The organism is Paraburkholderia sp. FT54 (genome assembly GCF_031585635.1).
Classification (GTDB): domain Bacteria; phylum Pseudomonadota; class Gammaproteobacteria; order Burkholderiales; family Burkholderiaceae; genus Paraburkholderia.
The window spans coordinates 1,025,474-1,137,890 of record NZ_CP134196.1; the positions used below are offsets into that span (position 1 = coordinate 1,025,474).

The following is a 112,417-nucleotide window of genomic DNA, read 5'->3' on the forward strand; positions in this document are numbered from 1 at the left end:
TCGTTTATCCCGTGTTCGGGTTCCTTGGCGTGTTCGCCATGACCACGACGGTGCTGCTCATCGGGGCCTGCGTGGTTTTCTTCCTGGGTATCGAGACTCGCAACCGCTCGCTCGAAGACATCGAGGCCGAGGAGCTCGGCCGCGTGCAGGATGTTCGAGGCCCGCTCAATTCCACTGAAATACACGGCTGAATGCCGTGATTTGCTAACTCTTTGATATAGACCATGCAAGGCAACCGGATCGAAACTGCGTCGCCAGCCCGCCACGCGCTGGATATTTCGAATCTTGAGCATCTCGCGAAGGCCATGCGGCTCAAAGGTCAGCCGATGGCGATTTTCCGCGCCGTTCACGAGGTGGCGGCTAGCGCAATCGGCTTCAGCCTGTTCACGATCATGTCCTACGATGCGCAAAACCAGGAGGTGGAGCGCGTCTACACCAACATGCCCGACGTCTACCCGGTTGGTGGGCGCAAGAAGAAACACGGCACCCCGTGGGCCAGACAAATACTGCAGGATCTCAAGCCGTTTCGCGCAGAGACGCCACAAGGCATTCGCGAAGCGTTCGACGATCACACCGTGATGATCGGCATGGGTCTCGGATCGATACTGAACATCCCGATCGCCTACGACGGCGTGTGCATCGGCACGATGAACCTGACGCATCAGGAGAGGTGGTACACGACAGGACATGAAGAGTTGGGATTGCTGATCGGTTCCTTCCTGGCTCCCGCTCTCATTTCGCGCAATACGATATCCGCCAGCAGCTTGACTGCTCTCTGACATGACCACCACCCAACGTGTTGCAACAACGTCACCGGCGAGCCAAACCGCCGGATCGCAAGGCCGCTGGCTGCTGGTTTTCGTTCTCGGCTATCTCGCACTAATGGCCGATGGCGCCGACGTCATGATGTACGGCCTCACGCTAACGCGCATCAAGGACGACTTCGGGCTGAGCAATGTCCAGGCCGGCGCATTGGGCAGCCTGACGTTGTTAGGCATGGCTGTCGGCGGGATTCTCGGCGGCTGGGCGAGCGACCGCATAGGGCGGGTGAGGGTGGTGGTCTGGGCGCTGGCGCTCTTTTCGCTCGGCGCGGGGCTGCTCGGGCTCACGCATAGTTTTCTGGAATTCGCGATTGTCCGTTTCATCAGCTCGTTGGGCATCGGCTGTATGGTGCTGGTCACAACGCTCGTTGCCGAATATGTGCCCACGGAACGGCGCTCCCTGATTCTCGGTGCATTGCAAACCGGTATTTCGGCCGGCTACATCGCCGTCATTGCATTGAGCAGCTGGATTTTGCCGCACTACGGTTGGCGCACGCTGTACTACGTGTCGGCGCTGCCTGTCGTGTTTGCTTTGGCGATCAAGTTCGCGGTCCCCGAGCCGGCCAGCTGGCGGGCAAGTCATGCCGTCGAGCGCACGAGCCCGCGTCGATGGCGCGACAGCCGCTACCACGTGATTTTCAGCAATCGACAGACACGAACCTTGTTCATTCTGTGGACCCTGGCCTCGATTTTCATTCTTTCCGGTTTCTATGGCTTGAACAACTGGTTACCGACTTACCTCGAAAAAGAACTGCATATCAAGTTCAGCGCGCTGACTGGATACATGATCGGCACCTACGTCGTCGCCTTCATCGGCAAGATCTTTGCTGGTTGGCTGGGTGACCGCTGGAGCCGGCGTGGCGTTTATGTCTTCGGCTGCGTGGGCGCCGCGCTTTTTCTGCCGGTGATCATCTTCTGGCATACGCGAGAGAACATTGCTGTCCTCATGCTTTTCTTCGGGTTTCTGTACGGCGTACCGCTGGGCACGATCGGCACTTTCATGTCCGAGAGTTTCGCCACTTCTATTCGCGGCACTGCCGTGGGCGGCTCCTACAACCTGGGCCGCTTCTGCTCGGGCGCGGCGCCTATCGTCATCGGCTTCCTGGCCACGCAGTTCTCCATCGGACTGGGTTTCCTCGTGGTCGGCGCGGTGTTCTTCCTGAGCGGCGTGACCGCGCTGTTCATCCCGGATCGGTTGTACGACACGGAGCGCCCGTCCACGCCGTGAGTCGAAGCAGGCGCGCAACGCGCTTTTTATTTACGCGCGATGCCAGCACCGCCTCAGAACAACTGCTTCTGGCCTGACATCAAGGTTGTGAAATCATCGCGCAACAGCGGCAGGATAGCGTCGGCGACGGGCTGCAATTGCCGCGTCAGATAGTGTTCGTAATCGATTGCGGAGCGTAGCGTTTCCAGCGGCTCGGGTCCGGCAACCGTCATCACATAGCTGATCCAGCCGCCGTTCTGGTATTGCAGCGGGCGCCCTTGCCGCCGATTGAACTCGTCCGCCACACGTGCCGCGCGCACGTGCGGCGGCACGTTGCGCTCGTACTCGCCGAGCGGCCGGCGCAGGCGCTTGCGGTACACGAGCTGATCGTCGAGCTTGCCTGCGAGCGTGTCGCGCACATAGTCGCGCACGTAATCCTGATACGGTTGCTGCGTGAAGATGCGCCGATACAGTTCCTGCTGGAACTGCTGAGCGAGCGGCGTCCAGTCCGTGCGTACCGTTTCGAGTCCCTTGTAGACGATGTCTTCGCTGCCGTCCTGCAAAACGGTGAGGCCGGCATAGCGCTTCTTGCTGCCTTCCTCGGCGCCGCGAATCGTCGGCATGAAGAAGCGCCGATAGTGCCGTTCGAATTGCAATTCGAGCGCGCTGTCGAGCCCGAATCGCGCCTGCAGATTCTGCCGCCACCACGCGTTGATATGCTCGACCAGCGCGCGGCCGATGCGGCTCGCGTCTTCCTCGCTGTGCGCGTGTTTGAGCCACACGAAGGTCGAATCCGTGTCGCCGTAAATGACTTCGTAGCCTTCGCCCTGAATCAGTTCGCGCGTGGCATGCATGATTTCGTGGCCGCGCATGGTGATCGACGACGCGAGACGTGGATCGAAGAAGCGGCAACCGGTCGATCCGAGTACGCCGTAAAAGGCGTTCATGATGATCTTCAAGGCCTGCGAAAGCGGCTTGTTGTTCTCGCGTTTGGCCGTTTCACGGCCTTGCCAGACTTGCCCGACGATTGACGGCAGACAATGCCGCGTGCGCGAGAAGCGCGCGCCGAGAAAGCCCGGCACTGATTGATCGTCGGCGGGATTCAGCATGCCTTCGACGAGGCCGACCGGGTCAATCAGAAAGGTTCGGATGATGGACGGATACAGGCTCTTGTAGTCCAACACGAGCACGGAATCGTAGAGGCCGGGGCGCGAATCCATCACGAAACCGCCGGGGCTCGCGGCGCCGGCCACGTCGCCGAGATTGGGCGCGACGTAGCCGTGCCGATGCATGCGCGGCATGTACAGATGCGTGAACGCCGCCACCGATCCGCCGCTGCGATCCGCCGGCAAACCGGTCACGCTCGCGCGCTCCAACAGGAACGGCAGCAACTCCGTTCTGGCGAAGATGCGCGTGACCAGCTCGCAGTCTTTGAGGTTGTACCGCGCGAGCGCGGGCTTGTCTTCATCGAAGCGGCGTTGGATTTCATCCATGCGCTGATACGGATTGTCGATCGCCTTGCCCTCGCCCAGCACCGTGCGCGAGACATGTTCGAGACTGAACGAAGGAAAACTCCACGTCGCGGAACGCAGCGCCTCGATGCCGTCGATGATCAACCGTCCCGCGGCGCCGGCAAAGAAATGGTTCTGTTTGAGTCCATGCTCGCGCCATTCCATTACCGCGCCGCCACGGCCGAGCCGCAACGGTATGCGATATTGTTCGGCATGCTGCTGCAGCACGCGCAGATCGAACTGCACCAGATTCCAGCCGATGATCGCATCGGGATCGTGCCGCTCCAGCCACACGTTCAGTTTTTCCAGCAACTGCGCGCGGGTTTCACAGTATTCGAGGTCGAAGTCGAGCATGCTCGCGTCGCCGTTGGGCGGCCCCAGCATATATACCTGGCGCTGTCCGCAACCTTCCAGCGCGATGGAATACAACTCGGCGTGAGCGCTGGTTTCGATATCGAGCGAAACCAGCTTCAAGGGCGGGCGATAGCTGGTGGCCGGTTTGAGTTCGCTGTTCAGGAGCGGGCCGCTGTTGCCGTTACTCTGCGTATCGCCGCTGAACCACACCGGTGCTGTGATGAAGCGCTCCATCATGTAGCGCTCGGGCGGAAAGATATCGGCTTCGTACACGTCGACGCCGCCTTGCTTCAGGCGTTTCTCGAAACCCGTCAATTGCCGGTACTGCGGGCAGTAAAGTCCCATGACCGGCCGATGCCGAAAGTCGCACAGATCGAGTGGACGCAGATCGAGCGGCGCCTCGCGGCGCAGGATCGTTTCGGCTCGCTCGCGATGTTCGGCGGGAACGAACGCCACCGATGGCTGAGGGCGCAGGCGGACGTGACGAGGCCCGCCGTCCGTTGCCAGCCAGAAATCGACTTCCGTGCCGGCCGGCGTGTCGCGCCAATGTCGGGTCAAAATGAAACCCTGTTCAAGCTCGGTCAAACTTCCACCTCTAAAACGGGCGTGATCGCCTTGCGGGATTTTACCGCCATGCGCTTCGCGTCGCGACGCGATCCCCGAGTACATCGCTCGGACTCGCTGCGGCAGCCGCATGCGCACAGCCTTCCGGCACGCTGGATGCATCAGCGTCGCGCAGTCTGTATGATCGTGGGGCAGCGATTCCTTTCGGCGCCGGCCATGCACCGGTCAAGTCTACTAAAAGCGGAGTGAACGATATGAGATTGGGCAAACTCGTTGTTGTCGTCGCAGTAGCTGCAACCAGCCTCGGTGCGCAGGCGCAAGTCGCCGGCACGCAACCGCTGAGCGTCACGGTCGAGCAGTCGAATGCGCTGCTGAGCGGCTGGAGTGTGAAGAAGAGCATTCTCGGCAAGTCGGTGTACAACGACCAGAACGAGAAAATCGGCACGGTCCGCGATCTGGTCATCGCGACGGACGGCTCGCTGTCCGCGGCAATCGTCTCCGCGGGCGGTTTTCTGGGCGTGGCGTCGCACGACGTGGCGGTGCCCATCGCAGCGCTGGACATCCGCCAGGGGAATTTCTATCTTGCCGGCGCCACCAAGGCCGCGCTGAAGGCGACGCCCGAGTTCCAGTACAACAAGGTTCAAACGCCGCCGAAGCCTAAAAAGCTGACGGGGCAATAAATGCGGCAAGCCGGCACGGTCGCTGGCTGAGTCGCGGGAAGCGGCTCTGGATTGAAGGCGGTTATAGACAAGCGGCGCTCGCGGCGCGAATCGGTGGGTGGGAGAAACCGTTTCGCGCGTGCGGCGCCGCTTTTGTATTTTCAGCGGATCATGCTGCTGAGTCGAATTCGAATCGAAGCCTTGAATCAGGCCTTTTATTAGGCTTCCAATGCGAGCGCGGCGAATGTACCCAGCCAGTGCTCGCCCATATAGTCGCCAGCCACGTGTGGCAGCGCGCTTTGCAGATGCCGCTCGGCTGCATCGAACAATATCGCCCGGCGAATATCGCCTGCCGGCAGTGCGCGCGCCAGCGAACGTTGGCACCATGCGCGGCTGAGATTCAGGCCGTCGAGATGAGCGATCTTGCCGTCGCTGCGATCCGTCACGGTGACGGGCTCGAACAGCGTAGCGGGCTTTTTCGTGCCGAGGTCCGGCAGAAAGCGGCCGAACCAGTCGACGAATTGCGCGGGCGGCAACACGCGGCGCATGAGTTCCGCCTCCATGAGCGAAGGCGAGAGGAATTCGTCGCCGGCAGGCTCCCATGCCTGACACGCTACGTCGTTCACAAACCAGCGTTCCGCGGTGTTCACGACCAGTGCTTCCAGCGATTCACGCGATGTTTGCCGCGCGAAATCCAGCGTCAGCGCCAACGCGAAGGCCATGTTGAAGTGCGTGCCCACGCGCAGCGGGTAGGTCGCTTTCGGCAGAAATTCCTCGAAGCATTCGACGAACACCTTGGTGAGCGGCGCGAAGGTTTTCGACCAGCGCGCGGCGTCGGAGAGCTTCAACGAATTGAGTTGCGCGCTGAGCGCGAGCAGCCAGGCCCAACCATACGGGCGCTCGAAACCACGGTTGTGCGGCAGTTCGAGATAGGCAATTTCGCCGGCCACATTCGCCGCGGTGAAATGCTCGTCGACCACCGCGACGATGCGCGCCGCTTCAGGTAGATCGGGAAAGCGCTCGAGCAGATGCAGGATCAACCAGTAGCCGTGCACGCATGAATGCCAGTCGTAGCTGCCGTAAAAAATCGGGTGCAGCGCGCGCGGGCCCTGCACGTCTTGCGGGCCCGCGAGCGAATGCGTCAGCTTGTTCGGGTATTCGCGCGTGAGATGGGCGAGCGCGAGATTGGCGAATTTCGATGCGAATTCGCGGGTGAGTTGAATAGTCATCGGCGGTTCCTCAAAGCGGCATACGAATAAGTATGACAGTATGCTGGTGAGGATCAACAATAGTAAAGCGGTGGCGTTGCGACCTGATTGCGCCACCTCTGCCCCGACGACACCTAAAACAACTCCAGGATCCGGTGATACATCATCCCGAGTTCGAGCGCCGGCCCGCGTAATGCCGGCCCACCTGGAAAGCGCGCATGCCGCAATTGCGCGAACAGATCGAAGGCCGCCGTCTCACCCGCCATTGCTTTGGCAACCACGCGCCCGGCAATACCGGTCAACGCCACGCCATGCCCCGAAAACCCCTGCACATAAAAGTAATTCGGATCGATCGAGCCGAAATCAGGCGCGCGATTACGCGTCACGTCGACAAAACCGCCCCACGCATAGTCGATTCTCACATCGCCGAGTTGCGGGAACACGCCGATCATGCGCTGGCGAATCTCTTCGCCGAGTTGCACCGGTGAAGCGCCGGTCGAACTCGCCCGCCCGCCGAACAGCACGCGATGGTCTGCGGACAAACGGAAGTAGTCGAGGAAGAAGTTGTTGTCGCAAATCGCCTCGCGCCCCTTGATCAGCGCATCCGCGCGTTCCTTGCCGAGCGGTTCCGTGGCGACGATATACGACGCGATCGGCGCGATACGCGCGGCCACCGGCGCGGGCAGCACGTCGCCGAGCGTGGCGTTGCCGCATGCCGCGACGAAACGGCAACGCACTTCGCCGCGAGCGGTTCGCACGACAGGGCGCGCCCCCCGCACGACCTCGATCACCGGTGAATGCGCGAACAGTTGCGCGCCTTCGCGGCGAGCGGCGTCAGCGAGACCGAGACAGTACTTGAGCGGATGCAGATGCCCGGAAAACGGATCATAAACTCCGGCCAGATAGCGTTTCGAAGCGATCCGTGAACGGACCTCGTCGGTATCGAGCCACGAGAGTTTCGTGTAACCCCAGCGTTGCGAAGCCGATTCCATCCACGAACGCAAATCGGGCACGCGTTTGGGTTTGGTCGCGACCGTCAGATAGCCGGACGTGAAATCGCAGTCGATGCCATAGCGTTCGATCCGCTCGCGCACCAGCGCCACGCCTTCCACCGACATCGCCCACGCGGCGCGCGCGCCGTCGAGACCGAGCTGGCGCTCCATGATCTCGTCTTTCGCGAAACCCACGAGTGTCTGGCCGCCATTGCGGCCCGACGCGCCCCAGCCCGTGCGATGCGCGTCGAGCACGACCACCGACAAGCCGCGCGCCCGGCACTCCAGCGCCACCGACAAGCCAGAGAAGCCCGCGCCGATCACGCACACGTCGGCTTGCACCGAGCCGTCGAGCGCGGGGTCGTCAGCGAGCGGACAGGCGGCGCTCGCTTCATAGTAGGAGTTGGCGATCAGCGCATCGGCACGCCGGTCGAGTAGGTTGAAGCCGGGAGTCGGAGCATTCATCAAAGCAGGTCCTTCATTCGATACCAGGCCATTGCGAGTACGAGGGCAGGGGTGCGCAGTGTAGCGCCGCCCGGAAAATCGCGGTGACGAATCTTGCCGAACAGATCGAAGCGCGACGCCTGGCCGTCGATCGCCTCGGCGATCAGTTTACCCGCGAGACCGGTGGTATTCACGCCGTGGCCCGAGAAGCCTTGCGCGAAATACACGGTCGGCGAGAGCCGGCCGAAATGCGGCGCGCGGTTCATGGTGATATCGACGAAACCGCCCCACGCATAGTCGATTTTGACGTCGTCGAGTTGCGGGAAAGTTTTCAGCATATCGCGGCGCATCGCTTCGCCGAGATTGCGTGGCGCGAACGTCGAATAACTCACCTTGCCGCCCCACAGCAGGCGGTTATCGGGCGCGGGCCGGAAGTAGTCGAGCACGAAGCGGCTGTCGCACACGGCGGCCCTGGCGGGCATCAGTGCTTCAGCGCGATCGGGGTCGAGCGGTTCGGTGGCGATCACATAGGTGCCGACCGGCATGATCTTGTTCGCGACATCCGGCGCGAGCTGGCCGAGATAGGTGTTGCAGGCGAGCGCGACGAATCGCGCCTGCACCTGGCCGCGCGCGGTTTCGGCGACATGTCGGCCGTTTTCCTCACGCAAGGTCGTGACGCAACTGTCTTCGAAAATCCGCACGCCGCCCTCGCGTGCCGCGCGCGCCAACCCCAGCGTGTAATTCAACGGATGCAGGTGGCCGCTGTCGGCGTCGAACAGGCCGCCAAGGTAGCGCTGCGATTGAACATAGTTGCAGATGCCGTCGGCGTCGACGTAGCTGAAGCGGTCGTAGCCGAAGCGCCGTTGCGCTTCGTCACGCCATTTTTGCAACGCGTCGGTATCGCGCGGTTTATTCGCCGCGGTCAGATAGCCGATGGTCAGATCGCAATCGATCTGATGCTTCGCGACGCGTTCCTTGACGATGTCGAGGGTTTCGATCCCCATGTTCCAAACACGCTTTACGTCGTCCGCGGGCATGTGCTTCGCGAACGTATCGATATCGCACGCAAAGCCGCCGATCAACTGGCCGCCGTTGCGTCCGCTCGCCGCCCAGCCGACTTTCGATGCTTCGAGCACCGCGACCGAATAGCCGCGTTCCGCAAGATTGAGCGCAGTGGAAATGCCGGTCAGTCCGGCGCCGATCACGCAAACATCCACGCTGATGGTTTCGTCGAGCGGGGGATGGCGAGTGGTGTCGTTGGCGGTGGCGGCATAGTACGAGGCGACGTGAGGCTGGTTCGAGAATCGGAGCATAGGCAGAGCATGCGGAATGAGCCTGCGCGCGTGGCCTTTTTCGACAGCAAGGCCACGCGCGGGCAGGTCGGATTAGAACGAGTAGATGAACTGTGTCGCGATCAGGTCGTTGGACTTGCCATACGAGCCGTCGTTCTTCAGGAACACCTGCTTGTTGGCCCAGTCGTGGCGGTATTCCACCTTGACCGTGATCTGCTGGGTCGGATAGAACAGCAGGTCGAGCGAAACGTCCTGGCGGGTTGCGCCCTTGCATTCGAAACCGAGGCCACCGTTCGCCTGCGAATTGGCGAGACAGTCCGCGCCAATACCGAAGCCGTTGGCCGTGTCCATGCCGTTGCCGTTCAACGCGATGCCACCACCGCCGCCGCCGTTCTTGCTGTCGACCAGCAAGTCATAACGGACGGTCGCGCCCATGCGGCCCACCACCGGCAGATTGAACTTGCGGTGCGCGAGCAGCGACAGGCCGTACCATTGTGCCTGGCCGCCATTGAACGCGGCATTCTGCTGCTGACCGTAGTCGAGTTCTGCGTTGTACTGCACGTCGGCGAGCGTGTAGGTCAGGTCGGCTTCGGTGAAGAAGAAGGTGCCGCCCGAGCTCGGCGCCTGGCCGCCTACGCCGTAGCTGACCATGCCGTTCGCGTCGATCGAGCTAGGCAAGGTTTGACGGCCGATATTGAACGAGCCGCCGATATCCAGGGCGCTCGACCACGTGTAGTCGGTACGTGCGGTGAAGGTCGGAATCTTGTTGCTGGTCGTGATCGGATCGCCGAGGGCGTTGGTGCCGATCTGTGTCGTCGCGCCATACGTGCGGTACTGCTCGTTGCCGAGGAAGAACTTCCACGCCCAGCTGCCGGCCGTGTAGTTCGCGCCGATCCCGACATAGCTGCCCGGATCGGAGAAGTCGTACAGCAGGTTGTGCGTAAGCGTGAGCATCTGATTCGACTGCTGCACTTCGTAGCCACCGAAGCTCGGAATCAAACCGGCCACGAGTGTCGTGGTCGCCGTCAACGGCACATTGACCACCGCCGTGTTCAGGATGTTGTTGCCGATATCGCCGTGCGAGTTCTGCAGCAGCGTAATGCCGTTGCCGCGGTTCGGCATCAAGGTGATTTCGGCCGACGGCGCCATCGGGCCGACACCAAAGGTCTTCTTGATGTCGAGATACAGATCGCCGAACGTGCTGTTGAAGTAGGTGTAACTGCTTTCGTGGTTCGCGAACAGGAACGACGAGCTGCTCTGCGCACGGTTATAAATATAGGTCGGGTCGATATAACCTGTCACCGACAAACCGGCGATCGGCCCCGTCTGCGCCGCGTCTTCCAGCGAATCGACCTTCAACTGCTGATTGGCGATCTGTTGCTTCATCGCCGTCACGTCGTCGTTGGTCAGCGTCGCCTGAGCCTTGCCGTATTCAGGCGACGAGATATCCACCGGCGCGGCCACCACCACCGGGGCAGGGGCCGCAGTCGCCGCATTCGCTGTGGCCGCCGCCTTCGGCTTGGTGGCGACTTCTGCCCGCAACTGCTTGACCTCCTTTTGCAGCGCATTGAGTTGGGCCTGAAGCGCCTTGATCTGGTCGCTGGTGGTGTCCGCCATGGCTATGCCAGGCAAACTCCCCGCCACCAACAGACAGATAAGCTTCTTTCTCATTCAAATTCTCCTTATGGTCGTTTTGCAAAAAGGACTTCTTATGCGCGTGCCGTATCGAGCGACTTTCGTACGACGGCTTGTTGTGGTGCGGCGGGCAAGGGGTCAGTGGCTTCGGCGAGCGCGAAAGCCATTTGCATGTCGCGGTTGCGCTTGCGTTCGCGCAACTGCATCCAGCGGTTCACGGCGATCACGCCGATCGTCACCGTGGTGATGAAGATCGTGGCGAGCGCATTCATTTCCGGATTCAGGCCGAGGCGTACACGCGAGAACACAACGAGCGGCAGCGTGGTCGAGCCGGGGCCGGACAGGAACGCGGAGAGCACGAGGTCATCGAAGGACAGCGTGAACGACAGCAGCCAGCCCGACATCAACGCCTGTGAGATCAGCGGCAGCGTGATCAGGAAGAACACCTTGAACGGCGTGGCGCCGAGATCGAGCGCGGCTTCTTCGAGTGACTTGTTGAGCTCCTTCACGCGCGATTGCACGATGATCGCGACATACGACACGCACAGCATCACGTGACCGATCCAGATCGTGAAGAGGCCGCGGCCCTTCGGCCAGCCGAGCATCTGTTCGAGCGCGACGAACAACAGCAGCAGCGAGATGCCCTGAATCACCTCAGGAATCACGAGCGGCGCATTGATCATGCCGGCGAAGAGCGTGAAGCCGCGAAAGCGTCCGAAGCGCGCGAGCACGAAACCGGCCCACGTACCGATCACAACCGAGGCGCACGCGGTCAGCAGACCGATCTTCAACGAAAGCCATGCCGCGTTCAGCAACTCGCCGTCTTGCAACAGCGCGCCATACCATTTGAGCGAAAAGCCGGACCACACCGTGACGAGCTTCGACTCGTTGAACGAGTACACCACCAGGCTGATGATCGGAATGTAGAGAAACAGAAATCCAAATGTCAGCACGCTATTGGAAAGCGTCTTATTAGGCTTGATCATTTCGCGCCCTCCAGTTCCTTGACCTGGTAGTACTGGAACACGGCCATCGGCACGAGCAGCAGTAGCACCATTGCGACGGTGACGGCGGATGCCATCGGCCAGTCCATATCGTTGAAGAACTCATCCCACATCACGCGGCCGATCATCAGCGTGTCGGCGCCGCCAAGCAGTTCGGGAATCACGTACTCGCCCACCGCCGGAATGAACACCAGCAGACTGCCGGCGATGATGCCGTTCTTCGACAGCGGCAACGTGATGCGTGAGAATGCGGTCCACGGTTTGCAGCCGAGGTCGTAGGCCGCTTCGAGCAGCGTCAGATCCATCTTCACGAGGTGCGCGTACAGCGGCATCACCATGAAGGGCAGGTACGAATAGACCATGCCGATATAGACGCCAATATCCGTGTGGTAGAGGCGCAACGGCGAATGGATCATGCCGATTGCCATCAGCGTGTGATTGAGCAGTCCGTCGTCTTTCAGAATGCCGATCCATGCGTAGACGCGAATCAGGAACGACGTCCAGAACGGCAGCATCACGCCCATCATCAGCAGGTTGCGTTTCGTCGGCTCCGAACGCGCGATGTAGTACGCAATCGGGTAGCCGATCAGCAAGCAGAAGAAGGTCGAGACCGCGGCCATCTTCAGCGAACTGATATAGGTAGCGACGTACAGATCGTCTTGCAGCAGGAACGCGTAGTGACTGAGATGCATGGCGAAATGCACCATGCCGTCCTTGATCGTCACGAGATCCGTGTACGGCGGAATGCCGAGACGCAGATCGGCGAAACTGATCTTCAGCACCAGCACGAACGGCAACGCGAAGAACACTGTGAGCCAAAGGAACGGCACGCCGATCACAGTGGTGCGGCCTGACGGCACGAAGATCGCCAGGCGTTTTTTCAGCGAGCCGAGCAGGTGGCTGCCAGACGGCGCGCCGAGCGCCGCGGGAGAGGTAGTAGTGGGATTTCTCATTGCGTCAGCACCACGCCGCTAGCCGGCGACCAGTAGACGAACACGTCGTCGTTGTAGGAGGGCGCACCTTCGGCCATCAGATGCGAGCTGGAAAGATTCGACACGACGGTCTTGCCGCTCGGCAGACGCACGTGATAGAGCGAATAGCTGCCCATGTACGCGACATCCGAAACAACGCCGCGCGCCCAGTTGTGCGGCGTCGACGGTTTGTCGAGTGACACCTTGATGCGTTCCGGACGCACCGAGATGCCCACCGGCATGCCGAGCGGCCCGGTAATGCCGTGGCTCACGTAGATATGCGATTCGAGGTCTTCGCTTTCGACAAAGATGTGGTCCGGTTCATCCGCGACCACCGTGCCTTCGAACAGATTGGTCGAGCCGATGAATTCGGCGGAGAAGCGGCTATTCGGAAACTCATAGACCTGGCTAGGCGAGCCGATCTGCACGATGCGGCCTTCGCTCATCACCGCGAGGCGCCCGGCCATCGTCATCGCCTCTTCCTGGTCGTGCGTCACCATCACGCAGGTCACGTCCACCTTCTCGATGATGTTCACGAGTTCGAGCTGGGTCTTCTGGCGGATCTTTTTATCGAGCGCCGACATCGGCTCGTCGAGCAGCAGCAGCTTGGGGCGCTTCACGAGCGAACGGGCGAGCGCCACACGCTGCTGCTGGCCGCCTGACAGTTGATGCGGTTTGCGCTGCGCGTATTTGCTCATCTGCACGAGATTGAGCGCATCGGCCACGCGTTCCTTGATTTCGTTCTTCGGCGTGCCCTCCTGCTTCAGGCCGAAGGCGATATTCGCCTCCACGCTCATGTGCGGGAAGAGGGCGTACGACTGGAACATCATGTTGACCGGCCGCTTGTACGGCGGCATCGCGGCGAGATCTTCGCCGTCGACGAAGATACGCCCGGACGTCACCGTCTCGAGCCCCGCGAGCATGCGCAAAAGTGTGGACTTGCCGCAGCCCGAACTGCCGAGTAGCGCGAACAATTCGTTCTTGGCGATGCTCAGGTTGACGTTGTCGACAGCAGTGCTGTCGCCGAATTTCTTCACGACATTTTCAATGCGAACGAATTCGTCCGATTTCGATTTTGTCGTCACTGCGGGGCGGGCCATCTGCGTGGCGCCGGCTGCGCTTTTTGAGGTCGTCGAGTTCATGATGTAACCGTTCCTTGCGGATCGCGGGCGCAAGTGTCTCCATACGAGGCGCGGGAAGCGTCTCGCAACGTGCGCTGCGATCGGAAAACATGGGACTGCGCGCGGGTGGGACGCTATAAGCGCGCAGGCTGACTACCGTTACTGCGATTCATGCGCTCAGGGGCCGAGCGATCCCTGAGCGCGGGATCGATTTATCAACGTGGCGTGATTAATGGCCGGTTTTAAGCTGCGCCCAGAGACGGTTTTCAAGGCGCAGAATGTCGGTCGGCATCGGCTTCATGAGCGTCATCTTGCTCAACACTTCATCGCCCGGATAAACGGTCTTGTCCTGTGCGACAGCCGGCGTCACGAACTGGCGCGCGGCCTTGTTCGCGGTCGGGTAGAACACTTCGTTGGTGATCGCGGCGTTGACCTTCGGGTCCGAAATGTAATTGATCCACTTCAACGCGGCTTCAGGATGCGGCGCGTCTTTCGGGATCACCATCACGTCGAACCACAGCAGGCCACCTTCCTTCACGTTCGAGAACTTGATCTGATACGAGCGCTTGGCTTCTTCGGTACGGCGGCTCGCAATGCCGACGTCGCCCGACCAGCCCAGCGCGACGCACACGTCGTTATTGGCGAGGTCGTTGATGTAGCCGGACGAATTAAATTGGGTGATATACGGGCGGATTTTCTTCAGCACGTCGAACGCGGCCTGATAGTCGGCGGGGTTCGTGCTGTTCGGATCCTTGTGCATGTATTGCAGCGTGGCGGCGAACACATCGACGGCCTGGTCGAGAATCGAGACGCCGCAGCCTTTCAGCTTGGAGAGATTAGCCGGATCGAAGACAAGTGCCCAGCTATCCACCGGTGCATTGGCGCCGAGCGCTTTTTGCACGGCCTGCACGTTGTAACCGATGCCGTCCGTACCGTATGCCCAGGGCACACCGTACTGGTTACCCGGGTCCGCGTCGGCAATCATTTTCATCAATACGGGGTCGAGATTCGCAAGGTTCGGCAGCTTCGATTTATCGAGCTTCTGATACACGCCGGCCTGAATCTGCTTGGCCATGTAATTCGAGGTCGGCACCACGATGTCGTAGCCCGAACTGCCGGCGAGCAGTTTGGCTTGCAAGGTGTCGTCGCTGTCGTAGTTGTCGTATTTGACCTTGATGCCGTCCTGCTTCTCGAAGTTCGGAATCGTGTCCTTCGCGATGTAGTCCGACCAGTTGTACACATTCAGTTCCGTGTCGGCCGCAAGGGCCGGCGTAACCGACAGCGCCGCAAAACCGGTGAAGGCGAGAAGCGCGGCCCCCGCGACCGCATGACGAAGATGACTAACGCTCATGGTTTTTTCCCTTGATGTGAAGAACCGGCATGAGCGTGTTTTGTGGGTGTGCTCATGCCGGAACGGACTGCCGTTACGAAATACCGAGTTGTTGTGCTGTCGCGTCGATGGCTTTCTTGGCCTTCGAAACGATTTCGTCGATTTCCAGCTTATTGATCACGAGCGGCGGCGACAGCAGCATGCGGTCGCCGGTAGCGCGCATGATGAGGTTGCCGTTGAAGCAGAAGTCGCGGCAGATCGTTCCGACGTCGCCGCCATTGGCGAAACGCTTGCGCGCCTTCGGGTCTTGCGCGAGTTGTAAGCCGGCCACCAGCCCCGCACCGGAGATTTCGCCGATGATCGGGTGATTGGCGAAGGTCTCGCGCAACTGCTTCTGGAAGTACGGACCGGTGTCGTTCTTCACGCGCTCGACGATCTTCTCGTCGCGCAGCAGCTTCAGGTTGGCGACTGCAACGGCGGCGGCGACCGGGTGACCCGAATAAGTGAGACCGTGATTGAAGTCGCCGTTTTCGATGATCGCTTTCGCCACGCGGTCGTGCAGGCCGACCGCGCCCATTGGCACGTAGCCGCTCGTCAGGCCCTTGGCCAGCGTGATCAGATCCGGCTCGAAACCGAAGTGCTGATGCGCGAACCATTCGCCAGTGCGGGCGAAACCGCCGATCACTTCATCGGCGACGAGCAGAATGTCGTACTTGCGGCAAATGCGCTGAATTTCCGGCCAATATGTCGAAGCTGGGAAGATTACGCCGCCCGCTCCCTGGAAAGGCTCACCGATGAATGCGGCAACGTTGTCCGCGCCGATTTCGAGAATCTTCGCTTCCAGTTGCTGCGCGCGGGCCAGCGCGAATTCTTCCGGCGTCAGATTGCCTTCTGCTTCACCGAAGAAATACGGCTGGTCAATATGCACGATGTTCTCGACCTTCGAGGGCATCTGTTCGTGCATGTAGCCCATGCCGCCGAGCGTGCCTCCCGCGATCGTGGAACCGTGATAGCCGTTCTTGCGCGAGATGACGAACTTCTTTGAATGCTTGCCTTGCGTCGCCCAATATTGATGGACGATGCGCAGCACCGTGTCGTTGCCTTCCGAACCGCTGTTGCAGTAGAAGAAGTGATTGAACGGTTGCGGCGCCAGCTCCGCGAGCAGGGCCGACAGTTCGATCACCGGCGGGTGCGTCGTCTTGAAGAAGGTGTTGTAGTAGGGCAGTTCCTGCATCTGTTTATACGCGGCGTCGGCCAGTTCCTTGCGGCCATAACCGACGTTCACGCACCACAGGCCGGCCATGCCGTCGATTACCTTGTTGCCTTCCGAGTCCCACAGATACACGCCTTGCGCCTTGACGATCACACGGCTGCCGCTGCGGTTGAGCGAGCCCATATCCGAAAACGGATGGATGTGATGCGCGGCGTCCAGTGCGCGATATTCGGCGGTGGTGCGTTGCTGCGTAGCTTGTGCTGCCTGTGCGCTCGCGGCCGGTTGGGCCGGTTGCACGTAAGCGACTTCTTCTGTTCTGTAGCTCATTACTGCCTCCAATTTTTTCGCGTTTGCCTTACACGTGCAGCAGCAAATGCCGGCGTTCCCACGAACTGATCACGCGGAAGAACGCTTCGTATTCGGTTTCCTTCAGAGCGAGGTAGGCTTTGACGAATTTTTCGCCGAGTACTTCGGCGATCGGCTCGCACGCGCCCATCAACGTCAGGCCCTCTTCGAGATTGCGCGGCAACTGGTAGGGCAATTCGTAACCATCGCTGAGCAGCGGCTCGGTGGCTTCGAGTTTCTGCGTCATGCCGAGATAGCCCGCGGCGAGCGTCGCGGCGATCGCCAGATACGGATTGCAGTCCACGCCCGGAATACGGTTCTCGATGCGACGCGCAGCCGGCCCCGAATGGGGAATCCGGAAACCCACCGTGCGGTTGTCGTAACCCCATGCCACGTTGATCGGTGCGGCCATGAAGCGCGACAGACGGCGATACGAGTTGATATAGGGCGCGAAAATCGGCATGAGCGCGGGCGTGTACTTTTGCAAACCGGCGATATAGCCCGTGAACAGCGAGGTCGGTTTGCCGTCCGCGCCCGTAAAGAGGTTGTGCCCGGTTTCTTCGTCGACGAGACTTTGATGCATATGCATCGCCGAGCCTGGTTCGCCTTCCATCGGCTTGGCCATGAAAGTCGCGTACATCTTGTGACGCAGCGCGGCTTCCCGCACCGTGCGTTTGAAGAGGAACACGCTGTCGGCGAGCTTGAGCGGATCGCCGTGCATGAAGTTGATTTCCATTTGCGCCGCGCCGACTTCGTGAATCAGCGTGTCGACTTCGAGTTCCTGGACCTCGCAGTATTCGTAGATGTCTTCGAAAAGCGGATCGAATTCGTTGACCGCTTCGATCGAGTAAGCCTGGCGGCCGGTTTCCGGTCGACCTGTACGACCGATAGGCGGTTGCAGCGGCAGGTCCGGATCCTTGTTCATGTCGACCAGATAGAACTCCAGCTCGGGCGCGATAACCGGCTTCCAGCCTTTGGCCTTGTAGAGTTCGAGCACGCGGCGCAGTACTCGGCGCGGCGAGATCGCGACGGGCGTGCCGTCGAAATGAACGCAATCGTGGATCACCTGGGCGGTAGGATCGACGGCCCACGGAATCATGCGGATGGTGCTGGCGTCGGGCACGCACACCATGTCCGGATCGGTCACGCCGGTGAGCGTGCCGTCTTCCGGATAGTCTCCTGTGACGGTCTGGATCATCACCGCCTGCGGCAAGCGCATGGACTCGCCGGACTCGAACTTGCTGCGCGGAATGATCTTGCCGCGCGCGATCCCGGCCATATCCGGAATGATCGCTTCGATTTCGGTGACACGGTTCTTCTTCAGAAAATCGTCGATGTCATGCATGTTTATTCTCTCAGTTTGTGCGCGACCGGCTCAGGCATGCGTGGCAGCGGCGGATGCCGCGCCATAGCCGGCCTTGGTGCGCATTCGATCGCGGCAGGCGTCGCCGAACGCCCGAAAGATCGCGGTAGATAGTGCGTCGTTGGCATGCTTCCACTCCGGGTGCCACTGCACACCCAGCGCGAAGGCGCGCGCATCGTTGACGCTCACCGCTTCAATCAGTCCGTCCGGCGCGGTGGCTTCGGCCGTGAGGCCCACGCCCAGCCGCTCGACGCCCTGACCGTGCAAGGAATTCACACGCGCTTCATTCGTGCCGCCCGCGAGGCGTTGCAACAAGCCGCCCTGCGTCAGCGTGATCGAATGCGACGGTGCGTATTGCACGTCGAGGTCGTCTTCCTTGTTCTCGCGATGATCGTTCAGACCGTCCACCGCGTGAACGCTTTGATGCAACGTCCCACCGAAAACCACGTTCATTTCCTGAAAGCCCCGGCAGACGGCCAGCACGGGCACGCCGGCGGCGATCGCCGCGCGCATCAGCGGCAGCGTCGTCGCATCGCGTGCGGCGTCGTGCAGCGTGCCTGGTGTACTGGGATGGCCGCCGTAGCGGTGCGGCTCGACGTTCGAATAGCTGCCCGTAAACAACAGGCCGTCGACAGTCGCCAGCACGTCTTCGGCGGACTGACGTTCGCCGAGCGCCGGCAGCAACATGGCGAGCGCCTGTGAACCGTCCACGATCGCGGCGATGTATTTCTCGCCGACCACGTGCGACGCGTGGACTCCCATCATCGTTCTATCAGCGCTGATGCCGACCAGAGGTTTGTTTCGCATGACGAATAGACGTGTGTGTTCCCCGCGGGACGCGGCATGAACAACGTTAAACACTGCGCGGCACGATTCCGTAGCCGTGCGCCGTGCGCGAGGCCACCGGGGTGGTGCGGGCGGTCGTGGTTGAACTGAAACGCGCCGCGCGTGATAGTCGGATGGGCTGTTCGATTCGATCCGCTGCGGAGCGCAACTTTTCCGATGGGCATGAAACGCGCAGGCGGCAGACAGCACCGCACAGGCAGGAAGGCACGGCTCGAAAGAGCGCGCTCACGCAAACGGATGAATCGAACGGCGAAAAGGAGGGAGGCGCTACGGCAGCAGCGAGGCGACTTCGTCCGTGCGCACTGCAATGAAGGCGCGCGCGGAGATGGAGTTGTGACGTCGAACTGAACGGCGGGACAGGATCGTGAAGACGGACAGAAAGCGGCGGAACGCAAGGCTGCCGCTGCTGCCGTCGGCGATGGCGCCGTCAGCGCGAGGACAACTCGCCTGACTACGATTCCATCTCACCAAAGGGCCTCGGACTCTCACGATTACACTCGACTGGCGACGTTGAAAGTATTGAACGGCCTGCTCGAAATCCGCACGAGGCGTTTAAAGAAACAGGACGCGGGGATGATCGTCTTGAACCCGTGCGAACTGAATTCGCTGCGCCGTGAAACACACTTGAGTGCCTCATGACATCGGCATGACGATCGCCTGGGAACCAGCATATACGAGCCAATAATGCCGTCAAACCATTTTTGATAAAACATTTATCAGGGCTTTCCCGAAGGTCCGGCTAGAATCCGGCCCGGTGGGAACGTTCATTGCGCGATTCATATTTCGGAAACCTTTCAGGGTTTTCCCCAGCGGCGCAATAATCAAAGTGATTAGAATATTCAACACTCGCAGGCGCTGTGTTGCCCGAGTCATGTGTTCCATTCATCTGGTCACTTAGCGTCCCGATTGTCTTCAATGTCAGAGAACCTAGCGATGTCCATAGAAGTAGCGACCCGTCTGCAATACATCCGCAAGAAGAATGGCTTGTCACAGCGCGAACTGGCGAAACGGGCGGGAGTGACGAACGGCACGATCTCGCTGATCGAACAGAATCGCGTGAGCCCTTCGGTCGGTTCGCTGAAGAAACTGCTCGAATGCATACCCATGAGTCTCGCCGAATTCTTCACGTTCGAAGTGGAAGTGGAGCGTTCGGTGGTGTCGCGCCGCGCCGACATGCCGAACCTCGGCAATGAGTCGATCGAGTTCTATCTGGCGGGTTCGAGTGTGAAGGACCGCAACATGGGCATCTTGCGCGAGGTCTATCAGCCGTTGTCGGACACGGGGCCGGAAATGCTGGAGCACGAAGGGCACGAGGGCGGGGTGGTGGTCAGCGGTCAGATCGAACTGACGGTGGACGGCACCACGTGGCTGCTCGACCCCGGTGACAGCTACTACTTCGAAAGCCGTCTTCCGCATCGTTTTCGCAATCCCAGCGCGGAGCATCTTTGCGAGATCGTGTCGGCCAATTCGCCGCCCACCTTCTGAAGACTTCGCGCCAACGCGCCTCGACTGAACTCAGTGCCGCAGTTCAGTACCGCATGAAGTCGATGCAGGTTCGCGTCGAGCGCATAACAATGAGGTATCCTGATGGACAAGAAATCTCTTTCTTTCTGGCAAGACAAGGCCGCTACGCTTTCGATCGAAGGCCGGGCGTTTATCGGCGGCGAATACCGCGATGCTGAAGGCGGCCGCACGTTCGACTGCCTGAGCCCGATCGACGGCAAGCTGCTCGCGAAGGTGGCCGACAGCGGCGCGGTCGACGTCGATGCTGCCGTTGCCGCCGCGCGCCGCGCGTTTGACTCCGGCGTGTGGTCGGGCCTCAATCCGCGTCAGCGTAAAGCCGTTCTGCTGCGCTGGGCCGCGTCGATTCGCGAGCACATGGACGAGCTCGCGCTGCTCGAAACGCTCGACGCGGGCAAGCCGATCGCCGACACCACCAGCGTGGACGTGCCGGGCGCGGCGTACTGCGTTGAGTGGTTCGCTGAAGCGATCGACAAGATCGGCGGCGAAGTCGCGCCGGCCGATCATCATCTGGTCGGACTCGTCACGCGCGAGCCGATCGGCGTGGTGGCTGCGGTGGTGCCGTGGAATTTCCCGATCCTGATGGCGTCGTGGAAATTCGGCCCGGCGTTGGCCGCTGGCAATAGCGTGGTGCTCAAGCCGTCGGAGAAGTCGCCGCTCACCGCGATCCGCCTCGCGCAGCTTGCACTCGACGCAGGCATTCCCCCCGGCGTGTTCAACGTCGTGCCGGGCGCGGGCGAGCCGGGCAAGCTACTGGCTCTGCATCAGGACGTGGACTGTCTCGCCTTCACTGGTTCGACCAACGTCGGCAAACTGATCATGCAGTACGCGGGGCAATCCAACCTGAAGCGCGTTTGGCTCGAACTCGGCGGCAAATCGCCCAACATCGTGATGCCGGATTGCCCCGATATGGATCGCGCGGCGAATGCGGCGGCCGGTGCGATCTTCTACAACATGGGCGAAATGTGCACGGCGGGTTCGCGCCTGCTCGTGCACCGCGACATTAAGGACGCGTTCCTCGACAAACTGATCGCCGCGGCGCGCAGTTACACGCCCGGCAATCCGCTCGACCCGAAGACGTCGATGGGCGCGATCGTCGACAAGGTTCAGCTCGAACGCGTGCTCGGCTATATCGAGGCAGGCCGCGCCGAAGCGAAACTGCTGCTCGGCGGCGCGCGCGTGAAAGAGGAAACGGGCGGCTTCTATATCGAGCCGACCATCTTCGACATTCCGGCCTCCGGCGCGAAGGTCGCGCGTGAGGAAATCTTCGGGCCGGTGTTGTCGGTGATCACGTTCGACACGGTGGAAGAGGCGATCAGGATCGCTAACGACAGCGAGTATGGTCTCGCCGCCGCGGTCTGGACTTCGAACCTGACCACCGCGCACGAGGTGTCCCGCCAACTTCGCGCCGGCACGGTGTGGGTCAATTGCTACGACGAAGGCGGCGACATGAATTTCCCGTTCGGCGGCTACAAGCAATCGGGCAACGGCCGCGACAAGTCGCTGCATGCTCTGGAAAAATACACCGAGCTGAAGTCCACGCTGGTGCGGCTGCGCTAAAGGATTCGCGCGGCCAGCGCGGCGGCGCGTGTGGTGCGCGCCGTCGCGTTCCCAATGAATCCGAAACCGGCGTTGCGCGTACCCTTTGAAACTTCGCGTGCTGCGCCGGACTGTCTATAGGTATCAGGTCATCCATGACTGAACTCGTCTACGGCGACGGCGCGATCCGACGCGCGTCGCTCTACGGCTCATCGATCGAAAACACCTATGCGGGCGTACTGTCGTTCATGCGCCGCAAGTACACGCGAGAACTCGAGGGCGTCGACGTGGCGGTCTCCGGCGTGCCGCTCGATCTGGCCACCACGTTCCGCGCGGGCGCGCGTCTCGGGCCCGCTGCGGTGCGCGCGGCCAGCGTGCAGTTGTCGGAGTTGCATCCGTATCCGTGGGGTTTCAATCCGTTCGACGAGCTCGCCGTGACCGACTATGGCGATTGCTGGTTCGACGCGCACAATCCGCTCACGATCAAGGAATCCATCGTCGAGCATGCGCGCACGATTCTGCGCTCGGATGCGAAGATGCTGACGCTCGGCGGCGATCACTACATCACCTATCCGCTGTTGATCGCGCACGCGGAGAAGTACGGCAAACCGCTCTCGCTGATTCATTTCGACGCCCATTGCGATACCTGGGCCGACGACAGTCCTGACAGCCTGAACCACGGATCGATGTTCTACAAGGCCGTGAAGGACGGCTTGATCGATCCGAAGACCTCGGTGCAGATCGGCATTCGCACATGGAACGACGATTGTCTGGGCATCAATATTCTCGATGCCGCCTGGGTTCACGAGCATGGCACGCGAGCGGCGGTGGAGCGGATCGTGTCGATTGTGGGGACACGTCCCGCATATTTGACGTTCGATATCGACTGTCTCGATCCGGCGTTCGCGCCCGGTACGGGGACGCCGGTGGCGGGCGGTTTGTCGTCGGCGCAGGGGCTGGCGATCGTGCGCGCGCTCGGCGCGTTGAATCTGGTGGGCGCGGACGTGGTGGAAGTGGCGCCGGCTTACGACCAGAGTGAGATCACGGCGATTGCCGCCGCGCATATCGCGTGCGATCTGCTGTGTCTGTGGCGGCAGCGCAAGGTTGCCGAACGCGAGGCCTAGGCAAGTACAACGTTCCTGTCAATCGGTGCAAAAAAACCGGCTCAGCCCATCGACGACGAGTGTTCGGGCTGACGCCGGCCTTCGCGCAAGCCGAGCGTGTAGACCACCAGCGCGCCGCTCATCAGCGCCAGTTGCCACATCAGCATGTCGCTGCCGCGCGCTTTCATCGCGAAGCCCGCGGCGAGCGGCCCCACGATCGAGCTCGCGGTGAACGTGAGCGACACCAGCCGCATGTTGCGCGTGAGTGCGGCCTTGTCGCTGCAAGCCGCCGCGTACATGCCGAGTGTGATGAACGAACTGTTCATGCCGCCGAGCAACAGCGCGCTCGCGGCGGCGAGCCAGGATGCGGGCGTGGCCAGCGCGAAGCCGCAGATGGCCAGCGTGCTGAGCGCGGCGCACATGATCACTGTCGCCGCGAGCCCCGCGCGGTCGGCCAGCCAGCCGACCGGAAATTGCAGCGCCATGCCGCCGACACCAAACAGCGTCAGCAGGGTAGCGGTTTGCGTGGCGCTCAGGCCGTGTGCGTCGGCGAATAGCGGAAACAGGCCGTAAAGCGCGCCGTCGCCGATACCGCCTGCTGCGATGACTACCATGCCGAGGCTCACCAGCGGACCGATCGGCAGGTGTCGTTGATCGCGTTTTCTTCTCGCAGGCTGTGCTTCTTGCAAGGCAGGCCGTTTCTCGCCCGATGCGGTCAGCCACAGCGGCAGCGCCGCGGCGAACGTGAAGGCCGCACCGGCCGCGAACGTGATGCGTCCATCGACATCGCACCATACGGCGAGCGCCGGTCCGATGACGCCTGCCGTGGCGATCAGCGCTTCGTGCACGCCTACTACACGTCCGCTCGATTCAGCGGGGACCAGACTGTAGAGCCAGGTTTCGTTGGCGATCCAGCGCAAGCCGATGCCGAGCCCCGTCAGCAGACCGGGCAAGAGCCACAGCGGCCACGACAACGCATTCATGGCGGCGAACGCCGCGAGCGTGGCCAGCAGACCCAGCGACACCGTACGTTTCGCGCCGATCCGCGCCATCAGCCACGGTGCGATCAGCAAGCCGGCCAGCATGCCGGTCCACTGCGCAGCGGAGAAGAGCCCGGCGCGTGGCGCGTCCAGACCGCGATGAGCGAGCCACACGGGCAGCACCATGAAGCCGATACCGAACTGGCCGACCTGCGAGAGCGCCGACACCGCGGTCAATGCCGCGATTGCCGGCCAGCGCACCGGCGCGGCGGATTTCATGGGCTGCTCCGCGCCGGCATGGGCAGCCCCTGTTCGCGGCATTCCACCGGACAGCCGGCTTTCAGGCACGGTCCGTCATCGCACAGGCGGCATAGTTGCATGGCGTGCGCGGGGTCGCGGGTCTCGTTCCACAAGATCTTGATCAGCAGGCTTTCCAGCACCTCGCGCTCGCTGTCGTCGAGCCGTCCGACAATGCGTTGCAGCATCCTGTCGCGCGCCGTTTGCAGACGTTTGGCCTCACGCTTGCCGGCCGCGGTCAACGCAAGGGCGACAGCGCGTTTGTCGGCGCCCGATTTTTTCTCGACGAGACCCGCCTCGACCAGTCCCGCCACGGCGCGCACGGCAGCCGGATGCGAGAGATCGACCGCCTCGCGCAGCACTTCAATCGATGAATCGGGATATTGGCCGACCGCGTTGAGCATGGCGCGCGCGGTGGGACCGGCGAGCGCGTCCACCGTGGCTTGGGCGTTCAGCTCGTCCGTGACCAGGAGGGCGAGCACGCCGAGCAGATTTTCTGTGCGCTGCGTCATGGGGATGCCTCAATATGTGCAATGTGCATATATGCATGGTGCACACATTGGGCGTGAAGCGCAAGCGGTTTTTAATGAGCGTCGCGGGGCCTTCAACGCGCGGGATCGTTACTTCGCCAGCCGCGTTCGCACCCTGTACTTGCCTTCTTCGCCCTCGTCCTCAATCAGGTGGGCCTTCTAGCGTCGGCGGCGAGGCCCGTGCAGCCACGACCTTTCAGCCCGCGCGAGCCTCGCCGTGCTTCACGGATCGAATCACGCGTCCGAGGCCGGATCGTACGGCACGACGCGTTCGTGCTCGTCCGCATGGTTGCGCGCCACGATCGCGCGTGCCGCGGTGGTCGTATTCAGATTGAACGGCTGATGCGGCACGCCGGGCGGAATGAACAGAAAGTCGCCTGGTTCGGTGATGACGGACTCGCGCAGGCCGGGCCCATAGCGCGTTTCGATCTTGCCCTCGAGCATGTAGATCGCGGTTTCGTAGTCGGCGTGGAAGTGTGGCTCGGCATGACCGCCGGGCGGCACCACGACCATATACATCGACAAACCCTTAGCGCCCGCGGTGCTTGCGGAAATGCCGACAAAGTAAGGCAGCCGCTGGGTCGTCGCCATTTCCCTGTCGGGTCGAACCTTGACGACGGGTGCCCGCGCGTCGTGCAAAACGTCTGACATGGTCAGCTCCTGCTGAAATCCGGCCGGCGCCGGTCGTCGCGGCGTGGCTCATGCTCCCTTGAGTGGCAAGTCTAGACGATATGGGCGTCGTTATCGGAACTTATCGAGCGCGGTCGGGTTGCGGCTGTGCGGCTTGCTAGAATCGTCGTCATACCCATACAGATACGACGGAGACATCACATGGCAAACGCTCAGCCGATCAGCCGCTACCCCGTGCCGGAACCCGATCAATGGCCGGACGACATTCGCGCGCGCATTCTCGAAGTGCAGGAGAAAGCGGGTTTCGTGCCGAATGTATTTCTGACACTGGCGCACCGCCCGGACGAGTTCCGCGCGTTCTTCGCCTATCACGACGCGCTGATGCTGAAAGAGGGCGGCCTCAGCAAAGGCGAGCGCGAGATGATCGTGGTCGCCACCAGCGCGATCAACCAGTGTTTGTATTGCGTGGTCGCGCACGGCGCGATTCTGCGCATCTACGAAAAGGCGCCGTTGGTCGCCGATCAGATCGCCGTCAATCATCGCAAGGCGGATATCACGCCGCGTCAGAAGACGATGCTCGATTTCGCCGTCAAAGTTTGCAGCGAGTCCGGCACGGTCGGCGACGTCGATTTTCAAACGCTGCGCGAGCACGGTTTTTCCGACGAAGACGTCTGGGATATCGCGGCAATCACGGCGTTTTTCGGGTTGTCGAATCGCATGGCCAACGTGATTTCCATGCGTCCGAACGACGAGTTTTATCTGATGGGGCGCGTGCCGAAAGCCGCAGCGGACACGCCGAAAAAATAGCCGCGCGGGCTGCTTTTCAATACGTTTCCCGCTGCTTTTCAGGTTCGTGCCGGTGGCTGCGTCCGCGGCCGCCGTCGGCACGCATGCTCACGCAACAGCCGGCTCGGCCCGATGCGCGGACGTGCTCACGGTGGTGTCGTCGATCGGAAAGTGCAGCAGCGCGGCGACGAGGCCGGCGACCACCGTCGCTTCCCACAGCAGCGAATACGAGCCGGTCAGATCGAACACCAGACCGCCTAGCCAGGCACCGAGAAACGAACCGATCTGATGGCTCAGAAAGCAGACCCCGAACAGGCTGCCAAGGTGGCGTGTGCCGAACACTTTCGCGACGAGTCCGCTCGTGAGCGGCACGGTGCCGAGCCAGGTCAGACCCATCACGGCCGCGAAGATCACCACCGACGCCGGGCTTTTCGGCAAGAGAAAGAACGCGCCGATCGTCACGCTGCGAATCAGGTAAAGCCAGCCGAGCACATGATGCTGCCGGAAGCGGCCGCCCAGCCAGCCGCACGCCCAACTGCCCGCCATGTTGAACAGGCCGATCAGCGCGAGCGCGGTGGCGCCGAGCCCGACCGGCATATGGCAAAGCGACAGATATTCGGGCAGATGCGTGGCGATGAAGGCAAGCTGGAAACCGCAGGTGAAGAAACCGAGCGTCAGCAGCCGGTAGCCGCGATGCCCGGCCGCTTGACCCAGCACCTTGCGAAGCGGCGCTACATGCTCTTCCTGAACGGGCGTGCCGACCCGCGCGCGCCGGTCGAGCACCATGCCGAGCGGCGCGATGAGCAGCATCAGGAAAGCCAGCACGAAGAGCGACGTGGCGATGCCCGAACCGAGCCGGATGCCTTGCACGAGCGGAACCATCAGCACCTGGCCCGCCGAGCCGCCGGCGCTGACCAGGCCCATCGCCATACTGCGTTTTTCCGGCGAGGCGATGCGGCCGACCGCCGGCAGCACCACGCCGAACGTCGTGCAACTCACGCCGATGCCCACCAGCAGTCCCATGCCGACGATCAGCATGGCGCCGCCCGGCGCCACTGCCGCGAGGCCGAGACCTGCCGCGAACGTCGTCGCGCCGAACGCGACCACCGGCGCCGAGCCATAACGATCCGCGGCGGCGCCCGCAAATGGTTGGGCGAAACCCCACACGAGATTGTGCAGCGCGATCGCGAACGCAATCAGCGTGACCGGCAAACCGCGGTCGAATGAGAACGGTCCGATGAACAGGCCAAAGGTCTGCCGGATGCCCATCGCGGCGCTCAGAATGAGCGCGCCGGCGAGGATCACGAGCGTCGTCTGGTTGAACGCGGGGGCGAAGCGTTTGCTGTTGGCGCTCGACATGGTTCTGATCTCCTTCGACACATGGTCGCAGCGAGCGTCGGAAGCGGCAAAAGAAAAGATTTCGATGACAGGTGAGCGTGGCTCACCTATGCGAAGAGGACGTGCGCCTCAGTTGGCGGCGCTGCGCAGTGCCGGGTCGGCGGCGTCGGTGTGCGCGCCGAAGTGCTCGGCCTCGCTGACCAGCCAGCGTTTGAAGTCGAAGAGTTCCGGCCGGCGGTCCGCGTTTTCCGCGCTGACCAGCCAGTAGGCCGTGGTGGAGGCGATGGTGGTCGGACAGGCCTCCACAAGCGCGCCGCTCTCGATATCGCGATTCACCAGCGGCCGCCTGCCGAGCGCAACGCCGAGGCCCATCGCGGCAGCTTCGAAGGCGAGCTGGATCGTGTCGACGCGCAGGCCGTCGTGTGTATCCATGCCTTCGGTGCCGGTCGCATCCAGCCACGCCTGCCAGTCTTCGCTGGCGGCATTGACATGAATGAGCGTCGCCCGACGCAGGTCTAGATTGCCTTGCCCGTCGCGCAGATTCGCCAGATACGCGGGGCTGCATACGGGCACGAAGCGCTCGCCGAACAGACGCGTCCAGGCGGTGCCGGCAACCGGCGCACGGCTCATGCGAATCGCGAAGTCGAAACCGTCGACGGGAAAACCGACCTGACGGTGCGAGGTGTCGACGCTCACGTTCACATCCGGCCAACGCGCGCGAAAGCCGGCGAGGCGCGGCAGCAGCCAGCGCGACGCGAAGGTCGGCGCGCAACTCAGCGCGATCGGACGATCCGCACGGTGATTCGGCAAGCGCTGTGTGCCGATGGCGATCAGCGAGAACGCTTCGGAGACGTAGGACAAATAGTCCGCGCCGCTCGTCGTGAGCGAAATGCCGCGCGGCTCGCGCACGAACAGTTCGACGCCGAGCGCCTGTTCCAGTCCGACAATACCGTGGCTGATCGCGCTCGGCGTGACATTCAGTTCCGCGGCGGCGAGTTTGAAACTCTGATGCCTGCCAGCCGCTTCGAAAAAACGAAGCGCCGGCAGCGGTGGTAGACGAAGCGGCATATTGCATCCCCATGGACGGCGCGCCTCGCGCGCGCGCTGTTGCGCTTAAGGATACCTTGCTGGGCGCTTCAGGTCGCCGTTGCGGCGGGCGCGAGTGTCGCAGCAAAAAAATTTTCCCGCTGCTGTCGATTTGCCACCGCGCGGGTCGTCGTGGCTATATAGGGGACGAGAACGCGCCTGCGGTCGCGGCGCGCTATATCCCTTTACGTAAAAGGAGATGGCTGATGACTGACGTACACGCATCCGCACAGACGCTGAAGCCGGCCCGGCAACTGGCCGACGCACCGAGCCGCTTTCCCGGCGAAAACGCCGAATATCGCCGGGCGCGCAATGAACTACTCGCCGAGGAAATCGAATTGCGCCGGCATATCGAACGGGTCGCCGCTCAGCGCCGCGCGTTGCCGCCTGGCGGTGTCGTGCCTGAGGACTACCTGTTCATTGGCGAAGCAGGGCCGGTGAAGCTCTCGGAAATGTTCGGCGCCCATGACACGCTCGTTACGTACAACTGGATGTTCGGCCCGCAGCGCGCCCGGCCGTGTCCCATGTGTACGTCGCTTCTGAGCGCGTACGACGGCGAAATGCCCGACATCCTGCAGCGCGTGGCGTTTGCGGTGATCGCCCGCTCGCCGATCGAGAAGCTGGTTGCGTTCAGGAAGGAGCGTGGCTGGCGGCATCTGCGGCTGTATTCATCGGGCGGCAATACCTTCAATCGCGACTACGCAGCGGAAGACCCAGCCGGCGACGACAATCCCGCGTTCAATGTGTTCACGCGCTCAGGCGGTACGGTGCGGCACTTCTGGGCGGAGGAGATGGGGCCGTCGACAGCGGACCCCGGCCAGGATCCACGCGGCGCGCCCGATGTGATGCCGATCTGGACCGTGCTCGACATGACACCCGGCGGCCGCGGCACGGACTGGTATCCGAAGCTGGAATACGATACCGCGGCGCGTTAGCGCGCTTGTGAGCGCTGTCTGGCGAAAGGGCCTGGCATTGATGATGAAGCGGGTTCCGCTCGCTCCTCTCGCGGTGCCGTTGTCGGCCTCGTGGCAGATCGCCTACGGCCCGTATGTCGCCGTCAAAGGCGTTGATATTCCGGAACGAATGATCCTGCTGCACGAATTTGGTGGCGCGGACAGCGTGGCGGAATAGAGCAGCGTAGCGAGCCGCGCGAATTCGAACTACGGCTGCATCTGTACGGCGTAGCTGTGTACGCAAGCCGATTCCAGATAGTGCGCAATCGCGCTCGCCCGCATCGGCCGGCTGAACAGATACCCCTGCACCGCGCGGGCGCCGAGCGCCTTGACGACCTCGACTTGCGATGCGGTCTCGATTCCTTCCAGCACGCATTCGAGTCCGAGGTTGCGGCACAGGTCGAGCACCGACTTGACGATCTTCTTCGACGCGCTGTTGGTGTCCACGTCCGTCATGAAGCTGCGGTCGATCTTGATCGTATCGAAGGGCAGGCGGTGTACGTAGCTGAGGCTCGAATAACCGGTGCCGAAGTCGTCGAGCGATACGCGGCAGCCGGCTTTCTTGATCATCGTCAGCGAACAGCGGGCCTGTTCGAAATCACGCGTCACGGCGGTCTCGGTGATTTCGAACGACACGCGATGCGGCGGCACGCCGCTTGCCATGACGATATCGATCAGGCGGCGGGCGCGCGCCGACGTGCAGATATCGATCGCCGACAGATTGAACGACAGATACAGCTCGGACGGCCAGCGCGCCGCTTCATCGAGCGCTTTATGCAGCAGCACTTCCGTGATGCGCAGAATCAGTTCGGTGCGCTCGGCAATCCGAATGAATTCTTCCGGCCTGACCGCGCCGAGCCGTGCGTTGTGCCAACGTCCGAGCGCTTCCAGACCGATGGTGCGTTGGGTGAACACGTCGCAGATTGGCTGAAACTCCAGAAACAGTTCCGACTCGAGATCCGCATGGCGGAGCTCCTGAGTCACGAGACTCGAACGCCGGATCCGCGTTTCATGTTCGGTCGAGAAGATGACCGGAGTGCCGCGCCGGCTTTCCTTGCCGACGTATAGCGCCGCGTCGGCGCGTTCGAACACTTGCGCCACCGTCGTGCCGGCCTCGGGGAATGCGGCCCAACCGATCGTGCCCGACAGTTCGGCGACGTTGCCGGCTACTCGATATGGCTGACCGAGCGCCTCGCAGATGCGCTCGCCCAACTCGACGAGCGTCTCGTCCGCCAGTTTGTGCTGCGCGAGCACCCCGAACTCATCGCCGCCGAGGCGCGCGAAGAAAATGCCGGGCTCGGCAAGCGCGAGCAGGCGCGAGCCGACCTCCTGAAGGACGAGATCGCCGCAGGCGTGGCCGTAGATATCGTTGACCTGTTTGAAGCCGTCGAGATCGATCAGCCCGACATTGAAGCCGGTACTGGCGCCGAGCGCCTGCTCGGACAGCGCGCGCAACGACGCGAAGAAACTGCGCCGGTTGGGCAGGTCCGTCAGACTGTCGATGCTCGCGAGCCGGAAGTTGTCGTCGCTGAGGCGCTGCGTTTTTTGCTGGCTCGCCTGCAACTCGCGCTGTGCGTGCACCACGTCGGCAAAGGTCCGGCAGTACAGCTGAATGATGAAGGCGAGCGCGACGCCGACCAGTGTCATGTCGACGGCCATCGCGATGAAGACCGGATAGCCGGTGAAAACCAGAAAAGTCGAAAAAGTCAGGATGACGATCGACAGCAGCAGCATGGCAGCCGCGCGCAGGTGCATCAGGCAGAACACGCAACCGACCAGCGTGGTCGCCATGTAAAACGCGACTTGCGTCTGTTCGTACGCGGTGCCGTAGGGAAAAAGCAGCAACGACCAGCTGCTGAATGCGATCGCAAAGAGGCCGGCAAGCCAGATCAGCTTGCGCAGTTCGGGCACCGCCTGGTCGAGAGTCAGGACGCGGTGCCGAAGATGCCACCATCGTATGCACCGGATGATGCACAAGGCGCACAACGTCGCCGGAAAATAGACCGACAACCATGCCGGCGCGCAACTGACGTGCGTGACGGCGACGGCCGCGGTATTGACGAGCAGTATGAAGTAGAGGAGCGGGACCTGATGGCCGAATGCTTCGAGCTGCGAACGGACGAGATCGGGGTCGCGTTCCGCGACCGACAACGCGTCCCTCAATTTGGCTAACAGAATCATCTCCGTCCCTTTAACGTTTGCGCAGCACACGCAGCTTTGTATATCGGCACGGCGGGTGGGACCTTGAGGGCGAGTCAGACGGAAATCGATCGCCTCGCGAATAAGCGGTAAGTACGACCGGGCAGTAATGCTCTGTGCGTCATTTCTGCCGCGTCGAAGTGGGCGAAATGACAGGCTTGTCGCGTCAAAGTGCCGGACATGAAAGCACGCGTTGCGGCGCGAGTGTCGTGCCGGGTTGGCCATTCTGTGCCGGCGTGCCTTGCGGCGGCGTGGAGACGAGGCGCACGGTATTCATGCCGGCATTCGCCAGCACGTATTTTTCGGGGCTGTTCTCGGGCTGCCAATAAGCGCGGAAAACGCCGCTGTCGCCGAAAACGAGCAGCTTGCCGTGTACGGTCCGGGCGCCGCTGACGAGGTCGACCGGCTCGCCGTCACGCACCTGAAAGCTCTGCGGCGCGGGTGAGTCTGCTGTGCCGAGCAGCGTGGCGCAAGCTTTGTCGTCGGCTGCGGAGGCCGCGCAGGACATGGCGGCGAGCACCGCGCATGTTGCAATATGGCGAAATTTCATTTTTTATTCCTCCCGGATTCTTTATTTTCCGGCCGCCGCGCCTGACCAATACCGACTCTGCGCGATCCACCATAACGTAGGAAAAAAGCCCGCTGGTGGCGGCTTGCGACGCGCTAAAGCACTGAAATTGCAACGGATTGTGATAACGCGAAATCACGCATCGAGCCAAAGAAACGTCTAAGCGCGCGATTCTTATGGCAGTTTGCACCAAAAAATCGTCAAATTCCCTGTGGGCGGGTGATACAAGGCTTACACCCAAGGTTTGCGCGAACCCGCGCCTATGCGTTAGTGTGTCGGTCCCGGCGCAACAGATGTGGCGCCGGTTCCATGATTACCATACGGGAAGTGCTATGAACAAACAGGAACTGATTGATGCAGTCGCCGCAGCGACGGGCGAAAGCAAAGCGGCCACCGGCCAAACCATCGACGCGATCGTCGAAGCGGTGACCAAAGCCGTGGTGGGTGGCGATACGGTGCAACTGGTCGGTTTCGGTTCTTTCTCGACTGGCGCGCGCGCAGCACGCGTGGGCCGCAATCCGTCGACGGGTGCCGAGATCCAGATCGCGGCTGCCAAGACGGTGAAGTTCACCGCTGGCAAGGCGTTCAAGGAAGCCGTCAACGCGTCGTAATGCAACGCGCTTCGCGCCGGAGCATCCACGTGCGCGCACCTGGCGCGCGGCGAGCGATGCATCGGGCGTGAGGAATCACGCGCTGCCCAACTCCGGTTAGATGGATCGATCGGCAGCTGGTGCGGCGCGTGTGTTTTTGTGCTCACCCCAAGGGACTTCCTGGGGCGTGCTCGACGCAGCACTTGCCCCCGGCTCCACTCTCAGCCCGCGCGACGTTTGCGGGTGGCCTCGGCGAGCGTCTCGAGCGCCGGCTCGGTCTGCGCCCAACTGACGCAGGCATCCGTGATCGATACGCCGTGACGCAACGGCACGCCTGGCTTCAGATCCTGACGGCCTTCTTCCAGATGACTCTCCAGCATCACGCCAATGATGCGGCGCTCGCGTTGCGACAATTGCTGCGTCAGGTCCTGCACCACCTCGAGTTGACGCAAGTGCGACTTGCCCGAGTTCGCATGCGAACAGTCGACCATGACCTGCTCGCGCAAACCCGCTGATTTGAGCGCCACGCAAGTGGCTTCCACCGACGCGCTGTCGTAGTTCGGCCCTTTCTTGCCGCCGCGCAGGATCACGTGCGCGTCGTCGTTGCCGCGCGTTTCGAAGATCGCGGCCATGCCCATTTTCGTCATGCCCATGAACGCGTGGCTCGCGCGCGCGGCGACGATCGCGTCCGCGGCGATCTGCACGCCGCCGTCCGTGCCGTTCTTGAAACCGATCGGGCAACTCAAGCCTGACGCCAGTTGACGATGGCTCTGGCTCTCGGTCGTGCGCGCGCCGATGGCGCCCCAAGCGATGAGGTCGGCGATGTATTGCGGGCTCAGCAGGTCGAGAAATTCGGTCGCCGTGGACAAGCCGAGACCGTTGATGTCGAGCAGCAGTTGCCGTGCAAGGCGCAGACCTTCGTTGATGCGGAAACTGCCGTCCAGACGCGGGTCGTTGATATAGCCTTTCCAGCCGACCGTGGTGCGCGGCTTCTCGAAGTAGACCCGCATCACGATCAGAAGATCGTTCTTGTAGGTGTCGGCGGCGGCTTTCAGCTTGTGCGCGTATTCGATCGCCTGGTCGTGGTCGTGAATCGAACACGGTCCGACGATCATCACGAGCCGGTCGTCACGGCCATGCAGAATGTCGGCGATTTCCGCGCGGGTTTTCTCGACCAGTGTCTGCACCGACGGCGGCACGGGCAACTCGTCCTGCAACAGCGCAGGGGAAATCAGTGGACGTACCGCGCCGATCCGAACGTCGTCGATGCGCGTGGTGTCCTGGGTGGCGTCGGCCGAGCCGACTTCCTGATCGTGCAAAGGATTGTCGATGGCGCTCAAAATATTCTCCCGGACCTTGGTGATGAAGCGGCCTCGCGGCCTGGCTGCGTATGTGTGGGTGCGTCGATGGTGCTTGTCTTCGCTGCCGGGATTATGACACTCGCGCGATGCGGCCGTCAGGCGCGTGTCAGAGACGTTTGATCAGCGCCATGGCAGCCGCTGGATTGCGTTCCTTGAAGCCGCTGATCACGTAGAGATAGACGTCGCGTGCGGCCGGTTTTGCGGGCGCCTCCGCACAGGTCTCCAGGTCGTCCGGTGTCGTGCCTGCCGCCAGTTGCCGCGCGCGTTCGGCCCAAACGTCGAGTGCTTTGGTCGAATAGCCCTTGGCCTGTTTGTCCGTCGTGCCCATGATGCGCGCGTACACGAAGGGCGCGGTGATGTCGGCGATCTGCGGGTATTCGCTGTCGCCAGCCAGTACTACGGCGACCTTGTATTTGCGGGCGAGCGCGATGAAGTCCGGCGTCCTGAAGGTGTCGTTGCGGACTTCGATCGCATGCCTGAGCTTCTGGCCTTCGATGCTGGCCGGCAGCAGCTTCAAAAAGGCTTCGAAGTCTTCCTTGTCGAATTTCTTGGTGGGCGCGAATTGCCAGTTGACTGGACCGAGTTTCTGTTTGAGCAGCAGCACGCCGCTGCCGAAGAAGCGTTCAATCGTTTCGCCCGCCTCGGCGAGGACTTTTCTGTTGGTCGCGTAACGCGGCGCCTTCAGCGAAAAGACGAAATCGTCCGGGGTTTCCTGATACCACTTTTCGTAGCTCGCGGGTTTTTGCAAACCGTAAAACGTGCCGTTGATTTCAATCGATGTGAGGTTCCTGCTCGCGTATTCGAGTTCGCGGCTTTGCGTGAGGTCGGAGGGGTAGAAGGTGCCGCGCCAGGGGGCGTAGGTCCAGCCGCCTATGCCGATGCGGATGTTGGAGTTTTTTGCGGTCTTTGCGGCTTGTTCTTTCGGCACTTGGCTTCTCCATCTGACTTCGCCCGGGAAGCAGTAGATTAGCCGTTTTTCCGCCGCAGAACAGAAGCGAGGGGAATCCGGAAGTGCACCCGCTATTTGCCGTCGCGAGGTTTGGCTGTTTCCGCACCACGCGCCGCCTCTTCGAACCGCCGGTTCGCCTCCGCCACTTCCACCCTGAACTGCTGCAACGCGCTTACCGCCGGATCTGGCGGCGTCAGCGCGGCCCACAGCACGTCGATGAGCTGATCCGCCGTCGCGTCGATATCGATGTGCCGGTTCGCGAGCGTGGCGTCCCACAGCACGTGCTCCATCGGCCCGAACACCATCGAGCGCAACAAGCGCAACGGCATGTCGGCGCGAATCTGTCCGCTTTCCTGGCCTTGCGCCAGCACGCGCATCAGCGGCGCGGTATAGCGGCGCTGCAACTCCGTGAGCGCCTCGCTCAGCTCATGATGCCGCGCCCGGCCTTCGGACAACACCAGTGCGCACAGATCAGTGCCGTTGACCAGCATCAGCCGCAAATGCGTGCGCACGATGAACGCAAACTGCTGGCGCACATTGCCGTCGCGCGGCAAGCCGGACTCGATCGCCTCGATGATCTCGTCGTACCAGTCGCCGATCACCCGCGCGCACAACTCGCGTTTGCCGCGGAAATAGCTGAACACGGTCGCCTCGGAAATGCCGAGGCGCTGCGCGATCTCGGCGGTCGTCGCGCGCTCGTAGCCTTTTTCGGAGAACACGTCGCGCCCCGCCTGGAGGATCTCCTTCACGCGTTGTTGCGACTTGCGCCCGGCCGGCTGGCGGCGCGAGGCGGGTAACTCTGCCTTCATGGCAACCGTCATATGAGTCCAGTTCAGATTTGCGAAGCGAATTCGGCTCACAGAAGCGCGGAACGAGCCTGATGACGACAATGCTAGCACGCCTTATCGGGCTTGTAGGCGGTTGCACCATTTTCTGAGTAACACTCAAAAATACCTATTGACGCTTACGTAAATCTAGCGTGAAATGCGCCTTGAACGTTCGCGTCTCGTGCGGGACGACAGCGGCGGCTCACAAGGCCGCCGCCGTCCGCCGAGCCGCAACCGGACCAGCCGGCGCCCACCCAAGGCCGGCCGCCAACGAACTCTGGAGACACAGCAATGAGCAACCTGCCCGGTTTGCAATTCCCGCTCGGCGAAGAAATCGAAATGCTGCGCGACAGCATCGCGGGATTCGCTGCCAAAGAAATCGCCCCGCGCGCCGCCGAAATCGATCGCACGGATCAGTTTCCCATGGACCTGTGGCGCAAGTTCGGCGATCTGGGCGTGCTCGGCATGACGGTCTCGGAGGAGTATGGCGGCGCCAACATGGGCTACACGGCGCACATGATCGCCATGGAGGAAATCTCGCGCGCGTCGGCCTCGGTCGGTCTGTCGTACGGCGCGCACTCGAATCTGTGCGTCAACCAGATTCATCGCAACGGCACGGAAGCGCAAAAACAGAAGTATCTGCCCAGGCTCGTGTCGGGCGAACACGTCGGTGCACTCGCCATGAGCGAGCCGAACGCGGGCTCGGACGTGGTCAGCATGAAGCTGCGCGCGGAGAAGAAGGGCGACCGCTACGTGCTCAACGGCACGAAGATGTGGATCACCAACGGCCCGGACTGCGACACGTTGGTCGTCTATGCCAAGACCGATCCCGAAGCGAATTCGCGCGGCATTACCGCGTTTATCGTCGAGAAAGGCATGAAGGGTTTCTCGGTCGCGCAGAAGCTCGACAAGCTCGGCATGCGCGGCTCGCATACCGGCGAACTGGTGTTCCAGGACGTGGAAGTGCCGGAAGAAAACATTCTCGGCCAGTTGAACGGCGGCGCGAAGGTGCTGATGAGCGGCCTCGACTACGAACGCGCCGTACTCGCGGGCGGCCCGACCGGCATCATGGTCGCGGTCATGGACGCGGTCGTGCCGTATATCCACGACCGTAAGCAGTTCGGTCAGCCGATCGGCGAATTCCAGCTCATTCAGGGCAAGGTCGCCGATCTCTACACGACGTTGCAGGCGTGCCGCGCATATCTCTACGCGGTGGGCCGTCAACTCGACACGCTCGGCAAGGAACATGTGCGCCAGGTGCGCAAGGACTGCGCCGGTGTGATTCTCTACACGGCGGAAAAAGCCACGTGGATGGCGGGCGAGGCGATCCAGATTCTCGGCGGCAACGGCTACATCAACGAGTATCCGGTCGGCCGTTTGTGGCGCGACGCGAAGCTCTATGAAATCGGCGCCGGCACGAGCGAAATCCGCCGCATGCTGATCGGCCGCGAACTGTTTGCCGAGACGGCCTGAGCGGTTGCGTGTGCAGTTGAAGTTGAAGCTGAAGCGCATCATGCTTCGCACGGCGCAGCGCGCGGCTTATCGCAGCGTGTGAGCGCAAGCCTGTAAAAAGCGGCGAAAGCAACTAACTTGCATGGGATCGGAGCGCGCTGCGCGGGACCGGAGTGAGTGCTGTAGCACTCACTCCGGATCGACATCCAATGCTGACGCACTCACTCCGATCGACAGGAGAAGCCCGTAATGCCGATCATCGAATCAAAGTTAAATCCGCGCTCGGACGACTTCCGCGCCAACGCGACGGCGCTCGAAGCGCTGGTCGCCGACCTTCGCGCGAAGGTCGGGAAGCTCGCACTGGGCGGCGGTCAGGCGGCCCGCGACAAACACACGGGACGCGGCAAACTGCTGCCGCGCGATCGCATCGAGAAGCTGCTCGATCCGGGCACGCCGTTTCTCGAGTTCTCGCAACTCGCGGCCTATGGCATGTATCACAACGATGCGCCAGGCGCGGGCGTGATCACCGGCATAGGCCGGATCGCCGGGCAGGAGTGCGTGATCGTCTGCAACGACGCGACGGTCAAGGGCGGCACCTACTATCCGGTCACCGTGAAAAAGCACGTTCGGGCGCAGGAAATCGCCGCTGAAAATCATTTGCCTTGCGTGTATCTGGTCGACTCGGGCGGCGCGAATCTGCCGAACCAGGATGACGTATTTCCGGACCGCGATCACTTCGGCCGCATCTTCTACAACCAGGCGAATCTGTCCGCCGCGGGCATTCCGCAGATCGCCGTGGTGATGGGTTCGTGTACGGCGGGCGGCGCATATGTGCCGGCCATGAGCGACGAGTCGATCATCGTCAAGAATCAGGGGACGATTTTTCTCGGCGGTCCGCCTTTGGTGAAAGCCGCCACAGGTGAAGTGGTGAGCGCGGAAGACCTCGGCGGCGGCGACGTGCATACGCGTCTGTCGGGTGTGGTCGATCATCTCGCGCAAAACGATGCGCACGCGCTGGGCATTGCGCGCAGCATCGTCGGCAATCTGAATCGCGGCAAGCAGGTGCCCGTGACCTTGCAGGAACCGAAGCCACCGCGCTACGACGTGAAGAGCATGTACGGCGTGATTCCCGTCGATACACGCAAGCCGTTCGATATCCGCGAGGTGATCGCGCGTATCGTCGACGACTCCGCGTTCGACGAATTCAAGGCGCGCTACGGCACCACGCTCGTCACCGGTTTCGCGCATATCTGGGGGCATCCGGTCGGTATCATCGCGAACAACGGCATTCTGTTTTCGGAGTCCGCGCTCAAGGGCGCGCACTTCATCGAGTTGTGCTGCCAGCGCAAGATTCCGCTGGTGTTCCTGCAGAACATCACCGGCTTCATGGTGGGCCGCAAATACGAAAACGAAGGCATCGCGCGTAACGGCGCGAAGATGGTGACGGCGGTGGCGACTGCCAAAGTGCCGAAGTTCACGGTGATCATCGGCGGGTCGTTCGGCGCGGGCAATTACGGCATGTGCGGTCGCGCGTATTCGCCGCGCTTCCTGTGGATGTGGCCGAATGCGCGTATCTCGGTGATGGGCGGCGAGCAGGCGGCGTCGGTGCTGGCCACGGTCAAGCGCGACGGCATCGAAGGCAAGGGCGGCTCGTGGAGCGCCGAAGAAGAAGAGGCGTTCAAGCAGCCGATCCGCGATCAGTACGAACATCAGGGCCACCCGTACTACGCGAGCGCGCGTCTGTGGGACGACGGCGTGATCGATCCGGCGCAAACGCGCGACGTGCTCGGTCTCGGCTTGTCGGCCGCCATGAATGCGCCGATCGAAGACACGCGTTTCGGCGTGTTCAGAATGTGACGATGCGCGACGAAGCGCAGGAGCTGCGACGATGCAATACGAAACACTGAATGTCGAATTCGCCGGACCGATTGCAACCGTCACGTTGAATCGTCCGGACGTGCGCAACGCGTTCAACGAAACCATGATCGCCGAGGTGACCTCGGTCTTCACGGCGCTCAACCATCGCGACGACGTGCGCGCGGTGGTGCTCGCCGCGAACGGCAAGGCGTTCTGCGCGGGAGCGGATCTGAACTGGATGAAGAAGATGGCCGGTTACTCGGACGACGAGAACCGCGCCGATGCGATGCTGCTGGCGAACATGCTGTCGTCGATCTATCGCTGCAACAAGCCGGTGATCGCGCGCGTGAACGGAGATGCGTACGCGGGCGGCATGGGTTTGATCTCGGCGTGCGACATCGTGGTGGCCGTTGAAAGCGCGCGCTTCTGCCTCTCGGAGGCACGCCTCGGTCTGATTCCCGCCACCATCGCACCGTATGTGATTCGCGCGCTGGGCGAGCAGGCGTCGCGCCGCTATTTCACGACCGCCGAGCAGTTCGATTGCGCGACGGCGTTGCGCCTCGGGCTCGTCAGCGAAGCGGTGAGCATGGAGCAACTCGACGCCACTGTCCAGCAGATTGCCGGGACGCTTTGCGCGAACGGTCCGCAGGCGGTGCGCGCGTGCAAGCAGCTCGTGCAGGACATGGCGGGCCACGAGTTGAATGACGCCATGATCGAGGACACGGCGGCGCGCATCGCGCGCACGCGTGCCGGCGCGGAAGGCCGCGAAGGCGTCGCGTCGTTCCTCGAAAAACGCCCGCCCGCCTGGCGCAACTGAAGCACCTATTCCATGGCGCTCACCGCGCCTTGATCAGAGCAACAGCCCCGAAAAACGGCACACTTCATCGAGACACTTCATGTTCAACAAGATTCTGATTGCCAACCGGGGCGAGATTGCGTGCCGCGTCGCCGCGACCTGCAAGCGGCTCGGCATCGCGAGCGTGGCCGTCTATTCCGATGCGGACGCCAACGCGAAACACGTCGCCGCGTGCGATGAGGCGGTGCACATCGGCGGGTCGACAGCGGCGCAGAGTTATCTGCGCGTCGAACGCATTATCGAAGCCGCGCGCGCCACCGGCGCGCAGGCGGTGCATCCGGGCTACGGCTTCCTGTCGGAAAACGAAGACTTCGCGCATGCGTGCGAGGCGGCAGGTATCGTCTTCATTGGACCGCCGGTCGAAGCCATCGCCGCGATGGGTTCGAAAGCCGCCGCGAAGGCGCTGATGCATGCGGCCGCCGTGCCGCTCGTGCCGGGTTATCACGGCGACGATCAGGACGCGCAACTGCTGCACCGCGAGGCGGATGCGATCGGTTATCCGGTGCTGCTCAAAGCCAGCGCGGGAGGCGGCGGCAAGGGCATGCGCGTGGTCGAGCGCAGCGAGGATTTCGCGGCGGCGCTGGCTTCATGCAAGCGGGAAGCCGCAAGCAGCTTCGGCAATGATCGCGTGCTGATCGAAAAATACCTGACGCGGCCGCGTCACGTGGAGGTGCAGGTGTTCGCGGATCGTCACGGCGGCGCGGTCTATCTGTTCGATCGCGATTGCTCGGTGCAGCGGCGTCACCAGAAGGTGCTGGAGGAGGCGCCGGCGCCTGGATTGTCCGCTGAAATCAAGCGCGAAATGGGCGAAGCCGCAGTGGCGGCCGCGCGCGCGGTGAATTACGTCGGCGCGGGCACGGTCGAGTTCATCATGACCAGCACGGGCGATTTCTACTTCATGGAAATGAACACGCGCCTGCAGGTCGAGCATCCGGTGACGGAGATGGTGACCGGCCAGGACCTGGTGGAATGGCAACTGCGCGTCGCCGCCGACGAACCGCTGCCGCTCACCCAGGCACAGTTGAAGATCGACGGCCACGCGATCGAAGCGCGTATTTATGCCGAGCATCCGGCACGCGGCTTCCTGCCGTCGACGGGCACGCTCAAGCATCTGCGCATGCCGGAAGGCGTGGAGTTCACGATCGATGCCGGCGAATCGGGACGCAAGGCGCCGGTGCGTATCGACAGCGGCGTGCGTGAAGGCGACACCATCACGCCGTTTTACGATCCGATGATCGCCAAGCTGATCGTGCACGGCGCCACGCGCGAAGAGGCGCTTGCGCGTTTGAGCCGCGCACTGCATGCGTGCGAGGTGGTCGGCCCGCACACCAACGTCGAGTTCCTGCAAAGCATTGTCACGAGCGAGCCGTTTGCCACGGGCGATCTCGACACGGGCCTGATCGAGCGTCATCACGACGCCCTGTTCGCGCCGCGCAAGAAGCCGTTCAAGGAGGCGCTGGCGCTGGCTTGCGCGGCGTTGCTCACGCGCGAGGGCGGCACGGCGCACGGCGCGTCGCCGTGGGATGCGCTGTCGCACTGGCGCCTGAATGGCGGCTATACGCAGATGCTCGGCTGGCGCGATCTGGACAGCGGCAGCACGGGTGACGGCAGCGAAAGCACCTTCACGGTCACGTTCGCGCGCGACGGCGGCACGCAAACGCTCGAACACGACGGCGTGCGCGAGGATTTCAGCTGGTCGAACGGCAGTGGTCCGCATGAATTCCGCGCGACGATCGGCGATGCGCGCGCCACGGGCCGCGTGTTCGTCGACGGCGATACGTTCCATGTGTTCTGTCTCGGCGAAGCGCTGGCGTTCGAGTGGCAGAACCTGCTCGCGCACGCCGCCGACGCCGAAGGCGGCGAGGGCCGTTTGACCGCGCCGATGCCGGGCAAGGTGATCGCGGTGCTGGTCGAGCCGGGCACCGTGGTGGAGAAGGGCACACCGCTGATCGTGATGGAAGCGATGAAGATGGAGCACACCATCGGCGCGCCGGCTGCCGGTACGGTGTCGGAGGTACTGTACGCGGTCGGCGATCAGGTGGCCGACGGCGCGCAGCTTCTGGTGCTGGACGTGCAACAGCGCTAGATCCGCGGCTCAGGCGAGGCGCGTATAGCCGACGGCGCGCGCTTCGTTTTCGAGTTGCTCGATACGCTCGTAGTCCGAGGGCGGCAAAACGGAAAAGCCCGCTAAACGCAGGCGTTTCGCGCGTTCCGGCTGCATGACGAGCGCCTCGTTCAGGGCTTCGCGCAATGCCTCGATCGTTGCCGAGGGCACCGTGTCGGAGGCGATCAAAGGCAAGCCCGGCGACGGCGCCGTCATGCCGATCCGGCGAACCTGCCGGGCCAGTTCCGGCATTTCGTCACATACGAAAGCGAAGGTCACGCAGTCGATTGCGGCGACATCCGCGCGATTTTCCGCCACCGCGCGCAACGAGCCGAGATGCGAGCCGGTTCGCAACACCGAACTGAAGAACATGCCGGCGCGCGAGAACGGCGCCACGGCGTGGCGAAACACGTTCATGCCGCTATTCGAGTCGTCCTGGTTGTAGGCGGCGCGCGCGCCGCGGCAGGCCGCGAGCGTATCGAACTGCGCGTCCGCGCGCGTCACCAGCACGCTGGAATAATGCGCGCCCTCGCAGCCCGGCGCGTCGAAACGCGGCGTCGCGATCAGTTGAACCTGCTCTTGCAAGCCGTGCCTGAACGGATAGCCGCAGGTCTGCGAGATCAGCAGATTGGGGCGCCGCCAGAAGCCATGCAATTCCTCGTCCGGTTCGACGATGCGGCACGCGGGCTTGACCATGCGCAGCACGTCGGCGAGCCACTCGCGCCACTCCAGGTCGAGCGCGGGTGTGACGTTATACATTGGCAGGGCGGCGATCCAGGTCATGATGCGATTCTGGCATAGCTGCCGGTTAATGTCTGACCATTCGGAATTCGTCGAGGCCGAGACGCACCGGCTCCGTCGGTCTGAATGTCCATTTTTGCGCGGCTACCGAAAGGATTTCCAGCTGCGCATCTTCGAATGCGACGAGCAGATCTTCCTTACGCTTGCTCGCCGCGCCGCAATAGGCCACAAGAGCCTCGGCGCTGACCTCGAAGATCTGCGCGCGATCGTCACAGCACACCCGGAACGCGACCGTTGCGCATTCCGTCACACAGGGCCGAACCCCTTCATCGACATAGACCGACATAGCCATCTCCCGCCAAACACACACGCCTGAGCCATCAGGATGACAAGTCGTAAGCTGGCGGTATGTGGGAAAACCGGCATTTGCGGTGAAATGGCCGTGACTTCGTTGGCTGCACCAAACAGAAGCTAACGCTCGCAAACGAATTATCGCAGTGACCTGACTGACGGCCAGTCAAGCGTCTGTACTGTCCCACAGTGGGGCAAGACCCGGCGGATCCACGATTCGGCTGCCTGCCGTCGCCAATGCGTGTATTGCTGCCATATCCGCACCATCTAACTCGAAGTCGAAGACCGCGATGTTTTGTGCCAGTCGATCAATCCGCGTGGTTCTCGACAGCGCTGCAACGCCGGGTTGTTGAACGAGCCAACGTAAGACGATCTGGGCGACGGTTCTGTCATGGCGGGCCGCGATCTCCTTGAGCGTTTGGTCCGAAAACACGCGGCCAATCGCCATGCCGCAATATCCCGTGACGGCAAGCCCAGCCTGGCGCGTGCTTTCGATCAGCAAGGATTGGTTCAGGTACGGGTGGTATTCGAACTGATTCGTTACGAGCGGAGCCGCCGAGAGCCGGATAGCTTCCGTCATGAGTGCACGGTTGAAATTGCTGACGCCGATGTGCCGGACCTTGCCGGAGCGCACGACCGCATTGAGCCCCTCGATCTGCTCGGCCAAGGTCACATCCGGACTCGGCCAGTGCAGCAGGAGCAGGTCGATGTAATCCGTCTTGAGCTTGCGTAGACTCTCTGTGACGGACGCATCGAAGTATCTTGCGGAGTAGTTGCTCACCCACACCTTGGTCGTCAGAAACATTTCGCTTCTTGGGATGCCGGATGCGGCTACGCAGTCGCCGATCTCGGCTTCGTTGCGATAGATTTGCGCGGTATCGATATGACGGAAGCCAGCATGAAGGGCTGAGGGGATCATTCGATAGATGTCGTCGCCATTCATCCCGTAGGTGCCAAAGCCTATGGCCGGAATGGGTGCGTTACCGGCATGGACGTATTGCATGAGCTGTTCCTTATAGACTAACTAAAAGAGGAAGAGCCGGAAGAATTCGGTTTGAACGTCACATAGGAACTCTGTGCGTAAAAATACGAGCCTATCGGACTTCCTCCCAGCAACTTCAGGTTCGCGCTATTCGACGGATTCATGGATGGCGCCCGCCATGGCGGGATTCGTCAGGATGTGAATCGTTTGATCGTGGTCGGCGAGTGCTGGGTGAAAGATGATCCATTCCGTTTCCGGCAAACGAGCGCGGTTCCTCACGGGGTGATCTCGGGGAAGACAAGATAAACGACGGCATGGCTGGAAAGAAGCCTATATGTCTCGATGCGAACTATCGTCCGCGGCGATACAGCAGTGCCGGGATTTCTCTGGATCAATTGCACCCATTTGTTGCGGCCGTCGATACCCTCATTGCGGCCCTGTACGGCCATGCGATGCTGACCATGGTCGATGACGCGTATGCCTTGCGCAGTCACGCGCGCACTATCACTTCCGGTTCAGGTCTTCGAATCCGAAACCAGGGCGTCCAGTAAATGCCGGACGGCCGGAACCATGCCGCGACGCGTAGGGAAAACTGCGTGGACGAGGGCGGGCGTCGTAGCCAGGTCCGCCAGCAAGTGCTGCAAGCGGCCGGCCTGAATGTCGGCATCGACAAGTTCGCGGGGCAGCATGGCCACCCCGACGCCTCGCAAGGCGGCAACCCGCAAGCTCGCCAGGTCATCCGTCGCCAGACGAGGCTGATGCGCCCATGAACTCGTGCGACCCTCGGCGTCGACCAGGTTCCAGACAAACCGCTCGCTGCTGCTGGACATGGCAAGTGTGGGCCATTCCTTGAGCGATTCGAGCGCGCTGGGCACGGGATGGCGCGCCGCCAGATCCGGACTGGCGACCAGAATGTGAACCGATAAGGCCAGTTGCCGGACTGCGAGATCTGTGTTTTCCAGAGGGGGAAGCCTGACCCGGATGGCGAAGTCGAGGCCCTCCTCGACCACATCCACGCGGCGGTTGGTTGCGTCGACGAGGACCTGCACTTGCGGGTTGTCCTGGACATACTGCGTAATGATTGCGGAGATGCCGGAGGTCAGCAGTCCCACGGGACAGCTTATCCGTATGGTGCCCTGCGGCTTTGAGCGCGTCTGGTCCACGAAGTCCCTGGCGGCCTTCGATTCGGCTACCAGGGCGAGGCAATGCTGGTGGAACCGCCGGCCGGTTTCCGTCAAGGACAGGCTCCTGCTGGTGCGATTTAGCAGACGAACGCCCAGCTCCTCCTCCAGTGCGCGAACGCGCCGGCTGAGTTTCGACGTCTGTACGCTCAGGCTGCGGGCCGCTGCCGTGAAGCTACCGTGCTCGACGACTTCCGCGAAGAGTCGAAGATCGTTGAGGTCAGTGATCGGGTTCATCGGTGGCTCCAAGTTGGGCCTTTAACGTTCTACCACTCGCAATGTTGCTTTGCAATTCACGACATAGGCGAAATATCGTTGTGGATATAGCATGGCTAACGGGTCAAACCATCGGTAGTTCGGTGGCTACCGTTCGGCATAGGCGACCTTGGAGAATGTAATGAAGGCGATTGGTTACACAGCAAAGGGGGGCGTCGAGGTCTTGACCGACCTTGAACTTCCGATGCCGGAACCGGGCCCGCGCGATTTGCGGGTCGCCGTGAGGGCCGTGTCGGTCAATCCTGTCGATGTGAAGCGCCGTCGCTGGGAAGATCCTTCGGAGAGCCAACTGCCCAGAGTGTTGGGCTACGACGCGGCGGGCGTCGTCGAAGCGGTTGGAAGCGAGGTCACCCTTTTCAGCCTGGGTGACGAGGTCTTCTATGCGGGCGCGATGGACCGCCCCGGGACAAACTCGGAGTTTCATCTCGTCGACGAGCGGATCGTCGGGCCTAAGCCCATCTCATTGTCGTTCGCCGAGGCGGCGGCTTTGCCGCTCACGTCGATAACCGCATGGGAAATGCTCTTCGACCGCATGAAGGTGCCGCGTGGCTTGCGCACACCCTCCGGCACGCTACTCGTTCTGAACGGAGCAGGCGGCGTCGGCTCCATGTTGATCCAACTGGCGAACCGCCTCACGGGCCTCATCGTCATCGCCACTGCATCCCGGCCCGAAACCGCCGAGTGGGTGCGCAAGCTCGGCGCGAAGCACGTTGCCGACCACAGCAAGCCCATCGACGAAGCGTTGCACGCAATCGGCTTCACTGGCGTGGACTACATCGGGGCGATTACTTCGACGCCCGGCAGCGGCCCCAGTCTCGCTCGCGCGTTGAACCCCCAGGGTCACATAACGCTGATTGACAACTTTGACGACAGCATTGCGCCGTTCAAGCCGAAGAGCATCACGGTGTCGTGGGAGATGATGTTTACCCGGTCGCTGTTCCAGACAGCGGACATGGATGCCCAGCACCGCCTGCTGAAAGACGTGGCGGCAATGGTCGATGCCGGCGTGCTGCGGACGACGCTCACGCATGTGGAGGGACCCTTGACGGCAGCGAATCTTCGCAAGGCTCACGAACGGATCGAAACGGGAAGGGCTATCGGGAAAACGGTGCTGGAAGGATTCCGCTGACGAGTGTCGCCGTCGTGCGGCGTGCTCAGCGTCGCTTCGCAATTGGCGACAACCCTTGCATGGAACCGAAGCGAGCGCTGTGGGACGCAGAGAAAGCGCCCTTGATGTGTCGGCGCAGGGTTGTGCGGTGTGCTGATGTATCGCTTCAATGCAAATCTCCTGATTGCCGCGCGCTGCTTTTCACACATTGATTGCAAAGAGAGCCCGAATCGGGTTCCGGGCTTTGACCGATTCTTATCGTTCTGCCAATAGCAACGATACATTGCCGCCGCGGAGATATGCGCATCAACATTGCGCACGTAGCATTCATGTCAGTCGTCGTCTCATTTCATTTCATTTCAGGAGATTCGTCATGGATCGTTATAAATTTCTTCCGCTGTTGGGCCGCATCCTGATCGGGGCGCCATTTGTCATGAGCGGGCTCGGCAAGCTCGGAGCGCATGCTGCGACAGTGGGCTATATTGCCGCCATGGGTCTGCCCGCGCCGTCACTTGCGTTCATTGTTGCCGTGCTGACCGAACTGGGCGGCGGCTTGCTGCTGCTTTCAGGCTATAGGGCTCGCGTCGTGTCGCTCGCGATGGCGGTGTTCTGCGTGGTCACTGCATTGTTCTTTCACCACAATTTCGCAGATCAAAATCAGATGATTCATTTTCTCAAGAACGTGATGATGGCTGGTGGTCTCCTGCAGATCACTTACTTTGGTGCCGGCGCGTTCAGCCTGGACGCGCGCTCCGGGCGGAGCGCTTCGGGCATTTCGCCTCTGAACGCGAGCTAACAAGACGGATCAGATGAGACGACCGCCTGACCGGCCGGCTCGTCTTACCTGGACCGGTCCTCGCAGCAACATGGTGCGCATTGTCGGGCGCACCTCATTTTCCACCGTGGCATTACTACAGAGATAGGAAGGAGGTCGAAATGTCGAAAGTTCTGGTTCTCTATTATTCCTCGTATGGCCATGTCGAAACACTGGCGGAAGCCGTCGCCGAAGGCGCGCGCTCGACGGGCGCTACCGTCGACGTCAAACGAGTGCCTGAGACCGCGCCGGAGGAGGTGGCCAAGGCGGCCTACTTCAAGCTTGACCAGCAAGCGCCGGTTGCGAAGGTCGCCGAGCTCGCCGACTACGACGCGATCGTCGTCGGTACGCCGACCCGGTTCGGGCGCATCTCCTCCCAGATGGCAACGTTCCTGGATCAGGCCGGCGGTCTCTGGATGAGCGGTGCATTGAACGGCAAGGTCGGCGGCGCCTTCACGTCGACCGCCAGTCAGCACGGCGGACAGGAGGCGACGCTATTTTCGATTATCACCAACCTCCTGCACTTCGGTATGACCATCGTTGGCCTGCCGTACAGCCACCAGGGGCAGATGACGCTGGACGAGATCGTCGGCGGCTCTCCATATGGCGCCACGACCATCGCCGGCGGGCAAGGTCAGCGCCAGCCGAGCGCTATTGAACTCGCGGGTGCCCGGCATCAGGGCGAATTGATCGCCCGGACGGCAAACAAGCTGTTTGGCTGAACGTCAGGCATATTCGCACCGGCGGCAGCGCTCATCCGGCCGCCGCGCAGGTGGCACGCGTCGCATGTGCTGCGGCGGGAAAACAGAGGCACACATGCTCACACACAGACGTTGGGATTCATTGGATGGGGCGAAACGCGGCTGGCTGCGCGCGAAACACCATTTCGCGGTCAGCGCGGACGGCAATCCCGCGCACGCCGCGTTAGGTCCTCTGATTGTCTGGAACGACGACGAAATCGCAGTCGGCAGCGGTTTCCCCATGCACGGGCACCGTGACATGGAGATCGTCACTTATGTGCGCCAGGGCCTGCTCGGGCATCGAGACACCTTGGGTTCCGAGCAAACGATCCACGCCGGCGACGTTCAGGTCATGAGCGCCGGCACGGGTATACGCCACGCCGAGTTCAACAAGGGCGAGATACCGCTCAAGCTTTACCAGATCTGGCTGCTGCCGCGTGAAACCGGTAGTGAACCCGCATGGGGTACCCGGCCGTTTCCCAAAAGCAACCGGTCGGGGCGCTTCGTAGTTCTTGCCAGCGGGTTTGCCCACGATGAAGGTGCGCTTCCTGTTCGCGCCGATGCGCGTGTGCTTGGCGCAATGCTGAAGACAGGCGAAAGCGTTCGACACCAGTTGGGTCCGGCGCGACGCGCCTATCTGGTCGTGGCCTCGGGACGCATCGAAGTGAATGGCGAGCCCGTTGGGCCGCTAGACGGCGTAGCAATCACGAAAGTCGCCACGGCGCAGATTTCCGCCCTTGAAGATTCCGAGCTGGTGATGGTGGACGCTGGCTAATTTCGTTTCCAGTACCAGGTCCGCGCGGCCAAATCACAGCAATCAACCTGCTTCGTGAATGATGCAATGAAGGCGCGGGCAGCCGCCTGAAGCATCAACTACATCCATGTTCAACTGCGCGCTGGAGAGGCCTGGCGATCTGGCCGCGCAGCGTCGCGTTGCCGCGGCGAATTCCTCTGGATGAAGTCGGGCAAATTTCCATGCACCGGATGCGCGACTGGTGCTAAAGCGTAAAGCCTCAACCATTCGCTGTAACCCGCCACAAGAAATCCTCCCGAGCGTTCTATGTATTGCTGGCGGGACGTTTCATAGACGTCCCGGAGTGCGAACCATGGCACATGCGGCAAGTCATGATGAACCAGATGATAGTTGTTGTTCAGAAACAGCAGGCGCCAGAACCACGCCGCTTCGTTGATGACAGTACGATGCTCGTGCGCCTGCGCCGGGCGGTGCTCCTGAAATGAGCGGATCGAACCCAGCGACAGCGACCCATAACCCACGCCGACGATAAAGACCCACGGCGGGATCGCGCAGACATGTTGCAGCCAGGCCGTTAGGGCGGCGAGCGCGGCGAAGTGCGCGAGCCACACCGGGACAGCGCGCCAATCGCCGCTTCTGATTCGACGCAGTGTCTCCACGCCCGTCGCGGCGATGGCGAACGCCGGCCCGACCAGCAGGCGGCCGACCAACGTATTACGGAAGCGCAGCAGCGCGCGAATCGCCCAACCCGCGCGTCGCCACACGAGCGCGCTGACGAAGTAGCTCTCGGGGTCGCGCTCGGGATGCGTCAGATGCGGATCGTCGTGATGCTGAAGATGCGAATCGCGATAGATGCCATATGGGAACCACACGGCGAGCGGCGCGAAGCCAAGCAGGGCGTTGACGAACGGCGAGCGCGTGGGATGGCCGTGCAGCAACTCGTGTTGCAACGACATGTACCACGTGCCGAGTATGGCCAGCAGGAGCGTGGTGAGCGGCAAGCCCAGATCGCGCGCATGCGTCGCCACGCCGAACCATCCACCATAGATCGTCACGATCAGTGCCCAGGTCGGCCATTGCGTGCGCCATGTCCAGCTTGCCGCCAGGCGGGCGAGCCACTTGCGTTGCGTGTCGTCGAGATAAATCGCCATGAACGGATCGGTCGGATGCAGGTTCAGACCGATCCTACGGACCCGCGCGCGTCGCCAGAACCAATTTGTTCAGCAATGCATCTGCTAAATCGTGCTTAGACCGGCGGGCTCGGGCGCGGGCCGTGACATCCGCCATTGCCGGTCAGGCGCTCACGGCGCGTCCGCCACGCGGCAGGCGTGATCCTGCAGACTTTCGGCCGAGCCGCTGCCGTTGTCCACGTCGAGCCCGCTGTTCACGATCAGCCAGCCGTCCTTGTCAGCGGAGGGCCCCGCGCCCGTCACGAGGATGGTTTGTGCGGCCATCGCCTGAGCGCCCTGGTTGTCCCGCGCGACGATGCGAAACGGGTTGTCGGCTGCGCCAAGCGAGCTCACGCGCATGATGCGGTAACGGTTGCCGTCGAGCGTGTCCCAGCGCCATTCATCAGGCGAGTCTTTGGCGTGACGCGCGAGCGCTTCGCTGATATCGCCGCGCATGCAGTCGATATGGATATGCAACTGGTTCTGCGTGCGTCGATATTGCGAGTTGATTTCGAGGCCGAGTTGATTGTCAGGCAGAGAGCGCTTGACCGACTTCTCGACGTAGGTCCGCGCCTGCCAGGCGTCGACCCAGTAATCCTGCGCATGCGGCGCGAGCACGAGCGGACTTTCGATACCGGTGATGCGGTCGGTCGGAATCAGCAGATACTGCGACCTTCCGACGATATCCTTCAGGATCGCGTAGCGTCTGTCGAGGTCGACGGCCGTGCATTGGCCCGGCGTGCCGGTTGCCTGCTGCGAGGGCACGCAGCGCAGATCGACGATTTTCCACAGCGCGTTCGAGTCGACCGCGGCGAGGTGCGCGCATGCGGTGGCGGCCAACCCGAGGGCTAAGGTCGCGGCGATTCGCGCGCCGCGGCGCAAGAGGGCCCGCTGCGGGAGAGCGGGCGTTGGTGTTTTCATCGGCGGATTGGTTGAATTTTTTTAGGTGCTGGCGAAGGTTTTTCCGGTGTCAAAGCACCGGTGCCGGCAACGCGCCGAGAAGCTGCTCGAAGGCAACGCCGATCGCCAGCAGGCGCCGGTCCTCGCCGAGCGGGCCGTCCAGTTCGAGTCCGACCGGCAAGCCGCTTGCCGTCATGCCGGCCGGCAGCGAGAGGCCCGGAATGCCCGACGTGCCGGCGGGATCGGTGTTGCGCAGGAATGCGTCCATGGTGTCGATCGGCGCCGAACCGTCGATCGAGACCGTCGACGAGCCGTTCATGTCGTCGATCGGCACGGCGGCGAGGCGCGTGGTCGGAAACAGCAGCGCGTCGAGGCGCTCGTCGGCGAACGTCGCGGCCACGTACTGCTGCAAGCGCGGCCGCCAATGATTCAGCGCGGCCTCGTAGCGCTCGCCGAGCACATCGTCGAGCACGCCGTCGTAGATCGCGCGCACGTCCGGGCTGGCGATGCGGGCCGCCATTTCCACGACGGTTTTGACCGGCGCGTCGTTGGAGACGAGCCAGGCGAGCACGTCCTCGCGTGGCTCATGGATCGCAATCGGGCCGGCCACCATGCGGTTCAGATCGTTCAGTTCGGTCATCGTCACCGGCACGAACACCACGCCCGCCGCTTCGAGCTGCTTCAACGCGGCGCGCGCCACGTCCTCCACCTGGCGCTCGAGTCCTTCCCAGAGCGGCGCGGGCAAGCCAATGCGCAGGCCGTTCAACGCAACGGCCGGCAATGCGCCGGCGCCGGTGATCACGCCGTCGAGCAGCGCAATATCGGCGACGCTGCGCGCCATCGGGCCGACGGTGTCGCGTGTATGGCTGATCGGCACCACGGCGTTCGGATCGTGATAGCGCCGTTCGGCGCCGCCGTTGCCGACCGACGGACGAAACCCCGCCGTGCCCGTCAACGCGGCCGGGATGCGCGTCGAGCCGCCGGTGTCGGTGCCCAGACCCGCGGGCACGATGCGCGCGGCAATCGCCGCGGCGGTGCCGCCCGACGAGCCGCCGGGAATCAACGTGGGATCGTAGGGATTGCGCACCGGCCCCGCATGCGTGGCGAAATTCGTACTGGTGATGCCGAATGCCAGTTCGTGCATATTCGCCTTGCCGAGCACGATCGCGCCGGCGTCGAGAAGGCGCTGCACGGAGGGCGCATTGGTCTTGGGCATGAAGCCCTCGAGCGCGGGTGTGCCCGCCGAGGTCTGCATGCCCGCCGTGTTAATGTTGTCCTTCACGACAATAGGCAAACCGGCGAGTGGCAAGCGTGCCTTGTCGGCCGCGGGCAACGCGTCGATGCGCCGCGCGGCGGCGAGCGCGCCGTCCAGGTCGAGCGAGGTGAGCGCGTTGAGGCTCGAGAGCGCCGCCGCGCGCGCGAGCAAGGTGGCCACGTAGTCGGCTGCGTTCAGGCAGCCGGACTGGATCGCGGCGACGGCTTCCGTGGCGGTCAACGCGAGTTGTTCATCGACGGTCCATGTCATGGCCGGTGTCTCCTTGTGCTGATGAGGTGTCCCGGCGCGCGGGTTTCATGAAGCGCAGCGCGAGGCGCGCCAGCGTGGGCACCAGCCTGGGCCGCAGCAGTCTCGTATCGTAGCCGCTCATGCGCCGGTCGTTTTCCGCGAGGCAGAGCGCGAACAGGTCGCGCGCGCTCATGGGTATGGACGGCGATCGACGCGCGCCCTTCGGTCTGTACCGCGACATCTGCTTGTGTGCCTCGGAACCGATCTTCACGCGGGCGGGGCCGCGCAATGTCCAGTGGCGTAGGGCGCGGTCTTCGGCAACATCTGTCAATGTATCGGACATGGCAGGCGTACAGAGGGCGAACTCGATGGGTCGCCTATTCTGGCACAACCGTTCAAATGCCGATGCTGAGCGGCGCAAGCCGGCCGGCGCCAATCATGCAGATGACGCTGCTGCTGCGATGGCTGGCGTTACTGGTGGTTATCGATCCACATGCGTCCCCATCGGAACGCATAGGCCAGCGCGTGCTCTTCGTCGAAGAAGTAATCGAGCGCGTCGAATGAATAATGCTGACCGTGATTCGCGGAAGTTTTCTCGATGGTCAGATTGGCGGCGAACAGGCCATTGGGCATTTGTTGTGCGGCCGGGGCAACTTCGTAACCCTTGTAGCGAATATGTGCGTTCATGATTTTTGGCAGTCGTTGTGCCCGCATGCGTTGCGAAAAGGCCGGCACGTCGGACGCAACCCGTAGCGTCACGCGGCCGGTAAATCAGCGGGCAGGGTCAAGCCTAGGCCGCGCTGCGCAGCGGGTGAACCAATCTTTCGTCGTAAGCAAATCTGCAGGGAAGTGTGTAGGAGCCCCGATCGGATCATATTCGCTGTGTTCGAACACACTATCCTGCGTCGCGGGCCGCGGGTCTGTTATGTGCCGCACGGTTTGCGCGAACGACCGCGCCGTGGGCCGCTCGAGCGGGTCCACGGCGTCATCGGACGGTAAAGAAAGAGGGGAGTTAAACCGCGTGCAGCAGGCGCGCGGGTTGTGCGTCCTTGAGCGTGTTGCCGGCGAGCGGCGTGGCTTCCGGCGTGCGGTGCGTGTTGAACGCCAGCGCGAATTGCGCGGCCTGCTGGCCGACCGTGGCGAGTTGATCGACGACCTTCGCGTCGGAGCAGGTGTCGACGCTGTCAAAGCGCGTTTCCAGCGTATTGATGCCCGCGCCGAACGGCGTCGGCCAGCCGCGCAGCGCATGGACGATCGAGCGCAACGACGTCAGGACCGAGCCCGCGGCTTGCCAGCCATAAGCCGTGACGATACAGCCGACCGCGCGGCCATCCAGATACGGGCGTTCGTCGGCGCGCAATTCCTCGAGCGTGTCGAGCGCGTTCTTGACGAGACCGGACACGCCACCGTGATAGCCGGGCGTGGCGATGATCAGCGCGTCCGCACGGCGCACGGCCTCGATCAGTTCAAGCTGTTCTTCCGTGCGGTGAGCGTGCTCCGGAGCGTAATGAGGCAGGCTAAGCAGGAAAGTGCCGCCGAACAGGCGGGTGTTCGCGCCGACGGCTTGCGCGCCGCGCAGCGCGAAGCCGAGCGCGCGCTCGGTCGACGAGGCGGCGCGCGTCGTGCCGCCAATGCCGATGATGAGCGGCCGGCGATGATGATCGAAACTGGTCAACGAAATACTCCTTCGGTAACGGCTCACGATGCGTCGGCACGGGGCTGCGCGCGGCGGACCGAGGCGAACCGGACTTTGAAGTGTCATGTTAATCAGCGCCGGGCACGGCACGAACCGACTTTTTGTTCTAACGATATAACCGCGCGGCGTGTTGCCAGCCTGCGGCGCTCATGCCGCGTGCGCTGCAATGCACTTGAAGCCGCGCTGGATAAGCATATGGCGAAGCATTGTTTGGGGGCGCAATGACATCCGGCTATGATCGAAACGTCTCCTCCATGACGCCTCCTTGACATGGGATTCAGCCTCGCCACGCCAGTGGCGAGGTTTTTTTTTCGGGCGATGGAGCGGCGCACACCCGGGCCACTTCACGATAAAGCCGTTTTTTGCATGCTACGATGGTCCGCGAAGTGAATCACGGCGAGGTCGAGCAAGCAATGGCAACTCTTTATGACACTCTCGGCGTGCCCACGCACGCCACGGACGAAGAAATCAAACGGGCCTACCGCAAGGCCGCGATGAAGTGGCATCCTGACCGCAATAGCGGCACCGAAGAAGTTGCACGAGCCGCCTTCCAGGAAATCAAGGACGCGTACGCGATCCTCTCCGACGCCGCGCAGCGCAAGGTCTACGACGCGGTCTACGCCGAGCAGATGCGCGGCTGGGAAGCGCAGCGCGCACGCCAGCATCAGGCGCAAGCCGAGCGCGAGGCGGCCGCGCGTGCCGCCGACGAGACCGCGTACGCGGAGATGGTTTCGCTCGCCATGCGTTTCGCCGACGATGGCCACAATCGCGATGTGCTGTTCGGCGTGCTGCTTGGGCGTCAATGCGAGGCACGGCGAGCCGCGCAGATCGCCGATAGCGTGTCGGCGTTGCAGGCCTCGCGCCGCGAAGCCGCGAAGGCTGAAGCCGAAGCTGAGGCCAATGCGGCGGACGCGCCCGAGGTGTCCAATGTCCGCGCCCAATCCGAAGCAACTTCAGCGAAACAGGACGCCGCCAGCCAGGCTGCGCCGGCCAGCCGCGCGAACCCGGGCAAGCGTGAAGAACCCGCTGCCGAGACCCATCCGGCCGGAGTGCTGGAAGGTTTGTGGTTTCAGTTTCTCAACGGCTTGCGCTTTTGACGCTGCACGTAGACCGAATCGATATGGAGAGCGGCCTTGAGCGTTGGAATCCGCACTTCTAGAATCAATGACACGTCCGCAGCATGCGTTGCCGGGGTCGCTCGAACGCCGCCGTGAAGGGCGGCGCGCGCCCGTTGCCACGCGGTCCTGCTTCGTTTGACTTCCACGCAGTCATCCCGGGAGGCACGACGGCCATGTTCACTTTCATCATAGTGGTTGCGGTGGCGGCATTTATTCCGTACGTCGCGGCACCCGGCATTGCCAATGGCGTCAAGGCGCTCAGCGCGCCATCCGCAGCGATGTCATTCGAGACTTCGCCCGCGGCCGCGTCGGACGGAAGCGACGCGGCTAACCGGATCGTGTCCGGCCGACGCGAGACCGACGCCTCTGTCTGAAGCGCTCAGGTCTCAGTTCAGCCTCGTGTGAAGGCTCAATGAAAGCTTGGTGCCTGCGCTGATACGCTTCGGCGCAAGCGCGACGCGCGGTGCCCGTGAGTGAGCGGCCCTGGTACAAATTCTCGTGGCGCAACAAATTTGAACATCGTAGTGTCACGAGGCCGAAAGACTGGGCCGGCAGAATTGCACACAGAAACAAACAAAAAAACACGGGTACGGGGTAAGCGTGACCATAAAATATAAGGTGCTGTTTCTCTGTCGCGAGAATTCAGCACGCAGCATCATTGCCGAAGCTTTGTTGCGGGAACTGGCCGGACACCGGTTCGAAGCATTCAGTGCGGGGCCGGAGCCGGCCGCGCGGGTTCATCCATTTGCGGTCGCGCAATTGCGGCCGGGCATCTCGGAGCTCGGCATTCTCAGCCCGAAAAGCTGGCTGGAATTCACCGGCGAATGGGCACCACGCATGGACCTCGTCGTCGCGCTGGACGAATCCGTCGACGCACACCACGCGCCCGCGTTTCCGGGCGGCCCTGCATCATGCAACTGGACCTTTGCTGATCCGCTCGCCGACGACATCGCCGAGTCCGAGCGCGCGCGCCTGTTCGAGAAGGTGTTCTGGCAAATCGTGCGGCAGGTCAGCGCGTTTATCGAACTGCCCCAGTACGCGACGCCGGCAAGCGCCGCGGCAACGGCGGCAGCGATTCCTTCGGGGATCCCTTCGCTGAGTGCCTCGCCGCCGCGGGTCACGACGTGCGACGCGTGAACACTTTGCGCGGGCGCCGCCTCAGTCTCGGTCAGGCCTGAGGCGCGACGCCCGCAAATGTCACTGCGCGGTTTTCGGGGGATTCATCGGGTCGCCGGGCGACATCGGCGGCGGGTTGCCGTTGGCCGAATCCATGTTTTTCATGGTGGTTCCCGGCATCGGGTCAAGCGGATTCGAGACGGGATCGCCCCAACGGGTCATGCCGGCGGTCGCGGCACTGTGCGCGTTGCCTCCGCCGCTGCCGCCCTGGCCGTTGCCGCCGCCTTGAGCGAGCGCCGCACCGCTTGCCACTGAAAGCGCGGCAGCACACCCCAACATGATTTTCAGTATTGATTTGCGCATGACATTTCTCCTTGCGAGCTCATCGGCATCAGGCTCGCTGTGAGCTGGACGTATGCCGCTCGTGATTGCCATGAGCGGTCCTCGAGATGCAACGCGCAATGGCGCTGCTCTGTCCGGATATACGGCGGGCAGAGACATCTGGATGCAAACGGGGAAAAGCGCGGCAAGGCTGTGCTGTGCAACACGGGCATGCGGGGCAAGGCGCACGCGGCAGTGCGTCACACTCGTGCTGGCGAATGTGCCGAACCTGGGATTTCCCACCGAGGAAGTGCGGGGTAGTTTCTTTACGCTAGCAGCTAATGATGCAGTGGTTTACCGATTGTTCGAACGCGCGAGCGGACTTCCCGCGAAGGGGTCGTTCTGCCAGTCCACACGTTTCTTCGGCTGCGGCGCAGGCGCGGGCGCGGCCGACAATTCAAAGTGGTCGATGGATTGACCTGCGCTGATTGCCTGTTTCAGCCACTGGGGCATTTCACCCTGGCCGTCCCAGCTATCTCCGGTTGCGCTACGGTAGCGTTCAGCCTTTTGCGCGGCCGGCTCGGATGCCAGCACTGCAGCAAGGTCTTCTGGTTTGATGCCAAACTCTTCCATGCGATGGCGGAGATACGCAATCATGCTATCTCGCTTCCTTTCGTCCATAAGATATTCGTCCTTCTAAAACGTCCGGCGTTCTGTCAATTACAGATTGCAAGGAAAATCCGCGAAAGCATCGGCCCATGTAAATGGGGGACGGCCCGCAGTGTGGTTATCGAATAAAGGAAATGCCAAAGGCAGCGTTTAGAAAACGTCGCTCCATATATCGCGGCGCAGCAATTAGCCGATCCGGCCGCCTATCAAATTCAGGGATGTCGATCAGTGAATGTTCAAGCGCTTCGCCGTGCGGCAAGAAAGGCTGCGTATGTCTCACGCCAGGCCTCATGCTCACAGGTGAAAAAACGGTATTGACGATGCACTGATCGCGGCAGGCCGGTTTCATCTCCACGCTCCGTCTCTCGCCGGTACTACGCGCGGGGCCGATTATTGACGTTATGTCAGCATCATAACGCACTGTGCGGCCAAAGCACGTACCGGTTTGGGTGATTTTGTACAAATCCCTTCCATCGAACCACTCCGGCTGCGGTCGACCGGCCCGGGTGTTCAGCGATTGAATTCCTGAATGGCCGAGCTATAAAGAAAACAGCGGAGCCAAAATCCGTGCTTCCAGCCTGCGGCGACTGATTCCGGCCAGCCGCGCAAACGCGTCCGACATCGGTTGCAGGTCTGGCAACTCATTATTCGTTTAGTTCGATGACTCGCCGCAGCAGTTGGCATTGGCATTGGCATTGGCATCGACTCGTCCGTCGGCCCATTGGGCACCTCGCTTTTTTCGCGGATCAATTCTTTGGAGGACGAAAACTGCTGCGCCGGATTCAAGGAGTCTGGACATGAAACTACGACTATTGATGGCGCTCGCCAGCGCCGTGCTGTTTCTGGTACCGAAAACAGTGGCCGCGCTGGACAGTCAGGGCCAGCAGGGCTCCGGCGTGTCGGGCCGCGCGCTGATGCAACAGAACGCGAACGAATCGGCGCAAGCGACGACCGACATGCCGTTCAGCGAATCGGGACAGGGCACGGCCGGCGCCCAGCCGGTGCGGAACGTGTCGTATGGCGGCGTCGCCGCGGGGCAATCGGAAGCGGGCGGCCGGCAGAGCCAGCCGTGCACGTCTTCCGGGCCTCAATGCAGAATCTATTTTGGTCAGTGACAGATCCATCTTTGGGAAGGCGGTGCGCAGCAGCAGGCGCCGCTTCCCGTCACGCCGCCGTCAGGCGAGCGCCATGTTTTTCAACGAGTGCTGCGGCTGATCGGCGCACTCGCCGAAACGACCCATCATCGTGTTGAAACCCTGTCCTTCCACGGCGGCGCGCTCGGTGAAACCGCGGAATTCATCCAGCAGTGCGCGCCACGACGCCTGCCAGCGCGTTTCCTTGATGCACGTCCCCGATGAATCCGCAATGCGCAGCACGCCGTTGTCCGGATAGAAAGTGACCGTGAGCGGCATGCCGTCGATCACGCAAGTGGCGGTGCAGGGGCGGGTGGTAACCATGGGCGATGTCCTCGTTCTTGATGAGCAGGTGAGAGTGCGTTAAACGCTGACGTGGGCTTCAGCAAGCGTCGTGCCCAAGCGACGCTCACGCTGCGGCATGCGCTGTCGCGTCATTCGTACGCAGAGGCAGGCGCGGCATCCGCACCAATAACCCCACGCGCCGCTGCAATTTTCCGGAGGCGTCAGCGAGGGATTTAATACGATGTTATGGTGTAGTCCATTCGGGTTTTCACCCGCTGATTTTGCAGACCGCAATCGCGTCACCTCCGGCAAGCAGGCCCATATGGCCTGCTTTTTCAATCGTGCCGGGCGGTCTGCGAATGGATCAGTGCGGTGTGGCCGCTCCAATCCCATCCGTTGTTAAGAGACTCGCAAACAATACTATGTTGATCGAAGACAATCTGCCCGCGAGCGCTGCCTCGCTGGACGATGGCGCCTCGTCGTCCCTGCGTTCATGGTTGGCTGTGGTGGCTGTCGCCATCGGCGCTTTCGCTTTTGTGACGACCGAGTTTTTGCCGGTCGGACTGTTGCCGCGCGTCGCCGCGGATCTGGGCGTGTCGTCGGGCATGGCCGGCCTGATGGTCACCGTCCCCGGCGTCATTGCGGCCATTTCAGCGCCAGGTCTGATGCTGGTGGCGGGGCGCATGGATCGCCGGCGCGTCTTTCTTTTACTCACGACATTGCTGCTGGCGTCGAATCTGATTTCCGCTTTTGCGCCGAACTTTCTCTGCATGCTGCTCGGGCGCGCGTTGCTCGGCGCCGCCCTGGGCGGTTTCTGGACGCTGGCCACGGCGGCCTCCGGGCGGCTCGTCAAGCCGAAGGATTCGGCGCGGGCCATGGCGACGATCCTCACCGGCGTGACCTGCGCCACGGTGATCGGCGTGCCACTCGGCACGTTCATCGCGAGCTTCGCCTCATGGCGCGTGTCGTTCATGGCGACCGGCGTGCTGGTCGCTGTCGCGCTGGTTGCACAGTTCCTCCTGGTGCCGGCTTTGCCGTCGACCGCCGCGCTGCGTCTGCGCGATCTGGCGGCGCTGCTGCGTCGGCCGCATCCGCGGCGGAGCCTGCTGATGGTGGCGCTCGCCTTCGGCGCGCATTTCTCCTCGTACACGTACATCACGCCGTTCCTGCTGCACAACGCAGATCTGGACATGTCGACCATCACGTGGCTGCTGCTTGGATTCGGCATGATCGGGTTCATCTCGAACTTCGCCGTTTCGTCGACAGTGACGCGCAATCTGAAAATGTCGCTCGGCGCGGTGATTTCGCTGTTGATGTTCGCGCTGGTGTTGCTGCCGTTGCTGCAGCATTCAACGATTGGCGTCGCGGCGCTGGTGCTCGCGTGGGGCATCGCCTTCGGCGCGTTGCCGCTGTGCCTCAGCATCTGGATTCAGCGCGCCACGCCGGACTCGCCCGAAGCCGGCTCGGCATTGTTCGTGAGCATCATTCAGGTGGCGATTGCGCTGGGGTCGCTGGTAGGCGGACTGGTGGTCGACCATGTTGGTATTTCGGCCGATTTTCTGCTCGGCAGCGGCCTCGGGTTGCTCGGGCTCGCCGCGCTGGCGAGCTTTGGCCGCGGCGAAAAGGCTGTCGTCGCCGAGGCGGTGGCTTCCCCGGTGTGCACGGATTAGTTGTCGGGTATCGGTCTAGCCGTTCAGCCCGTGCGCACGGCAATTCAACTGGAACGCAAAAGCGTGATGAATAGACAACGCGCTCAAGGCACCAAGCGGCACTGGCGATGGGCGCTGTTGGCAATGATTACGCTCGGCTCCGCTTCTGCGTTCGCTGCCGGCTTCGACTGCGGCCGGGCACGGTCGCCGGACGAGAAGGCGGTGTGCGCATCCCGGCAACTGAGCGAGATGGACGTCGAGATGTCGGTGCGCTACCAGATGCTGACCGGGCTGGTTGCCATGGGCGCGCGCGGCGACATGCAGGACGAGCAGCAGGCGTGGCTGAAGTCGAGAAAAGCGTGCGGCGCCAGACAGCCGTGTCTGCTCGATGCATACCGGCGACGCATCGGGACGCTCAAGGACGAATACGCCCGGCTCGCGAGCCGTGGGCCGTTTTGAGCTGGCGGCGCTGCTGCGTGAAGCAAGGCGTTTAGTACAGACGCGGTACAGAAGCTTGACTCCAGGATCGGAATGGCACGATCGACGGCGAACAGGGCGTGTCCATCCCAACCAAATGGCTGCTTTGGTCGCGACACTTCCCGCCCGCCGTCGCCGCCTCGGGCTCGCAACCGAACGTATCCCGCACCCCGCAGTCTCAACGGGTTACGATGAAAATCTTCCGCTGCCCTCCCATCCGATTCAGGTCCCGATGCGCTCAAATTTCACCAAATGGCTTTTTATCGTCTACCTGCTCGGTAGCGGGACGCTATATTCAATCATCATCCTGCTTCTGTTTCCTTTTGTCGGGCGGGCTGGACGTTACTGGCTTGCAAAGCAGTGGTGTCGGGCGCTGGTTTTTGTCATGCGTTGGCTACCCGGCGTTTCATGTTCGATAGACGGGCTCGACAACCTTCCCGACGGTCCGGCGATCATCTTGTGCCGTCATGAATCGACCTGGGAAACGCTCGCATTTCTCGCGCTTTTTCCGCGCCGCATCAGCTTTGTATTCAAGGAAGATCTTCTGCGCATCCCGTTCTTCGGCTGGGTGCTGCGTGGCCTCGATATGGTCAGCCTGAACCGCGGCTCCGCGCGGCAGGCTCACCAGGCCGTGACGAAGGAAAGCGCGGAGAGGCTGGCAAAGGGCGATGTCGTCGTCATTTTCCCGGAGGGAACCCGGGTGGCGCACGATGCGCCGTTGCGAATGACGTCCGGCGGCGTTCGGCTGGCGTGCGCGACCGGCGTGCCGGCTGTTCCCGTCGTGTTGAACGCGGGCAAGGTCTGGCCGACGAAAGGCTGGCCTGACGGCCGCGGGCATATTCGCGTGGTGGTCGGGCCGGCACTGTCTCCGCGGGACATGACACAGCAGGAATTGAGTCACGCTGTTCACGAGTGGATGAAGAACGAACTGCTGCGGCTTTGACGATTTGAAGGCCAGATGTGACTGAACCGATCATCGGGACAACCCGCGCCTGGCGTACCGGTCGATTGAATTGGAACCCAATTGAGCATAAGGTGATTGCTCCCCAAGTCCAATCGGAGTCCGGTATGCGATGTCTTGCAATGACTGCGGCCGCATTGATGGCCGCTGGTTTCACCCTGTCCGCGAGTGCCCAGGTTGTCGTCACCATCGGTCATTCGGCGCCGCTCACGGGCCCGCAGGCACCGAACGGCAAGGACAACGAGAACGGGGCGCGGTTGGCCATCGACGAGTTGAACAAGGCGGGCGTCACCGTCGCGGGTCAGAAGGTCACCTTCAAGCTCGACTCGCAAGACGATCAGGCTGACCCGAAGATTGGCGTGCAGGTTGCCCAGAAACTGGTCGACAGCGGCGTGGTGGCTGTCGTCGGGCCATATAACTCGGGCGTGGCGATTCCCGCCTCGCGCGTCTACAACGCCGGAAATGTGCCGATGCTGCCGGTTGCATCGAACCCGGCGCTAACCAAGCAGGGCTTCAAGAACATCTTCCGTATCGGCGCGAGCGATGAGCAACTGGGCGGCACGATGGGGCAGTTCGCCGCGAAGACGTTGAAGGCCAAAACCGCCGCCGTGATCGACGACCGCACGGCGTACGGTCAGGGCGTCGCCGAACAGTTCGTGAAGGTCGCCAAGGCGAACGGCATTCAGATTGTGGACCAGGAGTTCACCAACTCGTCGGCGACCGACTTCCTCGGCATTCTGACGACCATCAAGGCCAAAAATCCCGACGTGATTTTCTTCGGCGGGTACGCGGCGCAAGGCGCGCCGATGGCCAAACAGATGCGCCAGCGCGGACTGCGGGCGAAGCTGCTCGGTGGCGACGGCATCTGCTCGGCCGACATGGGCAAGGTCGCGGGCGACGCCGCATCGATCGTCTACTGCGCGCAGGGTGGCATCGCGCTGGAGAAGACAGCGGGCGGCCGCGAGTTTCTGCAAAAGTACAAGGCGGCCTACAACATCGATACGCAGGTCTACGCCGTGAGCTATTACGACGGTGTGAAGCTGCTGGCCGACGCGATGGTGAAGGCCGCAACGACAACGGACAAGGCCAAGCTGACCGCCCAACTCGCGAAGGAAAACTATAAGGGCGTCGCGGGCACCTATTCGTTCGACGAGTTCGGCGACCTGAAGGGCGCGCCGACCACCGTGTACGTCATCAAGAACGGCTTGCCGGCCCCTTACGGAGAGTAACGGCAAGCCACCCATTCACTTCATGAAGCAAACATGAAAATTTCACGCACTATCCAGACTGTTGAAGTTCACACCGGCGGCGAGGCATTCCGCATTGTCACCAGCGGCTTGCCGCGTCTGCCTGGCGACACGATCGTCAAGCGGCGCGCATGGCTGAAGGAAAACGCCGACGAGATCCGCCGGGCGTTGATGTTCGAACCGCGTGGGCACGCGGATATGTACGGCGGGTATCTGACGGAGCCGGTCAGCCCCAATGCCGACTTCGGCATCATCTTCCTTCACAACGAAGGCTACAGCGACCATTGCGGCCATGGCGTCATCGCGCTGTCGACGGCAGCGGTCGAACTGGGTTGGGTTCAGCGTGAAATACCCGAAACGCGCGTCGGCATCGACGCGCCGTGCGGGTTCATCGAAGCATTCGTGAAGTGGGATGGCGAGCATGCCGGCAACGTTCGCTTCGTCAACGTGCCGTCGTTTATCTGGAAGCAGGACGTGACCGTCGAGACGCCGTCGTTCGGTTCGGTGACGGGCGATATCGCGTTCGGCGGCGCGTTCTACTTTTACACCGACGGCGAGCCGCATGGTCTCGCGGTGCGGGAGTCGTCGGTGGAAGAACTTATCCGCTTTGGTGCTGAAGTCAAGCAGGCTGCGAACAAGGCGTTTCCTGTCGAGCATCCCGACATTCCCGAGATCAACCACATCTACGGCACCATCATTGCGAACGCACCGCGGCATGCGGGCTCGACGCAAGCCAACTGCTGTGTGTTTGCCGATCGCGAGGTGGACCGTTCACCGACCGGCTCCGGAACCGGAGGCCGGGTCGCGCAGCTTTATTTGCGTGGGAAACTGGGCAAGGACGACACGCTGGCGAACGAGTCGATTATCGGCACCGTGTTCAAAGGGCGCGTCCTGAGTGAAACGACGGTGGGCGATTTCAAGGCCGTCATTCCGGAAGTCGAAGGCAATGCGTTTGTCTGCGGCTTCGCGACCTGGATCGTCGACGAGCGTGACCCGCTCACCTACGGATTCCTGGTTCGATAGATCAGACGAGCGACGAAGCCTAGAACCGCTCAACCCATGGCCGCAGTTCGACCTCCCACGTCCACGCGCTGCGGTGCTGACGATGAATGTGAAGGTATTCCCTCGCAATGGCGTCGGGGTCCAGCCATTTGTCGTCCGCGTCGCCGTCTTCCGGACCTCTCGCGCTGCTGGCAATGCCGCCGTCGATCACGAAATGCGCAACGTGAATATTCTTTGGCGCAAGTTCTCGCGCCATGCTTTGGGCCATGCCTCGCAGCGCGAATTTGCCCATGGCGAAGGGTGTCGACCCGGGCAGTCCTTTCACGCTGGCAGTCGCGCCGGTCAGGAGAATGGTGCCATGGCCGCGAGCCAACATGCGCACAGCCGCGGCCTGGGCGACGAGAAAGCCGCCGAAGGCGGTTACTTTAAAAGCGTCTTCGAGTTTTTGTGGCTCGATCGCTTCGAGCGCCGCGCGATAGCGGCCGCTCGCGTTGTAGACAACCAGATCGGGGGCGCCGAATGTACTTTCCACGCGCTCAAAGAGTGCCGTGACCTCGTCCGGCCGGCTGGCGTCGCAACTCACGGGCAGGGCGCCCGTTTCGCCGATCAGGTCTGCCAGCTTGCTGGTGTCGCGCGCCGCGAGCGCGACCTGCATACCCTCCGTCGCGAACAGGCGTGCGAGGGAGGCGCTCAAGCCCTTGCCCGCGCCCACAATCAATGCAGTCTCAGTGCGACTCATGGTTCCTCCGGAATCAACAGGGGAAGTGCCGCGGCGCGTCGATGCCGCGTCATGCCTCGCTGATTGTAGGCGTTTGCCGCGAACTGGACTGAGGTAACCGGATGATGGCGTCGCGTGGTCATCGCGTGCTCAATGAGCAGCTTCGATTACGCTCCAGATCCGTTCATTGGAGTCGCCCGTGAATTGTCTGGCGATAACGGCCCGGCATTTGTCGCAGCGATAGTGCTCGAGGACGAGCGTGCCGTTGCACTCCGCGACACCGATCAGCGTGAGGTTTTCCTGCCGTTGCACATCGACGGGCCGGCCGTCGATGTCGGAGCATCCGTCGCAGACTTCCATGGCGCCTCCTGACGTTCGCATCCATCGCTCATCGCTCAAAAGAAGCCCGCGCGGAGCCGGCGAAGACTGAGCGGGCCGAACCAGTATCCGGCGCGGTGGAGCGCTTGTGCAAGTGCAAAAAAAATAAATCGAAAGAGGGTTGGATTGGGTCGTCGGGCCGCCCCATCGATTCACTTTTGTTATCGACCCCTCCAATAGTCGAATTGTTGGCGCATCGCACCGCTCGTATATTGGCTGAAGCGTCAGCACAAAAAAGCACTGACCGTACACCAGCTGACATACAACAACACGAGGCATGCCGCTCAGGCCTGTCACAGGAGCACAGCGATGAATCGAATCGATCTGGAGGGGCGCGTCGTCGCCATTACCGGCGGCGCGCGTGGCATCGGCTACGCGGTGGCGCAACGGGCGCTGAACTCGGGCGCCTCGGTCGCGCTATGGGACGTGGACGCCGAACGCCTCGCGCGCAGCCAGCGCGAGCTCAGCGAACTGGGCAAAGTCACGGCAGTCACCGTCGAACTCACGCAAGAGGCCGTCGTCGCCCAGGCCGTGGCGCAAACCGTCGCCGATCACGGCGCGATCGACGTGCTGATCAACTGCGCCGGCATTACCGGCGGCAACGGCACCACGTGGGAACTGGAGCCCGACGTCTGGCGCCGCGTGATCGACGTGAACCTGATCGGCCCGTATCTCACTTGCCGCGCAGTCGTGCCGCAGATGCTCAAGCAGGGCTATGGCCGGATCGTCAATATCGCGTCGGTGGCCGGCAAGGAAGGCAACCCGAATGCTTCGCACTACAGCGCCTCGAAGGCGGGGCTCATCGGCCTGACCAAATCGCTCGGTAAAGAACTCGCGACGAAGAACATTCTCGTCAATGCCGTCACGCCAGCCGCGGCCAAAACCGAAATTTTCGATTCGATGTCGCAGCAGCACATCGACTACATGCTCTCGAAGATTCCCATGAATCGTTTCCTGTTGCCCGAGGAAGCGGCATCGCTGATTCTGTGGCTCTCGTCCGAAGACTGCGCGTTCAGTACGGGCTCGGTATTCGACCTGTCCGGCGGTCGCGCAACGTACTGAGCCGCCGCGGAATCACACTGGCGTTAGCTCAGTGGCGGTACACCAGACAAAAAGACGTAGAGCCGCCGTCCGCGCGTGCTCTGCGAAGGAGATGGTATGGATCCGCATGCGCCCGTTTCACTGGAGGCGATCAACAGCAAGGTGATGCGCCGGCTACTGCCGTTTCTGCTGCTGATGTACGTGCTGGCGTTTCTCGATCGCGCCAATATCGGTTTCGCGCAGAAGGCCTTGCAGCACGACACGGGTTTGTCGAATGCAGCGTTTGCCTTCGGTGCGGGCGTGTTTTTCATCGGCTATGCATTGTTCGAAGTCCCTAGCAATCTGCTGTTGCATCGGGTCGGTGCGCGTGCCTGGATGTGCCGGATCATGGTGACGTGGGGGCTCGTGTCGGCGGCGATGTGCCTTGCGCATACGCCCACTGCTTTCTACACGCTGCGGTTTTTGCTCGGCGTCGCCGAGGCGGGGTTCTTTCCCGGCGTGATCTATTACCTCACGCATTGGTTTCCGCAATCGTCCCGAGCGCGGGCGGTCGGCGTGTTTTATTTCGGTGCGCCGCTGGCGTTTATTTTCGGCAGCCCATTGTCGGGGTCGCTGCTCGAATTGCACGGCGTGCTGGGCCTGACAGGCTGGCAATGGCTCTTTCTGGTGGAAGGCGTGCTGGCATCGGCGGTGGGCGTGTGGGCTTTCTGGTATCTCGACAACCGTCCCGAAGACGCGAGTTGGCTCGAACCGCAAGAGCGCGCCAGCTTGCGCGCGGCTCTCGACGACGACGCACTGCTTGCGTCCGCCCACGGCCCGCATCGCATTCTCGCGGCGCTGGTGGATCGCCGTGTGTTGCTGCTGTCCGCGATCTATCTGCTGATCCAGATGAGCGTATACGGCGTGATCTTCTATCTGCCGCAACAGGTGGCGGCTTTCCTCGGCACGACGGTCGGTTTGCGCGTGGGTTTGGTCGCCGCGCTGCCGTGGCTGTGCGCGCTGGCCGTGACCTGGTACGTGCCGCGCCGCGCGGATCGCACGGGCGAGCATCGGCGTTGGGCGGTGGCGTTGCTGATCGTCGCGGGACTCGGCATTGGCGTGTCGGGACTCGTGCATAGCCCGCTGCTCGGCTTGCTCGCGCTGTGTTGTGCGGCGAGCGGTTTCATCGCGGCGCAGCCGCTCTTCTGGACCTTCCCCACGCGTTATCTCACAGGCGCCGCCGCGGCCGGCGGCATCGCATTGATCAATTCGCTCGGCGGACTCGGTGGCTTCATTGCGCCGAGCTTGCGCACCGCGGCGGAACGCGCGTTTTCGTCGACCTCGGCGGGACTGGTCGTGCTGGGCGTGTCGAGTCTGCTCGCCGCGCTCATGATCGGCACGCTATTGCGCCGCGATCCCGCCCAGCCGGGCGCGACTTTCGAAACCTTACTGCCTCGCGCCCGCTAGGCGCTCGCTCGACGCACTCATAACGGAGCCCCATTCATGGCCATGCCTACCATCCGGCACGTGCGTGCCTTCATCGTCCGCGGCGGCGGTGCGGATTATCACGACCAGCCCGGCGGACACTGGATCGACGATCACATTTCCACGCCGATGGCGCGTTATCCGGAGTATCGCCAGAGCCGCCAGTCGTTCGGGATCAACGTGCTCGGCACGCTGGTGGTGGAGATCGAAGCGAACGACGGCACCGTCGGTTTCGCGGTCACGACGGGCGGCGAGATCGGTGCGTTCATCGTCGAGAAACATCTCGCGCGTTTTCTCGAAGGCCAACTCGTGACAGACATCGAGAAGATGTGGGATCAGATGTACTTCTCGACCTTGTACTACGGCCGCAAAGGCGTGGTGCTGAATACGATCTCGGGCGTCGATCTCGCGTTGTGGGATCTGCTCGCGAAGGTCCGCAAGGAGCCGGTGTACCAGCTATTGGGCGGTCCCGTGCGCGACGAGCTCGTGTTCTATGCAACCGGTGCGCGGCCTGATCTGGCGAAGGAGATGGGGTTCATTGGCGGCAAGCTGCCGTTGCAGCATGGTCCGGCCGAAGGCGAAGCGGGCCTCAAGCAGAATCTGGAGAAGCTCGCCGACATGCGCAGCCGCGTCGGCGACGACTTCTGGCTGATGTACGACTGCTGGATGAGCCTCGACGTGCCGTATGCGACGCGGCTTGCGCAAGCGGCGCACGAATACGGCCTGAAATGGCTCGAAGAATGCCTGCCGCCCGACGACTACTGGGGTTACGCCGAACTGCGCCGCAACGTGCCACGCGGCATGATGGTGTCCACTGGGGAACACGAAGCGACGCGCTGGGGCTTTCGCATGCTGCTGGAGATGCAATGCTGCGATCTGATTCAGCCGGATGTCGGCTGGTGCGGCGGCATCACCGAATTGATCAAGATCTCCGCGCTCGCCGATGCGCACAATGTGATGGTGGTGCCGCACGGTTCATCGGTGTATAGCTATCACTTTGTAGTCACGCGGCACAACTCGCCGTTCGCCGAGTTTCTGATGATGGCGCCCAAGGCCGACGAGGTCGTGCCGATGTTCACGCCGCTGCTGCTCGACGAGCCGGTGCCGGTGAATGGACGCATGAAGGTGCCGGACGCGCCGGGTTTCGGCGTGAGGCTGAATCCGGAATGCGCATTGGTGCGGCCTTATCCGCGCTGATAGCGTGCTGTGACGTCGAGGCGCTCGCGGCGCGTAACCCGGCGCAAAGTCGAACCATAAAAGGAGAATGACGTGCTGCTCAAGGACAAGGTCGTGATCGTCACCGGCGGCTCGCGCGGCATCGGCCGCGCCATAGCGGTTGCTTGCGCAACCGAAGGCGCGGACGTGGCGATCAACTACTGGGGCGATAACGACGCATCGTATGGACGCCGTTCCGCCGTCGCGGAAGTGGTCGGCGAAATCGAGGCGCTGGGGCGGCGCGTGATTGCGATCGAGGGCAACGTCGCCGCGCGCGAAACCGGTCAGGAACTGGTGCGCCATACGGTCGAAGCCTTCGGCAAAGTCGACGTGCTCGCCAGCAACGCCGGCATCTGTCCATTCCACGCGTTTCTCGACATGCCGCCGGAAGTGCTGGAGTCGACGGTGGCCGTCAATCTGAATGGTGCGTTCTACGTCACGCAAGCCGCCGCGCAACAAATGAAGGAGCAGGGCACGGGCGGCGCGATCGTGGCGACGAGTTCGATCAGTGCGCTGGTGGGCGGCGGCATGCAAACGCATTACACGCCGACCAAGGCGGGCGTGCATTCGCTCATGCAATCCTGCGCGGTGGCTTTGGGACCGTACGGCATTCGCTGCAATTCGGTGATGCCGGGCACCATCGCAACCGATCTGAATGCGGAAGACCTCGCCGACGAAGCCAAGAAAGCCTACTTCGAAAAGCGCATTCCGCTCGGCAGACTGGGCCGCCCGGAAGATGTCGCCGATTGCGTGACGTTCCTCGCTTCCGACCGCGCGCGCTATGTGACGGGCGCGGCGTTGCTGGTGGACGGCGGTCTCTTCGTCAACCTGCAGTAACGCGGCGATGCCGATCTCAGTTCACCGGAGCCGAAGACACGATCACGGAGTCGGGAGCGGCCGCGGCGGTGTCGTCGCGCGCGAGCTTGCGCGAGAACCCGCGCAACAGATCGATGAAGCGCAGCGCCGGTTCGGCGAGCGGTTCTTCCTTGCGCGTGAGAATGCCGAAGCCGGCAAGGCTCTTGCCGATTTCGAGCGGCAGTGCGACGAGCAGCTTGCCGCGCAAATGATCCCGCACCACCGACTCGGGCAGCATCGCCACCGCATCGTAATTCTCGAGCAATTGCAGCGTAGCGAAGATCGACGCGCATTCGGTCAGGTTCACTGGCGTCGCGAGTCCCGCACGCGCGAGTTCCTCTTCGAACAGTACGCGCGCCGGACTGGTGACGGGTTGCGCCACCCACGGCCAGTCGATCAGTTCAGGCAAGGTAAGGCGCGCGCGCTGCGCGAGCGGATGCACCGACCGCACCACCAGCAACAGGGTCTCGCGCGCGAGCGGCTCGAAACTGAAATCGTTGTGTTGCACCGGACTGGTCAATCGCCCGAGCGCCAGATCGACTTCGCGGCGATGCAGCAATTGCACGACCTGGTCGCTGGTTTCGCCGAGAATGCGCACGTTCAGGAGCGGGCTTTCGGTTTTCAGCGCGGCGACCGCCATGGCCAGCAGATCGGGCGCGGCGCCCATGATCGCGCCGACGGTCAGCTGCCCGTGACCGCCGCGGCGTTTGACTTCGAGGTCTTCGGCGAAACGGGTCAGCTCGGCCAGCGCGCGCCGCGCGTAAGCCAGCGTGACCACACCGAGCGGGGTGGGCGTCATGCCGCGCGCGTTGCGCTCGAACAGCAGAAAGCCGAACGCTTCTTCGATATCGCCGAGCATGCGGCTCGCGCTCGGCTGGGCCACGTTGACGGCCTCGGCGGCCTGATGGAGATTGCGCGCGTCGTCGAGCGCGACGAGCAGTGCGAGGTGTTTGAACTTGAGCCGGTTGACGAGTGCGACAGTTGCAGAGGGTTGGCTCATGGGGCGGGTGCGATTCGGTTTGTGGATCGCCCAATCCCAACTTCGGATTGAGATGCTATCGACGCAGGAATTATAGTCGTTCCAGACGCTCCCACGCTTCGCTGGGAAAGCGCCCGGATACGACGGGAGACAGGCCGCAATGGAAACAATCGCTTTCCGGATGGTGCTCAACCCCGGCATGCGCGAAGAATACGAACGACGTCACGCGCAAATCTGGCCTGAGCTGGTTGATGCATTGCACAACGCCGGTGTGCGCGACTATCGGATTTTCTTCGATCCGGACTCGCATCACCTCTTCGCCGTGCTGACGCGAAACAGCCATCACACCATGGACGAACTGCCGCAACTCGACGTCATGCGCAAATGGTGGGATTACATGGCCGACATCATGCGGACGGCCCCGGATCACACGCCGCTGCAGCAGGCGCTCGAACCGGTCTTTCATTTGAACTCGCTGAGTTGATTCGATCCGACTGGACCTTAAACCTCGAAACGATCTTCACCGGACGGAGGGCGTCGCATGCAGGTGGTCGATTCGCATATCCATTTGTGGGATCTGAAAACGCATCGCTATCCGTGGCTGCAAAACCCGGGCGTGTCGTTCGTGGGCGACGCGCGTGATCTCAAGCACGATTACCTGCTCGACGATCTGTTGAACGAAGCGGGCGATATCGAGGTGCTGAAACTCGTGCACGTCGAAGCGAATCACGATCCCGCCGATCCGGTCGAAGAAACACGCTGGCTGCAATCCATTGCGGATCGCGAGGAATCGCGCGGCATGCCGAGCGCGATCGTCGCGGCGGTGGATTTGTCCGCGCCGAACGCACCGGCTCTGCTCGAAGCGCATGCGTCGTTCGCCAATACGCGTGGCATCCGGCAGATTCTGAACGTGCACGAGAACAGGCTGTTCGATTACGTTGGCCGTCATTTCATGCGCGAGCCGTCATGGCGCGAGCACTTCGCGTTGCTGCGCCGTTACGACATGTCGTTCGATCTGCAACTGTATCCGTCGCAGATGGAAGAGGCGGCAGCGTTGGCGCGTGAACATGGTGACACGCAGTTTGTGGTCAACCACGCGGGCATGTTTGTCGATCGCAATAGCGTGGCCGGCTATCGCGCATGGCGCGACGGCATGCGTTTGCTCGCGGGCTGTCCGAATGTCGCCGTGAAGATCAGCGGACTCGCGATGTTCGATCACCAGTGGACTGTGGAAAGCCTGCGGCCTTACGTGCTCGAAACGATCGATACGTTCGGCGTCGAGCGCGCGATGTTCGCCTCGAACTTTCCCGTCGACCGGCTATTCGGCTCGTACGCGGATTTGTGGCATGCGTATGCGGCGATTGTCGAGGGCGCGAGCGTCGCCGAAAAACAAGCGCTGTTTTGCGGGAATGCGGAACGTTGCTATCGCATCTGAAAAGAAGGAGACACGCAGTGCAGCAACCCACATCCGCTGTGCCGAGGCTCGAATTGCGGCATGCAAGTAAATCGTTCGGGCGGGTTCGCGCGCTATCGGACGGCGACCTTGCGCTCTGGCCGGGCGAAGTGCATGCCTTGCTCGGCGAAAACGGCGCGGGCAAATCGACGCTCGTGAAGATTCTCGCGGGCGTACACCAGCCGGATACCGGCGAGTTGCTGGTGGACGGCGCGGCGCGCCGCTTTGCGACACCCGCCGAGGCGCGCGACGCCGGGCTCGCGGTCATCTATCAGGAGCCGACGCTGTTCTTCGATCTGTCGATCGCGGAGAACATTTTCATGGGACGGCAGCCGGTCGACCGCATCGGCCGGATTCAGTACGACGCGATGCGTCGCGAGGTGGACGGCTTGCTGGCGTCGCTCGGCGTCGATCTGCGCGCCGATCAGCTGGTGCGCGGTTTGTCGATTGCCGATCAGCAGGTGATCGAAATTGCCAAGGCGTTGTCGCTGAACGCCAATGTGCTGATCATGGACGAGCCCACCGCGGCGTTGTCGCTGCCGGAAGTGGAGCGGCTCTTTGCCATCGTGCGCAAACTGCGCGAGCGTGACGTGGCGATTCTCTTCATCACGCACAGGCTCGACGAAGTATTCACGCTGACACAACGCGTCACGATCATGCGCGACGGCGCGAAAGTCTTCGACGGTTTGACCGCCGATCTGAACACCGAGTCCATCGTTGCCAGGATGGTCGGCCGCGATCTGGAAACGTTCTATCCCAAGGCCGAGCGGCCGCCCGGCGAAGTGCGGCTGTCGGTGCGCGGCCTCACGCGGCTGGGCGTATTCAAGGACATTTCCTTCGACGTGCGCGCCGGCGAGATCGTGGCGCTGGCCGGACTGGTCGGCGCGGGGCGCAGCGAAGTCGCGCGGGCGATCTTCGGCATCGATCCGCTCGATTCGGGCGAGATCTGGATTGCCGGCGAACGTCTGGCGGCAGGCCGGCCCGCCGCCGCGGTACGCGCCGGACTGGCGCTGGTGCCGGAGGATCGCCGGCAGCAGGGGCTCGCGCTGGAATTGAGCATCGCGCGCAATGCCTCGATGACGGTGCTCGGACGGCTCGTCAAACACGGCCTCATCTCGACGCGCAGCGAGACGCAGCTCGCCAATCAGTGGGGCACGCGTCTGCGCCTGAAGGCGGGCGATCCCAACGCGCCGGTCGGCACGTTGTCGGGCGGCAATCAGCAGAAGGTCGTGCTCGGCAAATGGCTGGCCACCGGGCCGGAAGTGCTGATCATCGACGAACCCACGCGGGGCATCGACGTCGGCGCCAAGGCCGAGGTGTATAGCGCGCTCGCCGAACTGGTGCGCGACGGCATGGCAGTGCTGATGATCTCGAGCGAATTGCCGGAAGTCCTCGGCATGGCCGACCGCGTGCTGGTGATGCACGAGGGGCGTATCAGCGCCGATATAGCGCGCGCCGACGCCGACGAGGAACGCATCATGGGCGCCGCGCTGGGCCAACCGGGACAACCGACTTCACCGCTGGGACACGCCGCATGATGCGCCATTCTTCCACTCATCCCGCGCCGGTGCGGGCGCCGGTTCCGAAGCGCGCGGCGAGTTCGCCAGGCGGCCTGGTCGCGAGCGTGGCGAAGAGCCGCGAGACGACACTCTTCGTCGTACTGATCCTGTTGATCGTAGGCACCGGGCTCGCGAAGCCGCAGTTCCTGAATCTGCAGAATCTGCGCGACGTGCTGCTGAACGTGTCGATTATCAGCTTGCTGACGGCCGGCATGACCGTGGTGATCCTCATGCGGCATATCGATCTGTCGGTCGGATCGACGGTCGGCGTCAGCGCGTATGCGGTTGGCAGTCTATATGTCGCGTTTCCGCATATGCCGGTGATCGTGGCGTTGGCGGCGGGGCTCGGCATCGGTCTTGTAGCGGGCACCATCAACGCGCTGCTCGTCGCGGTGGGCCGCGTGCCGTCGCTTGTCGCAACGCTGTCCACTCTGTACATTTTTCGCGGCGCGGACTACGCGTGGGTGCACGGCGGACAGATCAACGCCACCAGCTTGCCCGACGCGTTTTCGCGTCTCGCCACCGGCACGTTCCTGGGCATCCCCACGCTCGCGTTGATCGCGATCGTCGTGCTGATCGGCCTCGCCATCTATCTGAAGCAGTTTCGCGGCGGCCGCGAACACTACGCGATCGGCTCGAATCCCGAGGCGGCGCGTCTGGCAGGCGTCAATGTCGAGCGTCGCGTGATGGCGGGCTTCCTGTTGTCCGGCGCGATTGCCGGTTTTGCGGGCGCGTTGTGGCTGGCCCGCTTCGGCACCGTGGATGCCAGCACCGCCAAGGGCATCGAATTGCAGGTGGTGGCCGCCGCCGTGGTGGGCAGCGTCGCGATCACCGGCGGCGTCGGCACGATTCTCGGCGCCACGCTCGGCGCGCTCGTGCTCGGCGTGATCAGCATCGCGCTGGTGGTGCTGCACGTGTCGCCGTTCTGGGAGCAGGCCATTGAGGGCGCGCTGATCGTCGCCGCGATTACCGCCGATACCTTGCTGGCCCGCTCCGTTGCGAAACGCATGATGAGGAAACGCGACCATGGCTAAACCCGATTCCGCGCTGCTCACGCGCAAACGCGAAACGCCGCTGCAATGGGAAGTGTTGCTGGTGATCGTGCTGATTCTCTCGCTCGCGCTCGGACGCCTGCTGTCGCCCGTGTTCCTCACCGGCGCGAATTTGAGCAACGTGCTCGCCGATCTGACCGAGATCGCCTTGATGGCGCTGCCGATGACGCTGATCATCGTTGCTGCCGAAATCGATCTGTCGGTGGCCTCGGTGCTGGGCGCATCCAGCGCATTGATGGGCGTGCTGTGGCACATGGGCTTGCCGATGCCCGTCGTGATCGTGCTGGTGCTGGTTGCCGGCGCGTTGGCCGGCTTGCTGAACGGCCTCGTGATCGTCAAGCTCAATCTGCCTTCGCTCGCGGTCACGATCGGCACGCTGGCGCTGTTTCGCGGCCTCGCCTATGTGCTGCTCGGCGACCAGGCGGTGGCGGATTTCCCACCCGCTTATACGGCGTTCGGCATGGACACGCTCGGCGGGAGTTTCATACCGTTGCCGTTTGCCATCGTGATCGTCGGCGCGGTGCTGTTCACGGTGCTGTTGCAGTCCACGGCGTTCGGCCGCAGTCTCTATGCGATCGGCGCGAATCCGACCGCCGCGGCGTTCTCGGGCATCGAAGTGGCGAAGATCCGCTTGCGTCTGTTCGTGCTGTCCGGCGCGATGAGCGCGCTGGCAGGCATCGTCTATACGCTGCGTTTTACCAGCGCGCGCGGCGACAACGGGGAAGGCTTCGAGTTGTCGGTGATCGCGGCGGTGCTGTTCGGCGGCGTGAGTATTTTCGGCGGACGCGGTTCGATGATCGGCGTGCTGCTGTCGCTGCTGATCATCGGCGTGCTGAAGAATGCGCTGACGCTCGACGACGTGTCCAGCGAAACGCTCACCATCGTCACCGGCATGCTGCTGCTGGCATCGGTGCTGATACCGAATCTGGTTGCCCGCTGGCGCGCCGCGCGCGACCGGCGGTTCATCGCGAAGTCCGCTTCTTCTGTCTAACGTTTTTAGCAAGGCTTGCGTCTCTCGAAGAGAAAGTCCAACAACCGATAACCCGGACAACACCACGTCCAACAACAAGGCAGGAGACACTCTATGTTCAAACCTCTACGTCACACCGGCACCGCGGCGCTCTGCGTCGCGTTGATCGCGATCAGTTGCGCCGCGTCCGCCGCGGGCCTGAAAAGCGGTCTGAAAATCGCATTCGTGCCGAAGCAGATCAACAACCCCTATGAAGTGATCGCCGACGACGGCGGCATGGCCGCGATCAAGGAATTCGGCGGCGTGGGCAAGGCGGTGGGACCGTCGGACGCGGGTGCGTCGTCGCAAGTGCAGTACATCAACACGCTGATTACGCAGCGACAGGACGCGATCGTGATCGCCGCTAACGACGCCAATGCGGTGGTGCCGTATCTGAAGAAAGCGATGTCGCAAGGCATCAAGGTCGTGACCTTCGACTCGGACACGGCGCCCGAGGGCCGGCAATTGTTCGTCAACCAGGCGAACGCGGAAGGCATTGGCCGTGGCCAGATTCAACTGGTGTCCAAGCTGATGGGCGGCGAGGGCGAGTTCGCGGTGCTGTCGGCCACGCCCAACGCGACCAATCAGAACACGTGGATCAAATGGATGCAGGAGGAGTTGAAGAAACCGGAGTACGCGAAGATCAAGCTCGTGAAAATCGCCTACGGTAACGACGACGACCAGAAGTCGTTCGTCGAAACCCAGGGTCTGTTGCAGGCGTATCCGAACCTGAAGGCGATTGTCGCGCCGACCACGGTCGGCATTGCCGCCGCCGCGCGTTATATCTCGACCTCGTCGAGCAAGGGCAAGGTGGCGGTGACCGGTCTCGGCACGCCGAACCAGATGCGCGCGTTCGTGAAGAACGGCACCGTGAAGGCGTTCCAGTTGTGGGATCCGGGTCAACTCGGCTACCTGGCCGCATATGCCGCGGCGGCGCTGTCGTCGGGCACGATCAGCGGTAAGGAAGGCGAGTCGTTCGACGCCGGCAAGCTCGGCAAACGCACCGTCGGACCGCAAGGCGAAATCATTCTCGGACCGCCGACTACGTTCGATTCGAGCAATATCGATAACTTCAACTTCTGAGCAGCGACGCTCGCCGCGCGACATTGCGCGGCGAGGCGTTCTACGAGGCGCGCGGGCAATGATCAGCCCGCGCGCCTCGTGTCGTTTGAAGCATCACGCCTGCCGGGCTTAATCAGAACCGATGCTGAATACCCGCCGTGACGCCCGCTTGCGTATCCGCCGCGCCGATCAGGTCGCGCGACAGACTCACCGCATTGCCGTGCTTGGCCATTGCATAACCGCCCGCCATATACAGCACCGTGCGTTTGGACAGCGCATACTGCGCGCGCAGCGAGAACAACGTCGGATCGGCGTCGCTCGCGTCCTTGATGTCCTGATGGTAGACCGCGGCGAGCAGCGAGATGAACGGCGTCACGTCGTATTGACCGCCGAGCCAGTACATGTCGCTGCGCAGCGTCGGCGCGCTGGTGTGGAACGTGCGCCGATAGTTCCGGTAGCCGGCCATCGCCTTCACGGCGCCGAAGTCGTAGCTCAAGCCCGCGTGAATGCCTTGAATGTAGTTGGTGGTGTCGGCGGGCGTGACGCTGTCGTTCGCGCCGTTCTGCCGGTCGAAGGTCGCGACCAGGGCGAACGGGCCGTTCTCGTAGCCGAGACCGAAGTCGTACTTCGAACTCGACTTCATGCTGCCGGGCACATTGCCGAAGCCGTACATCGCGCCGAACTTGAAGCCGGAGAAGGTGCCGTCGTAACGCACGGCGTTGGCCGAGCGCGAAAACAGACCGTCTTTACGACCGCCCGTCGCCGTGGATGACGTCGCCCACGAGTAGTTCGGCGCGTAACCCATCGGGTCGAACGGCAGCATGTAGTCGTAGGTGGTCGTGAAATTGCGGCCGAGCGTGATTTGCCCGAAACGGTTTTTCAGGCCGATGGTCGCGCGGCGGTCGAAGATCGCGCCGGGGCCGTCGTCGAACTGGCCGTTGGCGATGTTGATGCCGCTTTCCAACTGGAACACCGCCTTCAGTCCGCCGCCGAGATCCTCGACGCCGCGCAATCCCCAGCGCGACGTGTTCTTGCCGCCCGAGACGAGGCGCGTGGCGCCGCCGTCCTTGCTTGCATGGTTCACGTATTCGACGCCCGCGTCGACGATGCCGTACAAGGTCACGCTCGACTGCGCATGCGCGCCCACTGCAAAGCCGGCGAGCCCGGCGCAAGTGACGCCGACGGTCGCTTTCTTCATGCTCCACTTCATCAATAGTCTCCTCTGGTTGTGTTCATTGCTTCAGTCTGGATTCAGTGCCGCGCTCAACTCGCCTGAGCGAAGGCCCAACAATCGTTGGCGGGGAACTCGATCCAGTGACGGCCGGCCGCGCGCGGCACGTGGCCGAAGGCGCGCAGCCGCAGGTCGCCGCAATGGAACAGGTATTCCCAACGGTCGCCGAGATACATCGACGTGACGAGCTCGGCTTCGAGCCGGTTCGCGCCGGGACCGTCGGCGACCTGCACGCGTTCGAGGCGGATCACCGCTTGCGCGTGCTGGCCTGCCGTGAGCGCTTCGCGCGCTTGCGCCTGCAGTTGCCAGCCGTCGCCGGCAAGCGTCACGCGTTCGCCGTCGATCGCGGCCACGCGTGCCTCGATGCGGTTGTTGCTGCCCATGAATTCGGCGGTATAGAGCGAACGGGGCGCCCCGTACAGTTCAGCGGGCGTGCCTTCCTGTTCGATGCGGCCATTGCGCAGCAACAGGATGCGGTCGGACATCGCCATCGCTTCGGTCTGGTCGTGCGTCACGCACAAAGCCGAAAGGCCCAATGACACGATCAGCTCGCGCAGCCATGCGCGGGCTTCCTCACGCAGCTTGGCGTCGAGATTGGAGAGCGGTTCGTCGAGCAGGATCACCGGCGGGTTGTAGACGAGCGCGCGCGCAATCGCCACCCGCTGTTGCTGGCCACCGGAAAGCTGATACGGATAACGCGCGGCAAGGTGGCCGAGGCCGAGCTGGTCGAGCGCGGCCTGCACACGCTTTTTCTGCTCGGCTGCGGAAACGCGCCGCAGCTTCAATCCATAGCCGACGTTTTCGGCCACCGTGCGATGCGGCCACAGCGCATACGACTGGAACACGAGCCCGAGCGAACGCTGCTCGACCGGCAGATCGACATGCGCCGCGCCGTCGAAGAACGCCTTGCCGTCCAGTTCGATGCGGCCCGACGACGGTTGTTCGAGACCGGCCACCGCGCGCAGCAGCGTGGTCTTGCCGCTGCCCGACGCGCCCAGCAGGCAGACCACCTCGCCGGGATTGAGTTCGAACGACACGCCTTTGAGAATCGGGTTGTCGCCATAGCTGAGAAAGAGGTTGTCGACCGAGAGCTTATCCATGCAATTTCACTCCGAAGCGCAGCGCGACGCCGAGTCAGGCGCCGACCATCGCGATGTTGATGACAGAAAGCGCCGCGACCTGATCGACCGCGCCGGTCGCCCACAGCGACACCAGCAGCGCGCCGATCACTTCCGTGCCGGGCGAGAGCAGATAAACGGCGGTCGAGTACTCACGCTCGAAGATCATGAAGATCAGCAGCCACGCCGCGAGCAAACCGAAGCGCACGAGCGGCAGCGTCACATCGAGGCTGACGCGTGCGCGCGTGCCGCCGACACTGCGTCCCGCTTCTTCGAGTTCGGGGCCGACTTGCAGCAGCGCGCTCTGAATCAGACGCATGCCGTACGCGAGCCACACCACGGTGTAGGCGATCCAGATGCTCCACATGGAGTTCTTCAGTTCCTTCAGGCCGGGCACGAAGAGGAAGATCCACAGGAACGCGAGACCGGCGAGCAGGCCCGGCACCGCGCGCGGCAGCAGCACGAGGTAGTCGAGCAGACGCGTGGCCCAGTCGTTGCGGCGATGGCCGGCAAACGCCACCAGCGAATAGAAGCCCACCGCCAGCGCCCCGCCGATCACGCCGATGCCGAGCGTGTTCAGAATCGCGCGCACCAGGTTGTCCTGCTCGAACAGTTCGGTGAAATTGGCGAGCGTGAGGACTTCGGCGAGATGCACGCCTTGCCCCCAGTTGGTGACGAACGCGCGCAACGTGATGCCGGAGAGCGGCACGAACACCGTCAGCAGCAGCCACAGCGCGACGATGGCGAGCGCGACCCAGCGCCACGCGCCGAGCGGCAGCACGGTCTGACGTCCCGCCTTGCCTTTGACCGTGACGAAGCGGTTCGCGCTCTTCAGGAGCCGCCGTTGCAGCAGCACGAGCGGGAACGTGATCGCGACGATGCACATGGCGACCGCGGCCATCAGGTGATACGAGGGCACGCCGAGTTTGTTGGTGAGCTTGTAGAGATACGTGGCCAGCACGAGGTGCCCTTCGGGATCGCCGAGCACGAGCGGCAGACCGAACACTTCAAAGCCGAGGAAGAACACCAGCACGCCGGCGAACAGCAGCGCGGGCAGCGTCATCGGCAGGCTGACGTCGAGCGCGACGCGAAACGGCCGCGCGCCGGCGACCCGCGCTGCTTCTTCGACGTCCGAGCCGAGATTGCGCAGCGCCGCCGACGAATACAGGTACACGTGCGGCATATGCGTGAGGCCGACGATCACCGTGATGGCGAACACCGAGTAGACGGTCCACGGTGCTTCGGCGGTGCCGAACAGTTCCATCCACCAGACCGAGTAGAAACCAACCGGGCCGGCTGCGACCACATAGCCGAAGGCGAGCACCATCGGCGAGACGAAGACGGGCGTGAGCAGCAGCGGTTCGAGCCAGCGGCGGCCAGGCAGGTCGGTGCGCACCATCAGGAACGCGAGAATGCCGCCGAGCGGAATCGAGATGAACAGCATCCCGGCCGCAATGACGAACGAGTTTTTCAGCGCGGACCAGAAGTCCGGGTCGCTGAATATGAATTCGAAGCCGGTGAGGCCGAACGTGCGTTTCGCGTCGAAGAAGGGCGCGCTCAACACGCTCTGCAACAGGATGAAGCCGAGCGGCAGGGCCACCGCCACAGTCAGCACCGCGACGACGAGCCAGCGCAGCAGCCCCATGAACGGCTGCAGTCCGCCGCGCGGCAGCGTGCCGATGGAGCCGCCGTCTGCCGCGTGCGGCGGCGCGGCGCGGCGTCCGGTTGCGCTAGTGGAAAGCATGAGGGTCCCCCTGCGGCGCAAAGGCCGCATATCGACAGGTATGGAAGGAAGGGCAGGCGGCCGCGTTGCAGCGCGGCCGCTTGCGAGTCAAACGCGAAGGGCTAGCGCTTGATCGACTGTTGCCATTGCTTGAGGAATTCGAGGCGCTTGGACTGGTCGAGATAGACCAGCAGACCCGCACCGATCGGGATTGGCTTGAGCGAATCGCCGAGTTGCTTCGTGAGGCCCGCCATCGACGTTTCGCCCTCCACGTCGGCGCGAATCGAGAACAGGTTCGCTTGATTCGCCAGCAGCGTCTGGCCGCGTTGCGAGAGCAGGTAGTCGACCCACAACTTCGCGGCGTTCGGGCTTTGCGCTTTCTTCGAGATCGTCACGAGCCGACTGACCACCAGCGTGTAGTCCTTCGGATAGACATACCCGATCGACGGATCTTTCTTCGCCTTGGTCAGCGCGTACGAGCCGAGAATGTTGTAGCCGATCAGATTCTCACCCGAGGAGATGCGCTCCATCATCGCGCCCGTGCTCGATTGCAGTTTTGGACCGGTGGCGCCCATGGCCTTGACCAGATCCCACGTGACCTGCGGGTTGACGCGTGCGTCCTGGGTCAGATAGTTGAAACCGACGCCGGACTTTTCGATGTCGTAAGTGGTGACGCGGCCTTTGAACTGATCGGGCCTGGCTTGCAGCAGTTTGATCAGATCGGCGCGCGTTTGCGGCACGTCGCCGGCCGCCACGAGGCGTTTGTTGTAGACGATCGCGAGCGGCTCGTAGGTGGTGCCGTAAGCCTGCTTCTGGTATTGCGCCCATTGCGGCAACTGCTTCGCTTCGGGCGACTCATAAGTGGCCATCAGGCCGTCGTTGACGAGCTTGACCTGCAGGTCCATGGCCGAGCTCCACAGCACGTCGGCGCTGGTGCTGCTGGCCGCGTTTTCGCTGATGTAGCGGTTGTACAGCTCGGTGCTGTTCATGTCGTTGTACTCGACCTTGACGCCGTACAGGCTTTCAAAATCCTTGATGAGCGGACGCACCAGCGCGGTGTCCGTGACCGAATAAACGATCAGCTTGCCTTCCTTTTTCGCGCCCTCGACCGTGGCCTGATAGTCACTGGGATAGCCGGCTGGAATGGCCGCCCACGCTGAATTTGCGGCGAATGCGACAGCGGCTGCGAGAACCTTCAAAGCGTTTTGCACGTCTTCCTCCAGAAAACTTCGTGTTGGTTTTGTGTGGGCGAATGGTAAGAGATCGACGCTTTCTGAACGCTTTCAGTTTTAGATGGAAATGCATCACAATGATCGAATTCTCCTCATGGATTTCCCTGGGACTCCGTTCATGCGTGTGCTGCTTGTTGAAGACAATCCGATCCTTTCCCGCTCGCTGACCGACGCGCTGACCAGCGCGAAACTCACCGTCGACTGCATGCACGACGGCGAGTCGGCGGACCATGTTTTGCGCACACAGGACTACGCGCTGGTGATTCTCGATATCGGCTTGCCGAAGCTCGACGGCCTCGAGGTGCTGCGCCGTTTGCGTGCGCGCCGCAATGCGGTGCCGGTGCTGATGCTGACCGCGCACGGTTCGGTGGAAGAGCGCGTGCGCGGGCTCGATCTCGGCGCCGACGACTATCTCGCCAAGCCGTTCGCGCTCACCGAACTCGAAGCTCGGGCGCGTGCGCTCTTGCGCCGCAGTCATGGCCAGGAGCCGCTGCATGCGCAATGCGGCACACTGCTTTACGACAGTGTGGACCGCGGCTTCACGCTCGACGGCGAGCCGCTCGCCCTGACGCCGCGCGAGCGTTCCGTGCTGGAAGTGCTGATCCTGCGCAACGGCCGCGCGATCAACAAGGACACGTTGTCGGAGAAAATCTTCGGGCTCGACGAATCGGTGAACGCGGACGCCATCGAAATCTATGTACACCGCTTGCGCAGGAAACTCGAACACAGTTCGGTCGGCATCGTGACGCTGCGCGGACTCGGCTATCTGCTGGAAGCAAAAAGCGCATGACGCGGCCGAATCTGCGCGTGCGGATCGCGCTGTGGTTGTTGCTGCCGCTGCTCCTGCTGCTCGCATTGGACGCATGGCTCACGTATCAGCGTGCGATGAACGCGGCGCACGCGGCCTTCGACCGCACGCTCGAATTTTCGCTGCGCTCGATCCGCGACGGCATCCGCCTGCGCGACGGCGAGATCGAGGTCGATCTGCCGTACCTCGCGCTGGAGATGTTCGAATCGAACGGCGGCGGCAACATCTACTATCAGATTCGCGAGGAAGGCGGCCGTGTGGTGACGGGCTATCCCGACTTGCCGGACCCCGGAAAAGGGCCGGGCGAGCCCTACAGCGTGCGGTTTTACGACGACGTGTTTCGTGGCCGTCCGCTGCGCATCGCGATGCTCAGGCTGCCGGTACACGATGTGCCGAGTGCGCAGACACGCGTGGTGCTGGTGCGGGTCGGCGAAACGATCGAGCAGCGTCAGGCGCTGGCGCGCGAGATTCTGACCGGGGTCGCTGCAACAGGAAGGGTTGTTGGTGGTGCTCGCGCTCGGCATCGTCTGGTTGGGCGTGGCGCGCGGCTTGCGGCCGTTGAACCGCCTGTCGGCGAAAGTGGCCGCGCGCGCCGAGGACGATCCGACGCCGCTCGACACCGTCGGTCTGCCGAGCGAAGTGGCGCCGATGGTCGATTCGATCAATCAGTACATCGGCCGCACGCAGTTGATGCAGTCGTCGCGCCGGCGGTTTTTCAACGACGCCGCGCATCAGTTGAAAACGCCGCTCGCGGTGATTCAGGCGGAGTCCGAACTGGCGCTGCGCGATATCGACGTCGCGGACGAGACTCTGGGGGGCAATCGTCGGCAAGGGGTGCATTTGCGGCGGCTGAATCGCGCCGTGCAACAGGCGGTGCGCATCGTGCAGCAGTTGCTGTCGCTGTCGCGCCTCGACGCGGACAGCGGCTACACGGTCAAGCATGCAGCAGTGCAGCTGCATAAGGTGGCGCGCAGCGTGACGCTCGACTGGTCGCCGGTGGCGCGTTCGCGCGGCATCGATCTCGGTTTCGAACAGGACGTGCGTGTCGACGTGATGGGCCAGATCGATCTGCTCGCGGAACTGGTCGGCAATCTGATCGACAACGCCATCCGTTATTCCGGCGACGGCGCGGTGATTACCGTGCGGGTCGCGCGCGAAGGCGGGCAGGCGTTGCTGCAGGTGATCGACAACGGGCCAGGCATTGCCGCCGGCGAACGCGAAGCGGTGTTCGAACGCTTCTATCGCAGCGAGGCGACGCAGGCGCTCGAAGGTAGCGGCCTGGGTTTGTCGATCGTGCGGGAAATCGCGCGCGTGCATGGCGCGCTGGTGGCGCTCACCGATGCGCAGGGTGGCGGGTTGGTCGTCAGCGTGTTGTTTCCGCCGTTGAGTACCGGTCAATAACGAATCCGTAATCAACGGGCAAGAGTGCCGTCATTTACCAGAACCAATAATGACCTGGCGGCGCTTCCTTCATGGCATATCCGATGCTCGAAAAATGATGGCCGTCCTGTAGGCATGCATCATCCAATTCCAGATTCTGGCCGAGCGTTATATCGTTTCCAGCAAGTGATCAAACATGAGCGTAGCTAAAGACCCCTCTTTTCTTGTCCGTCATTCCAGGCTGAGCACTTTCGCTGCAACCGTTGTCGCGGTCGTCGCGGCCGGATTCGGTTTTGTGTATTCGGGCCTGTACGATGTGTCGGCCGCATCCGGACACAACCCGCTTGTCGCCTGGGTGCTGCATAAGACTTACATGCAATCGCTGCACCGCCATGCGGCCGCTGTCCAGGTGCCGACCGACCTGATGACCGTCGCCAACGTCGAAGCCGGCGCCCGTCTCTACCGGAACACCTGCGCGGCGTGTCACGGCGCGCCGGGACAAACGCTGAGCCCGATCGGTCAGGGCATCCTTCCGATCGCGCCGGAATTGCTAAGCGCAACACGCCGCAACAACCCACAGATGATGTTCTGGGTGATCAAGAACGGTGTGAAAATGACCGCGATGCCTGCGTTCGGCAAGACGCAAGACGACCAGACGATTTGGGACTTAACGGCGTTCCTGTATAAAGGACGCGGCATTTCCGCTCAGGACTTCGAAAAGCTGAGCGCAAGCAAACCGAACACCCAGCCGTAAGCGATGTCCGTTGAACGAACGGCAAAGACCTCCTGGCGGCGGAAATTTTTTGAGCATCGGGCACTTCCGGGCCGGCGCGCACGCGCATAACCGTCCGGGTCATGTGGGCGCCCTGGTCTTTCAATCTGGAAAACCGGCAGTTCATGGAAACTGGTATGAGGTCATCCCACTCGAGTCGGGCGAGTGCCGCGCTGGAGGTTCTCGCGGTGTTTCTCAGGTTGGGGCTGACGTGTTTTGGCGGCCCCATAGCGCATTTGGGATACTTCCGCCGGGAGTTCGTCGAGCTGCGCCGCTGGCTCGATGACGAAACCTTCACCGATCTGGTCGGACTGTGTCAGTTCCTTCCAGGACCGGCGAGCAGCCAGGTGGGATTCTCGATTGGACTCCTGCGAGCCGGGTGGCTTGGGGGGCTCGCGGCCTGGTTCGGATTCACGCTGCCTTCAGTCCTCCTGTTGCTTGGCTTTGCAGTTGTTGCTCCGAGCCTTGGCGGCCCGCTCGGCAGCGGCTTGATCCATGGCCTGAAGCTTGTCGCCGTGGCTGTCGTCGCTCAGGCGGTTTGGGATATGGCACGGCGCCTGTGTCCGGATCGACGCCGTGCTGCCATTGCGCTCATCGCAATCGTGGTGCTCGCCATTCTGACGACCGTCTATGCGCAACTCATCGTTATCGCTCTCGGCGCTGTGCTCGGACTCGGGTTGTGCGAGAGGACATCGTCAGACACCCGTCGCGGACCGCAGCATACTCACGGTTTCCGCGTTTCCCGCACGGTGGGTACGGTCGCGTTGATCCTCTTCTGTGTTCTGCTGCTCGGGCTTCCGGCGCTGGTCGGACTCCACGCGGGTCAGGCGGTCAAGGTCTTCGAAGCCTTCTATCGCTCGGGTGCCCTGGTGTTCGGCGGCGGTCACGTCGTGCTCCCGCTTCTGCAACAGCAAACCGTCGCGACCGGCTGGGTTTCGCCGAACGACTTTCTTGCGGGCTACGGTGCCGCGCAGGCCGTGCCGGGCCCCTTGTTCACGTTCGCCGCATTTCTCGGCTGGATGATGGCGGACGCGCCGAATCACTGGAGCGGCGCATTGCTCGCTACCGCGGGCATTTTCCTCCCAGGTCTGCTACTCGTGCTCGCGGCGCTACCGTACTGGCAAGCGCTGCGCGCACACCCGTCGATGACTGCACTGCTTGCCGGAGTGAATGCCGCGGTCGTTGGACTGCTGGCGAGCGCGCTGTACTCACCGGTCTGGACCAGTGCGGTTCTCTCGGAACTCGACTTTGCGATCGCGGCCATCGGTTTTTTCCTGCTGACGCGCTGGAAGATTCCACCGCTCGTCGTCGTTGTGCTCTGTGCGCTGGCTGGCGTTGCCGAGGCGACCTTGCACTGAGTCGATGATTGCATGACGAGCGTGGAGCATGCGAATCAAGAACCCAAACGGTAAAGTGGACTGAAATCGGCACGATGCCGCGCCACTGTCAAACATCCTGACACCCCGACGTCATGACCGTTATCCGCTCGCATGCCGACGGTCGCAAACCCGCCATTGAAAACGGCGTGACGTTGGCGAACCACTCAGCGTCGGATCGGAAAGCGCCGTGCGTAAGCGGTGGGTGACGTGTCGCCGCCCCACGTTTCGCCATCGATCAATACGGTCGAAGCGCCTTCTGCCGGCACCGCCACGTTCACAGCGCTGGCCGCCTCGCGATACAACTGCGTCTGGTTGATCCGCGCGGCAATGTCCGCATAATCCGCGCGCGCGTCGATCATGCCCCAGCGTTCGAACTGCGTGAGAAACCACGCGCCCTCGAACGCTTGCGGGTCGTTCACCACGCCGTTGTCGAAGAAGCGCATGGGCAGACCGCCCGGTGCGGAAGCGGCAATTTCGTTGCCCAGACGCGCCGCGATCAACGTTTCATCGATACCGACATACTCGGGCCGCGCGAGCCAGCGCGCGATTTCCTCGCGATGCCCCGCGCCGTCGAGCCAGCGGCACGCTTCGAGCATGGTCCGCACGAGCGCGCGTGCGGCATGCGGATTCGCGCTGACAAAATCGCGCCGGCACGCCAGCACTTTGTCGGGATGATCGGGCCACACGTCGCTCGTATAAGCGATCGTTCTGCCGACGCCTCGCGCTTGCGCCTGCGCGTTCCACGGCTCGCCGACGCACAGGCCGTCGAGCTTGTCTTCGGCGAGCGCCGCGACCATTTGCGGCGGGGGAATCGCTACGCTCTCGATATCGCGCAACGGATCCACGCCTTGCGACGCGAGCCAGTAGTACAGCCACATCGCATGCGTGCCGGTCGGGAAAGTTTGCGCGAAGACCGGCTTGCGGCCGAGCGTTGCGAGCGCCCTGGGCAGCGTGCCGTGTTCGGCGAGCGCATCCGCGAGACGGTTCGAGAGCGTAATGGCCTGGCCGTTGCGGTTGAGCACCATCAGCACGGCCATATCCGTTTGCGGTCCGCCGAGACCCAGTTGCACGCCGTAGACGAGTCCGTAGAGCGCGTGGGCCGCATCCAGATCGCCCGACAGCAGTTTGTCGCGCACGGCCGCCCATGACGGCTGGCGGGACAGTTCCAGCGTCAGGCCATGTGCATGGCCGAATTCGAGCAGCTTGGCGGCGACGAGCGGCGCGGCGTCCGAGAGCGCCACGAAGCCGAGCCGCAAATGGGTCTTCTCGAGCGGTCCCGAAGTGGACGTGGTGGCGAGTGAAGTAGGAGAGTTCATGGACGGCGCTTCATTTGAGCGAGTCAGCCGCAGCGATGATGGCGCGCGCGACCTCGGCGAGTTTGACGCCCTGGTTCATCGCGCGTTTGCGCAGATTGGCATAGGCGGCGTGCTCGGTGATTTTTTGCTGATCCATCAGGATGCGCTTGGCGCGATCGATCAGCTTGCGCTCGGCGAGTTCGTTTTCGACTTGCGCAAGACGTTCGCGCAATTGGGATTCCTGCGCAAAACGCGCGAGCGCGACTTCGAGGATCGGCGCGAGACGCTCGGTCGCAAGACCTTCGACGAGATATGCCGTGACGCCCGCGCCGACGGCGTCGCGAATCAATTGCTGGTTGGCGTCGTGGCTGAACATCAGCACCGGACGCGGCGCGGTGGCGTTCATCACGGCGAGTTGTTCGAGCGTATCGCGCGACGGCGATTCCGTGTCGATGATGATGACATCCGGCCGCTCGCTCTGCACTACGCGATGCAGCACTTGCGGCGTGGCGGTGCTCGCCAGCATCTCGTAGCCGAGGCGGGCAAGGGCGTCGCGGAGATCGCCGATGGGCTTATCGGTGTCGGTTACGAGGAGAACGCGCAGCATGGAATGGAGTTTTATCGACGGCTAGCCTTGGATAAAGCAATGCCTATGCCAATCGACGCATGCGCAGGTGGGACGAAAGCAGTCACGGACTTGGCGACCGCGTGGAAAACCGCCACTGCACCTGCGCGGGGCACGCGCGGCCGATGCACCGAAGCGGCGCATCGCGGCCCCGCTCAGCACCCCAACGCTCGGCACCTCAACGCTCGGCACCTCAACGCCAATCGCTGTAACTGCGGGGCGAGAACAGAAAACTCACAGCGATCATGGCGACGACGCAGCCGGCCAGCATGATCCATGCGGCGCCGAAGCTGCCGCTCCAACCTCGCACGAGGCCGGCAACGACCGGCGCAACTGCCGCCACGATGAAGCCGACACCCTGGGTGAACGCGACGAGCTTGCCGGCCACTCGATGATCGGCCGAATGATCCATGGCGGTTACGAGCGTCAACGAAAAAGTCCCGCCCAGTCCCGCGCCTGCCACGCCGACCCACAGCAGAGGCGCGGCATCGGGCCAGACAATCAGGCCCAGCAACCCGGATAGTTGCGCCGCGAGGCCGAGCATCAGCCACGGCCGCCGATCCCGGAACGAGGCCGCAGCGAGTGGCAGCAGCAAGGCCGCTGCGGCCTGGAACACCGTCATGCCTGCCAGCAGCGAACCGCTTGCCGCGACGCCCACGCCACGCTGCTGATAAAACGCCGGCAACCACGCGACGAGACTGGTATAGCCGCCGTTGACAATGCCGAAGTAGAGGCCGAGCGTCCACGCGCGCCGCGTGCGCCACAGCGAAAGGGCGAGGGCATTCGCAGAAGCATTCTGTACCGCGGTGCTGTTCGAAACGGACCGACGGTTCAATGCCCACCAGCAGACCAGCGCGGCGCAAGCCGGAATCGCCCATACCGCGAGCCCCGCATGCCACGACCCCGTCATGCGGCTCACCCATGGACTCACACTCGCGCCCAGCCCGCCGCCGCCCATGATGGACGCCGAGAACACACCCATCGCGAGCGGCACGCGCGCATGAAAGCGCTGCTTCATGACGGCGGGCAACAGCGCCTGGATCGCCGCGACGCCCACGCCCGCGAGCAACGCGGTGGCGAGCAATGCCGCGCCGGTCGATGCAGTCCAGCGCGCCGCGCACGCCAGCGCGATGGCCAGCAAGCCGAGCGCGACACCGCGCGTTTCGCCGATCCTGCGAGTCAGCGCGCCCGCGCCGAATGCGCCGACGCCCATCGCGACGACCGGCAGGCTGGTCAGCAACGACGCGCCGTAGAAGCTGAGGCCGGTTGCCTCGCGGATCGTCGTCATCAAAGGGCTGATCGAAGTCAGCAGCGGGCGCAGATTGATGCCGATCACGATGATCGCGCCCAGCCACACGACGTCGCGCCACTTCAGCGCCGTCGTGGCGTGGTGAGCGGGCCTGCGGGCCGGGCTGGCGCTGGAGTGCGAGTTCACAAGGATCCTGTTGGCGAGGGACGGGCGGTGTGAAAAACCGTGCGAGGTTCGGTTTTTGGTCAACCATAGTATCAAAAAATGGTTAACCATTTCAGTGATGTCCGGTATAGCTCGCAGGATAGGGGCAGGTCTGCGCTTTGCGTGTCGAGCGCAATATGTGGTCGCGGAACTGCGCGCGCGATGAGGCGATCGGCACTCGAAGCGCCTCGCGATTGCTCGTTGCTCTGACGTCGACTGCGGCGACTACTGCAGATAGCCGTCTGTGTTGAATAGCCGTTCAACGGGCCTGATTCGACTTGCTAATTTGTACTCGTCAAGGCGACGATAAAGTCGAGAAATACCCGTGTCCTGGCCGGCGTGTGATGCCGCGATGGATGGTACGCATAGAGCGGGAAGCGCTCATCCGGCCAGTCCGGGAACAGATTGACGAGCCGTCCTTCCCGGATCAGGGGCTCGGCTCCGAGCAGAAGCATTTGCGCGACGCCCGAGCCGGCGAGGCACGCGTTCAGGAGTGCGCTCGGATCGTTCACCGTAAGCCGTCCGTTCGTTTCGACAACAAGCTTTTTGCGCTTGCGATGAAATTCCCACGGATAGGGCTTGCCGGTTTCCGGGTTGCGGAATTCCAGACACCTGTGCACGCCGCGACCCAGCTCTTGGGGCTCCGCTGGCCGCCCCCTGCGAGCGAGGTACGAGGGCGATGCGACGGTGACCACCGCGGTGTCAAGGAGCTTTCGCGCAATCAGACTGGATGAGCGAGGTTCGCCAAATCGCAACGCCAGATCGAAGCCGTCCATGATGAGATCGCCGAGCTGATCTCTCGCAATGAACTCGATTTCAAGTTCAGGATGCATATCCATGAATTCGTCGAGCTTCGGGCCCAGAATGATTCGGAAGAAAGCCGGATCGAGATTGACGCGCAGTTTCCCGCGCACTGTCGCCGCGCCTCCCGCCGCGGCGGCTGCTGCTTCTTCCATTCCCCTCAGGTGCGGCATGACCTGCTCGTAGAACCGTCGACCTTCGTCAGTAAGGGAAACGGCGCGGGTCGTCCGGTTGAATAGCCGTATTTTCAGCCGTCTTTCGAGTCGGGCGATGGCCCGGCTAACGCCGGGTGGCGACATGCCCATCACTTCGGAGGCGGCTGCGAACGTCCCCGCGTCGACGACGGCAGCAAACACGCTGATACCGCTAGAGAGATTCTCGCTGGACGATCTCATAGGTGCTGCATCCTCGTCATTTGACGGTCGGAAGACGTTCAGTCGAACGCCAGCATGCCACGCAGGAGGACTTCGACTCGCAGCCGCGATCGAAGGCCACGTCGCCGGTTCCGAACGTTCGATTCAGTACCGCGTGCGGGTCGTGATTGGTTGGCACCGCATAGTGCGTTACACATCGCACTATGACTCATTAGTAACCATCAGTCATTTTACAAGTGCCATTCGTGTCATTTTGTTTCTCATCGCGTTTATCCACAATGCATCCCAACAGTACGCTCACGGCTTGCAGCAAGCCTGAGCGCCGCTCGCGGAGCGGCACACGTCTATCTACGCAAGGAGAAACTGCAATGTATGCAATCACAGGGATAACAGGAAAGGTCGGCGGTGCGGTGGCTCGCACGTTGCTCGCCGCGGGCCAGCCGGTACGCGCGGTGGTACGCGATGGCGCCCGGGCACGTTCGTGGGCTGAGCGCGGCTGTGAAGTGGTGACCGCCGACATGGACGACGCGGCGTCCCTGACGGCGGCTTTCGAAGGCACGCAAGGCGTGTTCATTTTGCCGCCGTCCGAGTTCGATCCGGCGCCGGGCTTTCCCGAGGCACGTGCCGTCATCGACGCCGTGCGCGAGGCGCTTCAGGCGGCGGCACCTGGCAAGGTCGTCTGTCTGTCGACGATCGGGGCGCAGGCCACCGAGACCAATCTGCTCACGCAACGCACGCTGATGGAGCAGGCGCTTCGGGATTTACCTATGCCCGTGACATTCCTGCGTCCTGGCTGGTTCATGGAAAACGCCGCATGGGACGTTGCGCCGGCCCGGGACACCGGGATGATCTCCAGCTTTTTGCAGCCGCTCGACAGGGCTGTGCCGATGGTCGCGACCGCGGACGTTGGCCGCGTTGCCGCACAACTGCTTCAACAAACCTGGCACGGCGTGCGTGTCGTCGAATTGGAGGGGCCGCAACGTGTGAGTCCGAATGATCTGGCCGAGGCGTTTGCCCGGGTGCTCGGTCGTCCGGTTCGTGCGGAGGTGGTGCCGCGCAACACATGGGGCGCGCTGTTTCGCTCCCAAGGTACGAAGGATCCGCTGCCGCGCATGCGCATGATTGACGGGTTCAACGAAGGCTGGATCGCGTTCGAAGGTGATCCGGCTGACATCGTCAAGGGCGAAGTGGAACTGGACACCGTTCTGCGCGACCTCGTTTCGCAGGCGGGCTAACGCGTGCGCATCCGGTGACGTGTCTAGGATGTCGCGTCGCCGGGTGCCGATCCCGCAAAGGCGGATCCTGTCGTGCGCGTATTGCGCGACATCGCTATGGAACTGAACGCGTCGCCGGCTCAGGTGGCATTGGCCCGGATTCTGGGGTGCCGTGAAGTCTGTTCCGTCATCGTAGGCGCGCGCACGCCCGACCAACTGACCGCTAACCTCGACGCTCAGCAAATCGCATTGAACGTAGCGCAGACCGAACGTCTGAATCAGGTTTCGCAGCCGCAACTGCCTTATCCTTACTGGATGCAGCAGTTCCACGGCAAGGATCGAGTAGTGGCGTGATTGTTTTATCAGCGGTAGTCCCGTTGCTCGATCAAGGACGCTTTTCTGTTGGCGATCCCGCCAGCAGGCAAGCGTCCGGTCGTGGATCGCCGAAGCGTGGCTGTCGTCGTGCTGTAGAAATTTTCATCGTAAGATGCGGCTGCCGCCGCGATGTATCGGCGTAGATCGTGCGTCTGCGATGCTCGCCCGCGTCGGCGGAGAAGATCGGGCGTCGCGATTCCCGACTTAAGTGTCTTTGAGTAAGCCAATCATGAAGAGCAGTTCAAAAGGCGGCCTGGTCTATTCCACCGATGGCGGGCGGATGTGTCCCGAATGCAGACAGGTGCTCGCGCAATGTGTCTGCAAGACGGTCGCGAGGACCCTGGCGGCAGGCGATGGCGTGGCGCGAGTGACGCGCGAGACCAAGGGCCGGGGCGGGAAGAGCGTGACGCTGGTTAAAGGGCTGGCGCTCGATCCTCTTGCCTTGGCCTTGCTAGGCAAGCAGTTGCGCACGGCCTGTGGTTCTGGTGGAACGGTCAAGGATGGCGTGATTGAAGTGCAGGGTGACCATTGCGAGCGAGTCATCGAGGCACTGAAAAAATACGGTCACAGCGCGAAGAGGGCTGGGGGCTGAGCGCATCGCCGCAACGCGTCCGTTCATGGACTTCCCGGCAACGCGGGAGCAGGCCACGGAGCGCGCCCAAGGCAACGGTATCCGCACCGGAAGATCAGAGCACGTCGCCACTTAATTGTCTTGTGACAGGCGCGGGCTGCCCGCCGCGGCTAGAATGCCTGCCGATATCGCTCCATTCCCGATGACTGAAACCATGGCCCCACGTCCCCGGCGTTCGTCCGCTGCCGACAGCGAAGCGCCCATTCAAGCCGCACGCGACGACGATTCGATCAGCGTCGAAGAGCGTATTTATGCGTCCATTACCGCCGCGTTGTTGCAGGGGCGCCTGCGGCCGGGCGCGCAGCTCGTCGAACGCGATCTCGCTGCCGCGTTCGGCTGCACGCGCGGCGCGCTCCGCAAGGTACTGGCGCGGCTGGGCTTCGAGGGCAAGCTCGTGCTGGAGGTGAATCGCGGTGCGTTCGTGCCGTCGCCGTCGGAAGAGGACATTCGCCAGGTGTATCGCGCGCGGCAGATCGTCGAGGCGGGCATCGTCGCCGCCTTGTGCGGGGCGTTGAGCGCGCAGCACAAGCGGCGCTTGCGCGCGCACGTGCGCAGTGAAGAAAAGGCGTTGCACGCGGGGGTCGTCGAAGAGTCGGTGCGTCTTGCCGGCCAGTTCCACGTGCTGCTGACGGAGTTGGCGGGCGGCACGGAGTTGCTCGGACTGGTTGGGCAACTGGTCGCCAAAACCGAGTTGTATAAAGCGCTGTTCGACCCGTCGAAGGGTTCGACCTGCTCCGCGGACGAACACACGCAAATCATCGACGCGCTCGACGCGGGCGACCTCGACATTGCACTGTCGGCCATGCGTGAACATCTGGCGGAACTGGAGGAGCGGGTGGTCGAGCAGGTGCGCAAGAGCGCCGCCGCAGAGGATATCGGGACGGTGTTCAGGCTTTGAGCGCGCGCAGGGAGGAAGCGAGGAAGGCCGTGAAACGCCCGCTGGCAACAGAAAGCGCCAGGCGCCAGGAAAAATCAGGCTGCAACGGGGCGATGCCGCAGCGCGCCGCTCAGGCTCGAGTCAATGGATAACGAGTCCAGCCGGAGAAGGCGCGCGAATGGCTTCGCGTACGACTTGTTCGCAATGGATCACGCCAGGACCGTGCGCAGCGCGGTCAGCGTGCCGCCCGCCTTAACGGCGACGGAATTGCGTGTTGCGAGCACCGCCGCCACCGGTGGCGCGCTCGTCTTTGTGACGGAAATTGATCCGGCCTTTGGTCAGATCGTAGACCGACAGTTCCAGCGTCACGCGGTCGCCCGCGAGAATACGGATGTGGTTCTTGCGCATGCGTCCGGACGCGTAAGCGCCAACCACGACGCCGTTGTCGAGCGTCACGCGGTAACGGCTGTCCGGAAGTACTTCGTCGACGATACCGTCAAGTTCAAGCAGTTCTTCTTTCGCCATGCATAACTCCTGGTCGATGGGATAAGGGGTGTTGGTCGCCCACGCCGGGCAGCACAACATCAGATGGGGTCAATAGCGGGCTTTTCGAGCCCGCCGTCCTGCGGCATCAGCCTATGCGCTGATAGTACCGCTCAAAGATCGGCGACGGACTGGCCGTCTACACGGCCGTCGATCAATTGCTCGGCGTGGGCCATGCACGCAATGCGCGCCTTGCCCGTGCCGTCGAACGGAAACAGGTACTGCAGACGGAACACACGCCCGTCGGCAGCCGGATTGGCGCCCACGCGGCAGATGCGCACCGACGCGTCGTAACCGGCGTCCGGATTGCGGCTCGTCTGACCGTCCGCCGGGCGGCGCGGATAGACGAGCGGGTGAATTTCATAACCCTTGTACGTTTTGACAACTGAATTCATGAAGCATGTGTCCTGTATTACGTGGCCGGCGTGTCACGCGTGTTACGCGCGGCACGACAGGCCGGGCAGCGCAGCACCCTGGGGCGCGCCGCCATGGAAAAAGATTGGCACAGGCCCGATGGCAAGGGCTTGAGCGCAGCCGCGCAAAATCGCGGATTCGATGGAGAAGAAACACGCTGATGTCGCGCGGACATCGGGCGCGTGAATGAACCCTCAGCTGCACAACTCGCGACGGCGAATGCATGCTGCGCATTGCCGGAGTGACGGGATCGCCGACAGGCGGCGGTCGAACAGTCGGGGGTGGTGCGGAGATGCCGGTTTGAGACTGCCCGGTGTTGCCTGATGTTGCCGGTATTGCGAATGCGGGATACAGCTATTCCAATATGATGCACTAAATGGGGCTAATTGGATAGCAAAAAGTTCCGCGCAGAGGCAAACCGCCCAGCCGGCGGGGCTTTGGGCGCGACGCCGTAGTCGCCCGCGGCGTGCCGGGGCATGAGCGGCACGCCGGGTGAGGGGTTGCGCCGTGGCGGCGCGGGCGCTGGACGATCAACAGACTCGTGCTTCAGCGCGAGGTTTCGGCCACGCGTTTCTGCAACTCGCGCGATGCCGCGAGCGGAATGCGAGCGTCATCCCAGCCGGCCAGCCATTCGACTTCCTTCGACGTGAAGATCTGTCCATGATTGCGCAGCGTGTATTGCAGCGAATCGATGATGTGATTGCGGATGATTTCCGGCGTGCCTTCGTCATCCAGCACGGCGCGAAACGCTTCGAGCGTGGCCATCGGTTGCTCCGTGAAATAGATGGTTCTTTTATCGCACGAAAAAAAATCGCTAGCCAAGCGAACAAAAATCGCTGCTTGAAGAAGGGGCGGCGCCAGCGTTCGGTTTTTTGAGGGCGTGGCCGGCGCTACGGTCGCCGTGGCCGGGCCGGGTGGCTACAATGGCGAGTTGCCGCATCCTTCGAACACCGCAACCATCTCATGCGCAACCCAAACGTGTCTCCCGTGAAAGACCTGCTGCTCGAGCGCTACGCGCCCATTGCCGACGGCATCGCGGCGCTTTTCTATCCGTGCGCCGAAGTGGTGATTCACGACCTGCGCGATCAGACCATCGCGTATCTCGTGAACAACCTGTCCAAGCTCGAGGTCGGCGGGCCGTCAGTGCTCGACGAAGTCCATTACGCGGCGCGCGGGCAGACGATTGGCCCGTACGAAAAGCTCAACTGGGACGGCCGGCGCATGCGTTGCGTGAGCAACATCCTGTTCGACGACGACGGCAAGCCGGCCGGCATGCTGTGCATCAACTTCAATATCGCGGTGTTCGAAGATGTGCGTTCCACACTCGATCTGTTCATCAAAGGCGGCAATCTGACGGACGCGCCGGCGGACGAGCTGTTTCGCGACGACTGGCAGGACCGCATCAACACGTACCTGCATACGTGGCTGCGCGAACGGCAGATCGGCATCAATGCGCTCACACGCGAACACAAGCGGGAGATTGTCGAGGCGCTGCATGCACAAGGCGCGTTTCGCGGCCGCAGTTCGGCGAACTACGTGGCCGCCGTGTTGACCATGGGACGCGCCACCGTCTACAAGATTCTCAAGCAGATGAAAGAGGGCGGCTGACGGTTCGACCGTCGCAGCGCTTGATCGCCGGGATTGGTCAATTCAGGGAGAGTAAGAATGGTGCGTTACCGGCACTACAAAGGCGGGATCTACGAACTGGTCTGCGAGGCCACGCTCGAGCCGGATCCGACGGTCACGATGATCGTGTACAAAGCGAGCAATGGTACGATCTGGACGCGTCCGGCTTCGGTATTTTTCGAGCTGGTCGAAGTCGACGGCGCCAAGGTGCCGCGCTTCGCGCCGATCAACTGAGTCGTTATCAACAACAGGAAATCCGCATGCGTCTACTGCTTGCCATCATTCTGCCGTGGTTTCAGTTCTTCACGATCGGCCGGCCGTTCGCGGGCATCATCTGCCTGATTTTGCAGATCACGCTGATCGGCTGGATTCCGGCCGCGATCTGGTCTGTGTACGCGCTGAGCCAGTACAACACCGACAGGAAAATTGCCCGGGCAATGGGTAACGGGCGTTAAGGCTGGCGATGAGCGACGTGCTTGTGATCCTGCGTCATGGATGCGCCGCGCTTCACTTCAGCGACGGTAGTTCGACCGCGTCTGGCGCTTCGATCACCACATCCGATTCCGCGATCGCGACGCACGGCAGAATATAGCCCTCCTGTTTTTCTTCCCGGCTGAGCCCCGGCCATTCGATCGTGTAGCGCACGCGTCCAGCAGTCATTTTGCACAGACACGTGCGGCACGTCCCATTACGGCACGAGCGCGGCAAACGCAGATTCGCGAAGCCGGCGGCTTCGAGAATCGTGAGCGAATCGGGTGCTTCGAAACTGCGGCCAAGCGGCTCGACGCGAACGAGAGGCGGGCGGGTGGAGTCGGACATCGTGTGAGTCTGTGACGGATTGCGCCACACTTTACACGTTGCCGCTGCAGTTGCCGCTTCAATGAGTCGTGCCGCCGCGTCGCAAATAGCGGTACACCGTGTTGCGCGCCAGTCCCAACTCGCGCGCCGCCGCCGACACATTGCCGTCGAGCCGTTCGAGCGTTTGCGCGATCAGCGTGGCCTGCCATGCCTCCATCTTGCTGGACGCCGGCTGCCCTTGCGTTTGCGCCACGGCGCGAAGCTCATCATAGGACTCTGAACCCGCACGCGCTGCCTGCGACCGCACGCACGGCTGAGCCGCGGTGTCGACACAATCCTGCAAGAAGTCGTCGGGCAGATCTTCGAGTTCGATCTGTTCCGCGCCCTCGGCCATGATGCTCGCGGTGCGCAACACGTTGGCCAGTTGCCGCAGATTGCCCGGCCAGCGGCATTGCGCGAATCGTTCGAGCACTTCGGCGGACACGCGACGCGGCAGGCGCTCGCCGTCCGGTTGCAATTCCAGCATGCGCGTGACCAGCGCGCGCAGATCGGTGCGCTCGCGCAGCGCCGGCAAGGTCACGACGAGTCCGTTGATCCGGTAATACAGGTCTTCGCGGAACGTGCCGGCTTCGATCATCTCGCGCAGGTTGCGGTGGGTCGCGCAGACAATGCGCAGATCCACGGGAATCGCCCGGGTTCCGCCGAGCGGCACGACGGTGCGCTCCTGCAGCACACGCATCAGGCGTACTTGCTGGGCGAGCGGCATGTCGCCGATTTCGTCGAGGAACAACGTGCCGCCGTCGGCCTGCACAATCTTGCCGACGCTGCCGCGTTTCTTCGCGCCAGTGAACGCGCCGTCTTCGTAGCCGAACAACTCCGCTTCGATCAGCGTATCCGGCAGTGAGGCGCAGTTCAGCGCGACGAAGGGCGCGGCCCTGCGCGGCGAGTCGTGATGGATGGCCCGCGCGAGCCACTCCTTGCCGGTACCGGTCTTGCCGAGCACGAGAATCGGAATATCGCGGCCGCGCAGTTTGGCGACGCGCCGCAGGATCGCGGCGACTTGCGCGTCGCCGGTGTCGAGCGTTTCAAGCCTGGCAAGCTGCGCGGGATCGATGCAGCGCGACGCATGACGCGCGTCGCCGGGCAGTGGCCCGCGCGATGTTCCGGCGAGGCCTTCCGTTGGCCCGACATAGCGGGGCGCCGTATATTCGCCGCGCGCCACTACCCGCACGCCGCTTGGCAGCGTCAACAGAATGCTCTCGCCGGGCGCGCGTGCGATCTGCTGCAACAGCCTCGCGAAGGCCACGCCGAACAGCGCATCGAAGGGTTGCCGTTGCAGCTCGGCGAGCGGTTGCCCGAATTGAAACAACGCACTGCGATTGGCCGACAGAAACGTGCCGTCCGGCGCGAACGCCGCGAGCCCTTCGAACAGCGTGCCGATGAATTCCGCGCGCGCGTGAAAGTGCACGCGAATCGCGTCGACGAATTGATTGGAGAACAGATGATTTTCGATCATCTGCGCCGACATCCTGACGAGCGCGAGCGTGTGCTTATGGAAGCCGCGCGTATCGCCGCTCACGTCGAGCGCGCCGATGGTGCGCCCGAACGGATCGGCAATTGGCGCGCAGGAGCAGGTGAGGATACGGTTGGCGTGCAGGAAGTGTTCGCCCGCGTGCACGACGGTCGGCTGTCCGTCGACGAGCGCGGTGCCGATCGCATTGGTGCCGCGATCCGCTTCGGCCCACGACACGCCCGGACACAGCGCGACGCGATTGGCCTTTTCGACGAAGTCGCTGTCGCCGAGACTGTGCAGGATCACGCCGTGATTGTCGGTGAGCAGCACCATGCTTTGCGTATCGACGATCTGCGCATGCAGCGTCTCCATAACAGGAAGCGCATGCGTAAACAGCGATTGGTTGCGATCGACGAGCTCGCGCAGCGCGGGCCGGGGCAGAGGATGAAAGTCGGGGGTTTCCGACGCGCGCAGGCCGATTTCGAGCGAGCGGGTGTGAGCTTGCGCGATGACATCGGGCCGACCCATGGCGGGCGGCGTGGCGGAACGTTGGGTCAAGGCATGTCTCCGGGAAACGGACACGGCGGGTACGTTGCCCTCCGCTCGATGCCGCAGCGCAACATGCGCGCACACGGCCGAACACCGATAGTACAGGACGAATCGCGCGGCGCATGGCAGGGAAAAAACGGAGGCGGCGCGGCGCGCCGTGCCGCAGAAAAACGCGCAGGGCACCAAAATCAGGCAAACGGCAAGGAAAACTTGCGCCACGCCCGAAGTCGTCTAAAGTGAATCAAATCACCTCCGCGGGCCGCGAACTATTCCGCCGCCGCATTCAGGTGACGAGCCCGCGTCGTCGGCATTGGACAAGGAGGTTGGCGCCAGCGACGCGATCAGACGCAACCGGCGCGCGCACTACCCGGCTACACCATGCGCAGCACCTACCTTCCAGGTGAACTCCCATGCAGATCCTTTTCCCGAATGAAACTCCTGAATATTCAGGTCGCGAACTCACCTTGGCGTTCCCGGCGATGGTCGATGGGCAGAGGGTGGAATGCATGATCACGGCGGAGGCACTGGAAGACCACTTCGGCGCCGCGTCGCCGCGTCTGGAGGACATGGTCGGCGCATTCGACATGCACCGCCCAAGGATCGAAGCCGCTACGCGACGCCTGATATCGGAAACCCGGGCGCAATGTCTCGTGCTGAGAAGCGGCTATGTGCGCTTCTACGAAGCCAACTGGCGCAATTGACCGAGGCTGAGGACGTCTGCGACGTCCGTCAACGCCGCAAGCAGAAAGCCGCGCAAGAAGCAGAAGCCCAGCAAACCCACGCGCGGCATCGATCATTCAAACCGTCCGCGGCCACGCGTGCCGCTGGCGTGCGAATTTGAGCGCGGGCGCGCTCAGATCATCCGCCGCAGTGTCCTGTCCTTGAAGACCACGTGATGCGCGATCGCCGCCAACGCGTGCAAGCCGATCACCCAATAGAACGCATTGCCGAGCCATTCGTGCACCGTCTTGAGCAACGGCTGCGCGACAGGATCGGCGCCGACCAGCGTGTAATCGATGTTGACCCACGCCAGCGTGACCGGATGGCCACCGGTGTTGATCATCAGGATGCCGAGCAGCGGCTGGACGAAGATGAAAATGTACAAAGCGAGATGCGCGGCCCGCGCCAGAAAGGCGAGCAGCCGGTTGCCGTCGACTTCGGCGGGCGCGCCGGCCCACAGTCGCCAGAGCAGACGCAAACACGCCAGCCCCAGCACCAGCGTGCCGCACCAGAAATGCACGCTGCTCCAGAGCGCGCGGCTGTCGCTACCTTTGGGCCCGCGAATTTCGATCGCCAGATAAGCCAGCGCGATCAGCAGAAACATGGCCCAGTGGAAAAAAATGGCGGGCGCCGAATAGCGGTCCGAGGTGCGGCTGTAAGGCATGTAAGGGACTCCCGTGTCCTGGTCAATCGTTCTTTGAATCATCAGATGATAAACGGTGCCCGGCCGGAATGGGCACCGTCAATAAAACCGTTGTTGATCCAGACCCGGATGGAATCGACGAGCGTCCCCGCCGTGCCTATTCGCTGCCGAGATAGAAATAGCGGAACAGGAAAATCGCCGCGATGATCCATACCACCAGCTTCACTTTGCGCGCCTGGCCGGTCAACAGTTTCAGGCCCGCATATGAGATGAAGCCGAACGCGACGCCATTGGCGATCGAATAGGTGAAGGGCATCAGCAGCGCGGTGAGCGCGGCCGGTACGACTTCGGTGGCGTCGTCCCACGGCAGGTCGAGCATTTCGCGCAGCATCAGGCACGACACGTACAGCAGGGCTGGAGCCGTCGCATAGCCGGGCACCACGCCCGCCAGCGGCGCGAAAAAGAGCGCCGCGAGGAACAGCACGGCCACGGTGATGGCCGTCACGCCCGTGCGTCCGCCCGCTTGCACGCCCGATGCGCTTTCGATATACGCGGTGGTCGACGAGGTGCCCAGCATCGAGCCGGCCAGAATCGCCGTGCTGTCGGCAAGCAGCGCGCGGTTCAGGCGGTGCATCTTGCCTTCCACCAGCAGCCCGGCGCGATTGGCCACGCCCATCAGCGTGCCGGTCGCGTCGAACAGTTCGACGAGGAAGAACACGAGGATCACGTTCAGCACGCCGCCCGACAGCGCGCCGCGAATGTCGAGCTGGAACAGCGTCGGCGAAATGGACGGCGGCGCGGAAACGATGCCGTGGAACTGATTGCCGCCGAAGAAAAAGCTCAGCACCGTCACGCCGACAATCCCGATCAGGATCGAGCCGCGCACCCGCAGATGGTCCAGCGTGACGATCGCGAAGAAGCCGATCACCGCGAGAATCACGTGCGGGTTGTGCAGATCGCCGAGTGTCACGAGCGTGGCCGGACTGCCGACCACCACACCGGCCGACTTCAGCGAAATGATCGCGAGAAAGAGGCCGATGCCGCCCGTGATGGCAATGCGTATTGAATGCGGAATGCCGTTGACGATCACTTCACGCACGCGAAACAGCGTGACGATCAGGAACAGGCAGCCGGACACGAATACCGCGCCGAGCGCGGCCTGCCACGTGAACCCCATGCCTTTGACGACGGTGTACGCGAAGTACGCGTTCAGGCCCATGCCCGGCGCGAGCGCGATCGGATAGTTCGCATAGAGTCCCATGATCAGCGAGGCGAGCGCGGCCACGATGCAGGTCGCGACGAACACCGCGTCCTTCGGCATGCCGGCGTCGCCGAGAATCGCCGGGTTGACGAAGATGATGTAGGCCATCGTCAGGAAGGTGGTCAGTCCGGCGAGCACTTCGGTGCGCAGGTTGGTGCCGGCGGCTTCGAAGCCGAAGTAGCGTTTTATGGAGTCCATGAGGCGGGTCTCTCGTCGTTCAGGAAGCGTTTTTTGTGGTCGGGCGGTAAATGCGCCGCGTCGCCGGAGTTACGGGCGGATTGTAGTCAGGATTGGCGGCGGCGTGCCGTATTGTGTGGCTGAGCGGCTGTTAAAGGCTCATACGGTGGGCGGTTCATCGGGAGATTGTGGCGCGGGCGCATCAGCCTGCGGCCGTTGGCGCGCCAGCCAGCGGTCGAGTTCGCCCGCGAAGCTCTTGCTGTCACGCGGGCTGAACGCGGCCGGGCCGCCGGTATCGACGCCGCTGCCGCGCAACTGGTCGAGCATCGAACGCATGCGCAGGCGTTCTTCGATCGTGCCGGGCGTGTACCAGTTGCCGCGCGGATCGAGCGCCTGCGCGTTCCTCGCCAGCACGGCGGCGGCGAGCGGGATGTCGGCGGTGATCACGAGGTCGCCCGCCGCGACACGTTCGGCGATGAGGTCGTCGGCGGCGTCGAAGCCGGCCGGCACCTGGATCGCGCGGATCAGCGGCGAGGGCGGCACGCGCAGAAACGAGTTGGCGACCAGCGTCAGCGTCATGCCGGTGCGGCGCGCGGCGCGGTACAGCATTTCCTTGATCACGACCGGACAGGCGTCGGCGTCAACCCAGATTGACATGGTTCGGTTTCCGGCTGCGGGTTGTCGAAGGGGCGAGATGATACCTTGCCAGCGCACGAGGCGGCGCGGCAAGCGAATTTATGATGTGGCGGAGAAGCGGAGAAGCGGAGAAGCGGAGAAGCGGAGAAGCGGAGAAGCGGAGAAGCGGGAAAGGCATGGGGGGCCAACCGCGCCCGCGACCGTTGCAGTCGCAGGCAGCCCCGCATGCCACGCGGCAGCTGGCGCTTACTGCGCCATCGTCCCACCCGACTCCTGCGCCCGCCGTGCCGCGACGATGCGGCCCGCGCGTTGCGCATTGTCCGGATAGTCGATCCAGTCGAGCGGATCGTAGCCGGCGGCACGCCATTCGGCCAGGTCGGCCTTCACCTGCGCGCGCGTTTTCGGCGCCGACGGATCGTAAGGCCGCGCCGAAGTCTGCGCAAACGCGGTGCTCATGCTGACGGCGGCCAACAGCGCGCCGAGTCCAACTCGAGAAACGATTTTCATGACAAGCTCCTATGGAGCGGTTAAAAACGACCCCGGCATTTTAGTTTTGGTACGCATTTCGAGTAAGGCGATTGAAGGCAATGCACCATTTCGCCCGGTGAATCAAACCGGGCTGAATGATTCTGCGACTCACGGCACCGACGGTTTGCTGAAGCGGTCCAACACGGCACTGAGCAGGTCGATCGGCAGCGGGAAAACGATCGTCGAATTCTTGTCGGCGGCAATCGTCGTGAGGGTTTGCAGGTAGCGCAACTGCATCGCCTGGGGCTGGCGCGACAGCGTCTGCGCCGCTTCCAGCAGATGCTGCGAGGCCTGCAACTCGCCTTCCGCGTGAATCACCTTGGCGCGCCGTTCGCGTTCGGCTTCGGCCTGGCGGGCAATTGCGCGGATCATCGTTTCATTGATATCCACATGCTTGATTTCCACGATCGACACCTTGATGCCCCACGCGTCGGTCTGCGAGTCGAGCACTTTCTGGATGTCGGCGTTCAATTGCTCACGTTCCGCCAGCAGTTCGTCGAGTTCGTGCTTGCCGAGCACCGCGCGCAACGTGGTCTGCGATAACTGGCTGGTCGCTTCGAAGTAACGCGCCACCTGAATCACCGCTTTCTCCGGATCGACCACGCGGAAGTACACCACGGCGTTGACCTTCACCGAGACGTTGTCGCGCGTGATCACGTCTTGCGGCGGCACGTCGAACACGACGGTGCGCAGATCCATGCGCACGGCCTGCTGCACGATCGGAATGATCAGCACGAGCCCCGGTCCCTTGACCTTCCAGAAACGCCCGAGCATGAACACGACGCCGCGTTCGTACTCGCGAAAAATCCGTATCGATGAAGCAATCAGCGCGGCCGCCAGCAGAATCAGAATGCTGCTGAAGCCGAATGTGAAACCGATCATGAGCGTTCTCCTTGTTGTCGTGCTTCCGCGGGCACCACGGTCAACGTCAGGCCGCGCCGCGCGGTGACGCGCACCGCATGGCCCGCCGCGACCGGGGCCGTGCTGGACACCCGCCAGCGTTCCCCATGCACTTGTGCCCAACCGGCCAGCGCGCCGTCCGCCGTGACGTCCCCGGGCAACAGGCCGCCGTCGAGCACCACGCCGACACTGCCGATCAGCGCTTCGGAACCCGTCACCACCGGACGGCGCCGCGCGCGCAGCGCGAGTCGCGACACGCCCAGCACGAACACGACGCTGAAGACGGCGACGGCAGCGATCATCGGCAGAGGGACGCCGTAGCCGGGCACGTCGGTATCGATCAGCATCAGCGCGCCGATCACGAACGCGACCACGCCGCCGAAGCCGAGCGAACCGAAGGTCGGCAGAAACGCCTCGCCGATCAGGAACGCAATGCCGAGAAAGATCAGACCGAGGCCGACGTAGTTGATCGGCATCATCTGCATGGCGAACAGGCCGAGCAGCAGGCTGATCGCGCCGACCACGCCGGGCAGCACGAAGCCCGGATTGGCGAATTCGAAGAACAGGCCGTACATGCCGATCATCAGCAGGATCAGCGCGACGTTAGGATCGGTGATCACGGCGAGGAAGTGGCTGCGCCAATCGGCTTCGAGCGTGACGATCGGGGCGCTGGCCGTGTTGAGCTTGCTGTTGCCCGCGCTCGTGACGACCGTGCGGCCGTCCAGCTGGCGCAGCAGATCGGGCACATCGCGCGCATTCAGATCGACGACGTGCTGCGCCAGCGCATCCGCCGCCGACAGGCTCACGGCTTCGCGGACCGCACGCTCGGCCCAGTCGGCGTTGCGCCCGCGCATCTGCGCGAAACCGCGAATGTAGGCGGCGGCGTCGTGGACCTGCTTGCGCATTTCGGTCGATTGGGTGTCGAGCGGCAGGGCGCTGGCGGAACCGGTGGGCGCGGATGCCGCGGGTTTTGCCGACCCGCCACCGCCATCGCCGCCACCGCCGTTGCCGTTGCCGCCGCCAATACCAGGCAAGCCCGGCGTTGCGCCGCCCGCTGGCGGCTCAGCGCCGCCGACGCCCATCTGGATCGGCGTCGCCGCGCCGAGGTTGGTGCCCGGCGCCATCGCCGCGATGTGGCTCGCGTAGACGATATAGGTGCCGGCGCTCGCCGCGCGCGCGCCGCTCGGGGCGATGAAGGTGGCGACCGGCACGGGCGAGGCGAGAATCGCCTTGATGATCTGCCGCATCGACGTATCGAGTCCGCCAGGCGTATCGAGTTGCAGCACGGCGAGTTGCGCGCGGTCGTCGGCGGCGCGCTGCAGGCTGCGCACGATGAAGTCGGCGCTGGCCGGACTGATCGCGCCGTTCACCGGAATGACCACGACGCTATTCGGCGCGACGGCGGCGCGCAGCGTCGCATCGGGTCCATTCGATTCGCACGACGCGAATCCAAATGCCAAAAGTACGCCGAGCACGGTCATGCCGCGCATCAACCGGCCCACGATATCGCCACGGATAAGCGACATGCGCGAGCCGGACTGCCGGAACGGGAGACGTGGATACGTGCTCATCGCTGACGGCTGCCGCGCGCGGCCGATGCATATCGACTGGCGCGGGCCGATACCCCAAAAGAAGGCTGGCCTGCTCTCAACAGCTTAGTCCGATTCCGCGCGGCGCGTGAAATCCGCGCGCGCCGGCCGGTAATCGGTCGGCCGCATGCCGGTCCATTTGCGAAACGCGCGATGAAACGCGCTCGGTTCGGCAAAGCCCACCGAGGTCGCGATGTCGGCGATGGTGCGGTCGGTGTCCTGCAATTCGCCGATCGCTATGTCGCGCCGCAGGTCGTCCTTGATCGACTGATACGTATAGCCTTCCTGTTTCAGGCGCCGCCGCATGGTGGCCTCGGCGACGTGCAGGCGTTCGGCCATCTGATCGGCGGCGGGCCAGCCGGCCATCGGCATGGCGCGCAGCATCTTGCGCACGCGCGCCGCGAGCGAGCCGGGATTGCGGTACTTCACGATGAAGCTGCCGGGGGCATCGCGCAGGAACGGTTTGACCGATTTGGTCGTCTGGATCACCGGCAGGTCGAGAAACGCCGGCGCGAGATCCACGTACGATTCGGCCTGATCGAAGCTCATGTGATCGCAGAACATCAGCCGGTATTCGTGCGCGGCGGGCGGCTCGGCGCAGCGAAAGCGCGCCTCGAGCAGCGGAATGCGCCGCCCGACGAGCCAGCACAACAACCCGTACACGAGAATGAAGTAGGTCGCGTAGGCGAACATGGCCGGCGGCGGCGCGCCGGCGTTTTCCACGAAGCGCAGGCGCACGCGCTGCGCGTCCGTTTCGATCCGCGCGCCGAGATCGTCCAGCACCAGCCGCATGAAACCGACGGCGCGCGCCAGCGCCTGCGCGCCATTGCGCGCGGTGAGCGCCGTCTGCGTCATGGCGATGAAGCTGCCGCTTTTCATGCGATGCGAATCCTGGCCGAAGAACTCGTCGTCGAGCGCGTGCGCAATGGCGGCCCACAGCGCGCCGTATTGCGCCGACGACACCCGGCTTTTCGGCGACGCCAGCATCGGCGCCGCGATGCCGGCGGCTTCGGCGAGCGGCAACGCGTCGAGGCCGCGCGAGCGCGCCAGCGCGAGCGCTTCCTCGACCATGCTGACGGAAATCGTCCCTTTATCGTTTTTCATGCGCGTCCGGCGAATCGAGTCAAGCTGGCAAAAGCGCTCAGCATTTTCCCTGCGGTGATTCGCCAAGTCCTTGAAATTGCGGGTTGGGTTGGTCTTGCATCGTACCAGTATGGCAAATGCGCTCAATCAGAATGATCGGGCTGAGCATCGAACCTGTCCAGCGGCTTGCCTACACTTGGTCTCAACCGATCGCGCACCGCGTGGCGTGGGAGACCCCGCCACCGGGCGGCACACGAGCCGCGATCAGACGCACAGCACAGGACCGGGCGCCATGGACAGTTTCTACACCGACGAGCAACGCATGATCCGCGACGCCGCTCGCGACTTCGCCACCGAGCGGCTCGCGCCGCACGCGGGTCAATGGGACCGCGACGCGCAACTGCCCGCCGAGGTCGTCAAGCAGATGGGCGAACTCGGTTTTCTCGGCATGATCGTGCCGGCGGAGTGGGGCGGCTCCTACACGGACTACGTGGCCTATGCGCTCGCGCTCGAAGAGATCGCCGCGGGCTGCGCCGCCTGCGCGACGCTGATGAGCGTGCATAACTCGGTCGGCTGCGGGCCGATTCTCAACTTCGGCACGCAAGCGCAAAAAGACCGCTATTTGCAGGACCTCGCGACCGGCCGCCGCATCGGCGCGTTCTGCCTGACCGAGCCGCAGGCCGGTTCGGAGGCGAACAACCTGCGTACGCGCGCCGTATTGCGCGACGGCAAGTGGATCCTCAACGGCAGCAAGCAGTTCGTGACGAACGGCTCACGCGCCGACCTTGCGATCGTCTTCGCCGTCACCGATCCCGACCGCGGCAAGCGCGGTCTGTCGGCCTTCATCGTGCCGACCGACACACCGGGGTTCAACGTCGGCAAGCCGGAACACAAGCTCGGCATTCGCGCTTCCGACACCTGTCCGATTTCGCTCGACGACTGCGCCGTGCCAGACGCCAATCTGCTCGGCGAACCGGGCGAGGGTTTGCGCATCGCGCTGTCGAACCTCGAAGGCGGCCGTGTTGGCATTGCCGCGCAGGCGGTCGGCATCGCGCGGGCCGCGTTCGATGCCGCGCGTCTCTACGCGAACGAACGCATCCAGTTCGGCAAGGCGCTGAAGGAGCATCAGACCATCGCCAACATGCTCGCCGACATGGCCACGCGCCTGAACGCCGCGCGGCTGCTGGTACATCACGCGGCGCGGCTGCGCACGGCGGGCAAGCCTTGTTTGTCGGAGGCCTCGCAGGCCAAGCTGTTCGCCTCGGAACTGGCCGAGGAGATCTGCTCGAACGCAATTCAGATTCACGGCGGCTATGGTTATCTCGAGGACTACGCGGTGGAGCGTCACTACCGCGATGCGCGTATCACGCAGATTTACGAGGGGACCAGCGAGGTGCAACGCATGCTGATCGCGCGACATGTGTAAATGCAAAATGAAGCTGCGTTTGAGTGCAAAATAGCTTGCCCGCGGAGCAAAAGGTAGTGCGGCAGCGGGATAAAAAAACGGAGCGGATACACCGCGCCAACTGGAGACGACGATGACTGCAGCGAAAGCATTTCTCGACGCGCGCGACCTGTTATTGCGCCATCGAACCGACTACGACCGTGCGTACCGCGAATTCGCGTGGCCGGCACTGGGCGAGTTCAACTGGGCGCTCGACTACTTCGACGTAATCGCGCGCAATAACGACAATCCCGCTCTGTGGATCGTCGACGATCCCGCCACCGACGGCCTGCGCCTGTCGTACGCGCAGATGTCGGAGCGTTCGGCGCGCATGGCCAATTTCCTGCGCGGCGTGGGCGTGGGCCGCGGCGACCGTTTGCTGCTGATGCTGCCGAACCGTGTCGAACTCTGGGACGTGATGCTCGCGGCCATGAAGCTCGGCGCGATCGTGCTGCCCGCCACCACCCAGCTTTCCGCCGACGACGTGCGCGATCGCGTGCAGATCGGCGGCGCAAATTTCGTGGTGGTCGATAGTGCGGAGCTGGCCAAATTCGATGCGCTCGAAGCGCCGCTCACGCGCCTGTCGGTCGGCGCCCCGCGCGACGGCTGGATCGACCTGGCCGCGGCGTATGACGCATCGCCGCAATTCACGCCCGAGGGCGTGACGCAGGCCACCGACCCGATGCTGCTGTACTTCACGTCGGGCACGACCTCGAAGCCCAAGCTCGTCGAACACACGCATCAGAGCTATCCGGTCGGCCATCTGTCGACGATGTACTGGATCGGTCTGCAACCGAACGACATCCATTGGAATATCAGCTCGCCGGGCTGGGCCAAGCACGCGTGGAGCTGCTTCTTCGCGCCGTGGAATGCGCAGGCCTGCGTGTTCGTTTTCAATGTCCCGCGCTTCGTGCCGAAAGACACGCTGAACGCGCTGGTGCGTTTCAACATCACCACGCTGTGCGCGCCGCCGACCGTCTGGCGCATGCTGGTGCAGGAGCATCTGAGCGACTATCCGGTCAAGCTGCGCGAAATCGTCGGCGCCGGCGAGCCGTTGAATCCCGAGGTCATCGAGCGCGTGAAGCACGCGTGGGGCATCACGATTCGCGACGGTTTCGGCCAGACCGAGACCACCTGCCAGATCGGCAACTCGCCGGGCCAGCCGGTCGTGGCCGGTTCAATGGGGCGCCCGCTGCCGGGCTACACGATCGAGCTCATCGATGCCGACGACCAGCCCGTCAGCGAAGGCGAAATCGCGCTGCCGCTGGCCGAACGGCCGCTCGGTCTGATGACCGGTTACGCGAACAACGCCAAGGCGACCGCGCAGGCCATGCGCAACGGCTTCTACCGCACGTCCGACGTCGCGCTGCGCCGTGACGACGGCTACTACGTCTATGTGGGCCGCGCCGACGACGTCTTCAAATCGTCCGACTACCGCCTCAGTCCGTTCGAACTCGAAAGCGTGCTGATCGAACACGAGGCGATCGGCGAGGCCGCCGTGGTGCCGAGCGCCGACGCGTTGCGTCTGTCGGTGCCCAAGGCGTTCGTCACCGTGCGCCAGGGTTACGAAGCCGGTCCCGAACTCGCGCGCGCCGTGTTCGCGTTCTCGCGCGAAAAGCTCGCGCCGTACAAGCGGATTCGCCGCCTGCAATTCAGCGAGTTGCCCAAGACCATCTCCGGCAAGATTCGCCGCGTCGAATTGCGGCGCCGCGAAATGGAACGCGAGACCGAACCCGCGCGTCTGCCCGATGAGTATTGGGAAGAAGATTTCCCGGATCTGCGTTGATTTTATTTGTCCCCAGTCACTGTCCGGCCGCCTTGCGGCCACTGCAGAGGAGTTTCAGCATGAGCGCAATTGCTGCCGTCGCCACCGTCAAGTTGCTGATCAACGGCGAGTTTGTCGAATCGAAGACCACCGAATGGCGCGACATCGTCAATCCCGCCACGCAAGAGGTCCTGGCGCGCGTGCCGTTCGCCACCGCCGATGAAGTGAACGAAGCGATCCGCTCCGCCCACACCGCATTCAAGACCTGGAAGGACACGCCGATCGGCGCGCGCATGCGCATCATGCTGAAGTACCAGGCGCTGATTCGCGAGCATATGCCGCGTATCGCGAAGACCTTGAGCGCGGAGCAGGGCAAGACGATTCCCGATGCGGAAGGCGATATCTTCCGCGGTCTCGAAGTGGTCGAGCATGCGTGCTCGATCGGCACCTTGCAGCAGGGCGAATTCGCGGAGAACGTGGCGGGCGGCGTGGATACGTACACGCTGCGTCAGCCGATCGGCGTGTGCGCCGGCATCACGCCGTTCAACTTCCCGGCGATGATCCCGCTGTGGATGTTCCCGTTGGCGATCGTGTGCGGCAATACGTTCGTGCTGAAGCCGTCGGAGCAGGACCCGCTGTCGACCATGCAACTGGTTGAACTCGCGCTCGAAGCCGGCGTGCCGAAGGGCGTGCTGAACGTGGTGCACGGCGGCAAGGACGTGGTCGACGCGCTCTGCACGCACGAACTGGTCAAGGCGATTTCGTTCGTCGGCTCGACGGCCGTCGGCACGCACGTGTACCGTCTCGGCAGCGAGCACGGCAAACGCGTGCAATCGATGATGGGCGCGAAAAACCACGCCGTGGTCCTGCCCGATGCGAACCGCGAGCAAACGCTGAACGCGTTGGCCGGCGCCGGGTTTGGCGCGGCCGGGCAGCGCTGCATGGCGACCTCGGTGGTCGTGCTGGTGGGCGCTGCGCAGCAATGGTTGCCGGACCTGGTGGCAAAGGCGAAGACGCTCAAGGTCAACGCGGGCAACGAACCGAACACGGACATCGGCCCGGTGGTTTCGCGCGCGGCGAGGCAGCGCATTCTCGGCCTGATCGAAACGGGCGTGAAGGAAGGCGCCACGCTGGCGCTCGACGGCCGCGGCGTGAAGGTGCCGGGCTACGAGCAAGGCAACTTCATCGGCCCGACGGTTTTCACCGATGTCACCACCGAGATGGAAATCTACCGCCAGGAAATCTTCGGCCCGGTGCTGGTGGTGCTGAACGCGGCCACGCTCGATGACGCAATCGTGCTGGTCAACCGCAATCCGTTCGGCAACGGCGTGGGCCTCTTCACGCAGAGCGGCGCGGCGGCGCGCAAATTCCAGAGCGAGATCGATATCGGCCAGGTCGGCATCAACATTCCGATTCCGGTGCCGGTGCCGTTTTTCAGCTTCACCGGTTCGCGCGGCTCGAAGCTCGGCGACCTCGGCCCGTACGGCAAACAGGTCGTGCAGTTCTACACGCAGACCAAGACGGTCACCGCCCGCTGGTTCGACGACGACACCGT

At 62.9% G+C, this 112,417-nt stretch carries 112 protein-coding genes and 2 pseudogenes (2 of these 114 cut by a window edge); 53 read left to right on the forward strand and 61 right to left on the reverse strand.

What is annotated here, in order from left to right:
- The 3 genes in view from RI103_RS24100 to RI103_RS24110 are tightly spaced (at most 33 nt apart) and all read left to right on the forward strand, a layout consistent with a single transcriptional unit that may run on beyond the window.
- Positions 1-191 carry the 3' portion of an MFS transporter gene (locus RI103_RS24100; RefSeq protein ID WP_310818116.1) on the forward strand. 1,222 nt of this gene lie to the left of the window's left edge, so the window shows 191 of its 1,413 coding nt (coding positions 1,223-1,413); its start codon lies off the left edge, out of view; the stop codon is at positions 189-191.
- Positions 192-224: 33 nt separating this feature from the next.
- On the forward strand, positions 225-779 hold the full coding sequence (locus tag RI103_RS24105; RefSeq protein WP_310818118.1) for a GAF domain-containing protein: 555 nt from the start codon (positions 225-227) through the stop codon (positions 777-779).
- 1 nt (position 780) lies between these two features.
- The gene (locus tag RI103_RS24110) at positions 781-2,049 is read left to right on the forward strand and encodes an MFS transporter (protein WP_310818120.1); all 1,269 of its coding nucleotides are present in this window, start codon (positions 781-783) and stop codon (positions 2,047-2,049) included.
- Between the two features lie 53 nt (positions 2,050-2,102).
- On the opposite strand, the gene RI103_RS24115 is transcribed toward RI103_RS24110, so the two are convergent.
- Complete coding sequence (locus tag RI103_RS24115; protein ID WP_310818121.1) at positions 2,103-4,478, reverse strand: DNA polymerase II; 2,376 nt, start codon at positions 4,476-4,478, stop codon at positions 2,103-2,105.
- 233 nt (positions 4,479-4,711) lie between these two features.
- Between RI103_RS24115 and RI103_RS24120 the strand changes: the two genes are divergently transcribed.
- On the forward strand, positions 4,712-5,137 hold the full coding sequence (locus RI103_RS24120; RefSeq protein ID WP_310818122.1) for a PRC-barrel domain-containing protein: 426 nt from the start codon (positions 4,712-4,714) through the stop codon (positions 5,135-5,137).
- A gap of 197 nt (positions 5,138-5,334) precedes the next feature.
- On the opposite strand, the gene RI103_RS24125 is transcribed toward RI103_RS24120, so the two are convergent.
- The 13 genes from RI103_RS24125 to RI103_RS24185 all read right to left on the reverse strand — a co-directional run bounded on the left by RI103_RS24125 (position 5,335) and on the right by RI103_RS24185 (position 19,762).
- Positions 5,335-6,345: a DUF2891 domain-containing protein gene (locus RI103_RS24125; RefSeq protein ID WP_310818123.1), complete on the reverse strand. Its 1,011-nt coding sequence runs from the start codon at positions 6,343-6,345 to the stop codon at positions 5,335-5,337.
- 113 nt (positions 6,346-6,458) lie between these two features.
- Positions 6,459-7,781 (reverse strand): FAD-binding oxidoreductase, encoded by a 1,323-nt coding sequence (locus tag RI103_RS24130; RefSeq protein WP_310818125.1) that lies wholly within the window; start codon positions 7,779-7,781, stop codon positions 6,459-6,461.
- Positions 7,781-9,073 (reverse strand): FAD-binding oxidoreductase, encoded by a 1,293-nt coding sequence (locus tag RI103_RS24135; RefSeq protein WP_310818127.1) that lies wholly within the window; start codon positions 9,071-9,073, stop codon positions 7,781-7,783. Before RI103_RS24135 ends, RI103_RS24130 begins: the two co-directional genes overlap by 1 nt.
- Positions 9,074-9,145: 72 nt before the next feature.
- Positions 9,146-10,723, reverse strand: coding sequence for a DUF3138 family protein (locus RI103_RS24140; RefSeq protein WP_310818129.1), 1,578 nt, complete (start codon positions 10,721-10,723; stop codon positions 9,146-9,148).
- 38 nt (positions 10,724-10,761) lie between these two features.
- On the reverse strand, positions 10,762-11,673 hold the full coding sequence (locus tag RI103_RS24145; protein ID WP_310818130.1) for an ABC transporter permease subunit: 912 nt from the start codon (positions 11,671-11,673) through the stop codon (positions 10,762-10,764).
- Positions 11,670-12,644 (reverse strand): ABC transporter permease subunit, encoded by a 975-nt coding sequence (locus RI103_RS24150; RefSeq protein WP_310818131.1) that lies wholly within the window; start codon positions 12,642-12,644, stop codon positions 11,670-11,672. The genes RI103_RS24145 and RI103_RS24150 overlap by 4 nt, the downstream gene beginning before the upstream one ends.
- A complete protein-coding gene (locus tag RI103_RS24155; protein ID WP_310818132.1) occupies positions 12,641-13,804 on the reverse strand; it encodes a polyamine ABC transporter ATP-binding protein in 1,164 nt (387 codons plus the stop codon). The genes RI103_RS24150 and RI103_RS24155 overlap by 4 nt, the downstream gene beginning before the upstream one ends.
- Before the next feature lie 208 nt (positions 13,805-14,012).
- A complete protein-coding gene (locus RI103_RS24160; protein WP_310818134.1) occupies positions 14,013-15,134 on the reverse strand; it encodes a polyamine ABC transporter substrate-binding protein in 1,122 nt (373 codons plus the stop codon).
- A gap of 73 nt (positions 15,135-15,207) precedes the next feature.
- Complete coding sequence (locus RI103_RS24165) at positions 15,208-16,653, reverse strand: aspartate aminotransferase family protein (protein WP_310818136.1); 1,446 nt, start codon at positions 16,651-16,653, stop codon at positions 15,208-15,210.
- Positions 16,654-16,681: 28 nt separating this feature from the next.
- Complete coding sequence (locus RI103_RS24170) at positions 16,682-18,016, reverse strand: glutamine synthetase family protein (protein ID WP_310818137.1); 1,335 nt, start codon at positions 18,014-18,016, stop codon at positions 16,682-16,684.
- Between the two features lie 30 nt (positions 18,017-18,046).
- Positions 18,047-18,841: a gamma-glutamyl-gamma-aminobutyrate hydrolase family protein gene (locus tag RI103_RS24175; protein ID WP_310818138.1), complete on the reverse strand. Its 795-nt coding sequence runs from the start codon at positions 18,839-18,841 to the stop codon at positions 18,047-18,049.
- Between the two features lie 306 nt (positions 18,842-19,147).
- Positions 19,148-19,369, reverse strand: a complete 222-nt coding sequence (locus RI103_RS24180) for a hypothetical protein (RefSeq protein WP_370577238.1) — start codon at positions 19,367-19,369, stop codon at positions 19,148-19,150.
- A 201-nt stretch (positions 19,370-19,570) separates the two neighbouring features.
- Positions 19,571-19,762 carry a hypothetical protein gene (locus RI103_RS24185; protein ID WP_310818140.1) on the reverse strand — a complete coding sequence of 64 codons (192 nt, stop codon included), beginning with the start codon at positions 19,760-19,762 and terminating at the stop codon, positions 19,571-19,573.
- A 51-nt stretch (positions 19,763-19,813) separates the two neighbouring features.
- Between RI103_RS24185 and RI103_RS24190 the strand changes: the two genes are divergently transcribed.
- The 3 genes from RI103_RS24190 (at position 19,814) to speB (ending at position 23,064) form a co-directional block, all read left to right on the forward strand.
- Positions 19,814-20,365: a cupin domain-containing protein gene (locus RI103_RS24190; protein ID WP_106277429.1), complete on the forward strand. Its 552-nt coding sequence runs from the start codon at positions 19,814-19,816 to the stop codon at positions 20,363-20,365.
- Between the two features lie 102 nt (positions 20,366-20,467).
- Positions 20,468-21,961 (forward strand): aldehyde dehydrogenase, encoded by a 1,494-nt coding sequence (locus RI103_RS24195; protein WP_310818141.1) that lies wholly within the window; start codon positions 20,468-20,470, stop codon positions 21,959-21,961.
- 134 nt (positions 21,962-22,095) lie between these two features.
- Complete coding sequence (gene speB / locus RI103_RS24200; protein ID WP_310818142.1) at positions 22,096-23,064, forward strand: agmatinase; 969 nt, start codon at positions 22,096-22,098, stop codon at positions 23,062-23,064.
- A gap of 41 nt (positions 23,065-23,105) precedes the next feature.
- On the opposite strand, the gene RI103_RS24205 is transcribed toward speB, so the two are convergent.
- From RI103_RS24205 to RI103_RS24215, 3 genes are all read right to left on the reverse strand, one after another.
- Positions 23,106-24,302, reverse strand: a complete 1,197-nt coding sequence (locus tag RI103_RS24205) for an MFS transporter (protein ID WP_310818143.1) — start codon at positions 24,300-24,302, stop codon at positions 23,106-23,108.
- On the reverse strand, positions 24,299-24,832 hold the full coding sequence (locus RI103_RS24210; RefSeq protein ID WP_310818145.1) for a MarR family winged helix-turn-helix transcriptional regulator: 534 nt from the start codon (positions 24,830-24,832) through the stop codon (positions 24,299-24,301). The genes RI103_RS24205 and RI103_RS24210 overlap by 4 nt, the downstream gene beginning before the upstream one ends.
- A 252-nt stretch (positions 24,833-25,084) precedes the next feature.
- Positions 25,085-25,501: a cupin domain-containing protein gene (locus RI103_RS24215; RefSeq protein ID WP_310818146.1), complete on the reverse strand. Its 417-nt coding sequence runs from the start codon at positions 25,499-25,501 to the stop codon at positions 25,085-25,087.
- 180 nt (positions 25,502-25,681) lie between these two features.
- On the opposite strand from RI103_RS24215, the gene RI103_RS24220 reads away from it, so the two are divergent.
- Positions 25,682-26,287 (forward strand): peroxidase-related enzyme, encoded by a 606-nt coding sequence (locus RI103_RS24220; RefSeq protein WP_310818148.1) that lies wholly within the window; start codon positions 25,682-25,684, stop codon positions 26,285-26,287.
- Positions 26,288-26,374: 87 nt separating this feature from the next.
- On the opposite strand, the gene RI103_RS24225 is transcribed toward RI103_RS24220, so the two are convergent.
- The gene (locus tag RI103_RS24225; protein WP_310818150.1) at positions 26,375-27,625 is read right to left on the reverse strand and encodes an MFS transporter; all 1,251 of its coding nucleotides are present in this window, start codon (positions 27,623-27,625) and stop codon (positions 26,375-26,377) included.
- Positions 27,626-27,733: 108 nt separating this feature from the next.
- Positions 27,734-28,672 (reverse strand): LysR substrate-binding domain-containing protein, encoded by a 939-nt coding sequence (locus RI103_RS24230; protein WP_310818152.1) that lies wholly within the window; start codon positions 28,670-28,672, stop codon positions 27,734-27,736.
- A gap of 224 nt (positions 28,673-28,896) precedes the next feature.
- Here RI103_RS24230 and RI103_RS24235 point away from each other — a divergent pair, with 224 nt between their 5' ends.
- Together RI103_RS24235 and RI103_RS24240 are read left to right on the forward strand one after the other, a co-directional pair.
- Positions 28,897-29,625 carry a DUF899 family protein gene (locus RI103_RS24235; protein ID WP_310818154.1) on the forward strand — a complete coding sequence of 243 codons (729 nt, stop codon included), beginning with the start codon at positions 28,897-28,899 and terminating at the stop codon, positions 29,623-29,625.
- 40 nt (positions 29,626-29,665) lie between these two features.
- Positions 29,666-29,821 (forward strand): hypothetical protein, encoded by a 156-nt coding sequence (locus RI103_RS24240; RefSeq protein ID WP_310818155.1) that lies wholly within the window; start codon positions 29,666-29,668, stop codon positions 29,819-29,821.
- 29 nt (positions 29,822-29,850) lie between these two features.
- Here RI103_RS24240 and RI103_RS24245 read toward each other — a convergent pair whose 3' ends face one another.
- Complete coding sequence (locus RI103_RS24245) at positions 29,851-31,824, reverse strand: EAL domain-containing protein (RefSeq protein ID WP_310818156.1); 1,974 nt, start codon at positions 31,822-31,824, stop codon at positions 29,851-29,853.
- Between the two features lie 184 nt (positions 31,825-32,008).
- Complete coding sequence (locus tag RI103_RS24250; RefSeq protein WP_310818158.1) at positions 32,009-32,392, reverse strand: hypothetical protein; 384 nt, start codon at positions 32,390-32,392, stop codon at positions 32,009-32,011.
- Positions 32,393-32,742: 350 nt separating this feature from the next.
- Here RI103_RS24250 and RI103_RS24255 point away from each other — a divergent pair, with 350 nt between their 5' ends.
- A complete protein-coding gene (locus RI103_RS24255; RefSeq protein WP_006049832.1) occupies positions 32,743-33,021 on the forward strand; it encodes an HU family DNA-binding protein in 279 nt (92 codons plus the stop codon).
- 200 nt (positions 33,022-33,221) lie between these two features.
- On the opposite strand, the gene RI103_RS24260 is transcribed toward RI103_RS24255, so the two are convergent.
- From RI103_RS24260 to RI103_RS24270, 3 genes are all read right to left on the reverse strand, one after another.
- Positions 33,222-34,340 (reverse strand): 3-deoxy-7-phosphoheptulonate synthase, encoded by a 1,119-nt coding sequence (locus tag RI103_RS24260; protein WP_310818159.1) that lies wholly within the window; start codon positions 34,338-34,340, stop codon positions 33,222-33,224.
- Positions 34,341-34,467: 127 nt separating this feature from the next.
- Positions 34,468-35,289, reverse strand: a complete 822-nt coding sequence (locus tag RI103_RS24265; RefSeq protein WP_310818160.1) for a DUF72 domain-containing protein — start codon at positions 35,287-35,289, stop codon at positions 34,468-34,470.
- Between the two features lie 92 nt (positions 35,290-35,381).
- Entirely contained in the window at positions 35,382-36,131 is a 750-nt protein-coding gene (locus tag RI103_RS24270) for a TetR/AcrR family transcriptional regulator (protein WP_310818161.1), read from the reverse strand.
- Between the two features lie 297 nt (positions 36,132-36,428).
- On the opposite strand from RI103_RS24270, the gene RI103_RS24275 reads away from it, so the two are divergent.
- The 4 genes from RI103_RS24275 (at position 36,429) to RI103_RS24290 (ending at position 42,388) form a co-directional block, all read left to right on the forward strand.
- Entirely contained in the window at positions 36,429-37,610 is a 1,182-nt protein-coding gene (locus RI103_RS24275; protein ID WP_310818163.1) for an isovaleryl-CoA dehydrogenase, read from the forward strand.
- Between the two features lie 228 nt (positions 37,611-37,838).
- On the forward strand, positions 37,839-39,446 hold the full coding sequence (locus RI103_RS24280; protein WP_310818164.1) for a carboxyl transferase domain-containing protein: 1,608 nt from the start codon (positions 37,839-37,841) through the stop codon (positions 39,444-39,446).
- 31 nt (positions 39,447-39,477) lie between these two features.
- The gene (locus tag RI103_RS24285) at positions 39,478-40,263 is read left to right on the forward strand and encodes an enoyl-CoA hydratase/isomerase family protein (protein ID WP_310818165.1); all 786 of its coding nucleotides are present in this window, start codon (positions 39,478-39,480) and stop codon (positions 40,261-40,263) included.
- Positions 40,264-40,342: 79 nt separating this feature from the next.
- On the forward strand, positions 40,343-42,388 hold the full coding sequence (locus RI103_RS24290; RefSeq protein WP_310818166.1) for an acetyl/propionyl/methylcrotonyl-CoA carboxylase subunit alpha: 2,046 nt from the start codon (positions 40,343-40,345) through the stop codon (positions 42,386-42,388).
- Positions 42,389-42,397: 9 nt separating this feature from the next.
- Here the strand turns inward: RI103_RS24290 and RI103_RS24295 are convergent, their stop codons facing one another.
- From RI103_RS24295 to RI103_RS24310, 4 genes are all read right to left on the reverse strand, one after another.
- Complete coding sequence (locus tag RI103_RS24295; RefSeq protein WP_310818168.1) at positions 42,398-43,189, reverse strand: PhnD/SsuA/transferrin family substrate-binding protein; 792 nt, start codon at positions 43,187-43,189, stop codon at positions 42,398-42,400.
- A 25-nt stretch (positions 43,190-43,214) separates the two neighbouring features.
- On the reverse strand, positions 43,215-43,493 hold the full coding sequence (locus RI103_RS24300) for a DUF1488 family protein (RefSeq protein ID WP_310818170.1): 279 nt from the start codon (positions 43,491-43,493) through the stop codon (positions 43,215-43,217).
- Between the two features lie 171 nt (positions 43,494-43,664).
- A complete protein-coding gene (locus tag RI103_RS24305; protein WP_310818171.1) occupies positions 43,665-44,501 on the reverse strand; it encodes an aldo/keto reductase in 837 nt (278 codons plus the stop codon).
- A gap of 494 nt (positions 44,502-44,995) precedes the next feature.
- The gene (locus RI103_RS24310) at positions 44,996-45,898 is read right to left on the reverse strand and encodes a LysR substrate-binding domain-containing protein (protein WP_310818172.1); all 903 of its coding nucleotides are present in this window, start codon (positions 45,896-45,898) and stop codon (positions 44,996-44,998) included.
- Positions 45,899-46,058: 160 nt separating this feature from the next.
- Between RI103_RS24310 and RI103_RS24315 the strand changes: the two genes are divergently transcribed.
- From RI103_RS24315 to RI103_RS24330, 4 genes are all read left to right on the forward strand, one after another.
- Positions 46,059-47,066 (forward strand): zinc-binding alcohol dehydrogenase family protein, encoded by a 1,008-nt coding sequence (locus tag RI103_RS24315; RefSeq protein ID WP_310818173.1) that lies wholly within the window; start codon positions 46,059-46,061, stop codon positions 47,064-47,066.
- A gap of 352 nt (positions 47,067-47,418) precedes the next feature.
- Positions 47,419-47,841 (forward strand): DoxX family protein, encoded by a 423-nt coding sequence (locus RI103_RS24320; protein ID WP_310818174.1) that lies wholly within the window; start codon positions 47,419-47,421, stop codon positions 47,839-47,841.
- Positions 47,842-47,981: 140 nt separating this feature from the next.
- Positions 47,982-48,581, forward strand: a complete 600-nt coding sequence (wrbA, locus tag RI103_RS24325) for an NAD(P)H:quinone oxidoreductase (RefSeq protein ID WP_310818176.1) — start codon at positions 47,982-47,984, stop codon at positions 48,579-48,581.
- A gap of 94 nt (positions 48,582-48,675) precedes the next feature.
- Positions 48,676-49,374 carry a pirin family protein gene (locus tag RI103_RS24330; RefSeq protein ID WP_310818177.1) on the forward strand — a complete coding sequence of 233 codons (699 nt, stop codon included), beginning with the start codon at positions 48,676-48,678 and terminating at the stop codon, positions 49,372-49,374.
- Positions 49,375-49,484: 110 nt separating this feature from the next.
- On the opposite strand, the gene RI103_RS24335 is transcribed toward RI103_RS24330, so the two are convergent.
- From RI103_RS24335 to RI103_RS24360, 6 genes and pseudogenes are all read right to left on the reverse strand, one after another.
- On the reverse strand, positions 49,485-50,504 hold the full coding sequence (locus RI103_RS24335) for a fatty acid desaturase (RefSeq protein ID WP_310818178.1): 1,020 nt from the start codon (positions 50,502-50,504) through the stop codon (positions 49,485-49,487).
- A gap of 150 nt (positions 50,505-50,654) precedes the next feature.
- Positions 50,655-51,443: a CDP-diacylglycerol diphosphatase gene (locus RI103_RS24340; protein ID WP_310818179.1), complete on the reverse strand. Its 789-nt coding sequence runs from the start codon at positions 51,441-51,443 to the stop codon at positions 50,655-50,657.
- A gap of 49 nt (positions 51,444-51,492) precedes the next feature.
- Positions 51,493-52,947, reverse strand: coding sequence for an indoleacetamide hydrolase (iaaH, locus tag RI103_RS24345; protein ID WP_310818180.1), 1,455 nt, complete (start codon positions 52,945-52,947; stop codon positions 51,493-51,495).
- A pseudogene (locus RI103_RS24350) lies at positions 52,928-53,110 on the reverse strand (ferritin-like domain-containing protein); the annotation flags it as partial. The pseudogene RI103_RS24350 and the gene iaaH, both read right to left, overlap by 20 nt.
- A 287-nt stretch (positions 53,111-53,397) precedes the next feature.
- Positions 53,398-53,613 carry a transcriptional regulator gene (locus RI103_RS24355; protein ID WP_310818181.1) on the reverse strand — a complete coding sequence of 72 codons (216 nt, stop codon included), beginning with the start codon at positions 53,611-53,613 and terminating at the stop codon, positions 53,398-53,400.
- Positions 53,614-53,938: 325 nt separating this feature from the next.
- Complete coding sequence (locus RI103_RS24360) at positions 53,939-54,601, reverse strand: NAD(P)H-dependent oxidoreductase (protein ID WP_310818182.1); 663 nt, start codon at positions 54,599-54,601, stop codon at positions 53,939-53,941.
- 434 nt (positions 54,602-55,035) lie between these two features.
- Here RI103_RS24360 and RI103_RS24365 point away from each other — a divergent pair, with 434 nt between their 5' ends.
- From RI103_RS24365 to RI103_RS24375, 3 genes are all read left to right on the forward strand, one after another.
- Entirely contained in the window at positions 55,036-55,719 is a 684-nt protein-coding gene (locus RI103_RS24365) for a J domain-containing protein (RefSeq protein ID WP_310818183.1), read from the forward strand.
- Between the two features lie 194 nt (positions 55,720-55,913).
- Positions 55,914-56,114, forward strand: coding sequence for a hypothetical protein (locus tag RI103_RS24370; RefSeq protein WP_310818184.1), 201 nt, complete (start codon positions 55,914-55,916; stop codon positions 56,112-56,114).
- 226 nt (positions 56,115-56,340) lie between these two features.
- A complete protein-coding gene (locus tag RI103_RS24375) occupies positions 56,341-56,877 on the forward strand; it encodes an arsenate reductase ArsC (protein ID WP_310818185.1) in 537 nt (178 codons plus the stop codon).
- Between the two features lie 60 nt (positions 56,878-56,937).
- On the opposite strand, the gene RI103_RS24380 is transcribed toward RI103_RS24375, so the two are convergent.
- The 3 genes from RI103_RS24380 to RI103_RS24390 form a co-directional block, all read right to left on the reverse strand.
- Positions 56,938-57,291, reverse strand: a complete 354-nt coding sequence (locus RI103_RS24380) for a hypothetical protein (RefSeq protein WP_409077027.1) — start codon at positions 57,289-57,291, stop codon at positions 56,938-56,940.
- Between the two features lie 240 nt (positions 57,292-57,531).
- Positions 57,532-57,858: an H-NS family nucleoid-associated regulatory protein gene (locus tag RI103_RS24385; RefSeq protein ID WP_132377496.1), complete on the reverse strand. Its 327-nt coding sequence runs from the start codon at positions 57,856-57,858 to the stop codon at positions 57,532-57,534.
- 106 nt (positions 57,859-57,964) lie between these two features.
- Positions 57,965-58,195 carry a hypothetical protein gene (locus tag RI103_RS24390; protein WP_310818186.1) on the reverse strand — a complete coding sequence of 77 codons (231 nt, stop codon included), beginning with the start codon at positions 58,193-58,195 and terminating at the stop codon, positions 57,965-57,967.
- 448 nt (positions 58,196-58,643) lie between these two features.
- Here RI103_RS24390 and RI103_RS24395 point away from each other — a divergent pair, with 448 nt between their 5' ends.
- Complete coding sequence (locus RI103_RS24395) at positions 58,644-58,961, forward strand: hypothetical protein (RefSeq protein WP_310818187.1); 318 nt, start codon at positions 58,644-58,646, stop codon at positions 58,959-58,961.
- Positions 58,962-59,021: 60 nt separating this feature from the next.
- Here RI103_RS24395 and RI103_RS24400 read toward each other — a convergent pair whose 3' ends face one another.
- On the reverse strand, positions 59,022-59,303 hold the full coding sequence (locus RI103_RS24400; RefSeq protein ID WP_310818188.1) for a hypothetical protein: 282 nt from the start codon (positions 59,301-59,303) through the stop codon (positions 59,022-59,024).
- Positions 59,304-59,686: 383 nt separating this feature from the next.
- Here RI103_RS24400 and RI103_RS24405 point away from each other — a divergent pair, with 383 nt between their 5' ends.
- The 5 genes from RI103_RS24405 (at position 59,687) to lhpH (ending at position 64,621) form a co-directional block, all read left to right on the forward strand.
- Positions 59,687-60,934: an MFS transporter gene (locus RI103_RS24405; protein ID WP_310818189.1), complete on the forward strand. Its 1,248-nt coding sequence runs from the start codon at positions 59,687-59,689 to the stop codon at positions 60,932-60,934.
- Positions 60,935-61,000: 66 nt separating this feature from the next.
- Positions 61,001-61,372, forward strand: a complete 372-nt coding sequence (locus RI103_RS24410) for a lysozyme inhibitor LprI family protein (RefSeq protein ID WP_310818557.1) — start codon at positions 61,001-61,003, stop codon at positions 61,370-61,372.
- Positions 61,373-61,622: 250 nt separating this feature from the next.
- Positions 61,623-62,333 carry a lysophospholipid acyltransferase family protein gene (locus tag RI103_RS24415; RefSeq protein ID WP_310818558.1) on the forward strand — a complete coding sequence of 237 codons (711 nt, stop codon included), beginning with the start codon at positions 61,623-61,625 and terminating at the stop codon, positions 62,331-62,333.
- Between the two features lie 125 nt (positions 62,334-62,458).
- Positions 62,459-63,580, forward strand: coding sequence for a branched-chain amino acid ABC transporter substrate-binding protein (locus RI103_RS24420; RefSeq protein ID WP_310818190.1), 1,122 nt, complete (start codon positions 62,459-62,461; stop codon positions 63,578-63,580).
- Positions 63,581-63,613: 33 nt separating this feature from the next.
- Positions 63,614-64,621, forward strand: a complete 1,008-nt coding sequence (lhpH, locus tag RI103_RS24425; RefSeq protein WP_310818191.1) for a trans-3-hydroxy-L-proline dehydratase — start codon at positions 63,614-63,616, stop codon at positions 64,619-64,621.
- A 19-nt stretch (positions 64,622-64,640) separates the two neighbouring features.
- On the opposite strand, the gene RI103_RS24430 is transcribed toward lhpH, so the two are convergent.
- Together RI103_RS24430 and RI103_RS24435 are read right to left on the reverse strand one after the other, a co-directional pair.
- Positions 64,641-65,339 carry an SDR family NAD(P)-dependent oxidoreductase gene (locus RI103_RS24430; RefSeq protein WP_310818192.1) on the reverse strand — a complete coding sequence of 233 codons (699 nt, stop codon included), beginning with the start codon at positions 65,337-65,339 and terminating at the stop codon, positions 64,641-64,643.
- A gap of 129 nt (positions 65,340-65,468) precedes the next feature.
- Positions 65,469-65,678 carry a hypothetical protein gene (locus tag RI103_RS24435; protein ID WP_310818193.1) on the reverse strand — a complete coding sequence of 70 codons (210 nt, stop codon included), beginning with the start codon at positions 65,676-65,678 and terminating at the stop codon, positions 65,469-65,471.
- A gap of 327 nt (positions 65,679-66,005) precedes the next feature.
- On the opposite strand from RI103_RS24435, the gene RI103_RS24440 reads away from it, so the two are divergent.
- From RI103_RS24440 to RI103_RS24455, 4 genes are all read left to right on the forward strand, one after another.
- Positions 66,006-66,758, forward strand: coding sequence for an SDR family NAD(P)-dependent oxidoreductase (locus RI103_RS24440; RefSeq protein ID WP_310818194.1), 753 nt, complete (start codon positions 66,006-66,008; stop codon positions 66,756-66,758).
- 96 nt (positions 66,759-66,854) lie between these two features.
- Positions 66,855-68,183, forward strand: a complete 1,329-nt coding sequence (locus RI103_RS24445) for an MFS transporter (RefSeq protein ID WP_310818196.1) — start codon at positions 66,855-66,857, stop codon at positions 68,181-68,183.
- 36 nt (positions 68,184-68,219) lie between these two features.
- Entirely contained in the window at positions 68,220-69,398 is a 1,179-nt protein-coding gene (gene rhmD / locus RI103_RS24450) for an L-rhamnonate dehydratase (RefSeq protein WP_310818197.1), read from the forward strand.
- Between the two features lie 72 nt (positions 69,399-69,470).
- Positions 69,471-70,253, forward strand: coding sequence for an SDR family NAD(P)-dependent oxidoreductase (locus RI103_RS24455; RefSeq protein ID WP_310818198.1), 783 nt, complete (start codon positions 69,471-69,473; stop codon positions 70,251-70,253).
- A 16-nt stretch (positions 70,254-70,269) separates the two neighbouring features.
- Here the strand turns inward: RI103_RS24455 and RI103_RS24460 are convergent, their stop codons facing one another.
- Positions 70,270-71,271: a LysR family transcriptional regulator gene (locus tag RI103_RS24460; protein ID WP_310818199.1), complete on the reverse strand. Its 1,002-nt coding sequence runs from the start codon at positions 71,269-71,271 to the stop codon at positions 70,270-70,272.
- A gap of 139 nt (positions 71,272-71,410) precedes the next feature.
- Here RI103_RS24460 and rhaM point away from each other — a divergent pair, with 139 nt between their 5' ends.
- The 6 genes from rhaM (at position 71,411) to rhaS (ending at position 77,406) form a co-directional block, all read left to right on the forward strand.
- Positions 71,411-71,734, forward strand: a complete 324-nt coding sequence (gene rhaM, locus RI103_RS24465) for an L-rhamnose mutarotase (RefSeq protein WP_310818200.1) — start codon at positions 71,411-71,413, stop codon at positions 71,732-71,734.
- Positions 71,735-71,791: 57 nt separating this feature from the next.
- On the forward strand, positions 71,792-72,685 hold the full coding sequence (locus RI103_RS24470; protein WP_310818201.1) for an amidohydrolase family protein: 894 nt from the start codon (positions 71,792-71,794) through the stop codon (positions 72,683-72,685).
- A 17-nt stretch (positions 72,686-72,702) separates the two neighbouring features.
- The gene (locus tag RI103_RS24475; protein ID WP_310818202.1) at positions 72,703-74,241 is read left to right on the forward strand and encodes a sugar ABC transporter ATP-binding protein; all 1,539 of its coding nucleotides are present in this window, start codon (positions 72,703-72,705) and stop codon (positions 74,239-74,241) included.
- Positions 74,238-75,296, forward strand: a complete 1,059-nt coding sequence (locus tag RI103_RS24480) for an ABC transporter permease (protein ID WP_310818204.1) — start codon at positions 74,238-74,240, stop codon at positions 75,294-75,296. Before RI103_RS24475 ends, RI103_RS24480 begins: the two co-directional genes overlap by 4 nt.
- A complete protein-coding gene (locus tag RI103_RS24485) occupies positions 75,289-76,305 on the forward strand; it encodes an ABC transporter permease (RefSeq protein ID WP_310818205.1) in 1,017 nt (338 codons plus the stop codon). The genes RI103_RS24480 and RI103_RS24485 overlap by 8 nt, the downstream gene beginning before the upstream one ends.
- A 93-nt stretch (positions 76,306-76,398) precedes the next feature.
- A complete protein-coding gene (gene rhaS, locus RI103_RS24490) occupies positions 76,399-77,406 on the forward strand; it encodes a rhamnose ABC transporter substrate-binding protein (protein WP_310818206.1) in 1,008 nt (335 codons plus the stop codon).
- A 112-nt stretch (positions 77,407-77,518) separates the two neighbouring features.
- On the opposite strand, the gene RI103_RS24495 is transcribed toward rhaS, so the two are convergent.
- The 4 genes from RI103_RS24495 to RI103_RS24510 all read right to left on the reverse strand — a co-directional run bounded on the left by RI103_RS24495 (position 77,519) and on the right by RI103_RS24510 (position 82,668).
- A complete protein-coding gene (locus RI103_RS24495; RefSeq protein ID WP_310818208.1) occupies positions 77,519-78,595 on the reverse strand; it encodes a porin in 1,077 nt (358 codons plus the stop codon).
- A 53-nt stretch (positions 78,596-78,648) separates the two neighbouring features.
- Entirely contained in the window at positions 78,649-79,716 is a 1,068-nt protein-coding gene (locus RI103_RS24500) for an ABC transporter ATP-binding protein (protein ID WP_310818209.1), read from the reverse strand.
- 34 nt (positions 79,717-79,750) lie between these two features.
- Positions 79,751-81,478 carry an iron ABC transporter permease gene (locus RI103_RS24505; RefSeq protein WP_310818210.1) on the reverse strand — a complete coding sequence of 576 codons (1,728 nt, stop codon included), beginning with the start codon at positions 81,476-81,478 and terminating at the stop codon, positions 79,751-79,753.
- 101 nt (positions 81,479-81,579) lie between these two features.
- Positions 81,580-82,668, reverse strand: coding sequence for an ABC transporter substrate-binding protein (locus tag RI103_RS24510; protein WP_310818211.1), 1,089 nt, complete (start codon positions 82,666-82,668; stop codon positions 81,580-81,582).
- 139 nt (positions 82,669-82,807) lie between these two features.
- Here RI103_RS24510 and RI103_RS24515 point away from each other — a divergent pair, with 139 nt between their 5' ends.
- From RI103_RS24515 to chrA, 4 genes and pseudogenes are all read left to right on the forward strand, one after another.
- Entirely contained in the window at positions 82,808-83,479 is a 672-nt protein-coding gene (locus RI103_RS24515) for a response regulator (protein ID WP_310818212.1), read from the forward strand.
- Positions 83,476-84,898 (forward strand): annotated as a pseudogene (locus tag RI103_RS24520) (sensor histidine kinase N-terminal domain-containing protein). Before RI103_RS24515 ends, RI103_RS24520 begins: the two are co-directional and overlap by 4 nt.
- 175 nt (positions 84,899-85,073) lie before the next feature.
- A complete protein-coding gene (locus RI103_RS24525; RefSeq protein WP_310818213.1) occupies positions 85,074-85,631 on the forward strand; it encodes a cytochrome c in 558 nt (185 codons plus the stop codon).
- A 143-nt stretch (positions 85,632-85,774) separates the two neighbouring features.
- Entirely contained in the window at positions 85,775-87,007 is a 1,233-nt protein-coding gene (gene chrA / locus RI103_RS24530) for a chromate efflux transporter (protein ID WP_310818214.1), read from the forward strand.
- A 185-nt stretch (positions 87,008-87,192) separates the two neighbouring features.
- Here the strand turns inward: chrA and RI103_RS24535 are convergent, their stop codons facing one another.
- The 4 genes from RI103_RS24535 to RI103_RS24550 form a co-directional block, all read right to left on the reverse strand.
- Positions 87,193-88,344 (reverse strand): CmpA/NrtA family ABC transporter substrate-binding protein, encoded by a 1,152-nt coding sequence (locus RI103_RS24535; protein ID WP_310818215.1) that lies wholly within the window; start codon positions 88,342-88,344, stop codon positions 87,193-87,195.
- Between the two features lie 10 nt (positions 88,345-88,354).
- Positions 88,355-88,930, reverse strand: coding sequence for an ANTAR domain-containing protein (locus RI103_RS24540; RefSeq protein WP_310818216.1), 576 nt, complete (start codon positions 88,928-88,930; stop codon positions 88,355-88,357).
- A 211-nt stretch (positions 88,931-89,141) separates the two neighbouring features.
- Positions 89,142-90,383 carry a cyanate transporter gene (locus tag RI103_RS24545; protein ID WP_310818217.1) on the reverse strand — a complete coding sequence of 414 codons (1,242 nt, stop codon included), beginning with the start codon at positions 90,381-90,383 and terminating at the stop codon, positions 89,142-89,144.
- 299 nt (positions 90,384-90,682) lie between these two features.
- Entirely contained in the window at positions 90,683-91,597 is a 915-nt protein-coding gene (locus tag RI103_RS24550; RefSeq protein WP_310818218.1) for a LysR substrate-binding domain-containing protein, read from the reverse strand.
- Between the two features lie 347 nt (positions 91,598-91,944).
- Here RI103_RS24550 and RI103_RS24555 point away from each other — a divergent pair, with 347 nt between their 5' ends.
- The 4 genes from RI103_RS24555 (at position 91,945) to RI103_RS24570 (ending at position 94,694) form a co-directional block, all read left to right on the forward strand.
- Positions 91,945-92,811 (forward strand): NmrA family NAD(P)-binding protein, encoded by an 867-nt coding sequence (locus RI103_RS24555; RefSeq protein ID WP_310818219.1) that lies wholly within the window; start codon positions 91,945-91,947, stop codon positions 92,809-92,811.
- A gap of 72 nt (positions 92,812-92,883) precedes the next feature.
- Positions 92,884-93,144: an aldo/keto reductase gene (locus tag RI103_RS24560; protein WP_310818220.1), complete on the forward strand. Its 261-nt coding sequence runs from the start codon at positions 92,884-92,886 to the stop codon at positions 93,142-93,144.
- A gap of 250 nt (positions 93,145-93,394) precedes the next feature.
- Positions 93,395-93,757, forward strand: a complete 363-nt coding sequence (locus tag RI103_RS24565) for a translation initiation factor Sui1 (protein ID WP_310818221.1) — start codon at positions 93,395-93,397, stop codon at positions 93,755-93,757.
- Between the two features lie 193 nt (positions 93,758-93,950).
- Complete coding sequence (locus RI103_RS24570) at positions 93,951-94,694, forward strand: GntR family transcriptional regulator (RefSeq protein WP_310818222.1); 744 nt, start codon at positions 93,951-93,953, stop codon at positions 94,692-94,694.
- A 231-nt stretch (positions 94,695-94,925) separates the two neighbouring features.
- Here RI103_RS24570 and infA read toward each other — a convergent pair whose 3' ends face one another.
- The 3 genes from infA to RI103_RS24585 all read right to left on the reverse strand — a co-directional run bounded on the left by infA (position 94,926) and on the right by RI103_RS24585 (position 96,395).
- Positions 94,926-95,198 carry a translation initiation factor IF-1 gene (gene infA / locus RI103_RS24575; RefSeq protein ID WP_012427521.1) on the reverse strand — a complete coding sequence of 91 codons (273 nt, stop codon included), beginning with the start codon at positions 95,196-95,198 and terminating at the stop codon, positions 94,926-94,928.
- 131 nt (positions 95,199-95,329) lie between these two features.
- The gene (locus tag RI103_RS24580) at positions 95,330-95,611 is read right to left on the reverse strand and encodes a hypothetical protein (RefSeq protein ID WP_035557986.1); all 282 of its coding nucleotides are present in this window, start codon (positions 95,609-95,611) and stop codon (positions 95,330-95,332) included.
- 565 nt (positions 95,612-96,176) lie between these two features.
- Positions 96,177-96,395 carry a hypothetical protein gene (locus RI103_RS24585; RefSeq protein WP_106277571.1) on the reverse strand — a complete coding sequence of 73 codons (219 nt, stop codon included), beginning with the start codon at positions 96,393-96,395 and terminating at the stop codon, positions 96,177-96,179.
- A 198-nt stretch (positions 96,396-96,593) separates the two neighbouring features.
- Between RI103_RS24585 and RI103_RS24590 the strand changes: the two genes are divergently transcribed.
- Genes RI103_RS24590 through RI103_RS24600 form a run of 3 tightly spaced genes read left to right on the forward strand, consistent with a single transcriptional unit; the run spans position 96,594 to position 97,711 of the window.
- Complete coding sequence (locus tag RI103_RS24590) at positions 96,594-97,238, forward strand: PAS domain-containing protein (RefSeq protein WP_310818224.1); 645 nt, start codon at positions 96,594-96,596, stop codon at positions 97,236-97,238.
- A 57-nt stretch (positions 97,239-97,295) separates the two neighbouring features.
- Positions 97,296-97,490, forward strand: a complete 195-nt coding sequence (locus tag RI103_RS24595) for a DUF1653 domain-containing protein (protein ID WP_310818226.1) — start codon at positions 97,296-97,298, stop codon at positions 97,488-97,490.
- Between the two features lie 26 nt (positions 97,491-97,516).
- Complete coding sequence (locus RI103_RS24600; protein ID WP_007177605.1) at positions 97,517-97,711, forward strand: YqaE/Pmp3 family membrane protein; 195 nt, start codon at positions 97,517-97,519, stop codon at positions 97,709-97,711.
- A gap of 52 nt (positions 97,712-97,763) precedes the next feature.
- Here RI103_RS24600 and RI103_RS24605 read toward each other — a convergent pair whose 3' ends face one another.
- Both RI103_RS24605 and RI103_RS24610 read right to left on the reverse strand, forming a co-directional pair.
- The gene (locus RI103_RS24605; RefSeq protein WP_310818229.1) at positions 97,764-98,075 is read right to left on the reverse strand and encodes a 2Fe-2S iron-sulfur cluster-binding protein; all 312 of its coding nucleotides are present in this window, start codon (positions 98,073-98,075) and stop codon (positions 97,764-97,766) included.
- A gap of 58 nt (positions 98,076-98,133) precedes the next feature.
- The gene (locus tag RI103_RS24610; protein ID WP_310818231.1) at positions 98,134-100,125 is read right to left on the reverse strand and encodes a sigma-54-dependent Fis family transcriptional regulator; all 1,992 of its coding nucleotides are present in this window, start codon (positions 100,123-100,125) and stop codon (positions 98,134-98,136) included.
- Positions 100,126-100,526: 401 nt separating this feature from the next.
- Between RI103_RS24610 and RI103_RS24615 the strand changes: the two genes are divergently transcribed.
- Positions 100,527-100,817 carry a DUF1488 domain-containing protein gene (locus RI103_RS24615; RefSeq protein ID WP_310818232.1) on the forward strand — a complete coding sequence of 97 codons (291 nt, stop codon included), beginning with the start codon at positions 100,527-100,529 and terminating at the stop codon, positions 100,815-100,817.
- A gap of 152 nt (positions 100,818-100,969) precedes the next feature.
- Here RI103_RS24615 and RI103_RS24620 read toward each other — a convergent pair whose 3' ends face one another.
- The 7 genes from RI103_RS24620 to RI103_RS24650 form a co-directional block, all read right to left on the reverse strand.
- A complete protein-coding gene (locus RI103_RS24620) occupies positions 100,970-101,500 on the reverse strand; it encodes a cytochrome b (RefSeq protein ID WP_310818234.1) in 531 nt (176 codons plus the stop codon).
- A 136-nt stretch (positions 101,501-101,636) separates the two neighbouring features.
- On the reverse strand, positions 101,637-102,938 hold the full coding sequence (locus RI103_RS24625; protein ID WP_310818235.1) for an NCS2 family permease: 1,302 nt from the start codon (positions 102,936-102,938) through the stop codon (positions 101,637-101,639).
- Positions 102,939-103,076: 138 nt separating this feature from the next.
- Positions 103,077-103,574, reverse strand: coding sequence for a YaiI/YqxD family protein (locus RI103_RS24630; RefSeq protein ID WP_310818236.1), 498 nt, complete (start codon positions 103,572-103,574; stop codon positions 103,077-103,079).
- Between the two features lie 225 nt (positions 103,575-103,799).
- A complete protein-coding gene (locus RI103_RS24635) occupies positions 103,800-104,060 on the reverse strand; it encodes a DUF4148 domain-containing protein (protein ID WP_310818238.1) in 261 nt (86 codons plus the stop codon).
- A 129-nt stretch (positions 104,061-104,189) separates the two neighbouring features.
- Entirely contained in the window at positions 104,190-104,963 is a 774-nt protein-coding gene (locus RI103_RS24640; protein ID WP_310818239.1) for a slipin family protein, read from the reverse strand.
- Entirely contained in the window at positions 104,960-106,552 is a 1,593-nt protein-coding gene (locus RI103_RS24645) for a nodulation protein NfeD (RefSeq protein WP_310818240.1), read from the reverse strand. Before RI103_RS24645 ends, RI103_RS24640 begins: the two co-directional genes overlap by 4 nt.
- Before the next feature lie 84 nt (positions 106,553-106,636).
- Complete coding sequence (locus RI103_RS24650) at positions 106,637-107,674, reverse strand: AraC family transcriptional regulator (protein WP_310818241.1); 1,038 nt, start codon at positions 107,672-107,674, stop codon at positions 106,637-106,639.
- Positions 107,675-107,945: 271 nt separating this feature from the next.
- Between RI103_RS24650 and RI103_RS24655 the strand changes: the two genes are divergently transcribed.
- From RI103_RS24655 to RI103_RS24665, 3 genes are all read left to right on the forward strand, one after another.
- Positions 107,946-109,079 (forward strand): acyl-CoA dehydrogenase, encoded by a 1,134-nt coding sequence (locus tag RI103_RS24655; protein ID WP_310818242.1) that lies wholly within the window; start codon positions 107,946-107,948, stop codon positions 109,077-109,079.
- A gap of 112 nt (positions 109,080-109,191) precedes the next feature.
- Positions 109,192-110,883 (forward strand): AMP-binding protein, encoded by a 1,692-nt coding sequence (locus tag RI103_RS24660; protein ID WP_310818243.1) that lies wholly within the window; start codon positions 109,192-109,194, stop codon positions 110,881-110,883.
- 59 nt (positions 110,884-110,942) lie between these two features.
- A protein-coding gene (locus tag RI103_RS24665) for a CoA-acylating methylmalonate-semialdehyde dehydrogenase (RefSeq protein WP_310818244.1) crosses the window boundary here: on the forward strand, positions 110,943-112,417 show its 5' portion. Its footprint extends 37 nt past the window's final position; only the first 1,475 of its 1,512 coding nucleotides appear in the window; the start codon lies at positions 110,943-110,945; the stop codon falls past the right edge of the window.

Bases quoted from the DNA above. Each gene is read 5' to 3' on its own strand.
- RI103_RS24280 (WP_310818164.1), top strand. From the start codon at position 37,839: ATGCCGATCATCGAATCAAAGTTAAATCCGCGCTCGGACGACTTCCGC.
- RI103_RS24430 (WP_310818192.1), bottom strand. From the start codon at position 65,339: ATGAGTCGCACTGAGACTGCATTGATTGTGGGCGCGGGCAAGGGCTTG.
- RI103_RS24195 (WP_310818141.1), top strand. From the start codon at position 20,468: ATGGACAAGAAATCTCTTTCTTTCTGGCAAGACAAGGCCGCTACGCTT.
- RI103_RS24380 (WP_409077027.1), bottom strand. From the start codon at position 57,291: ATGGCAATCACGAGCGGCATACGTCCAGCTCACAGCGAGCCTGATGCC.
- RI103_RS24550 (WP_310818218.1), bottom strand. From the start codon at position 91,597: ATGAGATCGTCCAGCGAGAATCTCTCTAGCGGTATCAGCGTGTTTGCT.
- RI103_RS24355 (WP_310818181.1), bottom strand. From the start codon at position 53,613: ATGAACGCACATATTCGCTACAAGGGTTACGAAGTTGCCCCGGCCGCA.
- RI103_RS24205 (WP_310818143.1), bottom strand. From the start codon at position 24,302: ATGAAATCCGCCGCGCCGGTGCGCTGGCCGGCAATCGCGGCATTGACC.
- RI103_RS24235 (WP_310818154.1), top strand. From the start codon at position 28,897: ATGACTGACGTACACGCATCCGCACAGACGCTGAAGCCGGCCCGGCAA.
- RI103_RS24620 (WP_310818234.1), bottom strand. From the start codon at position 101,500: ATGCCTTACAGCCGCACCTCGGACCGCTATTCGGCGCCCGCCATTTTT.
- RI103_RS24590 (WP_310818224.1), top strand. From the start codon at position 96,594: ATGCGCAACCCAAACGTGTCTCCCGTGAAAGACCTGCTGCTCGAGCGC.
- RI103_RS24470 (WP_310818201.1), top strand. From the start codon at position 71,792: ATGCAGGTGGTCGATTCGCATATCCATTTGTGGGATCTGAAAACGCAT.
- RI103_RS24435 (WP_310818193.1), bottom strand. From the start codon at position 65,678: ATGGAAGTCTGCGACGGATGCTCCGACATCGACGGCCGGCCCGTCGAT.
- RI103_RS24130 (WP_310818125.1), bottom strand. From the start codon at position 7,781: ATGAATGCTCCGACTCCCGGCTTCAACCTACTCGACCGGCGTGCCGAT.
- RI103_RS24385 (WP_132377496.1), bottom strand. From the start codon at position 57,858: ATGGACGAAAGGAAGCGAGATAGCATGATTGCGTATCTCCGCCATCGC.
- RI103_RS24245 (WP_310818156.1), bottom strand. From the start codon at position 31,824: ATGATTCTGTTAGCCAAATTGAGGGACGCGTTGTCGGTCGCGGAACGC.
- rhmD (WP_310818197.1), top strand. From the start codon at position 68,220: ATGGCCATGCCTACCATCCGGCACGTGCGTGCCTTCATCGTCCGCGGC.
- RI103_RS24105 (WP_310818118.1), top strand. From the start codon at position 225: ATGCAAGGCAACCGGATCGAAACTGCGTCGCCAGCCCGCCACGCGCTG.
- RI103_RS24290 (WP_310818166.1), top strand. From the start codon at position 40,343: ATGTTCAACAAGATTCTGATTGCCAACCGGGGCGAGATTGCGTGCCGC.
- RI103_RS24390 (WP_310818186.1), bottom strand. From the start codon at position 58,195: ATGAAACCGGCCTGCCGCGATCAGTGCATCGTCAATACCGTTTTTTCA.
- RI103_RS24410 (WP_310818557.1), top strand. From the start codon at position 61,001: ATGAATAGACAACGCGCTCAAGGCACCAAGCGGCACTGGCGATGGGCG.
- RI103_RS24605 (WP_310818229.1), bottom strand. From the start codon at position 98,075: ATGTCCGACTCCACCCGCCCGCCTCTCGTTCGCGTCGAGCCGCTTGGC.
- iaaH (WP_310818180.1), bottom strand. From the start codon at position 52,947: ATGACATGGACCGTCGATGAACAACTCGCGTTGACCGCCACGGAAGCC.
- RI103_RS24295 (WP_310818168.1), bottom strand. From the start codon at position 43,189: ATGACCTGGATCGCCGCCCTGCCAATGTATAACGTCACACCCGCGCTC.
- RI103_RS24225 (WP_310818150.1), bottom strand. From the start codon at position 27,625: ATGTCGAGCGCCAACAGCAAACGCTTCGCCCCCGCGTTCAACCAGACG.
- RI103_RS24145 (WP_310818130.1), bottom strand. From the start codon at position 11,673: ATGATCAAGCCTAATAAGACGCTTTCCAATAGCGTGCTGACATTTGGA.
- RI103_RS24420 (WP_310818190.1), top strand. From the start codon at position 62,459: ATGCGATGTCTTGCAATGACTGCGGCCGCATTGATGGCCGCTGGTTTC.
- RI103_RS24335 (WP_310818178.1), bottom strand. From the start codon at position 50,504: ATGGCGATTTATCTCGACGACACGCAACGCAAGTGGCTCGCCCGCCTG.
- RI103_RS24635 (WP_310818238.1), bottom strand. From the start codon at position 104,060: ATGAAAATCGTTTCTCGAGTTGGACTCGGCGCGCTGTTGGCCGCCGTC.
- RI103_RS24370 (WP_310818184.1), top strand. From the start codon at position 55,914: ATGTTCACTTTCATCATAGTGGTTGCGGTGGCGGCATTTATTCCGTAC.
- RI103_RS24440 (WP_310818194.1), top strand. From the start codon at position 66,006: ATGAATCGAATCGATCTGGAGGGGCGCGTCGTCGCCATTACCGGCGGC.
- RI103_RS24415 (WP_310818558.1), top strand. From the start codon at position 61,623: ATGCGCTCAAATTTCACCAAATGGCTTTTTATCGTCTACCTGCTCGGT.
- RI103_RS24595 (WP_310818226.1), top strand. From the start codon at position 97,296: ATGGTGCGTTACCGGCACTACAAAGGCGGGATCTACGAACTGGTCTGC.
- rhaM (WP_310818200.1), top strand. From the start codon at position 71,411: ATGGAAACAATCGCTTTCCGGATGGTGCTCAACCCCGGCATGCGCGAA.
- RI103_RS24500 (WP_310818209.1), bottom strand. From the start codon at position 79,716: ATGGATAAGCTCTCGGTCGACAACCTCTTTCTCAGCTATGGCGACAAC.
- RI103_RS24650 (WP_310818241.1), bottom strand. From the start codon at position 107,674: ATGAAAAACGATAAAGGGACGATTTCCGTCAGCATGGTCGAGGAAGCG.
- RI103_RS24150 (WP_310818131.1), bottom strand. From the start codon at position 12,644: ATGAGAAATCCCACTACTACCTCTCCCGCGGCGCTCGGCGCGCCGTCT.
- RI103_RS24155 (WP_310818132.1), bottom strand. From the start codon at position 13,804: ATGAACTCGACGACCTCAAAAAGCGCAGCCGGCGCCACGCAGATGGCC.
- RI103_RS24565 (WP_310818221.1), top strand. From the start codon at position 93,395: ATGAAGAGCAGTTCAAAAGGCGGCCTGGTCTATTCCACCGATGGCGGG.
- RI103_RS24625 (WP_310818235.1), bottom strand. From the start codon at position 102,938: ATGGACTCCATAAAACGCTACTTCGGCTTCGAAGCCGCCGGCACCAAC.
- RI103_RS24175 (WP_310818138.1), bottom strand. From the start codon at position 18,841: ATGCGAAACAAACCTCTGGTCGGCATCAGCGCTGATAGAACGATGATG.
- RI103_RS24135 (WP_310818127.1), bottom strand. From the start codon at position 9,073: ATGCTCCGATTCTCGAACCAGCCTCACGTCGCCTCGTACTATGCCGCC.
- RI103_RS24125 (WP_310818123.1), bottom strand. From the start codon at position 6,345: ATGACTATTCAACTCACCCGCGAATTCGCATCGAAATTCGCCAATCTC.
- RI103_RS24240 (WP_310818155.1), top strand. From the start codon at position 29,666: ATGATGAAGCGGGTTCCGCTCGCTCCTCTCGCGGTGCCGTTGTCGGCC.
- RI103_RS24570 (WP_310818222.1), top strand. From the start codon at position 93,951: ATGGCCCCACGTCCCCGGCGTTCGTCCGCTGCCGACAGCGAAGCGCCC.
- RI103_RS24210 (WP_310818145.1), bottom strand. From the start codon at position 24,832: ATGACGCAGCGCACAGAAAATCTGCTCGGCGTGCTCGCCCTCCTGGTC.
- RI103_RS24480 (WP_310818204.1), top strand. From the start codon at position 74,238: ATGATGCGCCATTCTTCCACTCATCCCGCGCCGGTGCGGGCGCCGGTT.
- RI103_RS24140 (WP_310818129.1), bottom strand. From the start codon at position 10,723: ATGAGAAAGAAGCTTATCTGTCTGTTGGTGGCGGGGAGTTTGCCTGGC.
- RI103_RS24525 (WP_310818213.1), top strand. From the start codon at position 85,074: ATGAGCGTAGCTAAAGACCCCTCTTTTCTTGTCCGTCATTCCAGGCTG.
- RI103_RS24460 (WP_310818199.1), bottom strand. From the start codon at position 71,271: ATGAGCCAACCCTCTGCAACTGTCGCACTCGTCAACCGGCTCAAGTTC.
- RI103_RS24585 (WP_106277571.1), bottom strand. From the start codon at position 96,395: ATGGCCACGCTCGAAGCGTTTCGCGCCGTGCTGGATGACGAAGGCACG.
- speB (WP_310818142.1), top strand. From the start codon at position 22,096: ATGACTGAACTCGTCTACGGCGACGGCGCGATCCGACGCGCGTCGCTC.
- infA (WP_012427521.1), bottom strand. From the start codon at position 95,198: ATGGCGAAAGAAGAACTGCTTGAACTTGACGGTATCGTCGACGAAGTA.
- RI103_RS24555 (WP_310818219.1), top strand. From the start codon at position 91,945: ATGTATGCAATCACAGGGATAACAGGAAAGGTCGGCGGTGCGGTGGCT.
- RI103_RS24250 (WP_310818158.1), bottom strand. From the start codon at position 32,392: ATGAAATTTCGCCATATTGCAACATGCGCGGTGCTCGCCGCCATGTCC.
- RI103_RS24515 (WP_310818212.1), top strand. From the start codon at position 82,808: ATGCGTGTGCTGCTTGTTGAAGACAATCCGATCCTTTCCCGCTCGCTG.
- lhpH (WP_310818191.1), top strand. From the start codon at position 63,614: ATGAAAATTTCACGCACTATCCAGACTGTTGAAGTTCACACCGGCGGC.
- RI103_RS24110 (WP_310818120.1), top strand. From the start codon at position 781: ATGACCACCACCCAACGTGTTGCAACAACGTCACCGGCGAGCCAAACC.
- RI103_RS24220 (WP_310818148.1), top strand. From the start codon at position 25,682: ATGGCAAACGCTCAGCCGATCAGCCGCTACCCCGTGCCGGAACCCGAT.
- RI103_RS24285 (WP_310818165.1), top strand. From the start codon at position 39,478: ATGCAATACGAAACACTGAATGTCGAATTCGCCGGACCGATTGCAACC.
- RI103_RS24215 (WP_310818146.1), bottom strand. From the start codon at position 25,501: ATGTCAGACGTTTTGCACGACGCGCGGGCACCCGTCGTCAAGGTTCGA.
- chrA (WP_310818214.1), top strand. From the start codon at position 85,775: ATGGAAACTGGTATGAGGTCATCCCACTCGAGTCGGGCGAGTGCCGCG.
- RI103_RS24255 (WP_006049832.1), top strand. From the start codon at position 32,743: ATGAACAAACAGGAACTGATTGATGCAGTCGCCGCAGCGACGGGCGAA.
- RI103_RS24120 (WP_310818122.1), top strand. From the start codon at position 4,712: ATGAGATTGGGCAAACTCGTTGTTGTCGTCGCAGTAGCTGCAACCAGC.
- RI103_RS24535 (WP_310818215.1), bottom strand. From the start codon at position 88,344: ATGAACTCTCCTACTTCACTCGCCACCACGTCCACTTCGGGACCGCTC.
- RI103_RS24445 (WP_310818196.1), top strand. From the start codon at position 66,855: ATGGATCCGCATGCGCCCGTTTCACTGGAGGCGATCAACAGCAAGGTG.
- RI103_RS24640 (WP_310818239.1), bottom strand. From the start codon at position 104,963: ATGATCGGTTTCACATTCGGCTTCAGCAGCATTCTGATTCTGCTGGCG.
- RI103_RS24655 (WP_310818242.1), top strand. From the start codon at position 107,946: ATGGACAGTTTCTACACCGACGAGCAACGCATGATCCGCGACGCCGCT.
- RI103_RS24630 (WP_310818236.1), bottom strand. From the start codon at position 103,574: ATGTCAATCTGGGTTGACGCCGACGCCTGTCCGGTCGTGATCAAGGAA.
- RI103_RS24170 (WP_310818137.1), bottom strand. From the start codon at position 18,016: ATGCATGACATCGACGATTTTCTGAAGAAGAACCGTGTCACCGAAATC.
- RI103_RS24395 (WP_310818187.1), top strand. From the start codon at position 58,644: ATGAAACTACGACTATTGATGGCGCTCGCCAGCGCCGTGCTGTTTCTG.
- RI103_RS24315 (WP_310818173.1), top strand. From the start codon at position 46,059: ATGAAGGCGATTGGTTACACAGCAAAGGGGGGCGTCGAGGTCTTGACC.
- RI103_RS24540 (WP_310818216.1), bottom strand. From the start codon at position 88,930: ATGCTGCGCGTTCTCCTCGTAACCGACACCGATAAGCCCATCGGCGAT.
- RI103_RS24600 (WP_007177605.1), top strand. From the start codon at position 97,517: ATGCGTCTACTGCTTGCCATCATTCTGCCGTGGTTTCAGTTCTTCACG.
- RI103_RS24405 (WP_310818189.1), top strand. From the start codon at position 59,687: ATGTTGATCGAAGACAATCTGCCCGCGAGCGCTGCCTCGCTGGACGAT.
- RI103_RS24645 (WP_310818240.1), bottom strand. From the start codon at position 106,552: ATGAGCACGTATCCACGTCTCCCGTTCCGGCAGTCCGGCTCGCGCATG.
- rhaS (WP_310818206.1), top strand. From the start codon at position 76,399: ATGTTCAAACCTCTACGTCACACCGGCACCGCGGCGCTCTGCGTCGCG.
- RI103_RS24615 (WP_310818232.1), top strand. From the start codon at position 100,527: ATGCAGATCCTTTTCCCGAATGAAACTCCTGAATATTCAGGTCGCGAA.
- wrbA (WP_310818176.1), top strand. From the start codon at position 47,982: ATGTCGAAAGTTCTGGTTCTCTATTATTCCTCGTATGGCCATGTCGAA.
- RI103_RS24185 (WP_310818140.1), bottom strand. From the start codon at position 19,762: ATGGAACACATGACTCGGGCAACACAGCGCCTGCGAGTGTTGAATATT.
- RI103_RS24275 (WP_310818163.1), top strand. From the start codon at position 36,429: ATGAGCAACCTGCCCGGTTTGCAATTCCCGCTCGGCGAAGAAATCGAA.
- RI103_RS24340 (WP_310818179.1), bottom strand. From the start codon at position 51,443: ATGAAAACACCAACGCCCGCTCTCCCGCAGCGGGCCCTCTTGCGCCGC.
- RI103_RS24660 (WP_310818243.1), top strand. From the start codon at position 109,192: ATGACTGCAGCGAAAGCATTTCTCGACGCGCGCGACCTGTTATTGCGC.
- RI103_RS24165 (WP_310818136.1), bottom strand. From the start codon at position 16,653: ATGAGCTACAGAACAGAAGAAGTCGCTTACGTGCAACCGGCCCAACCG.
- RI103_RS24330 (WP_310818177.1), top strand. From the start codon at position 48,676: ATGCTCACACACAGACGTTGGGATTCATTGGATGGGGCGAAACGCGGC.
- RI103_RS24230 (WP_310818152.1), bottom strand. From the start codon at position 28,672: ATGCCGCTTCGTCTACCACCGCTGCCGGCGCTTCGTTTTTTCGAAGCG.
- RI103_RS24580 (WP_035557986.1), bottom strand. From the start codon at position 95,611: ATGAATTCAGTTGTCAAAACGTACAAGGGTTATGAAATTCACCCGCTC.
- RI103_RS24365 (WP_310818183.1), top strand. From the start codon at position 55,036: ATGGCAACTCTTTATGACACTCTCGGCGTGCCCACGCACGCCACGGAC.
- RI103_RS24495 (WP_310818208.1), bottom strand. From the start codon at position 78,595: ATGAAGTGGAGCATGAAGAAAGCGACCGTCGGCGTCACTTGCGCCGGG.
- RI103_RS24305 (WP_310818171.1), bottom strand. From the start codon at position 44,501: ATGCAATACGTCCATGCCGGTAACGCACCCATTCCGGCCATAGGCTTT.
- RI103_RS24310 (WP_310818172.1), bottom strand. From the start codon at position 45,898: ATGAACCCGATCACTGACCTCAACGATCTTCGACTCTTCGCGGAAGTC.
- RI103_RS24320 (WP_310818174.1), top strand. From the start codon at position 47,419: ATGGATCGTTATAAATTTCTTCCGCTGTTGGGCCGCATCCTGATCGGG.
- RI103_RS24400 (WP_310818188.1), bottom strand. From the start codon at position 59,303: ATGGTTACCACCCGCCCCTGCACCGCCACTTGCGTGATCGACGGCATG.
- RI103_RS24190 (WP_106277429.1), top strand. From the start codon at position 19,814: ATGTCCATAGAAGTAGCGACCCGTCTGCAATACATCCGCAAGAAGAAT.
- RI103_RS24300 (WP_310818170.1), bottom strand. From the start codon at position 43,493: ATGTCGGTCTATGTCGATGAAGGGGTTCGGCCCTGTGTGACGGAATGC.
- RI103_RS24505 (WP_310818210.1), bottom strand. From the start codon at position 81,478: ATGCTTTCCACTAGCGCAACCGGACGCCGCGCCGCGCCGCCGCACGCG.
- RI103_RS24160 (WP_310818134.1), bottom strand. From the start codon at position 15,134: ATGAGCGTTAGTCATCTTCGTCATGCGGTCGCGGGGGCCGCGCTTCTC.
- RI103_RS24270 (WP_310818161.1), bottom strand. From the start codon at position 36,131: ATGACGGTTGCCATGAAGGCAGAGTTACCCGCCTCGCGCCGCCAGCCG.
- RI103_RS24485 (WP_310818205.1), top strand. From the start codon at position 75,289: ATGGCTAAACCCGATTCCGCGCTGCTCACGCGCAAACGCGAAACGCCG.